Genomic DNA, 115,343 nt, shown 5'->3' on the forward strand with positions numbered 1-115,343 from the left:
TACTTACTCATTGCCACTGCTGTAGGTGGGTCAATTTTCCTCGTTAAAACTGGGTCAGTTTTAAGTATAAATCAACAAGATGGATGGATCTTATTAAAATTGGAAAATATATTGCAAGTAAACGAAAGTCCCTAGGGATGACACAAAAGCAACTGGCAGAAAAATTAGGTATGAGTGATAAGTCGGTTTCTAAATGGGAGCGAGGCGTTTGCCTTCCGGATGTATCTGTTTATAAAGAACTTTGTTCAATTCTTGGTATTAGCCTCAATGAGTTTCTGGCTGGAGAAGATATAGCCCAAGAGAACATGATTCAGAAGTCGGAAACAAATATCATTGAAGTGATCAAAGATAATATAAATAAGCAGAAATGTCTGAAGGTTATGAAATGTATATTAGTATTTATTTTTATTTGTGTGGTATCAGTAATCGGATTTACCATATACCGTTTGAAAAAACCACAGAATTACATTTCGCCTGTTGCAAAAGACAGTATAGAAATGCAGACAGCAGAACTGTTTGCTGGATCGGATGGAGTATTCGTATATAAGTTTATCACAACGGATAAATATAAAAAACTCAGATTACATATTTACCGATACGAATCAGGAAAATTGAGTGATCACGATAAAGTAGAAATGGGATTTGAAGATATTGCTTCGCCAAAAAGTGGTGAAATTGTAATGGTGCCGGATTTCGATAATTATGTAATTAAATTAATTGTTTCCGGAGATGGAAATAAGTTGTCAACTGAAATTCCTATTTTAGAAAATGTTGAAGATAGAGAATACTATGGCAGAACGGCAACTGAAATAAAAAATGTCGTAGACATTAAATACAATGAGCAACAGCCACTAATTGCTTTTGTTTATGATAACGACGAAATGAGTGTTCCAACTTTAGACGATTTTATAAATAGCAAAACAGATTTTCTTTCAAAAAATGATTATGTGTATTATGTGGCATTTGAATTTTGTAAGTAATAGACACATACATACGGAGAAATAATGACAATAATGGCTCTGACCAGGGTGACACGGAGCAACGATTATTTTGCGATGGATGAATCAATTAAAAAGCACAAAGAGAACTCGATTTTGAGTTCTCTTTGTGCTTTTTAATGATATAATTTTACTATGATTTTAAAGATACAAACCATACAAAAGTAGAAAGAAGTATATTTATGACATTTGGTGATAAAATTAGAAAGTTGCGAATAGAGAAAAAAATGACTCAACAAAAGCTGGGTGCTATGGTGGGCGTTTCTTATAGAACAATTCGAGCTTGGGAAGTTGATGGACGATATCCAAAGCAGAGCAGTTTATATCAAAAACTGGCAGATGCATTTCAGTGTCGGGTTTCTTATCCTATGAATGATGATGAAACCGTGTGCGTGGGTAATGATGAGCCAAGTGAATATTCTGGTGCTAAACAAGCAAGGCAGATTCTTGAACAGGCAGCTGCTTTATTTGCCAGTGGAACTATGACCAATGAGGACAAAACGATTTTCATGGATGGGATGACGAGACTTTATCTGGAATCAAAAAAGAACAGAAGAAAATGGTAAGAAAAAATGAACCGTTTTGTTTTCTTACTTGCTAGAAAAGAAGAATAGAACGTATAATAGTGTTAGTGATCCAGAGATATTTACTCTGGAAATAGAATTATTCGCACCGGTGGTGCGAGTATAGATTAGGAGTGAAAGAATGGTAGAAGATACTATGTTTTCCGGGGAATCGAAAAATATTGAGTACAAGGTATCCTTACCTGATAAAAGTGAAAAGTACATGAAGACAATCGTAGCTTTTGCCAATACACAGGGCGGCAAGCTGATTGTTGGAGTAGATGATAAAACACACCAGATTGTTGGTGTGGAAAATGATGTGTTGTTTCAGATGATGGACGGAATTGCCAATGCAGTTTCTGATTCCTGTGTGCCACAGATTATTCCTGATATTGAGCCACAGACAGTAGACGGGAAAACGGTCATTGTTGTATCAGTAGAAGCTGGAAAGAACAGACCGTATTATCTGAAATCAAAGGGAAAGGATAATGGTACTTATATCCGTGTTGCAGGTACATCAAGGCAGGCATTTCCAGAGAAGATAAAAGAACTGGAAATGGAAGGTGCCAGAATTTCATGGGATGAGCTTACCTGTGTAGGTTATCCTGTTTCAGAAGAAGCTACAGAGAAACTTTGCCAGGATATTGAAAGATTTCGGAAAAAAGCTGGAATGGCAGAACATTCTGTGAAGAAAGAGCAGCTGATAAACTGGAAGATCTTAAAGCAGAGTGAAGGACAGCTTCTGGCAACGAATGCCTATGCGTTGCTGACTTCAGAGTATTTTTCATTTTCTAAAACACAATGTGCGGTATTCAAGGGAACAGATCGAGCAGTGTTTCTGGATAAGAGAGAATTTACAGGACCGATTTATACACAAATCGAAGAAGCTGTAGATTTTGTATTGAGAAATATTCGACTTGGAGCAACAATTGACGGATTGGTGCGAAAAGAGAAATATGAGCTACCACCGGAAGCAATCAGGGAAATGATCATTAACGCCCATTGTCACCGTAACCTGTTGGATGAATCCTGTATTCAGGTCGCAGTTTATGATGACAGACTGGAAGTGACTTCTCCAGGCGGATTATATAACGGATTGACTTATGAGGAAGTCATGAATGGTCATTCGAAGATCCGGAATAAAGGCATTGCCAATATATTCAGTCAGATGGGACTTGTAGAGGCATGGGGAAGCGGAATAAAAAGAATCCTTAATGCTGCAGAAGAGTATGGACTTCCGGAGCCGAAATTTCAGGAATTCGATAATATGTTTCGGGTAGAGCTGTTTCGTAATTCATTTCCGATGATAAATGAAAAAGAAAACATCGGAGAAGCATCGGAGAAGCATCGGAGAAGCATCGGAGAAACATCGGAAGTAGCGTGGAGAACAGACCTCAACGATACACAGCAAAAGATTATAAAATTGCTTTCAGAAGATCATCAATTATCAGCGGTTAAGTTAGCTGAAAAAATCGGTGTTGCCAGTCGAAATATAGAGAACAATATTAAGAAGTTAAAAGAGTATGGTATTCTTATAAGACATGGCTCTCCAAAGAATGGTTACTGGGAGATTGTAGATAAAGATCTACAGGAGTGAGAAGTAAATTAGTCCAAGACTAGTCCAAGATATCTCAAGATTAGTCCAAGAGAATATATATATAAATAACAAAAATAGATTGACATTTTGTAGTAATCAGTAGTAAATTGTACTTGGGGAAGGGAAGTGATATGTTTGGCTAGAAAAACACCAAAAGATGGCAAAGAAGAAAACATACGAGTACGGGTGACTCCAGAACAAAAACAGAGACTTGTTGAGTATGCAGAAAGACACTATCAGAGCATGAGTGGTGTTGTATGTCAGGCATTGGATCTCCTGTACGCAAGAGAAGAACAACAAAATAACAAAGAGTAGAATGGAGTTATTTTGGAGTTTATTTCATCATAAGCGGTGCGAAAAGCACAAAATCAGAACGCATGTTTGAAATATAAGCCTCTAATAACAGCCTTTGCGTGTCATGAAACGCAGTCCGCAAAGGAGTTTGAATAAAAAAGTGAAATAAACAAAAAAGCGAAATTGGCTGTAGGATAGAATTCCTGCAGCCTCTTTTCGTGCAAAAAATAGTAGCTTTTACAGATTAGGACTGGTCGACTGGACAACGTCTTGGTACAATGTAATCAGTGAAACAATCCGCAGGTATGGTAGTCGGGGACTTTTGCCTCCGACATTATATATAAGTAACCCCATGTATGAAAAGAAGGAGAGGCCTCATGCAGGTATCAGATAAATTAATCAAACCACTGACAGAAGCGAAATATTTAAATGCAGATAATGTAAGCAGATATCGCTGTATTATGCGTATTTTTTTTGAACATTACGAGAAACTGAAATACTGGCTGTACCAGGAAGAGGTTTACGAAGAAATGATAAAGGATCCTTTTTTTGCAGATTACAGACCAGAGCAGTGTCAGCAGGATCTCACAATGTTGACAGAATGGAAGAATCTGAATACGATCCAGGATACGAAAAAGGTGGCATCCATTGAAGAATTTAAGAACAAAAAGTACCGCTATCAGATGACGGAATATAGTGTAGAGATAGAACGTCTGGTGCTTAGACTTGAGAACCTGTTCATTGAAGGTGCATCCTTAGAGCCCACATTATTGGAGCGGATACGAAGAGGTATAGAACGGTTTCCGGAGATGGTGGAAAGAGATAAAAATGAAGTATATACCTGGTGGACAGATCTGAATAATGATTTTGTACGCCTGAATCAGAATTATCAGGACTATATCAGAGATCTGAACAGTGTGCGGGCAGAAGAAATGATGCATACGAAACAGTTTCTGGTGTTTAAAGACCGGTTGATCGAATATCTGCGCAGCTTTATTAAGGGATTACAGAGAAATGTAGGTGTGATAGAAGAAAGCTTATGCATGCAGAAGGAAGAGATGAAAAATCAGGTATTTGAAAAAGTAGTTGATTATGAATTGTCGATACCGCGAATGGATGTAGAAGTATCGAAGGAAATGATCTGGCAGAAAGTTAAGGGCCGTTATCAAAGTATCTATGACTGGTTCGTAGGAAATGAAGGCCAGGAGAATGAAGCGGGAAAGCTTTTTGATGCGACAAATGACATTATTCGCAGGATCACAAGATATGCAGCGCAGTTAAGTGAAAAGAATGCATTGGGGGCTAACAGAAAAGAAGAATACCGCAAGGTGGCAGAATTATTTTTGCAATGCCAGGATATGGAAGAAGCCCACAAAATGTCTGCAATGGTATTTGGCATGGAGTGCCCGCAGCATATTGCCGGAGATCTGGTACGTGAAACGGATAGCATGAATATCGGAGTATACGAAGAACAACCCATGGAAATCAGTTTAAAGCCAAGGATACGTACATACAGGGAGAAATCCAGAAGAAGTGCGATCCGCGAATCAGCAGAGCAAAAGCAGGAAACAAGACGTAAAATGCTGGAAAAACAGAGAGAAGAAATGGAAAAATTGCAGGCGTTGGAAGTAAATGGAAGGATTCATTTTGGAGAATTACCAGTGCTGGAACCAAGAATCAGAGAGATCCTTTTGAAATGGCTGTCGGATGCCATGGAATCTGCGGATTTTTCTGCAAGAACGGATGATGGAAGAAGATACATATTAGACAGAAGCCGGGCAGATGAGACCTGTGTTGTGCATTGTCTGGATGGTAATTTTACTATGCCTGATTTGTCAATTGTATTTCAGGAGGAAACGTGATGAAGGAACTGGAGATCCTGTTAAATAAAAGATGGGTATTAAAATCCAGAGATAAGGAAACCTATTATAAATTAAGAGATGCCCTTGGAGAACTGCGTAAATTTACTACAGAGAAAATGGGCTGCCAGATCATTGACAATTCACTTCTGATAAAGATGGAGAAGATTCCGGTGATACCGGAAAGCTTTATGGGGATCCAGAAATTTTCCTCAAAAGAAGAATATGCATATCTCTGTATTCTGCTGATGTTTCTGGAAGACAGAGATGCACAGGAGCAGTTTATCATATCACAGCTGACGGAATATATTACAGCAAATCTGCCTGGGGAAATCTCCGACTGGACATTGTATACGAATAGAAGGAAGCTGATTCGTGTAATGAGATTTGCAGCAGATCAGGGGCTTATTGGAGTTACAGATGGAAAAGACGAGGCATTCATGGACGATGAAGGCGGAGAAGTGCTTTATGAAAATACAGGGGCATCCAGGTATTTTATGAAGAGCTTTTCAAAAGACATTATGGAATATACGAAACCGGAAGATTTTCAGGAAAGTGACTGGTTTGAAGTGGATGAAGACCGAGGCTTTGCAAGAAGACACAGGGTTTATAAAAGACTGATTTTTGCACCTGGTATGTACAAAGCGGATGGCTCATCGGAGGATTTTGAATATCTGAAATATTACGGACGCAGATTAAGCGAAGAACTGGAGCAGATATTTGACTGTCATGTGCACATTCATAAAGGAAGTGCATATCTGCTATCCGGAGACGACTGCAGGATGGGAACGGTATTTCCCGGCAATAATTCCATATCCGATATTTTGCTTTTGTGTTTTCGTGAAATACGCAAGAAAATTGAGAAGGGTCAATGGAAGACCGGATTGGATGAAACCTGTCTTATAGATCAGATTGAATTTGAAAATATGATAAAAGAAATGAAACAGGAATATGGAAGTGGATTTTCGAAAAATTATCGCGAGATGCCGGAAGGGGAATTTGTAAAAAGTGTGTTGGATGAGATGAAGTTGTGGATGTTCATAAGAAAAGAAGAACTCGCTCATCAGATAAAAATATGTCCGCTCACCGGAAAAATACAGGGAAGTTATCCGGAGGATTATATGGGAGGAAGAAATGATGAATAGCAGATGGCAGGCAAATAAGATCGGGCTGATTAATTTCTGGTATTATGACGAACAGGAATTCCCATTTGTGAAGGGAAGAATGCTCCTTCGAGGTTCAAACGGATCGGGAAAATCAGTAACCATGCAGAGTGTGGTGCCCCTTCTTCTGGATGGAAATATGAGTCCGGAACGACTGGATCCCTTCGGTTCCAGGGATCGTAAGATGAGCAGTTATCTTCTGGAAGAAGATGACGGACGTGAAGAACGCACTGGCTATCTGTATCTGGAGCTTAAAAGACAAAACAGTGACACATATTTAACAATTGGAATGGGTATCCGCGCAAGAAGAGGAAAGAATCTGGATAAATGGTATTTTAGTCTGACCGATGGAAGACGTATCGGTAAGGATTTCTTTTTATACAAGGATTCAGGAGAAAAGGTTACACTTTCCAAAAAAGAGCTGGAAAACAGGATTGGGGATGGCGGCCGCGTTATTGACAGACAGGTTGATTATATGGAATATGTGAACCGCCAGATTTTTGGATTTGAGACAACAGAAGAATATAAGGAAATGATAGATCTTTTGATTCAGCTGCGTACACCGAAGCTTTCCAAGGATTTTAAGCCATCTGTAATCAATGATATTTTAAGTGATTCCCTTCAGCCCCTGTCTGATGATGACCTGCGTCCTATGTCGGAAGCCATTGAAAATATGGATACCATGACCATGAATCTGAAAAACAGGAAAGAAGCCAGACAGGCAGCAGAAAAAATCCAGGCAGTATTTTCAAAATATAATCAGAAATTATTATATGAAAAAGCAGAACGCTGCGAACAGGCTGGACTAAATTTGGAAAATGCAAGGACGCGGCAAAATGAACAGGAGAAAAAGCTACGTGAATGCAGACAGAAGATAGAAGACTTGAAAATAGAACATCAGAATCTGGATGTGAAACGTGAGTCCATGGAGAAAGAGAAAGAATCTCTGAACAAAAGCGACGCGGTAGCATTGAAGCGAAGAGAAGCGGAGCTGATTACAGAATTAAACGGACAACAGAAAAACCTGGGAGAAAAGCAGAGATTCCTGGAGCAGAAACAGACTCAATATCAGGATGCACAGAATCAGATTAAAACAGAAGAAGACAGGAAATATGAGAAAGAAAAAGAACTGGAAGAGCTTATAGAAGAGATGCAGGATGAGGCTGATACCATGGCCTTTGAAGAGCATGCATTTATGAAGGAAGAGCTGGAAAAACATCCGGAAGAACCATACAAATTCAATTTACACCAGCAGCAATTTGATAACACAAAAGAAAAAATTAATGAGGGAACAGAGATACTGGCAGAGACAGATCGTCTGGAAAGACAGAAGGATGATCTGATAAAAGAAAGAGAAAGACGGATTCGTGAACTGGATACTCTTCAGAGAAAAGTGTCAGAACTGGAATCTGTATTTGTGCAGACACAGAATGAATGGAAAGAAGCATTGTATCAGTGGAACGGTGCAAACCAGGAGCTGGCATTAGAAAAAGAATTATTAAGAGAATTAAGTATATTTGCCGAAACGTATAAGGAATCCTCTGATTTTGCCGAGGTTCGTCAGAGGATTGCAGATGTATGGATCAAGAAAAATGGGGAAATCGAAGCTGAACTTTCGGTAAATGATACAGAGAGCCAGAATACAAAAAAGGAATTGGAAGAAGTAAGGGCTGATCTGGCTGAATGGGAGAATCAGAAAGAACCACAGCCGGAACGCTCAGAGGCAGTTATACGTAACCGTAAGAGACTGGATGCTCTTGGAATTCCATATCAGGAATTTTACAAGGTCATAGAATTTGGAGATAATCTGGAAGAAGAAGCCTGTAACCGTTTGGAAGAAGCTTTATTAAAGATGGGAATTCTGGATGCACTGGTAATAGATGAGCAATACAAAGAGCAGGTTCTGAAAACAGAAAAAGGATGTGAAGATCACTATCTGTTTGTCTGCAAGAACAGTCAGAAGAATTTGCAGCCGGACAGAAGTCTGTTAGATGTATTGGAACTGAATGAAGAAGTGAACGACATATTTTCCAATCAGCGTCTGACCGGAATTCTCGGAAGTATTGCATATGATAGTGAGAGCTTGTTTACGGTTGCAGAAGATGGAACTTACGGAATGGGAGTGCTTGCCGGAACTGTAACAGGAGAATATGAGGCAGGATTCCTTGGAACAAAGGCCCGTGAAAAACACAGACAGGCAAAGATAGAAGAGTGCAGACAGAGAATCACAGAGTTGGAAACCGCATTACAGCAGCTGGAGGAACTGCATAGAAAGCTGTCTGACAGAAAAGTTATTCTCAGAAAAGAATACGAGAATCTTCCGAAAGACACAGATATGAGAGAAGCACTTCGGATGCTGCAGGCCGAGGAACGAGAGTGCGAACAGCTGAAGCGAGAGAGTGATAAACTGGAATATCAGATCCGTGAACTGGCCGAGATACTGAAAGAAAAGAAAAAGAAAGCACTGGAAATTGCAGAAGCACTATATCTGACCTGTTCTTATGATATATTTAAAGAAGCAAAAAAAGCAGCAGAAGAATATGGAAAGCATTTGATCAGCCTGATTGCTGCACATGAAATGTATCTTAGAAGTCTGATGTATCTGAGAGAGCGAAAAGAACATCTGGAAGATCTGGATGCAGATATGGAACAGATACGGTATGATCTGCAGGAGATTCAAAAAGAAATCAGGAGAAAGACAGAAGAACAGGCTTCCATTCAGGAACAATTGCGTCTGACTGATTACGAAGAAATTAAAGAACGGCTTGATGCATGTATTAACTGGCTGCAGGAGTATCCGGAGCAATTACGTGTATGCGTAAGCAGACAGACGCATGAAGAAGACGAAGTAGGACAACTGACACTGCGCTTAGATGAAAACCAGAAGAAAATTGAAGAATATGAAAAGAAAACGAAATATTTTTCAGAATGCTATGATATGGAAAAGGCTTTGCATTATGTGGAAATACCAAAAGAGATACCGGAAGATGCCGCACATATCAGAAGTTATCTGGAATCAGATGTAAAAGCGCTGGATAAAGACAGTGTGATCCGCGATCTGAATAAGGTATATTTTGAAAACAGAGGCTTTCTTACAGACTATCATTTAATGCAGAATGAGTTGTTTACGGAAGAAGAACAAACGGAATTTCCTGCAAAACGACTGGACGTTTCGGCCAGATATCAAGGCGTAAAGATATCATTTGCCAGTCTTCTTTTGCATCTTGAAGAAGACATTACAGAGCTGGAGAATCTGATCAAAGATGGAGACCGGGAGTTGTTTGAAGACATTCTTGCCAATACGGTAAGCAGAAAAATCCGTGGAAAGATTAACGGTTCCAATACATGGGTACAGAAAATGAATTCCCTGATGAACGGTATGAATACCTCCAGCGGATTAAAGCTTAGCCTTAGATGGCGAAGTAAGACTGCAGAACAGGAAGACCAGCTGGATACGAAAGAACTGGTAGAATTACTGAAGAAAGATTATCGGCTGATGAGTGAAGATGAGGCAGCCAGATTGTCTGCCCATTTCCGTTCCAAAGTGGCAGAGGCACGAAGAAATGCGAAAGACAGTGCGGGAATGATATCCTTCTATCAGATCATGAAGGATACGCTGGATTACCGTAAATGGTTTGAATTCCAGCTGTTTTCCCAGAAAAACGGGGAACGTCAGAAGGAGCTGACAAATAGTGTATTCGGAACCTTCAGTGGCGGAGAAAAGGCAATGTCCATGTATGTACCGCTGTTTTCAGCAGTTGTGGCCAAGTATCAGGGAGGAAGAGAAGATGCACCGAGATTGATATCTCTGGACGAGGCATTTGCCGGAGTAGATAATAAAAATATTCGCGATATGTTCCGTCTGATGACAGAATTCCGGTTTGATTTTATTATTAACTCACAGGTTCTGTGGGGAGATTGTGATACGTTGGACGCATTGGCAATCTATCAGCTAATCCGTCCGGGAAATGCGAAATTTGTAACCGTTATGCCCTATTTATGGAATGGTCACAGGAAAGAATTGTTAGAACATGAGGATGAAGTAGAACAGAGAGGCATAGAGATTGGACAGGCAGAAGGAGTATAAATCTGAAAATAAAATGAAAGACTGTCTGACTTATTTTCACCTGAGCCCGGTCTGGGAGAAGGTTCTGAAAGGCTTCCGGGAGAAATATATTTCTTACGGAAGGTTTGGTGGGAAAGTAATTCTGAAGAATCTGAAACCAACAGATATTGAAGAACTGGAAGGATTTTTTGGAAAATCTTTTCACAGTCAGAAAAGTGTAACGGTGTCCTCAGAAAAATTCAGACAGGCGCTGGAAACAAGCAGATATAAAGAGATAACGCCGGAATCCCTGTTGGAGAATTTTTTTGAAGAGCCACTGCTTGGAAGACAGGAGCAAAAATCCTTACGGGAACAGGAAAAAGAGCGTATATGGGAGATTTTTCAGAGAGACTATGAAGGAACTCCTGTAGAGACAGCCTTAGAATCGTTGCGAAGCATTGTGAAAGACAACGGGAGTCAGGAACTGGCCAAATGGGACAAGATGCTGCGGCTTGGAGCAGAAATCTATAACAATCTGCCATATCGCAGCACAAAGATGTACCTTGCCGTATTTGCAGCTATGCGGACAGGCAATCCACATGCGTTTGATATTGGAACAGCAGATGGGAATTTTTTATATCAGATCATACAGATGGATTTGGAAATACGAAGAATTACAGTAGAGACATCTGCAATATTTCCTGCGTATAAGCGTCAGAAAAGTTATCTGCTGGCAGGAATCATGCTGGACGATGTTTCCAATTATACCATGCTGTATCAGGTGCAGGCTGTGAAAAAAGATGGAAATTATCATAAAGGTATGGCAGGTTTTGCGAAAGAACAGCATATTGTACAGGTTCCTCTTGCAGTGCTTACAGAATGGGATGCACTCTATTGTCCCCAAAATGAAATATATATTGTGGAAAATCCTTCGGTTTTTGCCATGCTTTGCGGAAAAGAAGAAACAGATCATAAGGAAAAAGCATATATGTGCATGAACGGTCAGCCAAGACTGGCAGGTTTGATGGCATTGGATTTACTTGCAAAATCCGAAACACGGATTTATTATGCAGGAGATCTGGATCCGGAAGGTGTGTTGATCGCACAGAAACTGTCACAGTATTATAAGGGCGAATTTTATTACTGGCATATGGAAGCCGCGGATTACGAAAGATGCAGGTCCAAAGAGGTCATATCACCTAAGCGGCTGAAAATACTGGAACGAATAACGGATGAAAGGTTAAAGCCGGTGGCAGCGCTGATCGGAAAATACAGGACAGCCGGATATCAGGAGATGCTGGCAGAAGATATGCTATAGAAATCAGATGAAGATCTTTTGAATGAAAAGGAGAAGTTATGAAGACACGGAAACGAATTTTGTCAATTGTATTAACAATTGCAACACTGCTTCTGCTTGTACTGGATATTCCTGTGACAGCAGCTGGGACGAAAAAGGTAGACGTTTTGTTTACCCATGATATTCATTCCCATTTGGACAGCTTTTCAACAATTGTAGATGGACAGCAAAAAGAAGTTGGCGGTTTTGCGAAAATAAAAACCCTGATGGATGAAAAGAAGAAAGACAATCCAGATACCCTGGTATTGGATGGCGGAGATTTTTCCATGGGTACATTGATCCAGACTGTATATGATACGGAGGCAGCGGAGCTTCGAATGCTGGGATATCTGGGGTATGATGTGACTACTTTTGGAAATCACGAATACGACTACCGGTCAAAGGGACTGGCAAATATGCTGAAAGCAGCCATAAATTCCGGTGAGACAGTGCCGGAGATCGTAGTGTGCAATGTGGATTGGGACGCTATGGAGAAAGATGGCTTAAAAGATGGGCAGAAGCAGATCAAAGAAGCGTTTGAAGCGTACGGCGTGAAAGATTATGTTGTGGTTCAAAAGGGTGATACGAGAATTGCTGTGGTTGGTGTATTTGGAAAAGATGCCCTGGAATGTGCGCCTACATGTGAACTTCTGTTTAAAGATCCGGTAGAAGCAGTAAAGCAGACGGTAGCTGAGATTAAGAAAAACGAGAATGTGGATATGATCGCATGTGTGTCTCACGGCGGAACCTGGGAGGACGAGGATAAGTCAGAGGATGAAATCCTTGCAAAAAAGGTGCCGGATCTGGATCTGATCATCAGTGGACATTCCCATACAGAGCTGAATGAAGCCATTAAGCATGGGAATACATATATTGTATCCTGCGGTGAGTATGGGAGAAATCTTGGATCACTTTCAATGACACAGAAGGAGGACGGGCGTTGGGAAATGACTTCCTATGAGCTGATTCCTGTGTCTGATGAGATCAAGCCGGATCAGGAAACACAGAAACGGATTGATGAATTAATGGATACAGTAGACACCAATTATCTTGCAGATTTTGGGTACACCAGGGATGAAGTTCTGGCTCAGAACGATATTGAATTTAACAGTCTGGAAGAGATGGGAACAAAGCATGAAGAACTGAATCTTGGCGATATTATGTCTGATGCGTATGTATATGCTGTGGAAAATTCAGAGTATTACGATGGGAATCCGGTAGACGTAGCGGTTGTGCCAAGCGGAACGGTCCGTGACACATATACAAAAGGCAATATTACAGTAGAGGATGTTTACAATTCTTTTTCTCTGGGAATTGGAAAAGACGGTGTAGCAGGATATCCTCTTATCAATGCATATCTGACAGGAAAAGAATTGAAGCTGGCAGCAGAAGTAGACGCTTCTGTTTCAGATTTTATGACAACTGCAAGATTGTATTGCAGCGGACTGAATTTTACATATAATCCTCATCGAATGATTCTGAATAAGGTGACGGACTGCTATCTGACCAGAGAAGATGGAGAAAGAATTGAAATTCAGGATGATAAGCTGTACCATGTTGTGACTGACTTGTATACAGGACAAATGCTTGGCTCTGTAATGAAAATGTCCTATGGTCTGCTGTCTCTTGAACCAAAGGATAAGAACGGGAATCCAATTGAAAATCTGGAAGATCAGGCAATCATGGAAGATGGCAGGGAATTGAAAGCGTGGGATGCTATTGCAAGATACATGCAGTCTTTTGAAGATACAGACGGGGATGGAATTGCTAATGTACCGGAATATTATGCAGTCACTCATAACCGTAAGGTTGTAGATGACAGCACAAATATTATTGATCTGGTGAAAAATCCCAATAGATTCTCAGTAATGATCGTGCTGATCTGCCTGCTCTTCCTTGTAATTATTATTCTTATTGTAGTCCTGATCCGAAAACTGGTCCGCAAGGCAAAAAAGAAAAGTATGTGATACTATCACAGAAATGGGGGGGAATAAAATCTGATATAATACTATAAACACCATAAAGTTACAAAAGGGGCTGTCAGGAAATAGACAGCCCCTTTTACGTTCAGAATCAATCTTCTTCCATCCATACCTTCATGGTTTTCAGAAGCTTTTGTTTCTCTGGAATACTCATTTTATGTACCTGCTCGGAAAGCTCGCGGTCCAGGGCAGTTTCACGGTATTCAGAATCAATTCTGCCAATCAGGGAATCCAGAGAGATGTTCAGCAGCCTTGCATAATAAATAAGGATACGCAGGGACATTGCAGTACGGTTATTCTCCACGTTGCTGATGTAGCCAGGAGTTACATTCAGAGCTTTGGCAACTTCTGCCTGGGTAAGCTTCATTTTGATTCGCAGTTCTTTCATTCGGGATCCTAAGTTTTCGTAATCAATCTGATTCATATTCGTTCTCCAATCTTTTTAACAGGTGCCGAACTGGCTTACCTGTGATTTTACACGTATTTAAGCTGCTTTCCAATTTGAACAAAATCTCCTGCAAATTCTGACGCACATCTTGCAGAAAACCCTTTTCAAACAGTTTCTTCAAACATGCTCTGGCAATCTATGGAACGGTTTCACCGCTTCCTGATTGCCTGCGGGTTCTTATATTATGGAACGACAGCTTCTTTATCCATAATATAAAGTATATAGAAAATATATGAAAAATGTAAGCTGTAAATTGTATGCTATTTATTTTATAGCTATATATCTGTTGTCGTTATTTTGACATTTCTGTCAGATACCCATATAATAAAAAGTGAAATTGGAAACAGGAATCGAACAGTTTGAGGTAATCACAAGATGCAGGATACATTTGAAATGCTGGAGGAGCTTTTGGAACAGGAGCAATTTGAATTGCTGTTTCCGAAAGAAAACGGAGCACAGGCTGAATGGGAATGTTATGAGACATATGAAAATAATGAGGGAAAACAGGGCGAAAAAGACAGCCTTGCCAGAGTGGGAAAAGAGAAAATTCCAGGTGATATCCGCCTTGTTTATTTGATGAATGATGCCGTAGAAAGCTTTCTCATTTTCCGGGACGCCAGACTTACAGGCTCTTATCTGGAGAATTATGAAGGCCCTCTGAAATCATCCTTAAGTCAGGAAGGGGATGAATATATACTGGTAGTATGGCAGGGGGAGAACGTAGTCACTCTGTTTTTCAGAATGCTGGATCTGGAGGTTTATCTTTATAACTATGGGGAGATCGGTCATTTCTGGGTGCCTGGATATGAATATCTGCGTCAGCTGGAATATCGGATCGCCATTGCAAGAGATAAGCTGGAATATCTGGGAGAAGAGTTTTGTACAGAAGAAGAAAGGGCACTTGTGCAGCTGGCGGACTTTCCACCGTTGAATTATTGTTGTTATCCGGCAGTGCCGAAACAGTATATTGTGCCAAAGGAAGACCCCTGGAAGCCGTCTGCAGCAGCATTTCAGGTAATGGAAGGGCTGGCAGAAGAAGCCCGGGATTTTTCGCTGCTTCGGTTGTTGCATGTTTATAAGAAATTTCCAGCTCCATTTATCGCCAGGATTTTTGCCAGGGCATTACACAAGAATAAGCATAGTGCAGTGATTGATCTTCTTACTGGAAAAATAAAAAACGCAGCGGCAGCTTATCCTGACCGGAATTTTGGAAATGAGGCTGATCAGCAGTTAAAAAGTCTGCTGTCAAAAGCAGGAAAACTGCAGGAAAAACTGGTCCGGGACGGAATCCATGCAGAGATATTAAGAGAAGAGCCCTTTACAACAGCCAGAGACAGCCTGGATTTTCAGGTTTTTCTCATGGTTTGGAAAAAGGGCTGGTGGAACCGCAGGGTGGAAATCCGAAAACTGTAAAAAAACTATCGTGCTTTAACACTTCTCAGAAAATAACAGATCGCCCACGCAATACTCATCCCCGCGGCGATTCCGAACGCGAAGAGAAAGGTATCTCTCCCATAGTTAAGTGCCTGCATGGGATTTCCCTCTACAATACTGCTCATGCAGTAATAAAGGGTACTTCCGGGAATTAACGGAATCACGGAAGTAACGAAAAAAGAAGTGGAAGTTTCCTTGCAGATTCTTGCCAGGATTTCCGCATACACATCTGCAATAAAACCAGCCAGCAGTGCCGGAAGAAAAACATTTCCCCACAGACTCTTCCCAAAGAGAAAGACCAGCCAGCTAAGAAAACCGCCGGCAGCAGCCAGAGGCAGATATTTGGTTTTCATGTGAAAAAGAAGACCAAAAGCCACAGATCCAATAGCTCCGGTAATCAGCTGTATAACCGTCATTGTGATCAAAGTCCAAACCTCCCAAAAAGAATAATTGCGCCCATAAAACCAAGCGCCAGTGCTGCTGCAAGAAGTAACGCGGCGATCAGCCTGATAATACCCGAAAGTGTATCACCAATGAGTACATCGCGGATCGCATTAGTTGACATAAGTCCTGGGATCAGAAGCATAATATCACCAATCATAATCTTATCCATGTGAAGGAAAGGACAGAGCAAAGTAAATCCGCAAATGGCGCAGCCTGTGAGAAAAGACGCTGCAAATTGGAAAGTAACCTCGTTCATACATACTGGTCTTAGATATTTTTGCAGGCTCCATATCAGGATTGCAGCAATGCCGGCAGTAATGGCATCCGGAATAGTGCCGCCGTAGAAAAGGGCAAAACTGCAGGCTGCAAGAACGCTTCCAAGCAGTTTCCAGAGAGGCTTAGGTCTGTTTGCATTGATCTTCTCAAATTCATTTCGCAGCTCCGCAGCAGAAACCGGATGACTGCAGAAACGGCGGCTCAGGTCATTGAGCTGCTCCAGCTTGGTGAAATCATTCCCCCCACATTCATGAATGCGCCGTGTCTGCGTCCGTGCGCCATCTCCGGGAAATTCCATAGTAATAACAATGCTGGACGTGATGACGAAAACGTTCATATGGGTAGCACCACAGGCATAACCCATCCGGTTCAGGGTGTCCTCCACCCGGAAAATTTCTGCGCCGCTGTTTAACAGTGCGTCGCCCATATCAAGAAAAACATGCAAATAATCTTTAGATGTCTGCATAAGGAATACTCCTTTAAGTTATAGAAAAGCCCTGACAGGTAGGATTCCTTTTCGCATCATTTTGCTCCGGGAATAACATAAGTATAAAGCTTAATGGCAGGCAATACAACCGTTAAATAATTGATTTCCGGAATTCTGTATTCCATAAAATGCTCGATTGTGCTAACATAGTGCATAGTAGATTACGAAATATTTTCAGGAGGAAATTTAAATGGGTTGTACTACAATTTTAGTTGGAAAAAAGGCATCTTATGATGGCTCTACCATGATCGCAAGAAATGATGATTCCGGTTCTGGACATTATATGCCCAAAAAATTTGTGGTGGTTCATCCACAGGAACAGCCGCGGAAATATAAATCTGTGATTTCTCATGTGGAAATTGATCTTCCAGATGATCCAATGGGCTATACATCTGTGCCAAATGCAGTAGACGGCGAAGGAATCTGGGCAGCTAGCGGTGTAAATGAGGCAAATGTGGGAATGACTGCTACAGAAACGATTACCTCCAATCCCCGGGTACTTGGCGCGGATCCTCTGGTAACCTATCAGCCTGCAAAGGACGGTAAGGAGGAAGCTGCCGGTGGAATCGGAGAGGAAGATATTGTGTCCATTGTTCTTCCATACATTCATAGCGCCCGCGAAGGTGTGATCCGTCTTGGAAGCATTCTGGAGAAATACGGAACCTATGAGATGAATGGAATTGCTTTCCAGGATCAAAACGAAATCTGGTGGCTGGAAACCATCGGCGGCCATCACTGGATGGCAAGAAAGGTTCCGGATGAGGCGTATGTGGTAATGCCAAATCAGCTTGGAATTGATAAATTTGACTTGGAAAAGGCATTGCGGGATCAGGAAAAATATCGGTGCCCATGTGAGGAATATGCGGATCTGGAATACATGTGTTCCGCTGACCTGAAAGAATTTATCAGCAAAAATCACCTGGATCTTTCCATGGATGGTGTACTGAATCCAAGAGATGCGTTCGGAAGCCATGACGATTCCGACCATGTTTATAATACTCCTCGTGCATGGTATATGCTGAGAAACCTGAATCCGAAGACAAAAATCTGGGATGGCGTAAATGCAGAATTTACTCCATATTCTGATGATCTGCCATGGTGCATGATTCCGGAAAAAAAGATTACTGTAGAGGATGTGAAATATGTATTGTCCTCCCATTATCAGGGAACCTCTTATGATCCATATGCTTCCTATGGAGAAAAAGAACAGCGCGGAGCATTCCGTTCTATCGGTGTGAACCGTACAGATTTCCTGTCTCTGATCCAGATGAGACCAGGCATGGAAAAGGACTGCAATATTCTGGAATGGGTTGCGTTTGCATCCAATGCATTTAATGTGCTGGTGCCGTTTTATGCCACAATTGATACCACTCCGGACTATTTTTCCAGCACCACCAGGGAAGTAACCACTGACAGCTTCTACTGGGTAAGCCGCATGATCGGTGCCATGGCAGATGCTTCTTATAAGAGCTCCATTTTCCATATTGAACGTTATCAGGAGCGTGTAATGTCAAAAGGCCACCAGCTGATTGGCAAGTATGACGCTCTTTTGGAAAAAGAGTCTGACGCAGTGAAGAGAATGTCCCTTCGCCATCAGGCTAACCAGGAAATTGTGGATATGGTGAAAAAAGAGGCTTCTGACACACTGGATAAAGTGCTTTATGAGCTGAGTAATCAGATGAAAAATGCTTATTCCAGGTCTGATGCGTAATGTCAGAGCCTTTTTCAAACACGCTCTAGAAACCTGTGGACAAATTTCTTTCAATTTAATATAATAAAGTGCAGAAAGCAGTTACATAGGGAACCGGAATGAAAATTAAGGAGGCTGGAATGACAATAAAAGAATGTTATGAGAAAGTTGGCTCAGATTACGATGGAGTTCTGAAAAGACTGGGAAGCGAAGCGCTTGTGAAAAGATTTGCGGTGAAATTTCTTAATGATCCAAGTTTTCAGGAGCTGACAGATGGTCTTGCCGCACAGGATGGAGAGAAAGCATTCCGTGCAGCCCATACCCTGAAGGGTGTGTGCCTGAACCTTGGATTTACAGAATTGTATAAGGTCAGTGCAGAGCTTACGGAGGTATTAAGAGGAAGAGAAACCGCAGGAAGTGATGAGCTTTACGCGCAGGTGAAAGAGCAGTACACGACCTTGACAGATGCTATCAGGGAACTGGCCGGTAATTAATGCCTGCTCCTATTCAGCAGATATCATCCCAAGAGATATTTTGTGAACTTCGTTTACAGAAAACCCAAGAAGTACGGCGCGAAAACATGGGAAACATGATTTCTGTGCATCGCGAAGAGTGTAACTATGAAGGAACGGAAGCGGAACTTATGGGCTGCCAGAAGCCATTGCGATTTTGTTTATCGTATTTTTGCATAAGTGGAAAAAGAATACACTGCTTAGTATTGGCGGTGGAACGATTTTGTATATGCTGCTGGTGCAGAGGGTGTTTTAGACCGTGTTTGAAAAAGTATTCCCGCAAATTGTGACGCACATCTTGCAGAAAGCCTTTTTCAAACACGCTCTGAAATTGGCAATACACCAAATCTAACATATCTAATCAGATATAGCAATATTCTATAACGAACTCAAGGTAAAATGAATTATACAAAATCCTCTTATCTTGCTATGATATGTTCAGACAAAAAAGAGAGAAAACATTTCTCTGAACGCGATTATACGAATCTGGAGGAAAATCATGGCAAGAGGAATCAATACAAAGTGTTTACATTTGGAAGAAGAGGAAGGCTGTTGTAACAATTATGGCTCTATCAGCTTTCCGATTTATCAGACAGCAACATATGAACATCCGGCAGTAGGTCAGAGCACAGGCTTTGATTACAGCAGACTGCAGAACCCAACCAGAGAGCATCTGGAAAAAATTGTAGCAACCTTGGAAAACGGAATTGACGCACTGGCTTTTTCCACTGGAATGGCAGCAATCACTCTGGTAATGGAGCTGTTTAAACCAGGAGACCATCTGATCATAGATGCAGACCTGTACGGCGGAAGCATCCGGCTTTTTGACAATGTTTCTTCGAAAAACGGGATCCATTTTTCCAGAATCGACTGTTGGAAAGGAAATGTGGAAAGTTATGTAAACGAAAACACAAAAGCAATTTATATTGAAACTCCAACCAACCCCATGATGAATGTCACTGATATTGCGGCACTTGCAGAAATTGCAAAAAGACATAATCTCCTTCTCATAGTAGACAATACATTTTTATCTCCATATTTCCAGAATCCACTGGAACTGGGAGCGGACATTGTAGTGCACAGCGGAACCAAATTTCTGGGCGGACATAATGATACCCTGGCAGGATTTCTGGTAACCAACAGAGAGGATATCAGTGAAAAGCTTCGTTTTCTTATTAAAACCACAGGCTCCGGCCTGGCTCCTTTTGACAGCTGGCTGATCCTCCGCGGTATCAAAACTCTTGGAATCCGCATGGAGCAGGCACAGAAAAATGCTTTCAAAATCGCAGAATGGCTGAAAACAAAGAGCGCAGTGACCAGAGTAATCTATCCGGGATTACCAGATCACCCGGGATATGAGATTATGAAAAAGCAGGCCAGAGGATTTGGCTCCATGCTTACCTTCCAGCTGGAAAGCAAGGAGTTTGCCCTTTCTGTTCTGGAAAAAGTGCGGATGATCAAGTTTGCAGAAAGTCTTGGTGGTGTGGAGACGTTGATCACATATCCAACTACCCAGACGCATGCGGATGTGCCGAAGGAGATACGGGAACGCAACGGAATTACAGAGGCAACCCTTCGCCTCTCTGTTGGAATCGAGGATGCCCAGGATCTTCTTGATGAATTTGAAAAAGTATTTGCAGAAACAGAGGAAGAATTATATGGCGGAAAGAAATCTTGATTTTGATAAAGTGATTAACAGAAAAAATACCAGATGTCTGAAATATGATTTTGCAGTAAAAAGGGGCAAGCCGGCAGATGTGCTGCCTCTTTGGGTCGCAGACATGGATTTTGAGACCTCTTCTTATATTGAAGATGCGCTGGTGGCGCGTGCAAAAGAGGGGATTTTCGGATACAGTGAGGTGCAGACTCCTTATTTTGAAATCATTGCAAACTGGATGAAGCTCCACCACAACTGGGAGATCCAGGAGGATTGGCTGATTAAAACCCCAGGCGTTGTTTTTGCCCTGGCGATGGCAGTAAAAGCATACACGCAGCCAGGAGACAGTGTGCTGATCCAGCTTCCCGTTTATTATCCTTTTTCAGAAGTTATTCAGGACAATGGCAGAAAAGTAGTGAGCAGCAATCTTTATCAGGGAGAAGACAACCGTTATCACATCGATTTTCAGGATTTTGAGAAGAAAATCGTGGAGGAAAATGTAAAACTGTTTTTCCTGTGCAATCCGCACAATCCGGTGGGAAGAGTGTGGAGCGCAGAAGAATTGGAAAAAATAGGAGATATCTGCGTAAAGAATGGTGTGACCGTTGTCAGTGATGAAATCCATCAGGATTTTGTTTTTAAGGGAAAGCATCAGGTGTTTGCCAGTCTGAAAAAGGAGTTTCAGGATATTTCCATTACCTGCACTTCCCCAAGTAAAACTTTCAATCTTGCAAGTATGATGATTTCCAATATTTTTATTCCCAATCCGGAGCTTCGCCGAAAATTCCGGAAGCAGCTGGATGCGGCAGGAACCAGCCAGCTCGGGGTTCTGGGACTGGTGGCAACAGAGGCTGCTTATTCCAAAGGTGAAGAGTGGTACCAGGCAATGCATGCTTATGTGGAGGCGAATATCAATTACACAAAAGAGTATGTGGAAAAATATCTGCCTGGGGTGAAGATGACAGATCTGGAAGGCACGTATCTGGTGTGGCTGGACTTCCGTGAGACAGGCCTGACTGTTGAGGAACTGGAGGATTTGATCCTTAATAAGGCCAGACTTTGGCTTGACAGTGGAAAGATTTTCGGAAAAGCAGGCGAAGGATTCCAGAGGATTAATGTGGCGTGTCCAAGGGCAACGCTGACGGAGGCGTTGGAGCGGATTAGAAAAGCGTGTTACTGTTCACTCCGTTCACAGTAACACGCTTCGCGATGCACAGAAATCATGCTTTGCATGATTTCGCGCCGCAACTCTCGGGTTTTCTGTGAACTTTGTTCACAAAAAACACCTCGCGGAATGCTACCAGTGAACAGTAACTAGAAAAGCACTTTAAATGGAGATATTTTTACTTTTTGTTGTGTATAGCGCATAGGAATGGTAAAATAGAAAAAACATTTTGCGTATACACAGGAGAAAACCATGACCAACAAAATCGACCGTGAAGATATGCTGGCGCTGACCAGGAGGATGAATGTTGCCCGGAGTTCTTTTACAAGGATTGCGGGATGTTATGTGGATAAGGACGGGGACTTTGACGGCAGCTTTAACGTGAATTTTTTAAAGCTGTCTGCCGCAGAAAAGAAGAAAAACATTGAGCTTGCCAAGGTAGTTCCCTTTGCAGCAACAAATGTAAATCTGAAACGTTATGAATTTGCAGATGCAGACAGAAGGCCAGGAACCGTGTGGCAGCTTTTGATGGCAATCCGGGAATGTGGGCTGAAAAACGATGCTCTTATGGACAGCTTCTATGATCTTGTAATGGAGAATTATAAAAGCAGGAGACCTTATGCAGTTTATATTTTCCACGACAGATATGATATTCCGGCAAAGGCAGCAGATAAGGAGCGGCTGGGGGAATCAGAAACTGTTTTTGAATATCTGATCTGTGTAATTTGTCCACTTGCAGATGAATACGAGCCAGGTGAGCCGGAGTGCGGCTTTCTTTTTCCGGCATATACAGATGGCGGCGCAGACCTGAACCATGTTGCCGTGTTCCAGAAGGATGCAGACAGGCCGCATCTGGAACTGGTGAGGTCGATTTTGCGGGTGAAATAATAGAAATTTAACAGTTGCTTTTGCAAAATATAAAAAAGGTACTCTGTTATATTGGTATCAACATAATTGATATTAATATAACAGAGTACCTTTTTACAGAGTCTGGAGTTGTACTTTATGGGATATTCTCGTATTCCCGTATGATCTCCTTTGCAGCTGCATACTTCGTCCGCCAGTGCTTTAGCTGCATTGGATCCGGCGTGACGGAAGAAAGCCGTGTTTCATCTGAATTATGGGCGAGATCCGCAATCTTTACCTTACGAGCCAGCGGATTTTCGCAAAGTCTGCGCACATAATCCAGATAATCATCGGAAGGAGCGTGTGTAAGCAGCTGGACTGCCTCTGTGATCTCTCTTGGGAATTCCGCTTCCAGATCAGGAAGAGTCAGGGCAGTATCTTCCAGAACGTCATGAAGCAGGGCAATGCAGGTGGTAGTTTCATCTGTCATTTGTTCTGCAAGATGAACCGGGTGAAGAATATAAGGAACCCCACTCTGGTCGTATTGTCCTTCGTGTGCTTTATATGCAATTTTTATGGCTTTTATGGTTAAGGGAGTATAGACCATAGTTTATTCTGCAGGCGCAGCCTCCGTGTCTGTATTTAATGGAGTAAAAGCTGCCAGAATTTCATCTGCTTCTGCTGTGGTATCTGTGGTGTATGATAAAATAATGGAGACAAACTTTCCTCCCTGTTTGCGGGTACAATATTTCTGAAGAACTTCATAGTCATTGACTGCCACACTTGTTTCCATAACACGGAAATCCTGCCCGGCAATCTGTATATCTGTTACGTCTGAATAAGTATAGCCCATCCCGGTAGCATCCAACATCTGCTGTGCAGCCAGAAAATACTGGTCAACAGTCATATTCTCCAAAGAAGCATCCTCGACAACTAAGGAAACATTAGGAAAACCAGAGATGGAAGAAGCCATCATTTCATAAACAGTGCCGGACAAAGCATCCTCTCCAAGTTCCACCCCGGAAGCTTCCTCCAGAGTAGTCTGGCCCTGCTTCATAACAGACTGAAGCTCTTCCTCTGTATTCATGACTACTGTTTCCGGCGGTATGAATTTCAGATTCAACCACTCACTCTGAAAATCAGTGTCTGTGATGGTGCCTTTTTCATAAGAGGAATCAGAAGTATCTGTAGCACTTTGTGTATGTGCCTCTTGTTCATTATCTGCTGCATCAGCTGTCTGTGAGGTCTCCTCCGCCAGTACTGGGACAACAGCACCGGTGCAAAGGGAAAAAGCCAGCACAGCCGGTATTAGTAAGCTCTTTTTTCTTCGCATGAATTCGGTATCCTCCTAAGATTTATAATGTCAGAAAAGTTTGATGCGTTTGTTGAATAAAGATGGGGATGAAATATCCCACAAATTGTGATGCACATTTTGCAGAAAGCCTTTTTTAAACATGCTCTGATGTCGTGAAACTATTATAGCAAATTCGAAATTACTTTCCTAGTGATAAATGGTAGAAAAAAACGTGAAAAAATTGTGAAGGGTTACTGTTTCAGGAGAAAATTGCAGAGCGCCTGCGCTGTTACTGTTCAATCCGTTCACAGTAACGTGCTTCGCGGAACGTTACCAGTGAGCAGTAACGCTGCGCTACTGTCCTGTTTGGTGATTTGCTGTGGGGAGTTGCGTTTCCTGTCATATTTCGTTATAATAAAAGTCAAAGACTCAAAAACAGATTTTTACCGATTGACAACTTATTATACAAGGAGTTTCTATATGAGCTTTTGGAATACCCTGAAACAGAAATTACGAAGCTTTATTCCGGTAAGCCGCACCTATATGGACAATAAGCTGCGTGAACTGGAAAAAGAGAATAAACGCCAGGAAAAAATCCTCCTGGAGCTTCAGAAAAACAGCCAGTCCATGCTGGAGCTGAAGGAATATGTGTCACAGGAACTGCACCGCCGGGACGACTGGGGAAAACGGGCTGCACAGGTGCAGCGTGAAGCGAAAGAACGTCAGATCTGGGTGATCAAATGTCCTGCTCCTGAGGAAAAAAAGATCCGTTGGGGCGATTATGCGTATGCAGTTGCCTTGAAACGTTACCTGGATCGAATGGGAATGTACACTATAATTGACCTGCACGAAGACTGGGACTGTGAAGTAAACGCAGATGTGGTTCTTGTACTTCGAGGCTGCGAATTTTACCGTCCGGATCGCCGGAACACCAAATGCCTCTATATTATGTGGAATATCAGCCACCCGGAGATGGTTACCCAAGAAGAATACCAGCTCTATGATATTGTATGCGTAGGTTCCTGCCATTATGCCAGGGAGCTTCAGGCGAAGCTTACGGTTCCTGTTTATCCATTGCTTCAGTGTACAGACACTGAGCTTTTTTACCCGGATCAGGAAGCTGAATGCAGCCGTGGAAAAGATTATTTATTTATTGGAAATTCCCGTGGTGTGGCCCGCCCCTGTGTATTATGGGCAGCACAGGATAAGCTTCCGCTGAAAATCTGGGGTGCAGGCTGGAAAGCCATGTTAGGCCCAGATAAGACCATGGTACAGGATGTTTTTATCGAAAACAGCCAGATTCCCGCCCTTTACCGAAGTGCCCGCGTCACATTGAATGACCACTGGAAAGACATGCTGGATTACCAGTTTGTGAATAATCGCATTTTCGATGCCCTGGCCTGCGGTCTCCCAGTAATATCTGACTGCTGCGATGAGCTCAGGGAAATCTTTCCGGAAGCAGTGCTGTACTATAGCAATAAAGAAGAATTCCACCAGTGCGTGAAGAAAATTGAGAACAACTATGAAGAAGTGAAAGCAAAAGTCGACGAGCAGTGGCCGGTGATTAAGGAGCAATATTCTTTTGAGACGAGAGCACGGGAACTGGTGGAGATTGTGGAGAAACATTTGCAAAAGTAATAAGTTTATCGGCTGAAAAAGAATGGGAAAGAGAATGGAAAAGCAAAGAGATACTCTGATCGATTTATTGAAGGGGATTGGAATAACTTCAATTGTTATAGGACATTCAAGTTGGATACTGCCAGGATGCAATTTTCCAATTGGTCCATTTGTTTACACATATCATTTAATGATATTCTTTTTTGTTGCAGGGATGAGCTTTAAACCGCGTAACGATATAACGCCATATATGCAAATTGGAAAGCGGTTAGGAGGAGTACTCCCCATTTATGTGAAATATAGTATTGTGTTTATTCTTTTGCATAATTTTTTTCTGAAAATTCATATACTTAAGAGTGATACAATTGTATATGGAAAATTAGATATTATAAAACTAATATTTGAGGCATGTATTTTTGGAACATCCGAGGCTATGCTGAGTGCATTTTGGTTTGTTTCAATGTTTTTTATTGGTGTAAGTATGTTTATGTTATTGTATTATCATGCTGAAAAAATGAAATATCCAATAATATGGCATATTTTATGTGGAGTTTTAACTGCTATAGTTGGCATTTGGTTAAATGATAACGAGGTTATTTTGCAGTATCATATACAGACTTCTGTTCTTGGAATTACAGTTATTTATTTGGGATATTTATTTCAGCATTACCGTCAGTATATGATGAAATATTTACAATGGTGGTTATCTCCAATTTTAGGCATTGTTATTTGGAAAATTCTATCTCTCAATATAGGAATGGTTGAATTGTCGGCAAACATGATTCTTCATCCGTTGATTTTTTATCCAATTACAATACTGGGGATTACTTTCTGTATTTGTATTGCTCAGGGATTTGATAAGGTTGGAGTATTACGGACATTATTTTGTACAGCTGGAAAAAATAGCTATCATATTATGGCACTTCATATTATTACTTTCAAATGTTTTGATTTGATGATTTGCAAGATATGGAAGCTTGGAAATGAAACACTGGAATGTTTTCCTTATTCCTTTGAAAAGTTATGGCCCATTTATTATATTGTGGGTGTGGCAGTACCATTGATTTTGGTATATGGAGAAAGATGGTTAATAGAAAGAACTAGAATAGCCATAAATAAAAAGTTTTTAAAGTAATAGCAAATCAAATGAATTAGTTTAGTTTCTTGTCTTTTATATATGGTGATGTCGAGGTAGGAGACATGTTTGTTTTGTGAAAAAAAGTTAATAGAAAAAACGAGAACTTCGGCGCGAAACGTGTTACTGAGCGCGGAGTGAACAGTGATATCTTTAGAGAAAAGTGTGGAGAAAATATGCAGAGTTTAAAAAAAATAATTTACAAAGTGCCCATAATTGATAAGCTAATAAAAAAATGGGAGAAGTGTAATAACGAGATAACGAAACTGAGGAGCGAGAATAAAGAACTGAAAGCTTGTATTCAAAAAATGAGTTTTGAAGTAAGGCGAAATGAAGTTTTTCGAGAAATTGATAATATTCATTTCAGAAAAGTACAGAGAGACATGGAAGCAATGTGCCATCCAGAAAGGAGTATCTTGAAGCAGGCACATCCCTTGGTATCTATCATCATAGTAAATCATAATGGAAAAAGTCAGCTTTCAAAGTTATTAAAATCTTTGCATGAAAGAACATTTTATGATAATTTTGAAATCATTATGGTCGACAATGCGTCGGAGGATGAATCTTTAGACATTATAAAAGAATATCAGGCGGTACTTCCAATAAAAGTGATTCGAAATGATGAAAATCTTTCTTTTTCAGCCGCAAATAATATTGGAGCAAACTATGCTGAAGGAGAGTATCTTTTATTTCTAAACAATGATACTGAAGTAACTGATGGCTGGCTTGATGAATTGCTGCTTAGTGCGCTGAATAACGAGAATGTGGGTGCAATCGGAGCAACATTAGTTTATCCTGAAATTCCAAATTACAGTATTAATAAAGGGAAATCGTACACAATTCAGCATGAAGGAATTGCCTTTCGTGACGGAATACGGGAAAATATTAGATATTGGCAACCATATAATGTAAATAATGGTGAAGAATTGCATGCTTGTATGAGCAGAGAAGACCATGAGTGGGCATGTGTAACTGCGGCAGTTTTACTTGTGAGAAAAGAAAATTTCTGGCTGTGTGAAGGATTTGACGAACAATATCTTTATGGATACGAAGATGTAGATTTTTGCTTGAAATTGCAGAAAAGAGGATTACGTAATTATTGTTGCGGTAATTGTCTGGTATTTCACTATGAGTTTGGAACTCAAAGTACAGATGAACCTACTGTGGTTCGAGAAAGACGCGCAAGGAATATGATTATTTTTCGAGGAAAATGGCAAGATTATTTGCAGAAAAGAATGGAGTATAAAGAAGCTTAATTAAAATAAGGGCTTTATGTCAAAACTGTAATTATTGACATAGAGCCCTTGAAGTTTAATTAGATACTAAATTTAATTTAGAAAGTTTAATGTTAGGAAAAAGAGCGTATCCCATTGTCTGAGTGTCCATATTATAGTAAGCAATTTTACGATTTCCATTACTTGAACCAGAACAGGAAACTGTTTTGCCTAGTAAAGAAGAGTAATCTTCTGCTTTGTAAGTAGTTCCGTATATTTCAGAAGAGTTTCCTTTTTGGATAAGGAGGGTGGCACGGTTGCCAGAAGAATTAAGCTCTTCATAAATAACTTTGCCTGTTACGGACAGATCCTCATCTTTGTAATAATATGGATACTTGCAAATTTCTTCATAGCTGAAAGTAAGATGCAACGGGTCGATATTTGTTTCATTTGTTTGCCAGTAATATGCGTTGAAAACTGGAATCGGCTTTTTTAAATCATTATCGTCGATAGTGCTACAATATTTTATACTTGCAAGAAAATCTGAATCTGTAATCAAATTTTCAAAAGTATCAAAGTCCATTTGATAACCAAGAGAATGTTCGTATAGGGAAAGCTGATTCTGTGAGTAATCATTTATGCTGTCTAGCATACCATAAATGTCAATGGTATCACCTATTGAAACATTTTCGATATTGGTTGAAAAAGCGGACTGGATAGATGTATTAGGATAGTTGAATAAAAATAGATGATTATCAGTATCTCGTATTTTTATATAACCGTGTGTTGGAATTTCATAAAGCTCTACTACAGTTCCGGAAAGCTTAACCGGTATGTCTGAGTAGTTATACGGTGTATTGATTAATGTTTCGTAATCTAAAGTAACTGCGGATGCATTTAATTCCTTTACTGACCGGCAATGATCAAACCAATCTAAATCTAAAAGTGTACCATTTTTTGAGTAGGTAAAAATTTTTTTGCATGGTTTACCGTTCTTGGTTTCAAAAATTTGGTAAGTTCCATCTGGAAAAGTAGTTTTTACCTCTTTTTTAATAATTCCTTTTTTGAATGTGACTTCCTGTATGGTTCCATCTTGATAGGAAATGATACAGGTACCATCGAATGAATTTAAGGCCTCGGACCAATTACCAGTGATCGTAAATGTGGAATCGCTTTGATCAGAAAATAATGAAAAAACAGATTCACCATCATTATTTTTTTCTAACGTACCATAATACATATTATTGAAAACATTAACAGAAACAGTATCCTCCTTTTCGGCAGCACTTATTGGAAGTGCTGATAGAAATAAGAAAAGAATAGATAATGAAAAAAAGTATAACAATTTTTTTGGCATAATATAATCTCCTTTAAAAATATATTACTATTTGAAACAGAATTCGTCAAATAAAAACGCCTTGTTTTTACTAGGATTTTTTGCTACAATTGAAAATATTAATAGATATTTATAAAAAAAGGAAAAAAGTATGAATAAACAATTAAAATGGGTACTACGTGTAATAAATATTGGATGCTTTTTGGCGCTGATTTTATCCTGCATAGTCCCGATAGAGCGAAAAGAAACTCTAACATCTAATATTGATGTAAGTAGTTATGGAAATTTACATAGTATTCCAAGAATTGGGTCGATTACAGATGAGAAACAGATGAAACTAAAATTTAACCTATATGATGAAAAATTGTATGGTGTAAATTTATATTTTGGTGTGGATGGTGACGATGAAAACGGAAAAGTTACCTGTGCTATTGAATATAATAATGAAACACTTACAAAACAAACTTTTTCAGTGAAAGAACTGGCTTCATTGACGGAAGGAACTTCGCTGAATTCAGTAGAAATTCTTGTGAATGATTTCGAGAAAAGAGATGGAGAATATACGGTTGTAATAAAGGGAACAGGAATTTCTTCAGAGACTCGTGTATCGCTTTTAGGAAATATAAATACGGGAAGTTATTTTAGATACGAAGAATCTGGAAGTTATGGGGAATATTATTCAATTTTATATGCAATTGAGACTCTGAACCCCAAACATCCGTATGTATGGGCATGTGCATTGATTTTTGCATTGAGCTTATTGAGTAGTTATGTTTTTTACATCAGTTATGAGGAGAGTAAGGTTGAAACTGTTAAATAAAGCAAAAGATATAAAAAAATACAAAAGAATATTGGCTGTGTTGGCTATTGTATTACTGACGGCTTTTATTGAAATTATCTTCAACTTTCAGTCAATTATTGGTGGATATGATTGGATGGATGTTACTGAACATATGAAATTGGAAGAAGAAGGTGAGTATGAAAAATATGTGATTGATTTTACAACAGATAAAGCATTATATATTAAGCAAATAAGACTTGTTGGCGAATTTGCAAGTGATGATGCATATGTGATGGAAGTCCAGCAACTTAATGGATTTGGCAAATCGGAAAAGGTAAGTTATTGGGATAATATTAGTACGTGGTTTTCTGAAAGTTATACTAATTTAAATAAGAAAGTTAAAGCTATTAAAATAACTCTTTATAAGCCAGAGAAAACGGAATTACATTCAGTTGCTTTTTCAAATCGTTTTGAGATTAATAAATATCGGGTATTATTTGTAGTATGCTTGCTTGCATTATTGTATGCAATGATATTTGAAAAAAAATTTGTACAAAAGGTTGAATGGTATTTCCTTTGTTTTTCGCTCGTCTTTGGGCTACTTGTTATAATTTATGCACAGCCGACTTATAATGCCTGGGATGAAGAGGTACATTTTCAGAATGTTTATAGTATTGCCAGTGGTAAGCATGTAAAGTGGTCCGAGGCTACACAGACTATAATAGATAAAAAAACTCCAAGTTGCAATACGAAGGCGGAATATGCAGAATTGCGAGCTGCAATGAATGAAAAAGGAAGAGAAGTTCTACATTTGGAAACAAAAGAGACGGGGGTTGTTTCATATTCCTTTTTGGCATATATTCCTATGGCTATTATGATGAAAATTGGAATGCTGCTTAATTTTTCATTTTCAAACATGTATATGCTTGGGAAAATTGGAAATCTTTTATTTTATGTTGCAATCATGTTCCTAGCTATTAGATTAGCAAAAAAGAAGAAATTGTTTTTGGTATTTATAGCAATGATGCCGACGTCAATTTATTTAGCTGCTTCTTATTCGTATGATGCAGTGGTTTTTGCCTGTGTAACATTGGGAAGCGTTTTATGGTGCAATGAAATGTTCTATTCACAGAAAAAGTATCAGGCTGTAAATATGATTAGCTCGATTTTTCTTTTTTCTGTAGGCTGTCTATCAAAGGCTGTGTATATTCCATTGATTCTTGTTATGTTGCTATTACCACGAGTTCAGAAAATGAAAAAAAAGTATAAGGTTATATTTTGGATTGGAATATTGACAATTTTGGGGTTAGTACTGATGACATTTGTTCTGCCTGTATTTTCTAATACAATTGCTGGAAATGTATCTTTTGGAGGAGATTCCAGAGGGGGAGATACAAGTGTTGTAAGACAGATGCTTTCTATGATTCAGCATCCATGGGCAACTATAAAATTATTAGTTACTGATATTTTGAGGTTTGATAATTTTAGAAACCTTGGAGATCCTTCTTCAAGTAACTATTTTGTAGGGAATTTGATGTTCTTAAATTTTGGTGCATTAGGCGTATTATCGCATAAATGGGTTGTGCTTTTGCTTCCGGTACTCTTACTTACGCTGATTTATAGAGATAAGCAGGATAGTGTGATTTCCTACAGTTCTTTGTATAGATTATTTATTATTTTTGTTATAATAATTACAGTTATATTAATTTGGGTTGCATTGTATTTAAGCTTTACTCCAGTGGGAGTAGAATCTATAGCTGGTGTTCAGGCAAGATACTATTTGCCCTTACTTTATTTAGTAGCGTTGTTGGTTACAAACAAAAAAGTATATATACAGATATCTGGAGAAAGCGTTTCGAAACTTGTTCTGTTATCAGCAAATATATTTTGGCTTGTATCAATATATAGCTTTTTTCTGCAACCAAGATTATTGTAAGTCATAAGAAAACATAAGGGGAACAGATGAGTCAAACGAAATCGCTAAAAGTTAATTCAGTTATAAATATAATAAAAACTGTACTGAGTATTATTTTTCCACTGATCACATTTCCATATGCTTCCAGAGTATTGGGGGTAAACGGAATTGGAAGAGTCGATTATGCGAATTCTATATCGAATTATTTTGTCCTTTTTGCAGAATTAGGCATTACGACGTATGCTGTAAGAGAAGGTGCAAAGATACGTGAAAATAAGGAACAATTAAATCAAGTATGCAGTGAGATTGTTATTATCAATTCTATTTCGACTGCTGTTGCTTATGCAGGATTGGTTCTGTGCTCTTTCCTACCTGTGTTAAAAAATTATCAGAATATTCTGTTGCTATGCGGAACTACTATGATTTTTAATCTGATAGGTGTGAGTTGGGTTTTTAATATATTTGAGGATTATGTATATATTACCGTCAGAACGTTTGTATTTCAGGTTCTTGCCCTCATATGTATGTTTTGCTTTGTCCGCAGCCGTGATGACTATATTATTTATGCTGGGTTAGTAGTGATGGCAAATGTTGGATCAAATATTTTTAATATATTTTATAAGAGAAAATATATCAGACTTTTTGGAAGAAAACATTATGAGTTAAAAAAACATTTGCCTCCTATATTGATTATTTTTGGAATGAGTGTAGCGTCACAGATTTATTTGAATATGGATACTACAATGATTGGTGCAATGAAAGGTGAAACTGAGGTAGGTTTATATTCAGCAGCAGTAAAACTCAACAGGACGTTGACGACTTTGATTTCCTCTGCATGTACAGTATTGATTCCACGGCTTTCCTATTACATAAAACAAGGAATGGAGAAGGAATACAAGGAGATTATTTATAATGCAGTAAATTACTTAATTGGACTTGCCATACCTTGTGCATTTGGATTTATATTATTGAGTAATGAGTTGATTACGATTTTTAGTGGCGCTGAATTTCAGAATGCTGTTCCAATTATGTGCATTTTAAGCCCGAATATTGTTTTATCAGCGATTAATGGCTTGTTGGTTTTTCAAATATTTGTTCCATTTGGCAAAGAAAAAGATACATTAATTTCAACAATTGCAGGCGCATGTGTAAATATGTTATTTAATTTTATCTTGATTATTCCTTATGGGGCAAGAGGTGCAGCCGTAGCAACAATTATTGCGGAAGGAACTGTATATCTTATTCTGAGCATCAAAATGAGAAGATTTTATAGAAATGTCAAGTTGTATGGTGAATTATGGAAATATTCTGTGGCTGGGCTTGGTATGTTTGCTGTTGGCTTGTATATAAGAACATTTAATTTAACTATTATTCCAAGTATTTGTGTTACGGTATTGAGTTGTGTGGTAGTGTATTTTATATTATTAAATATCTTAAATGCCCAAATAATTGGACCAATAAAAGAAATAGTAAAGCAGTTCAGAAGTAAGTAGTTAAAGGAAGGAAAAAAGTTGGGTGTATCAGTAATTATTCCATACTATCATGGAAATAAATATTTAGAAAATTTATCAAAAGTGTTAGCTGATAATATTAAAGAATATGAAAAAAAGTTTGATGAGAAAATTGAAATTCTGTTTATAAATGATAGTCCTGGGGATGCTTTGGAAAAAGAATTTTTAAAAGAAATTAGTGGATATTATCGGATAATCGAAAACAATAAGAATTATGGAATACATAAAACCCGAGTAAACGGCATTTGCGAAGCTAGTCAGGAATATATATGGATGTTGGATCAGGATGACATTGTATCAGAAAGATGGCTATTAAGTCAGTTTGAATGTATTCAAAAATATAAAACTGATATGGTAATAGCAAATGGAAAAAGACAGATATCCGGGAAAAATTATCCAATATTTAAAAATGATAAGACACTAAAAGATGCAACTACCATTGCACCATATGTTGCATTTGGAAATGTTATTGCATCTCCTGGTCAATGCCTAATTCGTAAAAGTGCGATCCCTGTTTTCTGGATGGAAAATATTCTATGGGAGAATTGTGCTGATGATATGTATCTCTGGATGCTGATGTTTGGAGAAAAGCTAAACATCAGTTATAATCCGGAATATTTATATACGCATGTTTCTACAGGGGAAAACTTTTCTTCAAATGAAAAACAAACAATTTATTCCGAATATAAGGTGATTGATCTGTTACGGAAAGCAGGGGGCATTAAAGAATGGTACTTGAGATTCTATGCAGAACGCTTGAAAATAAGAAATAGATATTTCTTTGAGATTAAGAAAAAGTGGCTGTCACAAATATATTATGTAGTAACAGAAATAATAAAAATTTTAGTATTCTGGTTGGTGAAATATTTTAAAATATGAAGATGAAAAAAATATTAATATATGGTCTTAGTAATATGTATGGGGGCGTAGAGGCCTTTATCTTAAATTATGTAAATCATTTACCTGAAAATAAATATACAGTTGAACTTATTATTATGAATAGGACTCCGCAATATTTGGGAGAAAAATTAAAACGAGAAGTAAAAATTCATTATGTTCCAGAAAGAATAAAAAATCCTTTGGGATATAACTGTAGGGTAAATGAAATAGTAAAAAAAGGAAATTATGATATTCTCTGGTGCAATTTCTGCACACTTTCAGATATTACCTGGTTAAAAGCAGCAAAAAAATATGGAATTCCGGTTAGGATTGCACATAGCCATAATTCTGAAAACATGGGGAGTAAATTAGTTTTGATTTCTCACTTACAACACAAAAAAGCTATCAGCAAATATGTTACACATTTTTTTGCATGCTCTGATGTTGCTGGAAAATTTATGTTTGGTGACAATATTGTAAAACAGAACAACTATTGTCTGATTAATAACGCTATTGAAACAGATAAATACTCCTATAATGAAAATATAAGAATGAAAACTCGATTAGATCTTAAGATAAGTGATAAGATTGTTATTACGAATGTTGGCAGATTTCATTTTCAGAAAAATCATAGCTTTTTAGTTAATGTTTTTTCAGAATTTTATAAAAAATATCCAACTTCTGTTTTGCTGTTGATTGGTGATGGAGAGCTTATGGAAGAAGTGAAAAATCAGGTTAAAAAGCTTGGTTTGACGGATTGTGTTATGTTTTTGGGGAATAGAGGAGATGTTGACCGGCTAATGCAGGCAGCTGATCTGCTTTTGATGCCATCCAGATTTGAAGGACTTCCAGTTTCTGCTATAGAGGCGCAGGCTTCAGGATTACCATGTCTGTTTTCTGATACTATTACTACACAGGTGAAGATTACGGAGTCAGTAAAATTCGAAAGTCTTGAGGCACCGTTGGAAAAATGGGTGGAAGATATGGAAGAATTGTTAAAAGAACATCGCAAGGACACAAGAGCACAAATTATTAGTGCTGGTTATGATATTGAAGAAAATGCAGAGCACATTTTTGAGAGATTTTTGTAAAAAAGGGAGTTGTAATAATGAGTGAGTGTATTCATGTTCTACACGTTATAAGAGCAATGGATAGAGGTGGTGCAGAAACTATGATTATGAATCTGTATCGTCATATTGATCGAAGTAGAATTAAGTTTGATTTTTTGGTACATGTAGAAAATAAATGCGACTATGATGATGAGATTTTAAAATTAGGAGGTCGAATTTTTCACATTATTCCATATAGAATATATAATTATGGGTCTTATAAGAGTCAGTTTAAGAAGTTATTGGAAGCGCATCCAGAAATTCAGATTGTACATGGACATATTGGAAGTAGTGCATCTGTATATTTAAGAGTCGCAAATAAATTAGGACGATATACAATTGCACATAGTCATGCACTTAACAAAATGGACAATCTTTCGGATATTATTTTCAAAATTATGACATTAGATAACAGATGGATCTCTGATTATTACTTAGGATGTTCTTATCAGGCTGGTGTAGATCAGTACGGAAAAAAAGTAGTTTCTTCTGAAAAGTTTAAGGTTTTAAACAATAGCATTGATGCCAGTAAGTATGTTTATGATTCTGAAATACAAAGAAAAATGAAAACCTCTTTAGGAATGGAGGGGAAAATTGTATTTGGACATGTGGGACGTTTTATTCCCTTGAAGAATCATACTTTTCTTTTGGAAGTTTTTTCGGAAATTGTGAAAATTGAACCTAAAGCAGAGTTTATATTAGTGGGACGCGGGGGACTAGAAGATAAAATAAAAAGAAAAGTGCAAGATATGAAACTTGTAGATAAGGTACATTTTCTGGGAGTGAGAGAAGATATTCCTGAGCTTATGATTATGATGGATGGATTTGTTTTTCCTTCTATTCACGAAGGTTTGGGAATTGTAGCAGTTGAAGCTCAAGCAGCAGGTCTTCCATGTTTGATTTCAGAAGGAGTTCCGGATGAAGCTATAGTGACACGGTGTGTTAAGAGAGAGCAGATTGCAGCAGGTGCAAAAGTGTGGGCTGAGACAATTCTGGATATGTATAAGAACATACCTCGCATAAATAGATTGGAAGAAATAAGAACTGCCAACTACGATATATATGAAACAGTAAAACAACTAGAAAATATTTATACGAAAGCTGTAAATGAGGAAAAATAGAATGAAAATATTACTTATTATTCCGGCCTATAATGAAGAAAATTGTATTACCAAAGTAATTGACGAATTGGTTGAGAGATATCCTCAGTATGATTATATCATTGTAAATGATGGTTCAACAGACCATACCTCTGAAATTTGTCATAAAAGTGGATATGAAATTATAGATCTTCCAATTAATTTAGGATTGGCGGGTGCATTTCAGACTGGATTAAAGTACGCATATTTAAAAAATTATGATTATGCTATGCAGATGGATGCAGATGGACAGCATTTGCCTGAATATATTGAAGCGCTGATCAAAAAAATAAATGAAGGATATGATATTGTAATTGGTTCTCGGTTTGTAACGGAAAAAAAACCGAAATCTATGCGTATGCTGGGGAGTAATATGATTTCATGGGCAATTCATATGACTACCGGAGTCAGAGTTATGGATCCGACATCTGGAATGCGTATATTTAATCGAAACATGATTAAGGAATTTGCCAGTAACATTAATTATGGACCAGAACCTGATACCATTTCATTTTTGCTTAAACAGGGAGCAAAGATTGGAGAAGTACAGGTGAAAATGGCAGAGAGAATTGCCGGCGAGAGTTATCTGAATTTTACAAAATCAATTTGGTATATGACGAAAATGCTAATTTCAATTATTGTATTGCAGAATTTTAGAAAGCGAAAATACGAGGTTGAGATAATAAATAGTGAGGAGGTCGAAAGATGATTTCTCTTGTATTTAGGATTGCCTTGATTGTTTGTTCTATTTTGACAACAGTTTTTATGATTAAAAAGATAAGAAATTCGAAACTTCAGATAGAACATGCTATTTTTTGGCTCATGTTTGCATTTCTTCTGATTGTAATAAGTTTGTTTCCACAACTTACGATTTGGGGTGCTAAACTGCTTGGAATTTATTCTTCTACCAACTTTATTTTTTTGGTAATTCTCTTTATTGTCATTATAAAATTGTTTATGGCAACAATCGAAATTTCAAATTTGGAATACCGTATTAAAGAATTGTCACAAAAAATAGCTATAGATGAGAAATTTGAAACAGACAGTAATGATAAAGATCAAAAGGATAGTTAAAAATGAAAAAAGTATGTATTTTTTCAGCACAGTATTTACCTACCGTTGGAGGTGTTGAACGGTATACTTATAATATTGCAAAGCAACTGCAGAAAAAAGGGATAGATGTTACAATTGTTACATCTAGAATTTCAAAACTGAAAGAATTTGAAATCGAAAATGGGATTAAAATATATCGCCTGCCCTGCTATAATCTGATGAATGGAAGGTTTCCGACCGTAAAGTTTAACGGAGAATACCGTAAACTGATGAGAATGTTGAAGAAACAAAAATACGATTTAGTGATTACAAATACTAGATTTTATATTCATTCTCTTGTAGGAGTAACATTCGGGAGAAAGTATGCAAAACGCAATATTGTTATTGAACATGGTACGTCACATATGTCTGTACATAATGCGATACTGGATAAAATGGAGCGGATTTTTGAACATGGAATTACCTGGCTTGTAAAAAGGCAGTGCAATGAGTTCTATGGTGTATCACAGGCTTGTTTGGAGTGGCTTGGACATTTCCATATTAATGGTATTTCTACATTGTATAATGCCGTTGATATGGATGATATCAATAATTTGCTGAATCGGAAAGATGACATGAGAGACAAATATAGTATTCCCGAAAATGCTATTGTAATAGCATATACAGGCAGGTTGATTGAAGAAAAAGGGGTGCTGCAGTTACAGTCTGCTTTTCAAAATATTCAGAAGTGTTTTCCGAATAGTTATTTAATTATGGCGGGAGACGGAGTTTTATATCAGAGATTAAAGGAAAGTAATACAAAAAATATGATACTTATGGGGCAGGTTACTTTTGAAGAGGTTGTAAGTTTGCTAAAAGTATCTGATATTTTTTGCTTGCCATCTGTATCAGAAGGAATGCCTACTTCTGTAATGGAGGCTATTGCTTGCCATAACTTTGTTATAACAACTGAGCGAGGTGGTGCAAAAGAAATTATAGTAGACGATTCTTATGGAATTATTTTAGAAAATAACAAAAAAGATCTGGTTGAGAAGGCGTTACTTCGTTCAATGGAAAATAGGAAATATCGAATATCTGCAACTGAAAAAAGTTATGAACGTTTGATAAAAGGTTTTACGTGGGAAAAAGTTGCAGATAAAATAGAACATGAATTTTTATAAAAAGTAGTAGTATTGCATCCATCTAGTTTTTAAAGTATCGTTGGATATAGCTTTGCCAGCTTAATTCTGGCATCAGCTGTTGTAAACTGCCAATTTGTTTTTACGCATCTCGCATTTCGGTTAACTGTCCAGTTACGAACCTGTTTTTCAAAACTTTCGAAATCTGGAAATGGTTTTGCAAGTGCCTAGCGGCTCATAACTCCTATTTCGATTTCTGCCATATCCAACCAGCTGCCATGTTTTGGCGTGTAATGCCATTCAAAACGTTTGGTTAGTCGATTTGCTTCTTCTGCTGAAAACGCCTTGTACAAAGCAGACGGCGCATGGATATTTAAGTTATCTGTGACCAATATGATTTTTTCCGCTTTTGGATATAGCTCATCTGCTGTATAGCGAAGAACTTCAGCAAAATCGATTGCTGTCCGAGTCTGTTTTACAACAGTTTCCCGTTTTCCTGCCAGCGGCTCAGATATCATAAAGATATCTGCAACTCCATTCCGGACATAAACAGAATCTACTTTTTCCGGTTCCCCAGGTTTACAGGGAATCCGTTTTTCAAGGATCAGCTGTTTATTCGTTTCATCAATACAAATTACCGGTCTGGACGGATCATATGGTCTTTGATATACATCCAGAACATCCTCCATTTTTGCTACGAATTCAGCATCAGCCTGGGGTTTGGAATTGAGGGAACTGCAACTGGGGCATATGGAATACCATTACAACAAGTTGCAAGGAGTGTTGTGTACGAGGGTAACATATCGAATGAAGAAAAGTCTTTTTTGAATGAAATTATGCCGCTGGAGAAATATATAGATAATTATAGGCCAGGATTAGTTGATCATATGAAGTGGAGTGAAGATTTTAATACAGAGTTTTTAAGGAACATAAGAAGGAGTTTCTAAAGGTATGGATGTCACTGCTAATAAAAAATCCTATATTATTCATAGAAGCATGGGCTATGGAAACTTGTGGCTTCTGGAGGCTGAGCTATTGGGAATTAAATGTATGGGAGCACCAAGAGAGACTAGTGAGTTTAAAAAGTGTATGATATTACAAGTGGTAGTCTTCTTGGGGAAAATTCGAGTATTGATTTAACTGTAAAAAAGTATTTTTCAGTTGTGACGCAAATGCCATCTGTTGCATTGTGCTTATGGATTTCATTATTTATGATTCTGTATGCACTAGTAGAAGGAAAATGGCGTTATCTACTATTTTTTATTCCTTGTTTGGGAAATATAGCCACACTATTAGTAGCTACACCAATTACTTACTGGCCACGTTATGGATTATCTTTCATTTGCCTGTTACCGATTAGTGCTCTTTTTCCATACTTGCTCAAAGAGTTAGAAGAGAGTTAAGACACAAAGAAAAATAGATATTTAGCTGAACTTGTCAAGTTAATAAAAAGGAGCATAACGATGAGACAAATTGAGACGAACAGAAAGTATAAGCATTTTAAAGGAAATGAATATAAAGTTTTATATATAGCAGAGCATTCTGAAACTGGAGAACAGTTTGTTGTGTATCGGGCTTTGTATGGTGACTTTAAAGTGTATATTAGGCCTTTAGAAATGTTTGCCTCAGAAGTGGATCGTGATAAGTACCCGGAAGTGAAGCAACGATATAGATTTGAACTTGTAGAAGACTAGATAATCCCCTTGCCCGCCGATTCCCCATGTAGTACAATGTAACTACATAAGCAATCGGCGGATTTTTATTTCTTTAAAAATATATTATTATGAAATGGGAGGGCGCTTAAATGAAGATTGGTGAAAACTCCAAATCGGAACAGATAAACAATCAGTTATCAGTATCAGAACAGCAAAGTAGCAGTAAAATGAAAATAAAAAACACCTCCCACCAGACAATTTCCCTCGGCAATACCGCCTTCGCATCCATTCGGGAAGCCAATAGCTTCTACATTGACAAAACAGATTTTATCCGCCAATGGTGGAAAAGCCAGGATGTTGCTACGTTGATAACGCGGCCAAGGCGATTCGGAAAATCTTTAAATTTAAATATGCTTGAATGCTTTTTCTCAGAAAAATACAGGGGAGAAGGAGAACTGTTTCGGGGATTATCAATTTGGAATCATGAGAAATATAGAGAAATTCAGGGAACATACCCTGTGATTTTTTTCAGTTTCGCAGACATAAAAGGGCAGACTTTTACCTCCGCCCGGGAGGCAATCTGTCAGGTAATTCAGGATTTATATGCCGAATTTGGATTTTTAAAGGAAAGTGAACGCTTAAGTCAGGAAGAAAAAGATTATTTTTCTCTGGTTGCGCCAATGATGTCCGATGCAGTTGCTGCAATGTCACTGAAGCGTCTTTCTATGTGCTTACACAGTTATTACGGAAAAAAGGTTCTGATTTTTCTTGATGAGTACGATACGCCGTTGCAGGAAGCTTACATGTATGGATTTTGGGACGAATTGACAGGTTTTATGCGTGGATTATTTAATTCCACATTTAAGACAAATCCTTATCTGGAACGAGCTCTGTTGACAGGAATAACGAGGGTTAGTAAAGAGTCTATTTTTTCTGATCTAAACAATTTAACAGTTATAACTACTACTTCGGAGCAATATGCTGATTGCTTTGGATTTACAGAAACAGAAGTATTTGACGCCCTGGAAAAATATGGAATGTCAGATCGGCAAGGCGAAGTACAGACATGGTATGACGGATTTTCCTTTGGAAACAAAAAGGATATTTATAATCCATGGTCAATCACATGTTTTTTGAAAGAGAAGAAGCTAAGACCCTACTGGGCAAATACCAGTTCCAATCAGCTTGTGGGAAAACTGGTAAGAGAAGGATCTGCTCAGATAAAAATGGTCATGGAAGATCTGTTGGCAGGGAAAAGCTTTCAGACGGAAATTGACGAGGAAATTATTTTTGAGCAGCTGCAGCGGAAGAAGGGGGCAATCTGGAGTCTGTTTCTTGCTGGCGGTTATTTGAAAGTTGTAAAGAGTGAGTTTGATGTATCCAGTGGTAGATACAGCTATGAATTGGCTTTGACAAATCAGGAAGTCAAAATGCTTTTTGAAGATATGGTGGAGGGATGGTTTTCTGATGAAACAGTCCCATATAATGATTTTCTGAAAGCTTTTCTGGCAAAAGATCTGGATTATATGAATGAATATATGAACCGTGTAGCAGAAGCGACATTCAGTACCTTTGATACTGGCAGAAATCCGTCTGATGATACCAATCCTGAAAGATTTTATCATGGATTTGTACTTGGGCTGATTGTTGAACTTGCAGGAAAGTATCGGGTTACCTCTAATCGGGAAAGTGGATTTGGCCGATATGATGTTATGCTGGAACCCCTGGAGAAAACGAAAGATGCCTTTGTCCTGGAATTTAAAGTATTTAATCCACGTAAAGAAAAGACATTGGAAGATACTGTAGCAAATGCATTACAGCAGATAAACGAAAAAGATTATGACTGTGAGCTTTTAAGCCGGGGAATTCAGAAAGAGAATATTTTCCATTATGGACTTGCTTTTGAGGGGAAAAAAGTATTGATCGGATAGTTTGGGGAACAATCCCCTTGCCCGTCGATTGTCTATGTAGTAAAATAAAGCTACAAGACAATCGACGGATTTTTTGCGTAAAGAAAATTTACTTAAGAATCGTCGGAAAGGAATGCATTTAAAATGGATAAAATAGCAGTACTAATCCCCTGTTACAACGAGAGCAAAACCATAGAAAAGGTTGTAACAGATTTCAAGAAAGTATTGCCGGAAGCGGTAATATATGTATACGATAATAATTCCACTGACCATACAGATGAAATTGCCCGCAGAGCAGGTGCTGTAGTCAGATACGAATATCAGCAGGGCAAAGGAAACGTTATTCGCAGAATGTTTCGTGAAATTGATGCACAGTGTTATATCATGGCAGACGGAGATGATACTTATCCCGCAGAATTTGCCCCTTCAATGGTTGAGAAGGTATTGAATAAAAAGGTTGATATGGTAGTGGGAGATCGTCTGTCATCTACTTATTTTACAGAGAATAAGCGGCCATTCCATAATTTTGGAAACAGTCTGGTGCGTAAATGCATTAACATTATGTTTAAAACCCAGATAAACGACATCATGACAGGCTACAGAGCATTCAGCTACCAGTTTGTAAAGTCCTTCCCTGTATTATCCAAGGGGTTTGAGATTGAGACTGAAATGAGCATTCACGCAGTTGATAAGAACATGTATATCGAAAATGAAGTGATCGAGTACAGAGACCGTCCCGAAGGCAGCGAATCCAAACTGAATACATATTCAGATGGCTTCCGGGTGCTGAAAACCATAGCCAAATTATACCGCAATTATAAGCCAATGGCATTCTTCGGACTGGTGGCAGCAGTGCTTTTGATCCTTGGAATTGGATTCTTTATCCCGGTATTTGTAACCTTCCTTGAAACCGGACGCGTGGGAAAAATTCCTACTCTGATCGTATGTGGTTTTGCTGTTTTGGGAGCAATTCAGTCATTGTTTTCCGGACTGGTCCTGCAGACAATGGTTCAGAAGAACCGGCAGGACTTTGAAATGGAACTGCAGAGAATACAGGAGCAGTATAATAATTTAGAAAAATAAAATGAAAAAAGTGGAAGCGCGAAAATGAGCTTCCACTTTTTACGTTATATGATTATTGTTGTAGTCTGTATAATAAGAAGAATTTCAATCACCATCATGGTTTCCCATATTTTGCAGCTGTTTTTGTGATCTACTGACACCATCTAAGTTGAGAACAGGGAGCAAGAGGAGGAAAATAACGTTCTTGAATGCCCTGTATATGATTGTAAACATCTTTAACTCAGGAACTGTACAGGTAAACGTCTCTGTAAGAACGGGGGAATCCGAGGACAAGGTTATGGTACCTGTAGGTTTATGAGTTGTCATCATAACGTACTCAATGGGCTGATGAAGGTTAAAACGAAACTGGGCTTTATACATAAGAAGACATACACCACTGATAGAGAGAAGAATGATAAAAAGCGAGAGGATATGTCCTGGTATTTTCTTTTCTTTATTCATATATAGAATCTCCTGTGTAAAAAATATTTGTGAAATATGCTCTGCTATTCACACAAAAATAAAATTTCATGTTAAAATATTATAACGAATCGGAAATAAATATGCAATGATTTATAAGAAAAGAGAGGGATAAATGAAGAAACGGAAGCGCTTACTGGTTATACTTTCAACATTTGTCATGGCTGCTCAGCCCCTGTGCGTTGCCGCAGAAATGCAGGATGCAGAAGGCTTTGGGGCAGTAGAAGAAATATGGGCTGACGAGGAGAACGAGGAGGAATTTTCAGCTGCTCCTGAAGTGGGGAATGAGGATTTAAATGGCTTTCAGGCTGAAATTTCCACAGAGGAAAATGACAGGATTGAGGCAGAAGAATCTGGTGAGATCATCTCCGGTGCTATTGCAGGAGATTCCGTTGACAGCGGCATCAGCCTTTTTTCTCTGGACTATTACACGGACAGCTATGGTGCTCAGTTGGATGGAAATGCAAAGGCCTTGTACGATCTTCTGGTGCAGAATTATGTGGTGGATTACAGCCAGTATCTGGACAGCGTTGATTTTCCTTTTGAATTTCCTGATACCATTACATTTGAAGCAGTTGTTGAGGATGGCAGTTTTCAGAGAAAAGGAGAAAGCTATGTACAGGCTACCGATGATGTGAAAACAGCAATTCAGGCAGCTTCAGATGCTTTTTCCTATGATTATCCACAAGCTTTCTGGTTCAGGGGCAGCAACTATGGATACCGGGTCAGCTGTGTTCGGGATGGGTCCTCTTCTACCGGATACAGGGGAACCTTTAAGAATTTCACCTTCAAACCGGCGAACAGGGAAATCAGTGAGAATGCCCATACTCGAATGGGGGATTTTATGGATGGTGTTCAGAGTGCTGTTGCAGAGCTGAATGAGCAGACTTTGGGCATGGATATGGAGCAGAAAATAAAGCGGATTCATGATTATATCTGTCAGAGAGTTACTTACAGGAACGATAATACTTTGTGGGTGCATTCTGCCGCCTCGTTGTTTCTGGATGCAGATCCTGCATTTGTCTGCGAAGGCTATGCGAAATCCATGAAAATTTTCTGCTATTATATGGGAATAAATTGTGCCTGTATCAGCGGAACAGCCAGGGGGACTTCTTCTGGGACTCCTGGAGCGCACATGTGGAATTATGTACAGATGGATGATGGAAACTGGTATCTGGTGGATGCCACATGGGATGATGTGGGAACCCCGCCATCTTCACGGTATTTGCTGGTAGGAAGGGCTACAAAAGGGCAATATATTACCATTGGTGAGGAGCGTGTGGAGTATACTAGTTTTTCTACTACTTCAGCAGAAACGGCTGGTCCTGTGTTTATTTTGCCGGTTCTGGCAGAAGAGAGTTATGCAGATAATAAGGGGAAAAATGAGCCCGCAGTTACAGTTGTGCCTACAGTGACACCAACTGCGGCGGTAAGTGCGGAACCGACCCCGACTGTAAGTGCGGAACCGACCCCGACTGTAAGTGCGGAACCGACCCCAACCGTAAGCGTGATACCCACTCCAACCGTAAGTGCAGAACCGACTCCGACCGTAAGCGTAGAACCGATTCCGACTGCAAGTGCGGAACCGACTCCGACCGTAAGCGTGAAACCGACGCCAACCGTAAGTGCAGAACCGATTCCGACCGTAAGCGTAGAACCGACTCCGACTGCAAGTGCGGAACTGACTCCGACCGTAAGCGTGAAACCGACGCCAACCGTAAGTGTGGCTCCGACCCCGACTGCAAGTGCGGAATCGACTCCGACCGTAAGCGTGAAACCGACGCCGATCGTAAGTGCGGAACCGACCCCAACCGCGAGCGTAGCACCGATACCCACTGTAAGCGTCACTCCAATCCCGACTGCAACCCCAGTGCCGACTGCGACACCCGTGCAAACTACCACCACACTTACCTTACGGGTAAAACAAACCTACAAGTCCGGTGGTAAAATAAAGTCAGTCCGCACCACCAATAAGAAAATTGTCAAAGTGGATAAGAAGGGCAAAATCACTGGTAAAAAAGCCGGAAAAGCAACGGTAACCATCACTTATACCAACGGAAGCCGTAGGATTTACCAGGTAAAAGTGCAGAAAGGTATTGTAAAAACAATTGCTGTTTCCGTGAATAAACGGAATATAATCCTTGCCCAAAAAGGAAAAAGCTTTCAGCTGAGAGTCACTCTCACACCAGTCACCAGCCAGCAAAAAGTAACTTATAAAAGTTCCAATTCCAAAGTAGCAGCAGTAAATTCAAAAGGAAAAATAGTTGCGAAAAAGAAAGGAACAGCTACAATTACAGTGAAGTCAGGAAACAAAAAAATTACCTGCAAAGTCAAAGTAAAGAAATAACCCCAAAATACTGTCAGAACCGAAACAAAATAAAGTTTTTGTTTTGACAGTATTTTTTTATTGACAAAGTCCAAAAATGTGGTATACTTTGATAATCAAACTATTTTAAATTAAAAATAAGAACTACACAACATACCTGGAGGGTATTATGGTTGGAAAAATAAAGGGAACCGGTTCCTACAGGCCGGTTCAGGTGTGGGACAATGACAAACTGTCCCACATGATGGATACAAGTGATGAGTGGATTCGTGGGCGAACCGGAATCGGTCAGAGACACATTGCAAGCGGTGGAGAGACCGTTGCTTATATGGCAGCTCGTGCGGCTGAGGAAGCTCTTTCAGATGCAGGAATGCGACCGGAAGAGATTGACTTTCTCCTGGTGTCTACCATGTCATCTGAAAGGATTATGCCATGTGCTGCCTGTGAAGTGCAGAAACTGATCGGTGCAGTGAACGCAGCCTGTTTTGATCTGAACGGTGCATGCACAGGATTTCTGTTGGCGTTGAATACAGCCCAGGCCTATCTGGGACAGCAGATTTATCGCAGGGCATTGGTAATTGGTTCTGAAACTCTTTCCCATCTTACAAACTGGAAGGACAGAAGTACCTGCGTATTGTTTGGCGATGGCGCCGGTGCGGTGGTGCTGGAAGCGGAAGAAAATGCAGTCTATACCCAGGCTGTTCATTCTATTGGAAGTAAAGGCGAAGCCCTTACCTGTGTCAGCCGCAATCAGCAGCAATTTATAGAAAAGGACGCAGATATTTCTTCAACTTACATGCAGATGGATGGAAAAGAAGTATTCAAATTTGCAGTTTCCAAAGTTCCGGAAGTGATTATGGAGGTTTTGGAAAAAGCAGGAAAAACAAAAGAAGAAATCCGCTTTTACATGCTTCATCAGGCGAATAAAAGGATCGTTGCTTCTGTGTCAAAACACATGAACGAACCTTTGGAAAAGTATCCGATGAACATAGAAAATCTGGGAAATACATCCTCCGCAAGCATTCCGCTTCTCCTGGATGAGTGGAATAAAAAAGGCAGATTAAATTCAGGAGACTGGATTATCCTTTCAGGATTTGGCGGTGGACTTACCTATGGAGCCAGCCTGCTTCAGTGGTAAAAATGTGTATCAGGGCTTTGAAAAATAAAACTATAGCAGATAAAAAAGGCTGCTTTGCTCTGGAAATCAGGTAATTCAGGCTGATAAATACAGGTTGTTAGAGAGCGTTTTGAAAATCATTTCCGCAATCTGCGCGCCCTATTTTACAGTATATTTTGCAGAATGTCTTTTTCAAACACACTCGGGGTCATATAAAGTGAACAGCAACCATGTAAAGCTTTGAATCATAAAAAGTTGAAAAATGGATTTGAAAATCTAAAAAACAAAATAAGGAGAACAAAAAAATGTTAGAAAAAATCAAAGAAATCGCAGCAGATTCATTAGGAGCAGACGTAAGTACAATGACAGCAGAAACATCTTTCAAAGAAGATCTCGGAGCAGATTCCCTTGATCTTTTTGAGATGGTAATGGCACTGGAGGAAGAGTTTGAGGTAGAGATTCCTACTGAAGATCTTGAGAATATTAAGACCATCGGTGATGTGGAAAGCTATCTTCAGAGTCGCCAGTAATTTGGAAATTTTGTATTCAGGCTTTGGCAGTATACATAAATAATAAGCCGGAATGTCAAGAAATATATGTTGTTTACAGGATGATTCCGGCATGTATTTGCCATAGGTGGGCATGGTATAACGGAATTACAGAATGGAGAATTTCATGAAAACAGAAGTTACGGAATTACTTGGAATTGAATACCCGATCATTCAGGGCGGCATGGCCTGGGTGGCAGAATATCATCTGGCAGCAGCTGTTTCAGCAGCTGGCGGGCTGGGGCTGATTGGAGCCGCAAGCGCTCCTGCAGACTGGGTTCGTCAGCAGGTACGGGAGGTGAAAAAACTGACCGATAAACCTTTTGGTGTGAATATTATGCTGATGAGTCCATACGCAGATGAGATTGCACAGGTAATTGTGGAAGAAAAAGTTCCAGTGGTTACAACCGGTGCAGGAAACCCTGAGAAATACATGAAAATGTGGAAGGAAGCAGGAGTAAAGATCATTCCGGTTATTGCTTCTGTGGCTCACGCAAAGAGAATGGAGCGATGCGGAGCGGATGCCGTAGTGGCAGAAGGATGTGAATCCGGCGGCCATATCGGTGAGACAACCACAATGGTTCTGGTGCCTCAGGTCGTAGATGCAGTGAACATTCCGGTTATTGCAGCTGGTGGAATCGCAGACGGAAGAGGGATTGCAGCAGCCTTCATGCTTGGTGCAAAAGCCGTTCAGATGGGAACTCATTTTGTGGCAACCACAGAGTGCTGGGCACATCAGAATTACAAAGATATGATACTGAAAGCAAAGGACATTGATACAAAGGTAACCGGTCGTTCCACCGGTCATCCGGTACGTGCTCTCCGCAATCAGATGACAAAAGAATACTTGAAAAAAGAGGCAGAAGGAGTTCCGTTTGAGGAACTGGAGCAGATGACGCTTGGCAGCCTGCGCCGTGCTGTTGTAGACGGAGATGTGAAAATGGGAAGCGTTATGGCTGGTCAGAGTGCAGGACTTGTGAAGGAGCAGATGAGCTGTCAGGAACTGATCAGAAAGTTGGTAAAAGAGACGGATGCGTTGTTGAAAGGAACTGGAATTTATGAGTAAGATCGCATTTCTTTTCCCTGGACAGGGAGCACAGAAGGCTGGAATGGGACAGGATTTTTATGAAAAGTATCCCTCTGCCAGACAGGTTTTTGACCAGGCAAGTCAATGGCTTTCTCTGGATATGAAAGCTCTTTGCTTTGAAAAAAATGACAGATTAAACCTTACGGAATATACGCAGGCAGCACTGGTAACCACCTGTCTTGCAATGGAAAAAGTGGTGGAGGAGTGTGGGCTTCATCCGGATATAACTGCCGGATTAAGCCTTGGAGAGTACTGTGCCATTGCTGTTTCAGGTGGAATGAGTGTGAAAGATGCCATAGTAACTGTGCGAAAAAGAGGAATCCTTATGGAACACGCAGTGCCGGCAGGAGAAGGCTCTATGGCAGCTGTTATAGGTCTTGATGCAGATAAGATCCAGAACGCAATTGCAGGAACAAAGGCTGAAATTGCCAATTACAACTGCCCTGGACAGATTGTTATCACAGGACCAAAACCCGCTGTAGAAGAAGCTTCTGTGAAGCTGAAAGAAGCCGGTGCAAGGCGTGTACTTTCCCTTGCAGTAAGTGGCCCTTTTCATTCCTCTTTGCTTCAAAATGCAGGAAAAGAACTGGAAAAAGAACTGTCAAAAGTGGAATTTTCCGGTCTGAAGATTCCTTATGTGACCAATGTGACTGCCCAGTATGTGACAGACATCAGAGAGACAAAAGATCTTCTTGCAAGGCAGATTTCTTCCTCTGTTCTCTGGCAGCAGAGTGTGGAAAAGATGATTCAGGAGGGTGTGGATACCTTCGTAGAGATTGGCCCTGGAAAGACTCTGGCTGGTTTTATGAAGAAAATAGCGCCGGAAATGAAGACCTATAATATTCAGAATGTGGAAGATCTTGAGCAGATTTCAGATCTTATACACAGTAGAAAATAAGATCAAAAACAGTTAATTAAAACAATACAGGTATTATCAGAAGCAGCCGATACGGAGCAATTCAGAAGTGGTTAACAAAGGAAAAGTTAGTGTTTGTCGTGCTGGAAAAATATGATATTCACCTGACTTTACAGGAGTAAAACAAGGAATGAATGCAGAAAAAAAGATTGCAGTTGTAACAGGTGCTTCCCGTGGAATCGGAAGAGCGATTGCTCTTGAGCTTGCTGCTAAGGGAGCATTTGTAGTTATAAATTATAATGGTTCAAAAGAAAAAGCGGAGGCAGTGAAAGCTGAGATTATTGCTGCCGGAGGTGCGGCTGAAACCAGTCAGTGCAACGTATCTGACTTTGATGCCTGCGGTGCTTTTATTAAAGAAACAGTAAAAAAATATGGACAGATAGATATCTTGGTGAATAACGCAGGAATTACAAAAGACGGGCTTCTGATGGCAATGAGTGAGGATGATTTCTGCAGGGTTATAGATACAAATCTTAAAGGAACTTTTAACTGCATTCGTCATGTGGCCAGACAGATGTTGAAGCAGAAAAGCGGACGCATTGTAAATATGGCATCCGTTGTAGGCATCGGCGGAAACCCCGGACAGGCTAATTATGCAGCCTCAAAAGCAGGTGTGATCGGTCTCACAAAGACTGCAGCAAAGGAACTTGCATCAAGAGGAATTACCGTAAATGCCGTTGCTCCTGGCTTTATCAGAACGGACATGACAGATGTACTTTCTGATAAGGTAAAAGAAGAAACCTTGAAGAATATTCCTATGGGAACTTATGGTGAACCGGAGGATGTAGCCAAGGCAGTAGCATTCCTGGCATCACCGGAAGCCAGATATATTACAGGGCAGGTTTTGTGCGTAGACGGAGGAATGTTATGAGTAAAAGACGTGTAGTGGTGACTGGACTTGGAGCAGTAACACCTGTGGGAAATAATGTGCAGGCCTTCTGGGAAAGTGTAAAAACAGGTAAGGTAGGAATTGGAGAAATTACCAGATTTGATACTGCAGATTTTAAGGTGAAGCTTGCGGCAGAAGTAAAAGATTTTAATGCAAAAGATTATATGGATTTCAAATCTGCCAAACGAATGGAACTGTTTTCCCAATATGCAGTGGCTGCAGCAAAGGAGGCTATGGCAGATGCAGGAATTGAAATGGGAAAAGAAGATCCTTTCCGTGTCGGAGTGATCGTGGGATCCGGAATTGGAAGCCTTCAGGCAATGGAATCTGCAGATCAGAGACTGATCCAGCGCGGACCATCCAAGGTTGACCCTCTTCTTGTTCCCAAAATGATCAGCAATATGGCCGCTGGAAACGTATCCATTGCTCTTGGTGCAAGGGGAAAATGCACCAACGTAGTGACTGCCTGTGCGTCTGGAACACATTGTATCGGAGATGCATTTCGTGCAATCCAGTATGGCGATGCAGAAGTTATGATCGCAGGGGGAACGGAAGGTGCGATCAGCCCGGTTGGTGTGGCTGGATTTACGAATCTGACCGCTCTTAGCACCAGTCAGGATCCATATCGTGCATCCATTCCATTCGATAAAGAAAGAGGCGGTTTCGTAATTGGAGAAGGAGCCGGAGTTGTTGTTCTGGAGGAACTTGAGCATGCAAAAGCACGTGGTGCGAGGATCTATGCTGAGGTAGTGGGATATGGCGCAACTGCCGATGCCTACCACATTACTTCTCCGATTGAAGACGGCAGCGGAGCGGCGCATGCTATGACGGATGCCATGAAAGAAGCTGGTGTACAACCTGAAGAAATCGACTACATTAATGCGCACGGAACCGGTACACATCACAACGATCTCTTTGAGACAAGAGCCATTAAAGCAGCACTTGGAGATGCGGCAAAGAAGGTAAAAATCAATTCTACTAAATCTATGATCGGACATCTTTTAGGAGCCGCCGGAGGTGTGGAAGCTGTTGTCTGTGTGAAGTCTATTGAGGAAGGGTTTATTCATCAGACTGTAGGCACAAAGGAGACAGAAGAAGAGTTGGATCTCGATTATTGTATCGGCGGACCAACACGGCAGGAAGTAAATTATGCTATGAGCAATTCTCTTGGATTTGGTGGACATAACGCAGTACTTTTAATGAAAAAATACAGGTGAAAGTGAGTATTATCAGTTTGCGAAGCCTGTGCCTGTGAAGGTACTGAAAAGCTATATTTAAAGTATGAATTGCTGTAGAAATTGCTGTAAATAAGGAGAAAAAATCATGGAATTTGAACAAATATTAAAGTTGGTCGACCATGTATCAGCTTCTCATCTGGAGTCTTTCTGCTATGAAGGTGATGGAGTGAAACTGACTTTAAATAATAAAATTGCACCTGTGATCATACCTGGAACCATGCAAAATAACATATTATCGGGTGCTGAAACAGGAGAAAAAGGTTTCGTATATGGAGAAAAATATAGCATTTCGGAACAGGTTCCAGATAGAAAAATGGCGGATAAAGAACTTTCTGCAAGTGAGAAAAAACAGGCTTCAGATACAGTGATTTCTAACGGAGAACCAACAGGAAATACTGTGAAATCTCCTCTGGTAGGAACATTCTATGCAGCTCCATCTGAGGATGCTCCTGCCTTTGTAAAAGTGGGAGATATAGTAAAAAAAGGACAGATTCTTGCTATTGTAGAAGCTATGAAACTGATGAACGATATTGAAAGCGATTTTGATGGAGAAGTTGCAGAAATTCTGGTTGAAAACGGTCAGCCTGTAGAGTATGGACAGCCGTTATTTGTAATCCGTTGATATAAAAAGAAGCTAAATTTTATAATATCCATGTTAAAAGGTCAGAATCCCTTTTGACACGCAGACCATTTTATCAAAAATAGGATAAATACATTTGTTTTTCAATGAAATAGGAGCAGATATGAATCACTTAAATATAAAACAAATTGAGGAAATCCTTCCTCATCGTCACCCGTTCCTTTTGGTTGACTACATCGAAGATTATGAACCGGGAGAATTTGCTGTTGGCTATAAATGTGTCACATTCCGGGAGGATTTTTTTAAAGGACATTTTCCCCAGGAGCCGGTAATGCCAGGCGTTCTGATCGTGGAGGCACTGGCACAGACAGGTGCGGTCGCGATTCTTTCCAAGCCGGAAAACAAAGGCAGGATTGCTTACTTTGGCGGTATTGACAAGTGCCGGTTTAAAGGAAAAGTTCAGCCTGGAGATAAGCTAAAACTGGAAATGAAAGTCATGAAACAGAAAGGGCCTATGGGTGTTGGAGAGGCTGTGGCAACTGTGGATGGAAAGGTTGTAGTGAAAGCGGAACTTACTTTTATGGTGGGCTAGATAGATATATATAACGATACTCGGAAGGGTGAAATTATGATCAGAAAGTTATTAATTGCCAATCGCGGAGAAATTGCCGTAAGGATCATCCGCGCCTGTCGGGAAATGGGAATAGAAGCAGTTGCAGTGTATTCTGAGGCAGACAAAGAAAGCCTGCATACGCAGCTTGCAGACGAAGCCATCTGTATTGGACCGGGACCTTCTGTTAAAAGTTATCTGAATATGGAAAGTATTATCAGTGCCGCCATAGTATCCGGTGCAGATGCAATACATCCTGGCTTTGGCTTCTTATCTGAAAATGCCAGGTTTGCCCAGATTTGTGAGCAGTGCGGCATCACTTTTGTGGGACCTCCATCACAGGTAATCCAGAATCTGGGAAACAAACAGATTGCCAGAAATACCATGGAAGCAGCAGGAGTTCCAGTAATTCCTGGCACTACAAAAGCTATTCTGGATGTGGAAACAGGAGCAAGAGAGGCCAGTCAGATCGGCTATCCGGTCATCATAAAAGCAGCTCTTGGAGGCGGCGGAAAAGGTATGAGAACTGCCTTCTCTCCGGAGGAATTTGAACTGGCATTTCTTACAGCCCAGAAGGAATCCCAGATCGCATTTGGAGATGGAACCATGTATATCGAGCACTTTGTGGAACATCCCAGACATATTGAATTTCAGATCCTTGCAGACAGTCATGGAAATGTAGTGCATCTTGGAGAAAGGGACTGTTCGATTCAGCGAAATCATCAGAAAATGATTGAAGAATCTCCTTCTATGGCAGTGTCAGAAGAGCTGCGGAAAGAGATGGGAATTGCAGCAGTAAAAGCGGCGAAAGCAGCACATTATGTAAATGCCGGAACTATTGAATTTCTCCTTGAAAAGACAGGAAAATTTTATTTTATGGAGATGAATACCCGTATTCAGGTTGAGCATCCTGTGACAGAATGGGTTACCGGTCTGGATCTGGTTAAGGAGCAGTTAAGGATTGCTTCCGGGGAAGCTCTGCCTTTTTCCCAGGAAGATATTCATATTCAGGGACATGCTATAGAATGTCGTATTAATGCCGAAAATCCATGGAAAAATTTTCGCCCGTCACCTGGAACAATCACGGATCTTCATCTTCCCGGAGGCCAGGGAATCCGGGTAGATACAGGAATTTACAATGGTTATCAGATTCCACCGTATTATGATTCCATGCTTGCAAAGCTGATCGTACACGGCAATAACCGTGAGGAAGCAATTGCAAAAATGAAAAGCGCTCTGGGAGAAATGATCATTCAGGGTGTTGATACAAATGTAGACTATCAGTTTGAAATTATGAACGATCCGGACTATCAGAAAGGTGTATTTGATATCGGCTTTCTGGAGAGTCATCAGATCGGAGGAGTGAAGGTAAATGAAGCTTAGATATGCCTTTAAACGTACAATTGCAAACAAATCTGCAGGTGCAGATAAAGAACTGAAACCAGAAGTGCCGGATGGTATGCTGAAGAAATGCAATGCCTGCAAGGCCGCTGTATTTGTAGATGAGGTGAAAAAGAATGCCTATATCTGTCCGCATTGCGGCAATTATTTCCGTGTTCATGCAAGGAGAAGAATCGAAATGTTGGCAGATGAAGGAACCTTTGAAGAGTGGGATAAGGTAATGCCAATAAGTAATCCTTTGTCCTATAAAGGGTACGAAGAGAAGGTAAAAAAGCTTCAGGAAAAGACAAACCTGGACGAAGCAATTGTCACAGGAAAGGCAAAAATAGGCGGAATATCTGTAGTGCTTGGAGTGTGTGACAGCCGTTTTCTCATGGCTAGTATGGGAGAAAATGTGGGAGAAAAAATTGCCAGAGCAGTGGAAAGGGCAACACAGGAACGTCTGCCTGTAGTGCTTTTTGCCTGCTCAGGAGGTGCCAGAATGCAGGAAGGAATTGTATCCCTGATGCAGATGGCAAAGACTTCCGCAGCTTTAAAAAGACACAGCGATTCCGGGCTTCTTTATATCAGCGTCCTTACGAATCCAACTACCGGTGGTGTGACAGCAAGCTTTGCCATGTTGGGAGATATTATCCTGGCAGAACCAGGTGCATTAATTGGTTTTGCAGGTCCCAGAGTGATAGAACAAACGATCCGGCAGAAGCTTCCTAAAGGATTTCAGAGTTCAGAATTTCTGTTGGAACATGGATTTATTGATCAGATTGCAGAACGAAAGAACATGAAAGAAACACTGGCCAGACTCTTGAAAATGCACTGTAAAAATGACTGCGCAGAAAGTATGGAAGGGCAGGAAAATGCAGAGAATATTTCTGTAAAAAAATCTGATTCAGCTGATAGCATGTCTGTAAACAGCAAATTGAATGTGGATTTTACGACGAAAATCACAGCAAAAAAATCTGCCTGGGAGCATGTTTCTCTTGCACGAAGCAAAGAACGCCCAACAGGAAAAGATTATCTTCCATGGTTGTTTGATTATTTTACAGAGCTTCATGGAGACAGACTTTTTGGTGATGACCCGGCTCTGGTTGGCGGTATTGCATACCTGGCAGGAAAGCCTGTAACTGTGATTGTCCAGGAAAAAGGAAATGGTACAAAAGAGAATATTGCCCATAATTTTGGCATGGTTTCTCCGGAAGGTTATCGAAAATCCCTGCGTCTTATGAAGCAGGCAGAAAAGTTCCACAGACCAGTGATCTGCCTTGTGGATACACCTGGGGCATTCTGTGGACTGGAGGCGGAAGAACGGGGCCAGGGAGAGGCAATTGCCCGAAATCTGTATGAGCTCTCAAGCCTTAAAGTTCCGGTGCTTTCTATTGTAATCGGAGAAGGCGGCAGCGGTGGAGCCCTTGCTCTTGCCGCAGGTGATCAGGTCTGGATGATGGAGAATTCCATTTATTCAATTCTTTCACCAGAAGGCTTTGCATCTATTTTGTGGAAAGACAGCACACGGGCAAAGGAAGCGGCAGAAGTAATGAAGCTGACAGCTACAGATCTGAAGAACCTTGGAATTATTGAGCAGGTAATCCCTGAGAATCAGCCTCTTACCAGAGAAAATATGGCAGATACCATGGAAGAGTTGAAAAACAGAATAGAAGAATTCCTGGAAACTTATCAGTTGCTTGATCCGGAAAAATTACTGAATAAGCGCTATAAGCGTTTTCGAAATTTGTAAAATTGTAGAAAAACATATCAAATTGTGATATACTTACCGTAAATATTTGCTTGAATGTTTTATAGAAAATAATGTTGTCACATTATAGGAGAGAAAAGAGTGGAGAACAGGGAAGTTATTAATGATGTACTGGTACATCTGTTTAACGAGATTATGGAGCTGGAAGAGCAGGCAATCATTACGGAAGAATATAAGGATATCACGAATAATGATATGCATATTATTGAAGCTGTAGGCCTTGGTGGGAACAAAATGTCCGACATTGCGGCCAAACTGAATATCACTGTAGGTTCCCTGACTACTTCCATGAACAGCCTTGTAAAAAAGGGATACGCCACAAGGGAGCGAAGTGAGCAGGATCGCCGTGTGGTATTTATCCATCTCACCCTGAAAGGAAGAAAGGCATATCATCACCATGCGGAATTTCACCGCAAAATGACAGATGCAGTGCTTGATGTACTGGACGAGAAGGAAGCGCTTGTCCTTGCCAAGGCCCTGGACAGTCTGACCCTTTTCTTCAGGCAGTATAAAGCATGATATGGGTAGAACCGGGGCATTTTGACTGTGATAAAGCTGAACTTCTCTTTTTTGAATCCCATATTTTGATCTGGATAATGATTATGACACACATAGTTTGGCTATAAACCCAAGAGACAAATATCTGACTGCTGCAGCAGTATATTTTCTATTACGAACTGATGGGATCAGGTAAAGATCCGGAAAGGACATTCTATGAAGAGAAGAGCATTATCATGGTTTATGGCCGCTGCACTTGGTGTTGGAACAATGGCTGGAGGTATTGGAAGCGCAAATATTGTATTGGCAGAAGAACAGAATGAAGAAACGGAAGCGGCAGATGAGACATCAGAAGAGCCGGCTGATGAGACGGATTCAGACAGTTCTGTAATGAAAATTGGGGCACTGAAGGGTCCTACTGCAATGGGAATGGCACAGCTTCTGGACGATGAGAATTACGAGTTTTCCCTTGCTGCATCTCCAGATGAAATTGTCCCAATGATCGTTCAGGGACAGGTAGATGTAGCAGCTGTTCCATCCAATTTAGCCTCCGTTTTATATCAGAAAACAGATAAAAACGTCAGCGTTCTGGCAGTAAATACTCTTGGTGTTCTTTATCTGGTGGAGAATGGTGATTCCATCCAGTCTGTAGATGATTTAAAGGGAAAAACGATCTATGCCAGTGGTAAAGGTGCGACTCCGGAGTATGCGTTAAACTCTGTTCTGAAGTCTAATGGACTGGATCCGGAGAAGGATGTGACCATTGAGTACAAGTCTGAGCATGCAGAGGTTGTAGCAGCGCTTGCAGAAGACCAGACAGCAGTTGGACTTCTTCCACAGCCTTTTGTAACCACTGCACTTATGAAAAATGCGAACCTTCGTGTGGCCCTTGACCTGAATGAGCTTTGGGAGTCTTCTGCAACAGATGGAAGCAGGCTGGTAACAGGTGTTGTAATTGCCAGAAATGATTATCTGAAAGAGCATGAAGCAGATATTGATGCGTTTATGGATGCATATAAGGACTCTGTAGAATTTGTAAATTCTGATACAGAAGCAGCTGCCCAGATCATTGGAAACCATGATATTATTCCGGCAGAAGTTGCAGCAAAAGCCATTCCGGAATGCAGTATTGTATTTATGGAGGGCGACGAAATGCAGACCATTCTTTCCGGCTATCTGAACACACTAAATGAGCAGAATCCGGAAACAATCGGAGGTCAGTTACCAGATGAGGACTTCTATTATAAACGCTGATAAGGCAAAAAAATATCGGATATTTTATAAAATTGTGGCAGCTGCTGTATGGATTATGGTATGGCAGCTGACCAGTATGTGGCTGAAACAGGAGATCCTTCTGGCATCTCCTGTTTCTGTTATAAAGAGACTTACCGAATTGATTGTAATGGGAGATTTCTGGAAATCTGTGGTGTTCAGTTTCGTAAGGATTATACTGGGATTTTCTCTGGCTTTGATCCTGGGAACGGTTCTGGCGGCGCTTTCTTCTGCTTTTTTTGCTGTGGAAGTGCTGATGGAGCCATTGATCATGGTGATAAAAGCTACGCCAGTTGCTTCTTTTATCATTCTGTGCCTGATTTGGATCCCATCCAGAAACTTATCCGTTTTTATTTCGTTTCTCATGGTTTTTCCAGTGGTATATACAAATATTCTGGAAGGAATCAGGCAGACGGACAAACAGCTTCTGGAGATGGCAGATTCCTTTGGAGCGGGAGTGGGAAAAAAATTACAATTTATCTATCTTTCCCAGGTTATGCCATATGCAGTTACTGCCTGTAAACTGGGACTTGGTCTCTGTTGGAAAGCGGGGATTGCGGCTGAAGTAATCGGCATTCCTGCTGGTTCCATCGGTGAAAAATTATACAAAGCCAAGGTGTATCTGGAGACACCAGACCTGTTTGCATGGACAATTGTCATTATTGCAGTGAGTGTGGGATTTGAGAAGATTTTTATGTTTGCGTTGAGAAGAAGTGTGGGAGAATAACCGTAAAAGGAAGCATTTTCGAGAAAATATCCGGGCGAAAATGCTTCCTTTTTATAGGGAGCTTTAAAACCTGCATATCCTGCAGAAAGCCTTTGCTTTAGTCTACTCCGTTTTTTGCGCAGATATCAGCGAGACAGCATCTGTCGCAATAAGGCCTGGTTCTGGCAGTACAGACTTCCCGTCCGTGGTTTACCAGGCGGTGACAGAAGTCATTTCCCTCTTCCGGCGGAATGATTTTCCACAGTGCCATTTCAACTTTCTTAGGATCCTTGATTCCATCCACAAGGCCAATCCGGTTGGTGAGACGAATGCAGTGTGTATCAGTGACAATAGCTGGTTTACCGAATACATCGCCCATGATCAGATTGGCACTTTTGCGTCCTACACCAGGGAGGGCGAGAAGAGCGTCAAAGTCACATGGAACATTGTCATGGTATTTTTCATGCAGGATTTTCATGCATGCGCTGATGTCTCTGGCTTTACTTTTTCCCAGTCCGCAAGGCTTTACAATCGCTTCAATTTCTTCAGGGGTAGCTGCTGCAAGTGCGGCTACGTCCGGATATCTGGCATACAGATCCTGCACTACAACATTGACTCTGGCATCTGTACACTGTGCTGCCAGCCGTACGCTAACCAACAGTTTCCAGGCTTCGTCGTAATCAAGAGTGCAATCTGCCAGGGGGTATTCTTTCTTTAATCGATCTATCACTTCAAGAGCGAGTTCTTCCTTTGTCATTTTGTAAAATCCTTTCATGAATGATGTATTCATTGTAATTGGAAATCCTCGATTTTGCAAGTTTATGCTGCTTTATTTTGTAAGAACTTAGGAAAAAAGGTTACTGTGAACTTTGTTCACAAAAAACGCCTCGCGGAACGTTACCAGTGAACAGTAATGGGAAAAAGATCACTGTTGACTCTGCGGACAGTAACGGAAAAAAGTAATACTTCAGAGTGAAAATGTGAATATTGTTAAAAAAAATCCCGCGACAGCTATATATACTGCCGCGGGATGCACTTTTTAGTTTAAATGCCAGATATCTTTATTATACTGTGCAATGGTTCTGTCAGAAGAGAAGAATCCTGCCTCACCGATATTTGCAAGCATTTTCTTTGCCCAGCTGTTACGGTCTTCATAATCTGCAAATACCTGATCTTTAACTTTAATATAATCTTTGAGATCCAGCAAAGTCATAAACCAGTCTTTATTCAAAAGCTCGTTATAGAAGTTTCTCAGATGTTCCTCTTTACCAAGCTTCAGCATCGGCTCGCTGACAATAAAATCTACATACTTTTTAATATCAGCATCTCCCTCATAAATTGCTCTGGAATTGTAATCCATCTTCTCATAATGCTTGATAATTTCATCACTGGACTCACCAAAGATATAAATATTATCCTTGCCAACCAGATCGCTGATCTCAACATTTGCTCCGTCCATAGTACCAAGAGTAATAGCACCATTCAGCATAAACTTCATGTTTCCGGTACCGCTTGCCTCCTTGGAAGCCAGGGAAATCTGCTCGGAAATATCGCAGGCAGGGATCAGTTTTTCAGCAGCACTTACATTGTAGTTTTCCACCATAACAAGCTTCATATAAGGTGCTACGTCCGGATCATTCTGAATCAGGGTTTCCAGAGTCAGAAGCAGATGAATGATATCTTTTGCAATGTAATAAGCAGGAGCTGCTTTTGCACCAAAGATGAAAGTAATCGGTCTTTCCGGTTTCTTTCCGTCTTTGATTTCCAGATACTTATAAATAATATAAAGAGCATTTAACTGCTGACGTTTATACTCATGAAGTCTCTTGATCTGGATATCAAAAACACTGTTTTCATCAATCTCGATGCCAGTATTTTCCAGAACAAAATCCTTGCAGATCTTCTTTGCATTTGTCTTGATCTCAAGCAGCTGATCCAGAACCTTCTGGTCATCTTTGTAAGCCAGAAGCTTTTTCAGTTCATCGGCATCTTTCTTATAACCCTCTCCAATAAGTGAAGAAATAAACTTGGTCAGTGGCTGGTTGCAATACATTAACCAGCGGCGGAAAGTAATACCATTGGTCTTATTATTGAATTTTTCAGGATAAATTTCATAAAACTGATGCAGCTCGGAGTTCTTCAGAATCTCTGTATGAAGGGCTGCAACACCATTGATTGAGAAGCCATAATGAATGTCCATATGTGCCATATGAACCAGATTATTGCTGTCAATAATAGCAAGATTTTCAGCCGGATATTTGGCTTTTACTTTTTCATCCAGCTTGCGGATGATCGGAACCAGCTGTGGAACAATGTCTTCCAGATAATGGATTGGCCATTTTTCAAGTGCCTCAGCCAGAATTGTATGATTGGTATATGCACATACATGGGAAACGATTTCAGCAGCTTCATCAAAGTCAATTCCACGCTCACCAAGAAGGCGGATGAACTCAGGAATGATCATACTTGGGTGAGTGTCGTTGATCTGAACGACAGCATAATCAGCCAGATCATGAAGGTTGCTTCCCTTGGAAACTGCCTCATCCAGAATCAGCTGAGCGGCATTGCTGACCATGAAATACTGCTGGTAAACACGAAGCTTACGTCCATCTTCATCACTGTCATCCGGATACAGGAACAGTGTCAGATTGTGGAGAATATCCTTTTTGTTAAAGGTAATTCCATCATGAACCATGGACTCATCTGCCAGATCAATGTCAAAAAGGTTAAGGTGGATTGCTTTGTTTTCATAGCCTGCAACATCAATACTATACATGGTAGATTTCAGGGAAAAACCTCTGAAAGGAACCATATAAGTTACATCTGTAGCAGTCAGCCAGGAATCAGGAGTGATCCATGGATTCGGTACTTCATGCTGAAGATTGTCTTCAAAAACCTGTTTGAAAAGTCCGAGATGGTAATTCAGACCAATACCTTCTCCAGGAAGTCCAAGTGTTGCAATAGAATCCAGAAAACATGCAGCCAGACGTCCAAGACCACCATTTCCAAGAGATGGTTCCGGCTCAACGGATTCAATTTCTGCAAGAGATTTGCCATTTTTTTTCAGAAATTCTGCAACCTCATCGTAGATTCCAAGATTGATCAGATTGTTGGAAAGAAGTTTACCAATGAGAAATTCGGCAGAAATATAGTAAATTTTTTTCTTACCATCGTGATAGCCTTTTGCAGCTAACTGCTCTTTTGTATAGGTGAGAAGTGCTTCGTATACTTCCTGGTCGGTACATGCTGCGCAGTCTTTGTGGAACATGTTCTGGATCATAGTTTCTAAAGCTTTCATAATTATTTTCTCCTTTCGAGAGCGTGTGAATGATGCTCGTCTGAAATCCACCGGTATGCCTGATGCCGTGGACATCACCTTTGTTTGATGGTGTTATATTAGCATATGCATCTCTTAGAAAAATACAACAAAACTGTTCTGTTATGACATTTTTTTGCGGAATTTGTGAGGGGACAGCTGATTGGCTTCCTGAAATTTTTTTATAAAATAACTGGTATTGTTAAAACCTACATCCAGAGCAATGTCCGTCACAGATGCATCTGTATGCAAAAGCAGGGACTTTGCCTTTTCAAGTCTGTAGTCATTCAGGTAGGCTGCTGCTGTTTTTCCGGTATACTGTTTGAACAGCTTCATAAAATAGAATTCACTGTAATTGGAAAGACCGGACAGTTCCTTTACAGACAGAGGCTCACGGTAATGGGCACTGATATAGTCCAGGACCTTTTTTACAGATAAAAGATTCCTGTTCTGTTCGGCATCTGTAGTAATGATGTAATTTCCTGCCAGCATTTCATAAAAAAGCCCATAGAAAAGTCCTTTCAGCTTCATATAATAGAAGGGCGGTTTTTCTTTGTGGCATTTATGGATCTCGCAGAAAAGATGGAAAATATTATTATAATTTTCATTGGCAGGAGTGATCAGATGGGTGAATTCTGCCCGGTTCTCCATAAGCAGGGAGATTACTTTTTCCTGACAGAGATCCCCTGCAGGACCCGCCAGAAAGCTAAGGTCAAACACCACGCTTCTGTAATATAAAATATGTCTGGAATCTGACTTGATTCCATGCAGAACACCGCTGTTGACAATGAGAAGATCTCCCTCTTTCAGACGCAGTGTTTCCCGGTTAAGCCTTGCAAGCCCGTTTCCCTTGTCAATACAGATGATCTCCATTTCTTTATGCCAGTGGTTGTATAAGGAGCGGAAAATCTCACAATTATCTGTATAAGTTTCTACTGGCAGCTCAAAAGAACCATGGGTTTCAAGCTCCTTCATGGTTTCGTCTACGTTTGGTGAAATATCAGGTATTTTATCTGCCATGGCATCCTCCCTGAAAATGAGTATTATCCACAAGCTTCACGAAGCATGCAGAATTGTGTTATCTATGAACTTTGTTCACAAAAACGCCTCGCGGAACGTTACCAGTGAACCGTAACGAAATGTAAACAATAGCGAAATTTGTTTGCTTATAATTAATATATGTTATCATTGTCTTGTATTATACGTTATGCGTCAAACCTTCGCAAGTCTGTAGAAATTTTCGAAAATCTGACGCTTTTATTGGAAAAGAAAACCAGGTGGTTTATAATAAGGATTAAAAGAGCTGCTGTTCAGTATCTGCACATTGACAAAAGCGGTTACTTAATATTCGCTCTGGATGTGCAAAAGATACAGCGGAAAGGAAGGCATTTTGAAGATAGATTTTAAACATGCAAGAGGCGTTTTCGAGGATTATTTAAATGGATATGACAGAGAAGATGAAAAGATAAAATTAAAAATCATTCACACATATGGGGTGGTAAAAAGTGCTCGTGAAATTGGTCACAGAATGCATTTGAATGAGGAAGACCAACAGCTTGCGGAGCTTATTGCCCTGCTTCACGATATTGGAAGATTCCAACAGCTTCGTCTTTATAACAGCTTTTCACCGGACACTATGGATCACGCTGCATTCGGTGTACAACTGTTATTTGAGGGAGAAAATCCGATGATCAGCAGATTCATAGAAGACCGAAGCTATGATGAGCTCATTCGCGTGGCAATTGCCAGACACAGTGATTTCAGGCTGGAAGGAATTCAGGACGAAAGAACTCTTTTCCACGCAAAAATGATCCGCGATGCAGACAAGCTGGACAATTGCAGAGTGAAGCTGGTGGATTCTGTGGAGGCTATGATCGGTGTCCCTCAGGAGCATGCCGGAGAAGGCAAAATATCTCCAAAGGTATGGGAATCCTGCCTGAGAAAAGAGGCAGTTTCATCTCCTGACCGGATTACATCCGTAGATTACTGGGTATCCTATGCAGCGCAGTATTATGACCTGAATTTTAAGGAAACATGGCGGATCATGAAAGAAAAGGATTACATTTCCAGGATTATAAAGCGGTTGGAATATAAGGAGAAAGACACTAGGGAAAAGATGGAAATACTGGAGCAGCAAATGAACGCTTACATGGAGAAAATCCTATGCTGAGCTCTCAGATTTCCTACCAGATCATCCGCAGCAGCCGCAAAACTATGAGCCTGGAAATTAAGGCTGATGGCAGTGTTGTTGTACGCGCGCCTCTCCGTCTTTCCGAAGCAAAAATTCAGAAATTTGTGGAAGAAAAACAAGAATGGATCCTGAAAAATCTGGAAAAAATCCAGAAAAGAGATGCACAGAAGGAGAACGTACAAAAGCTGTCTGCCCTGGAAAGACAGCATCTGCAGAATAAAGCCTGCGTGGTAATTCCAAGGCGAGTGGCATATTATGCAGAAAAGTTAGGGGTAAGCTATGGGAAAATTACCCTGCGTCAACAGAAAACAAGATGGGGAAGCTGTGCCGCAAATGGAAATCTGAATTTTAACTGGCTGTTAATTCTGGCACCTCCTGAGGTGCTGGATTATGTGGTGGTCCATGAGCTTTGCCACCGTAGGGAAATGAACCATTCCCAGGCATTCTGGAAAGAAGTTGAGAAGATCCTTCCAGATTACCGGGAAAGACAAAAGTGGCTAAAAGACAACGGCTGGAGATTAATGGAGGAGGGTTTTTAATGAGAAAAAAAGGAAAAAAATGGTTCGGTTTGCTTATTGCAATCGTATTTTTATGTGCATTCTGTGTACCGGTAGCGGCTGCGTCCAAGCTTCCCAGATTACAGGTAAAAGGCACACAGCTTGTAAACAGCAGTGGGAAAAAAGTACAGCTTAGAGGTATCAGCACCCATGGTCTGTCCTGGTATCCAGAGTATGTAAATCAAAGTGCATTTACTTTTATGAAGAAAAACTGGAAGGTAAATGCAGTGCGTCTTGCCATGTATACTGCTGAATATAACGGCTATTGTACCGGGGATGCATCCAATCGGCGTAAGCTGGAAGCGTGTATTGATAACGGTGTAAAATATGCCACAAATGCAGGTATGTATGTGATTATTGACTGGCATATTTTAAGTGATGGAAACCCTCAGCAAAATCAGAAAGAAGCTTTGAAGTTTTTCAAAAAAATGGCAAAAAAATACAAAAATAATACCAATGTGATCTACGAAATCTGTAATGAGCCAAATGGAGGAACATCCTGGAGTACAATAAAAAAATACGCTGAAAAGATTATAAAAGGTATCCGCACCTATGACAAAAAAGCTGTGATTCTGGTAGGAACGCCCAACTGGTCACAGGATGTAGATCAGGCTGCGCTTTCCCCGGTTAGTAAGAAATACAGGAAAAACGTAATGTACACCCTGCACTTTTACGCAGCAACACATAAGGAATGGCTGAGAGATAAAGCACAGGCTGCCCTTGATAAAGGACTGCCGTTATTTGTATCCGAGTTTAGTATCTGTGATGCTTCTGGAAATGGTGGACTTGATAAAGCTGAAGCAAAAAAGTGGCTGACTTTCCTGGATAAAAACAATATCAGCTATATGGCATGGAGCCTGTCAAATAAGGCAGAAAGCTCTGCATTTATAAAATCCGGCTGCAGTAATACAGGAAAATGGTCCTCAAAGAATCTGACAGCAGCAGGAAAATGGATTACAAACTGGTATAAAAAGAAATAAAAAGAACACATTGGAAAGTGTTTTTTTCTATAGTTTTGAGAATTTTGAGCAGTTGCAAATCAAAATATAAATGACTGAAATGGAGTTAATTAAGTGGAAATAATCGCAGATCTTCACATTCATTCCAGATATTCCATGGCAACAAGCAAGCTTGGAACCCCGGAATATCTGGATCTGTGGGCAAGAAAAAAAGGAATTTCTTTAGTGGGAACCGGTGATTTTACCCATCCTGCCTGGCGGGAGGAACTGAAAGAAAAGCTGGTTCCGGCAGAAAGTGGACTGTATCGGTTAAGAGATGAATATGTTCTGGAAGAGGCGAAAATGCTTCCTGGGGGAGCTCCCCGTTTCGTAATTACAGGGGAGATCAGTTCTATCTATAAGAAGAATGGAAAGTGCCGCAAGGTGCATAATGTACTTCTTTTATCCGGCCTTGAAGAAGCAGATAAAATAGCTGGGAGACTGGAAAAGATTGGAAATATTCACTCAGACGGAAGGCCAATACTGGGACTTGATTGTCACGATCTTCTGGAAATTTTACTGGAAAACTGTGCCGATGGAATGCTGGTTCCGGCACATATCTGGACTCCCCACTTCGGGCTTTTTGGTGCCGCATCAGGGTTTGATACCATGGAAGAATGTTTTGAAGATCTTACTTCATATGTTCATGCTGTGGAAACGGGATTATCTTCAGATCCACCTATGAACTGGCGTTTATCTGCACTTGATGGACTTCAGCTGATCTCAAACTCAGATGCACATTCTCCATCAAAGCTTGGAAGAGAGGCTAACTTACTGGACATTGAATTGTCCTATCAGGGACTTTATGGTGCTGTCCAATATGGAAAAGGTTTTCTTGGAACACTGGAATTTTTCCCGGAAGAGGGAAAATATCACTATGATGGACACAGAAAATGTCACATCTGTCTGAGTCCGGAAGAAGCAGAAAAGTATCATGGAATATGTCCTATATGTGGGAAAAAACTGACTATGGGAGTGAATCACAGAATTATGGATCTGGCTGATAGAGAAAATGGGTTTGTGAGAAAAAATGCCAGACCTTTTGAGAGCATTGTACCTCTTCCTGAGGTGATTTCTGCCTGTGTTGGAAAGGCTGTAACCACCAAAACAGTCACTGGTGAATATGAAAAGATGCTTCAGAAACTGGGAAATGAATTTGATATTTTAAGGGAAATTCCCATTGCGGATATTGAGAAAGAAAGTAGTCACATGATTGCTTCAGGTATTCGGAAACTTAGAAACAGAGAAGTAATCTGTAAACCTGGATTTGACGGCGAGTATGGGAAAATCTGTCTGTTTTGAGGAAAAGGCTGTTTTTTGAAAAAATATAGATGAATGTGGTATAAGGAACGGTGAAATGATAGAAAATAAGAGAATTAAAATTGGAATTATTTCAGATACACATGGTCTTTTACGGACAGAAGTTCTGGACATATTACAGTCCTGTGACTGCATTTTTCATGCTGGAGATGTGGACAGACCGGAGCTTCTGGATACTATAAGATCATTGGGCGCTTTATATGTAGTGCGAGGAAACAATGATGGATACTGGGCACAGAATCTGCGAAGAAGCTTGAACTTTACAGTTGGAAATGTGAAATTCTTTATGGTTCATGACAGGAAAGATGTTGCCTGGGAGTTAGGGGATACCCAGGTGGTGATTTTTGGACACAGTCATCAGTATTTTGCAAAAGAAATTGACGGAAGGCTGTGGCTGAACCCTGGAAGCTGCGGCAGAAGCCGCTTTGGTGGAGACGTGACCATGGCAGTTATGACCGTGGAAAACGGCAGCTGGCAGGTGGAAAAAATCGTGCTCTGAACAGTTGCAATGTGGAAAAAAGGAATATCCAGAACACAGTTTTACAATTATGTTGTAGAAAAATTGGGAAAAACAGGGGAGAGAATTGTCGAAAGATGACATTGCAATTTTAACAAGATAATGTATAATAGGGCAGAAGAAAAAGCCATGAAAGAAATGAGGATTTGCAGTGGAGAAAAAAGAAATCGATGTAAAATTCATTGTAGGAATTGTCATTCTTTTGGTGATCTTTGGCGTAGTAGGCGGCTCGTTCTGGAATCTGGTTGCCAGACAGGCACAGAAAGACAAACAGGAGGAAGCCCGTCTGGAAAATGAAGCCATAAGAGCTATTTATGTGGAAGCCGGAGATATACTGAAGGAAATGGTATTCGTAGATATGGATAAAAAAACTGTTTTCAAGGCAGCGATTCCCAAGGAAGGAATTTATAACAAAAATGATAAATTAATAGCCGGGGATACCTTGGAAAATGGAGATATGGTGAAAATCTACGGTGACAGAAATATGACAAGATCCATCCCTGCACAGTATCCAGGGATTACAAAGATGAAGCGAAATGGCAGGGCTTCTCTTGAGGAGCTTCAGCCTTATCTGGAAATTGCAAATGAACTTCTTTGTGGAGACAGCGAGGAGGAAGACAAAAAGTGAAGTATCTGAGGCAATTTTGTATTATTTTGCTGGTTTCAGCGTTGGGTGAGGGATTACATATCCTTTTGCCTCTTCCGGTACCGGCCAGTGTATATGGTCTTGTACTGATGCTTGGAGCACTTGCAAGCGGAATTCTGAAACTTGAGCAGGTAGAGGAAGCAGCAGATTTTCTGGTTGAAATTATGCCGGTTATGTTCGTTCCTGCAGGTGTGGGACTTTTGGAAGCGTGGGGTGATCTGCAGCCAATCTGGCTTCCTGTTGTGCTCATAACAATTCTGACAACCGTCATTGTAATGGTAGTTACTGGACGCAGTACTCAGTTTGTGATCAGAAAGGACAGGGGGAAAGATAAGAAATGATAAATTTTATAGAAAATTCCCTGTTTTTCGGGGCGGCATTAAGTCTGGCTGGATATGAGGTCGGTCTTTTGCTGAAGAAAAAGTTTAAAATGGCGCTGTTTAATCCTCTTTTGATTGCAATTCTATGTGTAATGGGAATGCTTCAGCTTATGCAGGTGGATTATAAGACCTACAATGCAGGCGGTCAGTATATTAGTTATCTGCTTACTCCTGCTACAGTATGTCTTGCGGTACCGCTTTACAGACAGCTTACTCTGCTTCGTAAGAATCTGAAAGCTGTCGTTATAGGAATTGTTTCCGGTGTACTTGCAAGTATGGTCAGTGTCTTGATTTTTGCAAAGCTGTTTGGACTTTCCCATTCGGAGTATGTTACTCTGCTTCCGAAATCCATTACTACAGCCATTGGAATGGGTGTATCGGAAGAACTTGGCGGACTTGTTACGATCACGGTTGCAGTTATTATTATCACTGGTGTGCTGGGAAATGTGATTGCGGAGGCAGTCCTTAAAGTGGCAAAAATTGAGGAGCCTATCGCGAAAGGTCTGGCACTTGGAACTTCAGCCCATGCCATAGGTACATCTAAGGCAATGGAACTGGGTCCTGTAGAAGGTGCTATGAGCAGCCTGGCAATTGCCGTTGCCGGACTTCTTACTGTTATTGCCGCTTCTGTGTTCGCTGGATTTATGTAAAAACATGTTTGTGGATTAACTACTATGAAAGTATAGCGAATAAATAAGCCTGTAGACATGTTCATTTAGATTTTGTAAAAAGGAAAACGTCTGATTCTGTTTGAAACAGGTTCAGACGTTTTTTTATCACTTAAAAACGAACAGATATTCGAAAACGATTGATTCATACCGTTTTATAGGACTGATATTGTGGTAGACTAGTCTCATAAAGAAAATATGTTCGGAAAATACGTTCGGTATTTGATGGCGGATGATATTGGAGTTTGGGAAACGGAGGAGATATTATGTGGAAATCAGGCAGAAATATTAACAGCAGAAGAGCTGCCCTTGCAGAGGGATATATGGAGGATACACAGGAGAGCCGCGGCAGGAAATTTTCCGGGAGCACAGCCATGATACTGGGACTTTTTATTACGTTGGAGCTCATGATCGGGGGAGCTATGATCTTTAATTATGATTTTCATGGTGCAGATCTTATTGCTCTGCTCTTTGCTTTTATGGTATTATATTCTGGAGTCGTAGCAGTATTGACAGATAAATAGGAGTAAGGATATGCCAAAATCTTTCCAGCAGAAACTGAAAATTTTATATCTTATGCGAGTCTTTTCTGAGAAAACAGATGAGGCACATCCCATGAGTGTGAAAGATCTGATTTCCTATCTGGAGAGTCTGGGAATTCATGCAGAGCGGAAGACGATATATGACGATATAGAGACTTTGCGTGTGTTTGGAATGGATATTATGAATCGAAGAGAGAGACCGTCAGGTTTTTATCTTGCAACCCGTGAGTTTGAGACTGCAGAGCTGAAGCTTCTTGTAGATGCTGTTCAGTTTTCCAGATTTCTTACTGTTGGGAAATCGCGGCAGTTGATCCAGAAACTGGAGCACCTTACCAGTATTTATCAGGCCAAAGACCTGCAGCGGCAGGCAATCGTACTGGATCAGGTGAAGAATACAAACGAGAGCATTTATTATAATGTAGATGAGATACACAGAGCAATTTCACAGAACAGACAGATCAGCTTCCAGTATACAGAATGGACAGTGTCCAAGGAGAAACATTTGAAGAAAGGTGGAGCTCGCTATCAGATCAGTCCATGGCAGATGATATGGCAGGATGGTAATTATTATCTGATAGGAGTTGATGAGAAGAGTGGCATTGTGAAGCATTACCGCGTAGATAAAATGTTGAAGATCCTTACAGAGAATGAAGCAAGAAATGGTGCCGAACTCTTCCGGAAATTTGACAGTGCCAGATTTGCTGCCGGTACTTTTGGAATGTTTGGAGGCCGTGAAGAGAAAGTTAATCTGGAATTTGAGAACCATCTTGTGGGTGTAATGATTGATCGATTTGGGCAGGATATTATGATCATGTCCAAGGACAATGAGCACTCCGTCACCAGGGTACAGGTGAATGTAAGTACACAGTTTTATGGCTGGCTTGCTGCCCTTGGAAATAGCGTGAGAGTGATTTCACCGGAGAATGTGCGAAAAGAATACCGGGATTTTTTAAGAAAAGCCCTGGAGAATTATGAAGGATAAAAACATGACGGTTAAATCCAGACTTTTGGAGTTATTAGAACAGCATAAAGGTGAAACTTTATCTGGCGAGGATATTGGCAGGGAGCTTTCCTGTACACGAGCCGCAGTTTGGAAAGCTGTGAACAGTCTGCGCCAGGAAGGATACCCCATTGAGGCCGGACCGAATAAGGGATATATGCTTGCAAGAGAGAGTAATCTGATTTCAGCAGAGGGAATCAGACTTTTTCTGGAGGATCCACAGGTTGAGATAAAAATATTTGATGCAATCAGCTCTACCAATCTGGAGGCCAGGCAGCTGGCTGTGAGCGGAATGGCTGGACACGGCTCTTTTGTTGTTGCCATGGAGCAGACAGCAGGAAGAGGACGAAGAGGCAGGGAGTTTTATTCTCCTAAAGGCAGTGGGATTTATCTCAGTGTTATTCTGGAACCGAAGGGGACACTGGAGGGCAGTCTTCTGATCACTACTGCAGCAGCTACTGCAGTGTATAAGGCTGTGAAAGAAGTATGCGGTGTAAAACTTGGAATTAAATGGGTAAATGACCTGTACAAGGATAACCGTAAGGTTTGTGGTATTCTTACAGAGGCGGTCACAGATTTTGAAAGTGGAAATATAGAATTTGCAATTGTAGGAATTGGGCTGAACCTGTACGCTGAGCAGGAACAATTCCCCAAAGAGCTTCAGGAAATTGCCGGAGGAATCTACGAAGATGAACAATCCTCCAGAACTGCGGACAGGAACCGCCTTGCAGCGCAGATTGTGAACTATCTTCTGGAAGAAACCCGGGAATTGAAATTGTCGGAAGAATACGTGGAACATAATATTGTTCCAGGAAATGAAATTACAATTACAGATAATAAAAGCAGCAGAAGTGCCAGAGCATTAGCGATTTGTCCAGATGGGAAATTGCTGGTTCAGGAGACTGATGGCACTCAGAGTAAGCTGGCTTTTGGAGAAATCTCAATAAAAATACCGCCGATAAAATAAATTTATCGGCGGTAAAGTTATTAGAAATATTATGTGGCAGATACCTGACTTTTATTGGAATAGTTACTCTATTTTGCAGAATTATTGTCTGGCTCAGCAGTAATGAATGGTTGAACTGAAGTAGTATCCGAAATTTTGATATCGGTATTCTTTATTACATTATCCGCATTCTGATCTGGCTGTGTTGTTGAAGACACTGTTGAGGCAGGTGCTGATTTTGTATTCATTTGTGGAGCGCTGTTATCAACAGGCTGTTGATAAGGACGATATGGCTGCCAATAATGTTCTGACACATCTTTTTTACAATCAGCTTTTTCGTCAGGAGAGATGCTTTTGATTTTTCCTGTAAGAAGCTGATAACCGGCAACGATGATCAGAATTCCAATGATAACAGAAGGAATCTGGTACATGATATCCTGTATAATAATAGCCAGAGAATTTGGTAAAATCCAGAAGAGCAGATCACGGAAACCATTCCAGAAAACAGCAACTCCGAAAACAATCAGGAGAATTGCCGCAATTTTAATATGTTTTTGCGAGAGCCTGATATTATTCTGAAATATACGGTCAAGATGCAGAATATAGTTATCCTCTATCGCGTAAAATTCTTCTTCCGGCAGTTCTTTCAAGTTATGAACATGGAAGAAACTGTAGAACCATAATACAGGAAGAAAGATAACCAGAGAGGAGATATTAAGCCCTCCGGCAATTGCGATAATAGCCCAGAATAGAGTCATAATGCTGATTCCCTGCTTAAAGAATCCCATATACATTTCTCCCGCACCAGGAATCAGGGAAGAGATAAAAAGTAGGAATCCCTTTTTTTGTTTTTGCATGTTAGTTACCTCCGTTTGTTATTGTATTTGAAATAGAATTAATGTAGTTGACAACTTTCTGGGGAGCATCAGAGATTCCATCTGTAATTCCATTTGAAAAATTACGTAATGAAGTTCTAATTTCCCGGCGCGTTTCAGATGATTTGGCTGTGGACTGCGGAAGCTGAGGCGAGACGAAGTCCATTTGCCCAAGGCTGAACAACATAACCAGTGCAAGTACGACTCCGACTACAGTGCGGAGTCCCTCATAGAAAAACCGCATTTTATAGGTAGCATCCGCTGCTGTTTTCTGTATCTGAATATCAGGAGCTGTAACACGTTCCATAATTGTTTCTTTCAGATAGGCGGGAGCTGAGGATGCATGATCTGTATATTCGTCCGCAAGCTGGTTAAGACAGTAGTCGCAGTGCTTCATATGTTCCAGAAATGCAATGATTTCATCAGTGTTCATCTCTTCATTTTGAAAATTATTCAGGTCATTACTATTGATATGCATTTAATCGCTCCTTTCTGCCAATATTTTTTTCAACATGTTTTTTGCACGATATAGCTGTGTCTGAATGGTCTTAGGGTTTTTGCCTTCTTTTTGCGATATTTCTGTTACGGACATCTGTTTACAGAAATGAGCAATGGCAATTTCCTTGTAAGGACTTTTCAGGCCGCTGCATATCCGAAATACCTGCTGTTCCGAATCAGACTGCAGATACTGTTCCTCTGGGGAAGAATGATTCTCCAGATCAGGAAGCTGTGAGAAATAAATATCTTCCGTTGGAATTGAACGGCGTCCGGCAGCTTTTAGGAAATCAAGGCATTTGCGTACTGCAATTTTGCTAAGCCAGGCTTTTTCATAAAGCCCATCGAAGTGGGCGAGACTTTTGTAGGCAGACAGGAATACCTCCTGAGTGAGGTCTTCTGCATCGAAAGGATTACCTACTGATTTCAGACATATGGAATATATCAGATTCTGGTATTGGTCAATCAGATATTCCAGATATTCTTCCTGTGAAATGTTATCAGCCTCCTTCCTGTCCGTTCTCTAATTATAACGCGACTGCCTGATAAAGTTCTTCAAAAATAAATAAAAATTTTGTAATTATTCAGCTGGTACTATTTTGCAAGGTGTTTTTACTATAAAAGTCCCGGATGGAAACCATGAATGAGCCATGCTTGCATGAGAGAATTCATAGATATCGGATGGGCTAGAGCGTGTTTGAAAAGGCTTTATGCAAGGTGTGCGTCACACTTTGTGGGAGATTGCGGCATATTTTGAACACGTCCTGAAATGACTAAATACAAAGAAAAAATAAAAATTGCGGGAAGAGCATAAATAGACTATAATCAGTTTCGTGAATAAAAGATAGAAATAAATCCTGCTGTTTAATTTATGAAAGAAGGAGCATTTATGTACGAGACAAAAAAGTTATATTATGAAGATGTATATAAAAAAGAATTTACCGCCAAGGTGTTGGAGTGTCGTGAGAGCAAGAAAGGCTATGAAATAATTTTAAACCAGACAGCTTTTTATCCAGAAGGAGGCGGACAGCCCAGTGACACCGGTATATTAGGCGGAATAAATGTTAAGGAAGTTCATGAGAAGGATGGAGAGCTAATTCATTATACAGATGGGCCTTTGGAAGTCGGTATGGATGTAATAGGAAAAATTAACTGGGGCAGAAGATTTGATCTTATGCAGCAGCATTCCGGAGAGCATATTGTAAGTGGGCTGGTACATGAAGCATTTGGATATGACAATGTGGGATTCCACATGGGAAGCGATGTGATCACCATCGATTTCAGCGGAATGCTGGATGAAGAACAAATGGCCGAAATCGAAGCGAAAGCGAATCAGATTATCTGGGAAAATCAGAAAGTTGAGATTTTTTATCCTACAGAGGAGGAACTTAAAAATCTGGATTACAGAAGCAAGAAAGAGCTTTCTGGATGGGTTCGTATTGTGCGCTTCCCAGGAGCAGATACCTGCGCATGCTGCGGAACTCATGTGGCGCGTACTGGAGAAATTGGAATGGTGAAGCTGCTTTCTGTGGTGAAATTCCGTGAGGGGGTTCGTATGGAAATGCTGTCAGGTAAGCGAGTGCTTGATTATCTGAACATGGTAAACGAACAGAATCGTCAGATTTCCGTGAAGCTGTCTGCGAAAATGGACAAAACAGCGTCAGCGGTAGCAAGGCTTCAGGATGAAAATTTTGTTCTGAAGGGAAGAGTACATGCGTTAGAAGAAGAATTTATCGTTGGCGAAGCTGCTAAATGGAAAGAAAAAGAAAATGTGCTTTTATTCCAGGAAGGAATGGAAGCAGGAAGCGTTCAGAAGCTTACAGATGCAATTTTACAGGTTTGTAAGGGGCGCTGTGCAGTATTCTCCAGGAATGCAGATGGAAGCTATAAGTATGCTATGGGAGAAAAAGACGGAGACTTACGTCAGTTTACGAAAGAGATGAATGCAGTATTGAATGGCAGGGGAGGCGGTAAGCCTTTCTTTGTACAGGGGTCTGTGCAGGCTTCCGAGAAAGAAATTCGAGCCTTTTTCGAAAATAAATAGCAACTGTTCAGTTACTTGGCAAAAGTACCTTGCGGAATAGCACCCGCTGAATAGTTGCAATAAATAATAGAAGAGGATTGGAAAAAATCCGTATTAGAGCGTGTTTGAAAAAGCATTCTCGCAATCTGTACGCCCCACTTTGCGGTATATTTTGCCCGAATTCGGTTGTCGTAGCCCGCTACGACGCCCTCCTCCGGACAAAATCTCCCACAAATTGTGACGCACATCTTGCAGAAGTCCTTTTTTCAAACACGCTCTGCGGAAGAAAGGAAAAGCTGAATTATTTTTCAAGATAATCAGTGTTATATGAAGAAATGTTTGGAGAGTGTCATGCGCACCTGATCATGGATGGACTGAATTATAAAGATGCAATTTCTATTCATAAGGATCATGTAAACGATGAAGTGATACGGAAACATTTGAAAGCTTATGAAGAGCTGGGGATTGTCTTTGTAAGAGATGGTGGAGATGCATTAGGAATATCGGAAAGAGCCAGGAAACTGGCACCAGAATATGGAATTGATTATCGTACTCCTATTTTTGCCATCCATAAAAATGGACACTATGGCTCTATCGTGGGAAAAGGTTTTGACACTATGAAAGAATACCATGTCCTTTTGAAAGAAGCGAAAAACAAAGGGGCAGATTTTATTAAAATTATGACCACGGGACTTCTGGATTTTAATAACCATGGACAGATTACCGGAACGCCTTTAGACAGGAAAGAAGTCCGTGAGATGGTACATATCGCCCATGAAGAAGGGATGGCGGTGATGAGCCATACCAATGGAATTTATGGTGTACAGGCAGCTGTGGAAGCTGGTGTGGATTCAGTAGAACATGGAAATTATATTGATCCGGAAACAATCAGAGAATTAGCTGACAGTGATAGTGTATGGGTTCCTACTCTTGTGACAATTCGAAATCTTCGTGGATGTGGAAGATATAAGGAATCAGTGCTTGATCCTATTATAGAACTGGCCACAAAGAACCTTCGTCTGGCATACAAGTACCGAGCAAAGGTGGCTCTTGGAAGTGATGCAGGAGCTTATATGGTCTTACATGGGAAGGGCTTAATGGATGAATACCAGGCATTTATGGACATTCTGGGAGAATCCGGGGATGTGAGAGCCTGGCTGGCAGATGGAGAGAAAAGGATTCAGGACACCTTCAGGCGTCCTGAATCTTGATAGATGTATAAATGTTGGAATTTTTGGATTTTGTAGGATCAAAGGTAATGCAGATACTTGCGCCGGATTCCATATTACTGGTGGAGGTATCCTTTGCCCCTTCTGTAAAGCAGGTTATGGTTGCGCCATCGCCAGTTTGAAGTGTGACGGTATTTGCTGTATGGCCTATAATTGTACCGCTGACTGAGCTGGTAATTTCCCGGCTTCCAAGAGAATCCGGATCATCACCGGTGACTGCTGTAACAGTAACACCATCCAGTGAATTTCCCTGAAATTGTCCAGTGCAAGTTATGGTTACATAGGAGCCTGGCGCTGTTCCACCTTTAAAGTAAGAAGGAATCTGAGACAAGTCTACATTTATTGTGCTATCAGAGCCAGAGGGAAGAACTGTGAGTGTATTCAGGGAAATATTCTGAATTTCTGCATGAATCTGCTGTTCTTTTGCTGAGTCATCGGCAGAAACCTGTGCAGGATCTGGTGTTGGTGTTGGATCTGGAAGTGTAAGCGGATCAATATCTGAAATGCTTAGTACTTTCAGATGACTGGCATTAAGAGAAGAACTTTGGGTATCCTGACTGGAAGCAAACTTGCCTTTAAAATGAATGTATACCCATACACCGGTGCGGATGCCATTCTGATAATATTGTTCAGTTCCAGTGATTGGATAGGTGGCTGTTTTGCCTTTTTTATTTTTTATGGTAATGGTATTTGGAGTCAGACTCTGTACTTCCCCATAGGCCTTTCGTACTTCCAGCTGATTCTTTTTGTGAAAGTCGTCTACTACTTTCAATGCTTTTACAGTGCTGGTATCCTTGTTAGAGAGCTGACCCTCATAAATGACACTGATTTCATCTCCAGTGATCATGCCATCTTCGCATTCCAAAGTTGCTTCAGAAAGATCAAAAACGTAAGTTTGTTCCTGACTTTCCATAGTCAGGGTGGCACCGGTGAAATCCTTAAGGGTTCCTTTGATTTCATCCATATAAACACGCTGTTTGGGCGTTTCTGAAGTGTTCTGTAAGGTGGTTTCACTCTGATCAGAAGTAGAAGTATAGCTGGTGATTATATCACCGGCAGTACATCCTGACAGAGAGAACAGTACCAAAGAGCCAAGTAATAGTTTTGTGAAATTTTTCATTGTTGCTTTGTATCCTCCGAATCCGGAAATGGTACAGGAAGAAAATCGAAAACCTCTCGGTATGCATTCCATTCCTCCGAGTTATCTGGCATACGATAGCCAAGTCCTGTACATTCTGTAGTAGCATTTGTATTCATGTAATTATTATAAAAAACATTGTAAGGATTCTGTAGTGGCGACTGTTTTTGGCAGGATGATTTGTTTGTGGATTTTATATTCATAGAAACACTCCTTTTTGTCAAATATTTTTCCTATATAAGGGAAGATATTCTTAGAATATGCGAAAAAGAGGAGAGTATGCACAAACATTTGTCAGTGAACAGTAACGCGCTTCGCGATGCACAGAAATCATGCATTCGCATGATTTCGCGCTAAGATTCTCGGGTTTTCTGTGAACTTTGTTCACAAAAAACACTCGCGGAACGTTACCAGTAAACAGTAACGACTAATTTATTTATGTGAATATTATAACAAATACATATTGAAATTTCTATATTTTGTGCTATAATCATTTTAAATAAATAATAGCGAAGTAGGAATTTATGCGTCAAGTGTTCATTGGCTGGGGAGTCGCCGTGAAACGAAAAGCAGCAGGACTGTTTACGATATATTTTCCGCACCCGTTGCTACATGTGAGAACATCTCATAATGTGGAGGGATTATTATTTATGGTAACTACTCTGTTATTTTAATCATTATGGAGGTGTTTTTTTTATGCGTAAAAACAAACAGACATGGAGTGTTAAGACTCTTGTATTCCTTGCACTGCTGGTAGCAATCCAGCTTGTGCTGTCACGCGTTCTGGTAATTGATCTTGGTGTATATCGAATTACATTGGGGACTGTCGCCACTGTATTGGCAGGTCTTTGGATGGGACCTGTAGCTGGTGGTGTAGAAGGTGCTGTTGCCGATATCATTGGATGTTTTATGAAAGGCTATGGAGTTAATCCACTGATTACTTTATCAGCAGTTGCCTGGGGTGTGATCCCCGGACTGGCTGGAAAACTAATGGCTGAAAAGAACAGAAAAGTAAAGACTGTTGTTATGTGTGTCGCAATTGCAGTCTCTGGCGTAGTGGGAACACTTGGACTGACCACTGCAGGACTGGTAATGATCGGAGCAAACTTCTATGCAATTATGCCAGGACGTCTTGTACAGTTTGCAATCATGACTCCAATCTACTGCGTACTTACCAGTCTTCTTTATTTCAGCCCGCTTACAGGCATGGTTGTAGGAAACATAAGACCTGCTAAGCTGGAGAAGAAGACCGTATAAATGGCAGCAGTCCAGGAGCTGAATTATATACAAAACCCCAAATTAAATAATATGGCATAAGATGGATTATGAAGCAATGCACTTACTGGAAAGTTGATTGTTTGAGAAATCAACTTGTTGAATAAGTCAAAAAATACGATTCCCAAATAAAAGGCTGTGATCAGGATAAACACTGATCGCAGCCTTTTTTAAACATGCTCTGAAAAGTTTTCAGTTTGTATGTGTCTGAACCCGGAACCAATAGGTGTAGAGATAATGAAGTCCAAGTGATTCATAAAGATTACGTGCTGGAGTGTTTCCCTCTACTACCTGAAGATAGGCCTTAGTTGCGCCTTTCTTTTTTCCTTCTTTTAGAAGTGCAGTACAAATCTGACGAGCATAACCCTTGTGTCTGAAATCTTCGCGAACATGGATAGCGTACAATCCAATATAATTTCGATCCAGAATGCCAAGCCCGGTTGCAATAATTTTTCCGTTACTCCAGATGGAGGCGCATACGGTGTCTTTTACGATGGCATGATACATGGATGGAACTACAGCACGGTGAACAGGATTAATGGTGCCTTTCAGATCAAAAAGACTTTCAATCCAAATATCTGGAATATCGTCAGTAAGAGTTACCAGATCGCAAGGCGCAGAAAGATCTGCTCCATCCAGTGAGGCTGCCATAACATTTGTTGTATGCTGGATTTCGTAGTTGCGGTTTTCCAGAAGATAATCAAAATCCGGAGAAACCAGAGGACTGATCTTAAAAATTGCAGGGCTGCCCAGTCGGGCATACTCTGCTTCGCAGAAAGAAACCTTTTCCCTCCAGGAAAGGGTAGAAGTTCCGAACTGCTCCACACTGTTTGTTCTATGTGTATAAAAATAGGAAAAACGGAGAATCCATCCATCATAAAGCTCCATTTTATGGGAGGGCCATGCATTTAGTGACATATCTTCAATTTCTTTAATGATTTTATCCATAAAAAAACCTTCTTTTATAAGTTTAGGGTCATTATACATAATTGTATCCAGCAATGCAACTGAAAATAGTCTGTTATAAGACAGATTGCTTTTTACACATCTTGCAGAAAGCCTTTTTCAAACACGCTCTAGTACATCGTTTCGTAAATAACTATACCAATCGCGTAGGATGTGAATTCGAGTGTGCAGGTATAAAAACGCAGGCGTAGCGGGCTACGCCGAGGCTTTTATACCTGTGCAATCGGATTCACAGACAAGTGAGTGGTATAGTTATTTCGAAAACGATGTACTAGTACGGTGAATAGCCGCAAATTAATTTATACAATCTGTCTGCCAGAAATTTTTGTCCCTGCTCAGTAAGGTGAATCCCATCTGTAGTAATTTCTGAATATCCATAACGACGCGCCTTTTCATTCAATTCCTCATGCAATGTAAGATAAGAAATTTGAAACTGTTCTGATAGCTGGTGGATCATTTGTGATATTTTCTGGCGAAAAGGAAGCCAGGTTCTATAACAGGCAGGCCAGGGAAAAAGAAAAGGCTCCATTAAAATAATGCGCGAGTTCGATTTTGCTAATATTGTTATAAGATCTGCATAGCATTTGTAAAAAGAAAAAAGCATATTCCTCTGCTGAAACGGTGTTCTGTCCGTATTCATTATTAATCCAATATCATTAATTCCGATTAAAATTGTTATAATATCACTTGTAAAATCAGAATCACCCTGAATTCTCTGCAGAAGTCTGTTTATAGTAAAGCCGTCAGTGCCATAATTGCGTACCTGATAGTCTGAGCCGTCCCTTTTAAGACAGTCTGACAGCATTTTTACATAGCCATTGCCAAGGAAATCTCTGGAAAAGCAGTGTTCACAATCGGTGATGCTGTCACCAAGACATGTTAATATTGTCATAATTTTACCTCCGTTAATATTATACTGCAAGAACAAAAAGGTTTATAGTTTTTTTAGAAAAATTTGTAAAAAAAAGACTGGACAAATGGAGATAGAGAACCTATAATAAGACTCACCAGAAGTCATCTGGTATCGAAGGTCATCTTTTCAGATCGACTATTCCCTATTCTACGAAAGATAAAATACAGAAAGCCTTTCTCAAACAGGCTCTAAAATACTTCAAGATAGCCTCCTGTTATTAGTAAACCTATGTAAAAGAAGGGATGGTACGTCTATGCTTTTTTACAGAATATTTCCTGCTATAGCGGCAGGCTGCGCCGCTCTGATGGATATTCAGAGAGCGAAGGTAGACAATGGCTGGCTGCTTTTTTGTGTATTGGTCAGTTTGTTTACGCGAATATGGAAAATGGATGTTAGCAGTCTCGGATCTTGGATATGCGGTCTGCTGGTACCGATACTGATTCTGGGGATTTTATTCATATTCAGAATGCTGGGAGCCGGAGACATCAAGCTCTTGAGTGTTATTGGAAGCATGATAGGACCGACGAAAATTCTCAATTGCATTTCCTATTCCTTTCTGATTGGAGCTGTCATATCAGCTGCTCTTATGATTTCAAGCGGCATTGTCTGCCAGCGAATTCTTTACTTATTACATTACATCAGTGTTTATTTCAAAACAGGAAAAAGAGAACCCTATTACAAAAGCGGTATGCCGTTGGAAAACTTTCATTTCACAGTTCCTATATTTTTAAGTGCATTGCTTTATGCGGGAGGTGTCTATTGAAGAAGAATATTTTTGCTGTCTGTGATCTTGAGGTGGATTATGCCTTGAATTTTATGGATTATCTTAATCATAAGAAAAATATCCCATTTGAGATTCAGGCATTTACCAACGTAGAGAGTCTGATCGCCTATGGGAAAATGAATCACATAGAGTTGCTGCTGATTTCCCAGAAGGCTATGTGCCGTCAGGTGCAGGAATTGGAAATTGGTAAAATTGTTATACTTTCGGAAGGCGTGCACCCACCGGATCTGGACCGTTATCCAAGTGTGTATAAATATCAGGCCTCTTCAGATGTTGTGCGAGAAGTGATGGCGTGTTACGGAGCCGAGAAAGCAGTAGCTCCGGCTGTTTTTCCTGTACTGAAAAAGACCACGGAAATTTATGCAGTATATTCTCCTTTGGGGCGCTGCCTGAAAACATCGTTTGCACTTACATTAGGACAGATTCTGGCAAAAGAAAGAGCTGTTCTTTATCTGAATCTGGAGGAATACTCCGGCTTTGAAGAAATGTTGGGAAAAGGGTTCGCACAGAATTTAAGTGATCTTCTTTATTTTGTACGGCAGGAAAATGGAAATCTGATTTATAAGATGAACAGTATGGTACAGACAATAAACAATCTGGATTTCATTCCGCCTGTACGTACGCCAGAGGACATACGAGGAACTGCATGGGAAGACTGGGAAAAACTGATACAGGAGATTGTACTTCACAGCAATTACGAATTTGTGATTCTGGATATTGGAGGGGCTGTAGATGGGACTTTTCAAGTTCTGGATATGTGCCGGAGAATTTATATGCCAGTGCTGTCTGATCCGGTATCCATATCCAAGATTGCCCAATTCGAAAACCTGATAAGAATCTGGGATTATCCGCAGATTCTTACCAGAACTGTAAAGGTACGCCCGCCTTTTCATGGAGGAAACGTGGCACCGGAGAATTATATTGAAGGGCTGCTGTGGAGTGAACTTGGAGATTATGTCAGGGAAATTCTGAGAAAGGAAAAGGAATGAGTCAGGAAATCTTTCGCAAACTGAGACAAATGCTCATGGAGAAGCTGGATGTTTACCGGGAACTTACAGACCAGGAAATTCTGGAAACGATTGATGAGCTGATCGTAAACACTCTGCGGGAATCAGGAGTGAGCCTGAAAGAAAAAGTGCAGCTTCGCCAGGAACTGTTTTATTCCGTCAGGAAGCTTGATGTATTACAGGAATTGATCGAAGATGAAACTGTAACTGAGATTATGGTGAATGGTCCGGATTCTATTTTTGTAGAACGAAAAGGAAAACTGACAAGGTGGCCGAAGTCTTTTACAGATCAGGAAAAGCTGGAGGATGTGATACAACAGATAGTGGGAAAATGCAATCGCATTGTGAATGAATCATCTCCTATAGTAGATGCCAGACTGGAAAATGGCGCCAGAGTCAATGTGGTTGTGGCTCCGGTAGCATTAAATGGTCCAATTCTGACAATAAGACGTTTTCCGGATACTCCAATTACAATGGAAAAGCTGATTGAACTGGGAAGTATAACTCCAGAGTGCGCGTCCTTTTTGGAAAAACTGGTAAGGGCCCGGTATTCAATTGTAATTGGCGGAGGAACGGGAAGTGGGAAGACCACATTCCTGGGGGCTTTGTCAGAGTACATACCAAAAGATGAACGGATTATCACTATTGAGGACAATGCAGAACTGAAGCTTCAAGGGATTGCAAATCTGGTGCGCCTTGAAGCCCGGACAGCGACCATAAACGGAGCACCGGGAGTAAGTATAAGAGATCTTATTAAGTCTGCACTTCGTATGAGACCGGATCGAATAATCGTAGGAGAAGTACGGGGTGGGGAAGCTATGGATATGCTTCAGGCACTTAACACTGGGCATGAAGGCAGTCTTGGAACAGCTCATGCAAACAGTTGCCGTGATATGCTGGCCAGACTGGAAATAATGACATTGATGGCGGAACTGGATCTGCCGCTTCAGGCGGTAAGAAGGCAGATCGCCTCTGGCGTAGATATTCTGGTGCATCTGGGACGTATGCGCGATAAATCAAGAAAACTTCTGGAAGTTTCAGAAGTATGTGCGTATGCGGATGGTGAAATCAGGATACAACCATTGTATCAATGGCAGGATGGGTGTGGTCTGGTGCCTGTGGAGCCTCTCCTGCACAGAGAAAAACTGGAACGGGCGGGGGTGAAATTATGATCAGGCAGAAAGTTGATTATGGAAAATACAGATATTCTCAGAAAGAAATTTTAAAATATATAGGAGAAAGTGCAGCATTGTGTGGTGCTGTAGATTATTTGTTCTATCAAACACCTTGGGTAATGTTACTTGTGGTTCCGGTTTCTGTGTTCTTTCTGAAGTGGAAGAAGAAACAGATGATCAGAGAAAGAAAACGGCGCCTTAATTATCAGTTTCGGGATGCATTGAATTCTATGAGTGTGGCGGTACAGGCTGGATATTCTGTGGAAAATGCAGTTTCTGCCTGTGTGCGTGATCTAGAGCAGCTATATCCGAAGAATGAAGATATTGTAGCTGAATTTCGTTATATAGAGACACAACAGAGAGTGAGTGTGCCGGTAGAAGAATTATTTCTGGATCTTGGGCAGCGCTGTAAGGTTGAGGATATTGAAAACTTTGCTTCAGTTTTGTATACAGCAAAAAGAAGCGGTGGTGATCTTGGAAATGTAATTCAGAAAGTGGCTCGAATGCTGGGCGATAAGATTGATGTAAAAAAAGAAATTGAAGCGACTCTGGCTGCGAAGAAGTCGGAACAGATGATCATGAGTCTTATGCCGGCAGGAATTATTCTTTATCTGCAGCTGGCATCACCGGGATTTCTGGATATTCTCTACGGAAATCCATTTGGAATCTGTGCAATGACAGTCTGTCTTACAGTATATGGAGCTGCTTACTGGATGGGGAAAAGAATTGTGGAAATCGAGGTGTAGTTGATGTGGCTCCATATTGTCATTTTTGTTATATTATTGCTTTTGACCGTATGCAGTACTTTAGGTTGGATCCATGTAGAAAACATTGGTACGGTAAAAGGCAGAAAGATGTTTCTTGTGGTTGCTCTGGCAGGAAATATAACAGGAGGACTGCTGACTTGGACAAAAGGTGGCGGACAGGTATTTGAAGACGGTTATGAGTTGAAAAAGGAGGAAAATGCTTATGAAGAAAAATTTATGGTATCCGTGGAAGGAGAAGAAACAGGCAGTGTCTATGTACAGATCCCGGAAAAAGAACTGGAAAAGGAAGATACCGGGCAGCCGGAAGTGTTGACGAAAGAGGAAGACGAAGAACAGAAGCTTTTGGAATTTGTAGCAAATTATAACAGCGAACTGGAAGACTCTGAGTATTATTATCTTCCATCTGACTGGGAAGGAAGAAAACTGGAGTGGAAAATACCTTATGATACTACCGGAAACATGTTGACAGCAATTTTCCTTGCAGCAGCATTTGTCATGATTGTTATAATTGCGCGAGAAGAGCAGAAAGCCAGAACGAAAAGATATGAAGAACTGATGATGGACTATCCGGGACTGATCATGAAGTTCACCTTGTTGGTGCAGGCTGGAATGACTGTTCGAAATACGTTTAGGAAGATGGCTTCGGATTATAAAAACAAAAATGAAAAACGTATTGCATATGAAGAGATTGTTACTGCCTGCCATGAAATGGAGAGTGGAATTTCAGAAATGGAAGCCTATCGCCGCTTTGGTGAAAGGTGCGGACATGTAAAATATAAAACATTTGCAACATTATTGATCCAGAATCTTCAGAAAGGCAGCCGCCATATGGGAGAAATGCTGGAAAAAGAATCTGTGGAAGCCTGGGATGACAGGAAAAGAAAAGCAAAAGTTCAAGGAGAAGCGGCAACTACCAAATTGTTATTCCCAATGATACTGATGCTAGGCGTTGTAATGGCTATTGTTATGCTGCCGGCCTGTCTGTCCTTTTATGGATAAATCCAATCCGAAGGCCGATTTTCATATTTAAAAAGAAAAGTGCCAAAGGAAATTTTTCAGGCTGAGGGAGGTGAGAAATATGAGCGAACTGCGCAGACTGATGAGAGAATTTCTGTGGGAAGAAGATGCTGTAGGCGTTGTGGAAATTATTCTGATCCTTGTAGTTCTTATTGCACTGGTCATGATTTTTAAAGACCAGTTGACCAGTCTTGTGAAGAATATTCTGTCAAAGATCACAAAGCAAAGTAATTCTATTTAAATGATTTCCAACTAACAAAATGATTTGAAAAGGAGAGGTGCGCCATGGTAAAAAGAGGAAGTATTACTGTTTTTCTGGCCTTAACCCTTGGACTTATTCTGTCCCTGCTGAGCTCAGGACTCGAGTCAGCAAGAATGGCTGCGGCCAGAACTCAGATTTTGAATGGGATGGATATTGGACTGTATTCTTTATTTGGACAATATAACAAGTCCCTTTTAAAGGATTTTGACTTGTTCGCTGTTGACGGAGCCTGTGGGGGAAAGGAAATGAATCTGGCCTCTATATATGATAATCTGGAATCTTATATGAAGCCTGTGATGAAGCAAAATAGTCAGAAATTGTCAGTACAGCAGGGTGGCATTTCCGGTTATCTTCTGATGACAGATTCAGAAGGTGAAGTCTTTTATCAGCAGGCAGTCCAATACATGAAAGAAACTCTTGGAAGCCATGGGGCAAAGCTCCTTTTAAACAAAATTCAAGATATGCAGAAAAAGACAATTGAAGCGGAGCGACAAGGCAATGAGATAGAAAGTAAAGGAACCATTGAAAATTATGAAAGTGAAATGGATACTGCACAACAAAAAAGTCAGGCTTTGCTGGAAGAAAAAAAGAAACAGGAACAGCAGAATGGGCAGGATGGGTTTACAGATGGGAAAATGCTTCCGTCTGTGACAGAAAAGAATCCTCCTGCAAAAGTTGAAAATCCTATTCCAGTAATTCGAAAAGTACGAAAAATGGGACTTCTGGATCTGGTTCTCCCTTTTGGAAAAGAAGTTTCTGACAAAAAGGTAAAAACTAAAGAATTGGTTTCAGGAAGAAAACTTGAAACAGGATTGGCAATGGAGGATTCCGTAAAAGCAGATGGAAGTATGCTTTCCCAGGTTTTGTATCAGCAATATCTTATGGAAAAACTGGGAAACTATATAGAACCAGGAAAGAGCGGCTTAAGCTATCAGATTGAGTACATTATTGGAAAGAAAAACAGTGATGAGGCAAATTTGAAAGATGTAGCGAAAAAACTTTTGATGGTTCGGGAAGGACTTAATGTTGCATATCTGGTTTCAGATGCGCTTATGATGGGGCAGATTCATGCCATGGCAGCGGCAATTGCAGCCGCATTTCTTATTCCACCGGCAGTTGTGGTGATTGAAGGTGCGCTGATCCTATGCTGGGCTTTTGCTGAAAGTATTCTGGATGTAAGAGAGCTATTTGCCGGCGGAAAAGTGCCTTTAACTAAGAATGCCTCTAACTGGCAGCTGTCGCTGCAGGGGCTACCGGCATTGGTAGATAAGCTGGATACGGACAGGCAAAACGATGTAAACGGGTTATCCTATGAGGATTATTTGCAGATATTTTTATTGACAACTTCAAAGGCGCAAAAAGTTAAAAGGGGTATGGATATGATTGAAAGTTCGTTTCGGGAGATGGAAGACTGGAATGAATTTTGTCTGGATCATTGCATTACTGCACTGGAGGCTTCTGTGGATGTAAAGGCAAATAAAAGAAAAGTGTTTACCGTAACGCGGGAATATCACTATATTTAGCTGGAAAATAGATTGTCTTTTGCCATATTACTATATAAGAAAGGCGCAGAAGGATGCTTTCCCGGAAAGGAGATGGAAAATTGATTAAAAGAAAAAAGAGAAAAGATATACAGGCTCTAAGGAGCAGAACAAGAAGGAAGAGTTCTCTGGGAATCCGGTCTGTCAGAAAGTCCCCGTTTTCTGCCAGAAGTCTTTTCGGAAAAGTGTCTTTGTGCGCCTTTGGGAAAGAAATAAAAGAGCAGGTAAAAAAAGCCAGTTTCACGATAGAAGCGGCCTTTGCCCTTCCACTCTTTTTCTTTGGAATGGTGACAATGATACATTTTATGGATGTATACAGAATTCAGACGGAACACTTGAGCAAACTGTGCCAGAGTGCAAAGGAAGCCGGAATGTATGCGTATGTGGTGGGAGGCGACGGAGTAGAAGAAATTACGCTTCCTGATGTTTACAAATACAAGCCAATTGGCGGATTGATACCGCTTCCGGCTAAATGGCAGTATAACAAGGTGAGGGTTCATGCCTGGACTGGCGCGGACAGAGGAAATGGGAATAGTGAAGAGAATAAAAAACCGGAAAATATGGTGTATGTAACGGTTTCAGGTTCGGTGTATCACAAAAAGCTGAATTGCAGTCACCTTAATTTGTCGGTTACTAAAGTGTCGGGTGGAAATGTTTCTTCCAAACGAAATGAAAATGGAGAGAAATATCATGCATGTGAAAGCTGCAGTAGAGGGCAAGCTCCAGGAAGTACAGTTTATATCACAAAATCTGGAAACCGTTATCATAATGACAAAAATTGCAGCGGCTTAAAAAGGTCCGTACGTCTGGTAAAAGAGTCGGAAGCTGGTAATCTGCATGCATGTAAACGATGTGGTTAACAAGAAGAAATGGAAGGGGAATAAAATAATGGAACGAATTTGTATTCTTGCATTTCTTGGAATTAACAGTTGGAAAGATATACACACAAGAGAAGTTTCACTTTTGTCAATTGGTGTATTTGGAATTGTGGGAATGGTAAGAGCATGTTTTCTTGGAACTGTGAGTGTGAATCTGGTATGGAATGTCTGTATGGGGGCCGCTGTGATCGGGCTCAGTATCATCTCGAAAGGCGCTGTCGGGATGGGAGATGGTCTTTTATTTCTGTCGCTTGGGACAGTACTGCCTTTTGAGGAACTTTTGTCAGCATTTTTATTGGGACTTTTTTGCTGCTGTTTTTGGGGGATTGTGGTGTTATTTCTGTCAGGCAAAGGGAAAAAGACTGAGATGCCTTTCGTTCCATTCCTTATGTTGGGATATATTGGAGGTTTAATTTATTGAAAAAGAGAATAAAAAAGGGAAGCATGACAATAGAAGCAGCACTTTTAATGCCGTTGCTTTTGCTGGTTGTGATGATAACTTTGTATTTGTTTTTTTACGTACATAATAAGGTCTGGCTCACAGCCGCGGCTTACGAAGCAGCTCTTGACGGCAGTCTGGAAACGGCACGGCCAGAAGGGAAAAGCCGTGATAAAGCATTAAAAAAAGGAAAAGAACTTGGAAACTCTGGATTTTATGAAAGCAAAAACCTGAAACTTCAGGTCAGCGAAGGAAAAAAAGTGCAGGTAACGTATGATCTTGATATGTTTTCCTTATATGGAGGATTTAACAGTCATTTGCAGGTAAAGGGAAGTGTAAAAGTAATAAAACCGGTAACCTGGATCCGAAAAGTAAAGGGACTTTCTGAGGTGTCAAATAAGCTGAAGGGGTAAAAAATGAAATCAGAATATAAAAGAGATATAAATGGAAATTATCTTGTGCTGTATGAAAATGAAGAACCAGATACTTCTTCTTATCAGATGAGAATGCTGGTTGGCAATTCGATTCCATCTATTCTTAAATGCAGAGTGCAGGGAGTTGATGGACAGTTTATGGTGTGTTATGATATTACCTCCAAACAGTCTTTGCTTTCTCTTTATGAAGAAAAGAAAATGGGTTACGAAGATCTTCAGATGATCCTGGGTGGATTTGTGCAGGTGATGGAAGATATGTCAGAATATTTGCTGAATCCATGCAGGTTAGTATTGAAGCCAGAGTATATGTATGTAGATGTGGAAAAGAGACAGATCTATTTTTGTTATCTTCCTGGATATGCTGAAGATGTGAGACAGAAATTTCAGGAACTGACAGAGTATATTCTTCCGATTCTGGATCATGAAGACTCAAAGGCTGTAATGCTTGGGTATGGAATATACAGAAGAGCTTTGGAAGACAGTTTTCATTTGGAATATATAAAAAAGGAACTTTATCAGGATAGAGAGGAAATAGAAAAAACAGTTGGTTCCTCAATTTTGCAGGAATCAGGCACTATGACAGAGAAAAGGTGTAATTCAGATGGCAGTGAGAAAATTGATCTGTTTGAAAATTATGGGGAGTCAAAAGAGGAAAAGCCTCAGGAAGAACATCTGGAAGAGTTGCTTTGGGAGGAAGAATTATCTGAAAAAAAGAAAAAAGATGTTGGGGGTACGTCTAAAGGATTTTTGATTTGGTGTGTAGCAGCTGGATTTTTTGCACTGGTGGTTGTGGCCGCAGAAACACTGGGGTATCTGCCGAGGGTATCTATGCAGGTTATTCTGGGAGTGGCAGCTGGGATTATGGTAATTGGAATGTTGTGTACCTGGGGTGTGTCCGTTATAAAGAATAAGAATTGCATCAGACATGAGAAAAAGGGACATCTGGAAATACAGAATAAAAGAGAAAATAAAAAAGTGAGTGAAGACTCAGGAAAAGATAAGGTGAACTTTAAAGATAGCATTGAAAGAAACACGACTTCAATGCAAAATACAGCAGAAGTATTGCACCAAAAAGAAAAAATATCAATATCACAAAAAAATTGCGGCGAAACAGTGGTTTTATCTGCGAATATTGTTACTGGACCGGCAACTCTTGTAAGCCGTGAACCTGGTGAACTTGCTACGATTTATCTTCAGAATGAACTTACGGTAATTGGAAAAATGGAGAATGCAGCGGATGCGGTGATCGAACTTCCTACAGTAAGCCGGATACACGCGAAGATACGGAAACGGGAGGGAGAATATTATCTTACGGATTTGAATTCACGCAATGGAACATCTGTAAATGGCAAAATTTTAAAAGGGGATGAGGAATATTGCCTTCAGGATCAGGATCAGATAGACTTTGCGCAGGCCAGGTATGTGTTTCTGAAATAAAATAACAGATTTTAAAAATTTACCGGGTTTGATCTGTTGAGGTATCAGAGAAATTGTGCTATACTTATTCTATTATCAGAAAGTAACGAAAACAGTGTTGAAAGTAGACTGAAAATATCGAGGTGATGGCGTGGAAGAAATAAAAAAAGAACCAATAACGGTTCTTTTTATACTTCTGAATATATTGATATTTCTTGTTGTTGATTTTACCGGCGGATCAGAAAATACTGCTCACATGATTGAGTGTGGAGCCGCCTATCCACCGCTGATTCTTGAAAATGGAGAGATATACAGGTTATTTACCTGTATGTTTCTGCATTTTGGAATTTATCATATTGCCAATAATATGCTTGTCCTTTTTGTACTGGGACAGCGCCTGGAACCGGTTGTAGGGAAGATTAAATTTATTTTAATTTACCTTCTTGGCGGTCTTGGTGGAAATATTTTTTCTTTTATTATGGAAATGAAATCAGCGGATTATGCAGTGTCAGCTGGTGCCTCTGGTGCCGTTTTTGCAGTAATGGGAGCAATGCTCTATGTAGTTATTCGAAATCATGGAAGAATTCAGGATATTTCCGTACGACAGATGATGATCATGGCCGGATTCTCATTGTATTTCGGTTTTACAAGTACTGGTGTAGATAATGCAGCCCATGTTGGCGGCATGGTTTGTGGATTTATCCTGGCGGCAGTTCTTTATCATCCGGGAAATTTTTCTGGCAGAACAATGTGGAAGGATGTTTCCCCATCGGATTCAATTTCTGCATAAATGTTTCCGCTGTGAGCCTGGATGATCTCTCTGGTGATTGCCAGCCCCAGTCCGGTTCCACCCTCTTTGAATGTTACAAATGGAGTAAAAATTTCATTCAGCTGTGATTCCGGTATGCCGCATCCATTGTCAGTTATGACAATATGTACCCTTTGGTCACTGGAAAAAGCACATAATTTTACTTTTCCATCAGCACTGGAAATTGCTTCTGCTGCATTTCTGAGCAGATTCAGTAAAGCCTGCTTTAATTTAACGGGATCAATAAAGAGGGCAGGCAGTGAGGGCGAAATATCAGTTTTTAAGGTAATGCCCAGGTACTGGTAAGTGGGCTGGATACTGGAAATAATTTCCTTAAGATAGGCAGTAAAAGCAGTTCTTTTCCGTTCAAGTTTATGGGCATTATTGTAATCCGAAAGATTATTTAACAATTCTTTGGTATACTCCAGATTAGCTGTAATATCATTCCAGTAATCAAATGAGACAACTTCAGGATGTGTGTCTTCAATCATCTGAATCTCACTGTTAATAAGTGCTATGGGATTGCGTATCTCATGGGAAAATCGTGATAGTATCAGATGAAATTCATCCTGTTTTTTGTTTAAGATTAAATTATTTTTCATAAGCTCACCTCAAGTGAAGTGTATCATTGAAGTGGACAAATGACAAATAAAATCGTACTTAAAAAATCGAGATTATTCGACAGAAATAAAAAATACTGTTCCAAAAATTTTTTAAAAAATTTTGGAAAAAAATGTGATTTTCGCTATTATCAGACGTATAATTTATATATTCTATTTGGGAGGATAAGACTATGAGTGATTGTATTTTTTGCAAAATTGCAAACGGAGAGATTCCATCAGCAACATTGTATGAAGATGAAGACTTCAGAGTAATTCTGGATCTGGGTCCTGCAAGTAAAGGACATGCCTTGATCTTGCCGAAAGCGCATGCGGCTAATATCTATGAGATATCAGATGATATGGCTGCGAAAGCAATGATTCTGGCAAAGAAAATGGCCACAAAAATGACCGAGGCGTTAAAGTGCGATGGTTTTAACATTGTACAAAATAATGGCGAACCGGCAGGACAGACTGTTTTTCATTTTCATATGCATCTGATTCCGAGATATGAAGGAGATCAGGTGGGAATTACCTGGAAACCTGGAACTTTAACGGATGAGGTGAAAAATGAAATCCTGGAGAAATTGAAAAGCTGCTAGAAAACGGGGTACACAAGATGAATAGCGAAGAATTTAACACATTTTACAGACGGTATTATAAAGTCTCTGTTAAAATCGCAAATGGAATTGTACAAAGCCGTTTTACAGCCGAGGATGTTACACAGGAGGTATTTTCATACTTTTACGAAATAAAAGAGAGACTGGATGCTTCCAGCGAAGAAAAGCTTCACGCATTGGTGGTATGGAAAACAACCAATAAAGGAAGGGACTACCTGAGAAAATCATATGTAAAGCGGGAAGTAATGTTTGACAATGATGTGGCTGAATTGCAGTATCGTACTACAGAAAGCGCAGAAGCGGCATTACTGGGGCTGGAAAAACAGAAATATTTATCAATGGCATTTGAAGGCCTGCGACGGAAAAATTTAATTAACTATATGATTTTTATGCGAGTTGTAATGGAAGGTGTATCTACTGAAGAAGTAGCGCGCGAATTTGGCTATACAAGAAATAATGTAAATAACAGAGTACTTAGAGCCAGAAAATGGCTTTTAGCAGAAATTTTAAGACTGGAAAAAGAGTAAAATTAAAAAGCATACCTCTGTTAAATAACAGAGGTATGCAGTGTAAAATCAGGAATGAATACATTCTTCAATGAGATTCACAATATGCTGAATAGAATTTAAGTTTTTGCCTGCAGACATAGCCGCAATATATTTATTACGTTCCTGATAGAGTTTGCGGATTGCCTCTAAGAGAGACGCTTCTGTAATCTCTTCCTCCTCCAGTACCATACTGTAACCCTGGCGCTCGAAGGAGCGGGCATTGAGAATCTGATCACCGCGGCTTGCCTTTGCGGACAATGGAATTAAGAGATTTGGCTTTGAAAGTGCGGCAAGTTCACAGATAGCATTAGCTCCTGCACGGGAGATTACTACATCTGCCAATGCAAACATGTCAGGAAGCTGTTCCTGAACATATTCATATTGGACATAACCTGTCAGCTGGATACTTTCATCCGTTTTTCCCTTGCCGCAAATATGAATAACCTGGAATTCTTTCAGCAGTTCAGGAAGAATTTTTCGTACATTTTCGTTTACAGAAGCAGCACCCAGACTGCCGCCAATTACCAAAAGAACTGGTTTATCTGAAGTAAAACCACAATATGCGCGAGCGTGTTCTTTATTACCATGGAGAAGCTCCTGACGAATAGGAGTACCTGTAAGAACTGCCTTATCTTTTGGAAGATTATTTACAGTTTCTGGAAAGTTACAGCAGACTTTTGTGGCGGAAGAAAGGCAAAGCTTATTAGCAAGTCCCGGAGTCATATCAGATTCATGAATGATTGCCGGAATGTGGCGTTTGCCTGCGGCAATTACCACTGGTACTGTTACGAAGCCACCTTTGGAAAATACTACATCAGGCTTTAATTTTTTCATAAGACTTTTAGCCTGAAAATAGCCTTTTATAACGCGAAATGGATCTGAAAAGTTTTTCAAATCAAAATATCGTCTTAATTTACCGGAAGCAATTCCATAGTAAGGAATACCAAGCTCCTCAATAAGCTGTTTTTCAATACCATTGTAGGAGCCGATGTAAGAAATTTTATAACTTTTTTCCTGTAAAGCGGGAATCAGAGCAATATTCGGGGTAACATGTCCGGCAGTACCACCGCCGGTAAGGATAATATGCTTCATAGGATCCTCCTGAATAAGTGTTTAATAGTTACAGTTCACTTTGTGAATAGCGACCTATTTAATAAATATGAACCCCTAAAAGGGAATTGTCAAGAAAAGAAAAAAATCTGGGAGAAAAAAATGAACAAAAAAAAGATAGGAGAGAAAACCGACAGTCTGTTAGAAGCTGAAATGATCAAAGAAGCAAAAATGATAGAAGAAAGTCTTCTTGGAAATGCTGCAAATGATTTTGAGATTTCGGATGAGGAACTGGATGAGGCGTATCAGCAGTTTTTAAAGAAAATGAAAGCAGAAGGCAAACTGGATGAAGATAAAATAAATGAGGCCAATTCTGCAAAAGCTATGAATAATGATACAAAGACTGCTGAAATAGTGAAGTTTCCAGGATTCCGGAACGAGGCGTCCAAAGAGGAAAATTTAAAAGATGCTCAATCAACAGAAAGTTCAGCTGAGGAAATTGATTTTATTGCAGGATTTTCTGATAAGCTACGTCAGTTTGAAAAAGAAGAAAATAAACCCTGGTACAAATATGGAAAGGCAGCAGGGATTGCAGTTCTTGCTGCAATCGGTATTCTTGCCGGAAGTATGGCAAGCCAGGCTGATTCAGCGAAATTTGTCAGCTCTGTTCAGCATATTATAAATAGTGAAGATGTTATGCCATAAAAACAGAAAAATATATGTAATATAAGTAAGAGTTCGGGTAAAAGGGGGAATCTGTATGAAGATCACTTTTATTGGAGCAACACATGAAGTTACCGGGAGCTGCTATTATCTGGAAGCAGCAGGAAAAAAGTTTCTTGTAGACTGTGGAATGGAACAGGGACCTGATTATTATGAAAATAAAGATATTCCTGTGCCTCCGGGAGAATTAGATTTTGTGCTTTTAACACATGCACACATGGATCATTCCGGAAATCTTCCTGCTATTTACGCAAAAGGCTTTAAAGGACCTGTATATGCCACAGAGGCAACCTGTAATCTTTGCGATATTATGCTCCGTGACAGTGCCCATATCCAGATGTTTGAGGCAGAATGGCGTAACCGCAAGGCAAAACGTCAGGGGAAGCCTGAATTTGTTCCAGCTTATACCATGGAGGATGCATTAGGGGTTATTCGTAATTTTGTAGGCTGTCCATATGAGACTGGAATAATTCTTGGCGAGGGGCTGAGAGTAAAGTTTATTGATGCAGGTCACCTTCTTGGATCAAGCAGTATTGAGGTGAATATCTGTGAAGCTGGAGTTGAAAAAACAATTGTATTTTCGGGAGATATAGGAAACAAAAATCAGCCGCTTATAAAAGACCCTGCCTATTTTAGAAAAGCAGACTACGTGGTAATGGAATCTACATACGGAGACCGGAGCCACGGAGAGAGACCAGATTATGTGCGCCTTCTGGCAGATGTCATTCAGGAGACCTTTGACCGGGGCGGTAATGTGGTAATTCCCTCTTTTGCAGTGGGAAGAACGCAGGAGATGCTGTATTTTATCAGACAGATAAAAGCAGAAGGCCTTATTCACGGGCATGATAATTTTAAAGTGTTTGTAGATAGCCCTCTTGCAAATGAAGCAACAAATATTTTCGGTATTCATAAATATGATTGTTTTGATGACGAGGCTCTGGAACTTATTCGAAAAGGAATCAATCCTCTTAGCTTTCCTGGTTTGAAGATATCCGTAACAAGTGAAGACTCAAAAGCAATCAATTTCGATGATGACTGTAAGGTGATTATTTCTGCCAGTGGAATGTGTGATGCAGGAAGAATTAAACATCACCTGAAACATAATCTGTGGCGGGAGGACAGCACCATTCTTTTTGTGGGCTATCAGGCTGTTGGAACTCCGGGACGCGCCCTTTTGGAAGGAACTCAGGAAATAAAACTCTTTGGTGAACCGGTGCACGTTGCAGCAAAAATCTGCCGTATGCCGGGAATCAGTGGCCATGCAGATGTAAATGGTCTGGTTGACTGGATAAAAGCATTTGAAGTAAAGCCTCAGAAAGTGTTTGTTACTCATGGCGAGGATACTGTGACAGAACTGTTTGCTGCAAGACTGCGTGATGAGATGAACTATGATGCATATGCGCCATTCAGTGGAACAGAATTTGATCTGGCTGAAGGCGAATTTCTGTACGAGGCAGAGGGCGTTAAGATACAGAAGCCTGCTGCGTTACAAAAAGCATCTAAGGCTGCAAAGGTATACGAAAAGTTGCTTGCGCTTGGATACAGACTGCTTTCCGTCATACGCAAAAACGAGGGCTGTGCAAACAAAGATCTGGAGAAGTTTTCAAGGGATGTCCAATCTTTATGTGATAAATGGGACAGAACTGATGGGTAAGTGTTACAGTCTGAAAAGAAATCCCCGGGACAAAAATCCCGGGGAAGTAATTATGAAATCGCTTCTTTTAAAGCAGTGGCAAGCTGGTCTGGGCATGAAGTAGGTCTGCGTCCACACTGGATTCCCTCCAGGCGTGCAATTACTTCTTTCGCCGGCATACCTTCTACAAGTTTGGCAACTCCCTGTGTATTTCCAGAACATCCACCAATAAATTTCACATTGTGAACTTTCTGTTCATCATCAATATCATATTGAATTGCCATAGAACAAACACCTTTTGTTTTATATTCCATTGTTTTTTCCTCCAATCGTTATGTAAAATCAGGAGCTCAGGAACGCTGGTCAGGTTATGAACAGCAATAGCTTTGCACCTTCTCTCATTATAGCAGAAGATATTATAAGTTTCCATGCCAAATTTAAGTTGGATATAGCAAGAAGTTTTGGTATAATGTCAGATGAAGAAGCAGTTAACTTTCAAAAACAGAGGAGAATGCTAAATGAAAACAATTGGTATTATTGGCGCAATGGAAGTTGAAGTTGCGATTTTAAAAGAAAAAATGGAAGATGTACGAATTATAAAAAAAGCTTCCATGGATTTTTATGAGGGAATACTTGCTGGGAAAAAGGTTGTTGTAGTGCGTTCCGGAATTGGCAAGGTAAATGCTGGTATCTGTGCTCAGATTCTGGCAGATGTATTTTCAGTAGATGCGATCATTAATACAGGAATTGCAGGAAGCTTAAATAAAAATATTAATATCGGTGATATTGTTCTTTCCACAGATGTTGTACAGCATGATATGGATGCTACCGGATTTGGATACCGCAAGGGACAGATTCCGCAAATGCCTGTATTTTTCTTTAATGCAGATGATAATCTCCGCAGACTTGCTGCAGAAGTATGTAAGGAAGTAAATCCGGATATTCAGGTATTTGAAGGAAGAATTGCTTCTGGAGACCAGTTTGTCTGCGATCAGGATGTTAAGAATCGAATTGTATCAGAGTTTTCAGCATATGCGACTGAAATGGAAGGTGCAGCCATTGGACAGGCAGCATACTTAAATGAAATTCCGTTTCTGGTTGTCCGTGCTATTTCTGATAAGGCTGATGGAAGTGCGCAGATGGATTACAGCGAATTTGAGAAAGCAGCTGTTGACCATAGTGTGAGGCTTACTTTAAATATGCTGGCGCGTATTTGAAAAATCATTCCCGCAATCTGCACGCCCCACTTTGCGGTATATTTTTCCCGAATTCAGTTGCCGTAGCCCGCTACGGCGCCATCATCCGGGCAAAATCTTCCACAAATTGTGACGTACATCTTGCAGAAAGCCTTTTTCAAACACGCTTTGGCGCGTATTTGAAAAATGGTGCAATTGACCGAAAAACGGAAGCTTGCATATAATGAGAGTGAAATGGAAAAGGAATCGAAATTGCTGATATGATATATAAAGATTTTTATCCATTTTACACAAGCTATGCAAATCCCTTGCTCTACCGGGGAGAAAAGAAACAAGAAGAGGAATTTTTTCTGATGAAATCCTACTATCCGGACACTGCCAGAAAGATACAGGAAAAAGTGGAAGAAGAATGTGATCTTCAGGATTATGAAGGCAGCCGGCTTTACGATGAATATCCTGACAGGTTTATGTTGTATCACCTTGGAAGGAAGATCGTGGATGAAGTAAAATCAGAGGCTGATATGGAAGCAATGTCTGATGGACTTCTTGGTGATCTGGTAGAAGTGCTTCTTTTTCATGAAATATCACGAAGAAGATGCCGACGAAGAAGATGCAGGGGAGATTTTTACAGATAAGACGCATCAAAATGACAATTAGAGGTTGCTGTGAGCGGAGTGAACAGTAACGATTACAGAATATAAAAGAAAATAATTATAATAAAAATGAAAACAATAGATGAATATTTAGAGGAACAGATAAATGAACAGCTGTGTCAAGCTATCCTAAGCGGCAGCAGAGGGGACGGACCATCCAAAGTAAAAATACGCCCGGTAGAAATCCGGGGGAAGGTGGTTTATCAGGCTTCTGAAACTGTAGGGACGAAGGTGCTCCATAAAAATTATTCCAGAGAGGAACTGATTTCATATTTAAAAGCGGGGCTGCAGCATGATTTTTCTCAGCTTCAGGCAAGTGGGATGGCGCTGGATGGAACTATTCTGGTAAGCAAAAAAGGAAAGATGACCATAAAGACCAGACGTCATCCCGAAAATGGAAAAGGTCTGGCTTTCGGAAAGGACAAGACCTTCAGCAAGGGCACGCAGATATTGGCCCACAATCGTGTAAAGCAGTACATACTTAAGGAAAATATTCCAGTCCCCTTTCTTGTTGATCTTGGTGTTATGAATAAGGAAGGCAGGATTATTACCCAAAAATACGATAAGTTCCGACAGATCAATCGATTTCTGGAATTTATTCAGGACATTCTTCCAAGACTGGATCAACAGCGGGAAGTGACCATTCTTGATTTTGGATGCGGAAAGTCCTATCTTACATTTGCCATGTATTACTATCTGAGAGAACTGAAAGGTTATGATGTAAATATTATTGGTCTGGATCTGAAAACAGATGTAATAGAAAAATGTAATCATCTTGCAGTAAAGTATGGATATGAAAAACTGCATTTTTATCAGGGAGATATTGCTGATTATGAAGGTGTTTCTTCTGTTGATATGGTAGTAACCTTGCATGCCTGTGACACAGCTACAGATTATGCTCTTGCGAAGGCTGTGGAATGGGGAGCGAAAGTTATTTTGTCTGTACCCTGCTGTCAGCATGAGGTAAATAGACAGATAAAAAATGAAGTGTTGGAGCCTGTACTGAAATATGGCATTCTTAAGGAGAGAATGGCTGCTTTGATGACAGATGGAATTCGAGCCAATCTGCTGGAAAGTATGGGGTACGAAACTCAGATTCTGGAATTTATTGATATGGAGCATACACCCAAGAATTTGCTGATCCGTGCTGTAAAGACAGGCAAACCAAAAGATATGAAGAGTACAGTGCAGCTTATGAAGGAACTGCATATAAATCCTACACTGGAAAGACTTCTGTACCGTGAAGGGGAGGTACAATCAGAGAGTTAAGAGGAGAAAGAATGATTAAATTTTTACGCAGAGCAGTGATTCTCCTGTTTGTTTTTGTTCTCGGCGTGGCAGGAAGTTCGTTCCTGCTGAATAGTGAGACTACGGATGACCGCTCTGATATGAATGATCCGGTTTTTCCGGAGGTAATGGTTGATTTTGATGGAAATTATGCAAACAGGATGTATGGTTATGCACAGCCTATGCAGTCTGATTTTACCAGGGACAGTGTGACGCCTATTGATACATCCAAGGAACTGTCCTTTGTTATAAATGCCTATGATACAAAGGTGAAAAGCCTTTCCTATGAGATACGTACCTCTGATGGCAGTAAGGTACTGGAAAATCGTAAGATTAAAAGTCTGGATAAACAGGACAGCTATCTGACAACAACGATTAAGCTGAGCAGTGATCTTCTGATGAACCAGGAGTATTCTTTGCAATTATCTCTTGAGACAAATAAGGGAACAGCTTATTACTATACAAGAGTAGTTTCCAGATCCAATGTGAATGCTGCTCAGTACGTGAAGTTTGTTGCGAGCTTTTATGAAAAATGTCTGGATAAAGCGTCCGCCGAGGATCTGACTGCTTACCTGGAATCAGACACATCCAGTACATCTACCAACTATACAGACATTAATATCAATTCTACATTTGCCCAGATCAGCTGGGGCAATCTGAACCCTCAGATTTACAGAAAGGGAATTCCTGTAGTGAAGGATATTAATGAAACCACAGCCAGTCTTTCTGTTGAATATCAGATTGCGGCACTGGATGAAGATGGAAACCAGGAAATCTATGATGTGACAGAATTTTACCGGATGCGTTATACTGAAACCAGAATCATGCTTCTGGATTTTAAACGAAGCGCATCACAGGTGTTTGAGGAAAGCTCCATCAGCATTTCCGACAAGGGGCTTTTGCTTGGTGTCAGAGACAAAAATGTAGAATACATGATGAATGAAAAAGCAGGAGTGCTTGCGTTTGTTCAGGAAGGAGATTTATGGTCTTATTCTCCTGATGATGGAAAATTTTCCAGAATTTTCAGTTTCCGCAAAGAAACGGATGGAGATTTCAGGGATTCCAGATACCAGCATAATATAAAGATCATCCGTGTGGAAGATAACGGAGATGTGGACTTTGTTCTTTATGGATATATGAACAGAGGCGTTCGGGAAGGATACTGTGGCGTTTGTGTATATCATTACAGCAATGATCAGAATGTGGTGGAAGAAAAAGTATTTATTCCGTCTACAGAATCCTACGAATTCCTGAAAGAAGATCTTGGAACATTATCCTATGTCAGTACAGAAAATGCTCTTTACCTTTTATTTGCAAATAAGCTTTATAAGATAAACATTTCAGATGGTACCAGTGAGGTTCTTGAGGAAGGAATTAAAAAAGATGACTTTGCTGTTTCGGATACAGGTGCACATGCTGCATGGATCATTCAGGAAGGTGAAAGCGCCGGAAATATAAAAGAAATAGATTTTGAAACATTAGAAACCAGGAGTCTTGCACCATCTTCAGGACAGTCTTTAGTGCTGAATGGATTTATGAATGAAGATCTTGTTTATGGAATCGTAGTTGATGGAGATGTGATCGCAGACGATAATGGTCATGAGACTACGGGGATTCATACGGTCCGTATTGAAGGATTTGATGGAACTTTGAAAAAAGAATATCATCAGGATGGATTGTATGTAACTGATATTACCATGGGAAACACTATGATGGAATTTCAGTTGTCCAAGAAGACAAAAAAAGGATACAAAGCAGTAAGCAAGGATAATATTCTGAATAATTCCAAAGCCTCGACCAATACTGTATCCGTGGAACTTGTGACAAATTCCAGAACCGGAACTCAGATACGACTGGCTCTCACTGAAACGCCTGAAATTCAGGAACCGTTAGTCGTTTATGCAAAAATGAAAAATATAGGTGATGACCGTATTATTCTGGATACGCAGATTCCTGAGGAAGATATTTACTATGTTTATGCAAAAGGAGGATTGGACAGTACATTCACAGATCCTGCACTTGCGCTTCAAAGAGCAGATGATCAGACTGGTGTTGTGCTGAATCGTGCTCAGCAGTATGTATGGGAGCGTGGAAATAAGAAGACAAAGCTGACTCTTAATCTGGAGGATGTGCCGGAAGCAATGAAGAGTGCATCCCTGGATGTTACAGCACTGCAGGAGGCTCTTGGGGATGAGGGTACTATCATTGATTTGTCTGGTTGTACATTAGACAGTGTCTTATATGAGGTCAGCGCCCAGCGTCCGGTAATTGCCAAGACCGGGGATAATACCAGTGTTGTGATCATTGGATATGATGAATATAACACATATCTGTACGATCCGCAGAAAGGGGAAACTTATCCTTACGGTATGAATGACAGTACGGAGCTGTTTGAAAAGGCCGGCAATATTTTTATAAGTTATGTTGAGAAACTGAAGCTTTAAAGTGGCTGTTGGGAAAGCCGGTACAGTCCGATATTGAACATGTATGCAAAAAATGCTGGATGTGAAAGATGCAGCAAAGTGGTGGTTAACAGTCTGTCTGTGGTGGAGGACAGACTGTTAAAAATAAAGCAACAGGAAAGGACAGAAAAATGCTAAGCGAAAGTATTAAAAAACTGGTACAGTATGGAATTGAGACAGGGCTGACTCCTGCCTGTGAGAAAAACTATACAACAAATCTTCTTCTTGATGTTTTTAAAGAAGATGAATACACAGAACCGGCAGAGGAATATTCTGATATTAATCTGGAAGAAGTTCTGAAAGAACTGTTAGACGAAGCTGTAGAACGTGGTCTGATTCAGGACAGTGTGGTTTACAGAGATCTGTTTGATACAAGATTAATGAACTGTCTTATGCCCCGCCCGGCTCAGGTACAGAAGTCTTTCTGGGAAAAATATGAGAAATCTCCGGAAGAAGCAACAGATTATTTCTATAAATTAAGCCAGGACAGTGATTATATTCGTCGTTATCGTGTAAAGAAAGACCAGAAATGGACTGTGGATTCTCCTTATGGAGCAATTGATATTACAATCAACCTTTCTAAGCCAGAGAAAGATCCGAAAGCTATTGCTGCAGCAAAGCTTATAAAATCAAGCAGCTATCCCAAATGTCTGCTTTGTCCGGAAAATGAGGGATATGCAGGCCGCGCAAATCATCCTGCAAGAGAGAATCACAGAATCATTCCAATCACAATCAATGACAGTCCGTGGGGAATGCAGTACTCTCCTTATGTTTATTATAATGAGCATTGTATTGTATTTAATTTCCAGCACACACCTATGAAAATCGAGAGAAACACATTTATCAAGCTGTTTGATTTCGTGAAGCTGTTTCCACATTATTTTCTGGGGTCAAATGCAGACTTACCGATTGTGGGAGGTTCTATTCTCAGTCACGATCATTTCCAGGGCGGCCATTATACGTTTGCTATGGCAAAGGCTGAAATTGAGAAATATGTAACTATTCCGGGCTATGAGGATGTGGAGGCTGGTATTGTAAAATGGCCGCTGTCTGTACTTCGTATCCGTCATAAAGATGAGAAGCGCCTGATTGATCTGGCAACTCATGTGCTGGAGGTTTGGAGAGGCTATACAGATGAGGCTGCATTCATTTTTGCAGAAACGGATGGTGAACCTCATAATACGATCACTCCGATCGCACGTAAAAAAGGTGATATGTATGAGTTGGATCTGACTCTGCGAAACAATATTACCACAGAAGAAAATCCTCTTGGCGTATATCATCCGCATGCACAGTACCATCATATTAAGAAGGAGAATATCGGTCTGATCGAGGTTATGGGCTTGGCAGTTCTCCCTGCGCGACTAAAAGAAGAACTGGAGCTTTTGGAAGAATATATTCTGGATGGCAAGGATGTTGCTTCTAATGAGAAGATTGAAAAACATGCGCAGTGGGTAAAAGAATTCCTTCCGAAGTACGATCATCTTGATAAAGACAATATTGAAGAGGTTCTTCATAAAGAAGTTGGAAATGTGTTTGTTCACGTGCTGGAAGATGCTGGTGTTTACAAATGTACAGGAGAGGGCAGAGCTGCATTTATGCGTTTTATTGAAAATTTGTAACCAAATCATAAAGACAATCTTTTGGGGTTGAAAGAATGTGTCCGTTTGATTATACTGAAGACAGCACAGAAGATGAAATAAGAACTATTTATTTTCTGTGCAGATGATGAAAGCAGGAGAGACATTAAAAAGCAGAGGAGTGCCTATGAAAAATAAAACAAAAAGAAAAAATAGGATTTTCCGGGTTCTGTTGGCCACAATGTTGATTTTGTTCGGAGTTTCATTTAGAAATGATGGAAAAATTGGGATTAGTGGTGTTCAGTCTGTACAGGCGGCCACTAAGAACGTAGTTGTCAGATTCTGGAATCAAAGTGGAAAAACATCTTATTCCAAGCTGCGTATAAAGGTAAGTGCCGGGAAAAAAATTAAGCTTCCGGCAGTTCCTGCAATTACCGGATACAAAAATCTTGGCTGGTCCACTCAGAAAAACGATACCAAAGCGGTATATGCCGCGGGAAAAAAAATACGTCTGAAAAAGAATATAAATCTGTACGCGGTGCGTAAAAAAGTTGGTATATATAAAGTTTATTTCTATGATAATACCGGAAGCACCAGTACAGTATTTAAGAAACTAAACAAAGCTGTTACAAAAAACGGATATCTTACCTTGCCAGAGCTTCCACAAAAAAGCGGCTATAAGGCAGTTGGATGGAGTACTAAAAAGAATGCTTCCCAAGCGGCGTATACAGAGGGACAGAAGATTCGAATCAAAAAAAATATAAAATTATATGCTGTTTACGAGTCTGATACAACATTTACGGTGGCTTTGTGCAAGAATGATGGAACCGTTTACAAGACAGAGAATGTAGCATCTGGAAGTTCTTATACATTGCCGTCTGTAAGAAATGCATCCGGATACACCTTTATGGGATGGGATATCCAGTTAGGAAAAAGCACAGCACCGCGTTATGAAGCTGGTGATACTATTACAGTAAACAGCAACATAAAGCTGTATGCAGTTGTGTTTAACCGTTCCGCTGAGGAAGACCTGACTCTTTCAGAGCTTCTGCAATCCGCAAGCAGCTGGAAGATTGGAAATGGCAGCAGCCGGGGGTACAATCACATTATTTTTGTAGGAGACTCCCGTACCAATCGTATGCAGAGAACGCTGCAAAATTTAAATTCAGGGTATTATGAGTCGAATCTGCTGCGTGATATTGATTTTGTATACGAAGAGGGAAAGGGCCTTGAATGGCTGAAGTCTCAGGGAATGAATACGGTTCTTTCTATTGCAGAAGAGAATTATTCCGTTCTGAAACCGACTGCGGTTATTTTTAATCTGGGAGTAAACGATCCTGGAAATATGTATGATTATATTTCTTATTATCAGGAGATTGCTGAGAGCTTACAGAAAAAGAACTGCAAGCTGTTCTTTATGTCGGTGAATCCGGTAAACAGTAAGACAATCGAATATCTTGGTAAGAATGCAATCCGAAAAGAAGAAGTAATCCGCAAATTCAATTCTGTTGTGGGTAGTGCTCTTGGCAGCACTTTCGAATATATTGATACGTATTCTTATCTGATGGAGAATGGATATGGTACCAATATTAGTGGAACTGGAGTTGACCTGCCAGACGATGATGGACTTCATTACACCACCAAGACTTACAAACGAATTTTTAAGTATTGTCTGGATTATCTTATATTGCATTAAACGTTCAGAGAAATACTGAGAATGAGGCAACTTTGCAATAGGAAAATACTTACAGAAGAGAAGATCTTTGTCCAAAAGTGTCGAAGCTTAACAGACAGGATCTTCTTTTATTCCCTGGAAAAATATCCTTGCGCGAATAAGAGGAATAGTCTATACTATAGAGAAATGAGTGTTTGGAAAAATGAGGAGAAAGAGGAACTAATTATGAAACTTACAACAGTAAAAGAGATTTACAGAGAACGGGATAAATACCTGGATCAGGAGATCACCGTAGGCGGCTGGGTACGAAGCGTTCGTGATTCCAAGACCTTTGGATTTGTTGTTCTCCATGATGGAACATATTTTGAGACCCTTCAGATCGTTTACCATGATACAATGGACAATTTTGCTGAGATTTCCAAACTGAATGTAGGCGCAGCGATTATTGTAAAGGGAACTCTGGTAGCGACTCCACAGGCGAAACAGCCATTTGAGATCCAGGCTGCAGAAATTTCTGTAGAGGGAACATCCGCACCAGATTATCCGCTTCAGAAGAAACGCCACAGTCTTGAGTATTTAAGAACGATCACACATCTTCGTTCCAGAACAAATACCTTCCAGGCTGTTTTCCGTGTACGTTCCCTCTGTGCATATGCAATACACAAATTCTTTCAGGAGAGAGGTTTTGTTTATGTACACACTCCGCTGATCACAGGAAGTGACTGCGAGGGTGCAGGTGAGATGTTCCAGGTTACAACCATGGATCTGAATAATATTCCTACAGATGATAAGGGAAATATTGATTACTCTCAGGATTTCTTTGGGAAAGAGACAAACCTGACTGTAAGCGGTCAGTTGAACTGTGAGACATTTGCACAGGCATTCCGTAATGTATATACATTTGGACCAACTTTCCGTGCCGAGAACTCCAACACCACACGTCATGCAGCTGAGTTCTGGATGATCGAGCCTGAGTGTGCATTTGCTGATCTTGAAGACAACATGAATCTTGCAGAAGCGATGCTGAAATATGTGATTGGATATGTTCTTGAGAATGCTCCGGAGGAAATGAACTTCTTCAATTCTTTTGTGGACAAAGGACTTCTTGACAGATTGAACCATGTGGCAAGCTCTGAGTTCGGTCGTGTTACTTATACAGAAGCAATTGAGCTTCTCGAGAAGAATAATGACAAGTTTGATTATAAAGTATCCTGGGGATGTGATCTGCAGACAGAACATGAGCGTTATTTGACAGAACAGATTTTTAAGAAACCTATTTTTGTTACAGACTATCCAAAGGAAATTAAAGCATTCTATATGAAAGCAAACGAGGATGGCAAGACTGTTGCAGCTATGGACTGCCTGGTTCCTGGAATTGGTGAGATTATCGGTGGAAGCCAGAGAGAGGATGACTATGGTAAGTTGAAAGCTCGTATGGAAGAGCTTGGGCTGAAGGAAGAAGACTATGACTTCTATCTTGATTTGCGTAAATATGGTTCTACACGTCATTCAGGATTTGGTCTTGGATTTGAGCGCTGTGTAATGTATCTCACAGGAATGGGCAATATCCGTGACGTAATTCCATTCCCGAGAACAGTTAACAACTGCGATTTATAAAACGAGGTAAAAGAATGAGATTTATTCATCTTGCAGATGTACATCTTGGTGCAGTGCCCGACAGAGGCTGCCCATGGAGTGACAAGCGGGAGAATGAAATCTGGGAAACATTCCGCCGGGTTATTGCGGGTATCCGCGAAAATCCGGTGGATTTGTTATTTATAGCCGGAGATTTGTTCCATCGTCAGCCACTTCCATATGAATTGAAAGAAGTAAACGATTTATTTTCCAGAATACCGGAAACAAGGGTATATTTAATGGCAGGAGAAAGGGATTATCTAAAAGAAAATTCTTTTTACAGAACTTTCACCTGGGCACCGAATGTGACTTTTTTTCCGGAAGAGAAGGTAACCTGTGTGAAAGATACGCAATTCGGGGTATATGTTTATGGAATGAGCTATGAACATTCACAGATCAGACAGCCCTTGTATGATGGCGTACGCCCTGTGAAAAATGATGGAGTGCATATTCTTATAGCTCATGGCGGTGATGAAAGCCATTGCCCATTAAATACAGCTGCGCTTGCAGGAGCAGGTTTTGATTATATTGCATTGGGTCATTTCCATACTCCCCAGAACGTAATAAGAGATGTGGCTGCTTACAGCGGAGCTCTTGAGCCAATTGAAAGCAATGATCTGGGAGCACATGGCTACATTGAGGGAAGGATTGAAAATGGAAAAGTGAAAACCAGATTTGTGCCGTTTTCTATTCGAACCTATAGTCAGCTTCTTCTCAATGTAAATGAAGAAAGCACCCAGCTATCTATTGAAGAAGCTTTGAAGGATGAGATATTTAAAAAAGGCGGACTGAATATATATCGTGTAATTCTTCAAGGGAAAAGAAAACCAGAGCTTTTTCTGATTCCGGAAAAACTGAAATCCTTTGGAAATATTACAGAAGTACTGGATGAGACCAGACCTGCTTATGATCTGGAAGAACTGCAAAAAAAATATGCCGGAACTTTGATAGGGGATTATATCTGCTTTTTTATGGAAAAAAACAGAAATACAGTGGAAGATAAGGCCCTGTACTATGGTTTGCAGGCACTGTTGGAGACAAGACATTCCAGCTGACACAAAGCAGATAGTAACAGAAAATATGTATTGCAGTGTAAAATTGAGATGTATGTGCGAGGGAATAAGGTTATATGATTTTTAAACGCATATTAATAAATAATTTTGGTGGGCTTCGGGAAAAAGACATAGAACTGACCTCTGGAGTAAATGTGCTCTATGGACTAAAAGAAACAGAAATGAACATTGTGTTTATCTTTGTGAAGAGCATGTTCTTTGGAGTGCCTGAGGAAATGCAGGAAAAGAATGGAATTTATGAAAAAGCAGGAACTGAAGCTTCCAGGGAAAAATATGGTGGAACTATATGGTTTCAGCACAATGGAAAAGATTACCGCCTGACGCGGGAAACAGGGGCAGGAATCCATAATTGTGAGCTGTTCTGTGAAGATACCAGAGAAATTTTAAATGGGGAAAATGGAGCCCTCGAGAGGATCCTTGGGGGATTTAGTGAGAACCTGTTCGACAATACTGTTATGGTAGAATCACTTAGCGGTAGTTCTTCCAGGGAAATGGCAAAGGAACTACAGAATAAACTGGCTGTTCTCAGCAAAAGCGGAGATGGTCTGGTGGATCTTGGAAGAACGGAGCAGATGCTGAAGATGTGGCGCAAGGGATATCTCACCCAGAAAGAACGTGGCAGGAAAGCAGTTCAGAGAGAACAGGAAAAACTGAGCGAGAAACTGGAAAGTCTGCAGAATGACCTGGATGGACTTCGGGACCAGAAGGGGCAGGTGGTTCAGGCGCAGGCAAAAATCTATTCGGCAGCAGGGAAAGAAGAAGCCACTGTGATTGAAGAACAGCTGCAGACTATAGAGAAAAAGAATCTGGGAATGGTGATAGCAGGTATTCTGGCCGTTATTGTGGGAATTATTGGTATTGTTGGAAGATTTCAGTTAACTGATGAGATGTCTAAAATAGGAATGGATGTATGCATCATTGCTGCTGTTGTGGCAATGGTTTATACACTTACTGCACGAAGAAAGCTGCATATGGAGTTTGTAAAGCTAAAGAAGAAAAAAGTGTATTTGCAGTCACAGCAGGAAAAGCTGAAATCCAGTAAAGAAGATATTGATGGAATTTACGGTGAGAAACTGACTGCTTTTACGAATTTGCAGAGCGAATATCAGGAATTTGAGCTGGAAATGTCACTTCCTACTTCTGAAGATCTGGAAACACAGTCCTTGAACCTGGCTATGGATACCATTAAAGAGCTGTCACGCAGTATTTATCTTGAGAAAGGCAGAAAGATTCGGATACGAGCATCCCAAATTTTCAGGGAACTTACAGATGGAAAATATATAGAGTTCTATGGAGATGAGGGACAGAGTTTGGAACTGTGTCTGGAAGAGGGAACTGTTTTGGCAGAAAATCTGGAAAAGGAAAACCTTGAAATGCTGTATTTTTCTATTCAGATGGCTGCTGCTGAGTTGTTCACGAATGAAACTGTTTTTCCAGTTATTTTGGATGATATTTTCCATGGGAAGAATCAGGATAAGCTTATGGCAGTTTTCAGGTGGCTGAAAAAACAGCCCAGACAGGTGCTGCTTTTTACCAATAATAAGGATATGGCTGACATTTTTTAGAAAACTGTTACAGTGAATGTTAAGTGCTCACGAAGCATGTAACTGTGAAAGTATTGAACAGTTACAAATAAATGATAACAAAACAAGAGGCTGACACCTGGAAGGGTCAGCCTCAAATTATTTTATTTATTTCTCATACTGTGCCATATATTTGTTTACACAGCGTTTAATCCTGTCAACTGGATTCAGCAGATGGCTTACAGACATATCATGATTCAGTGTATCAATGATCAGTGCAATGTATTTGCTCATATCACAGGAAATGTAATATGGTTTTGCAAGAAGTTCCTCAGACTGATATACCATATTGGTAGTGAGAAGCTTGTCAAACACGCCAGCAGCATGTGCTTCATCGAATTTCTTAAGGTTGTCTGTAAACAGACCGAAAGTGGAGCAAAGGTAAATTCTGCCGGCACCCCTGTCCTTAAGAAGAGAAGCAATCTTCAGGATAGTGTCACCAGAAGAGATCATGTCATCAATCAGGATCATATCCTTGCCTGCTACATTTGGACCAAGGAACTCATAGGCTGCAATCGGATGTCTTCCTCCTACATTCTTGGAGTAGTCAAGGCGTTTGTAATACATGCCCATATCAACACCCAGGATGTTTGCAAGATAGATCGCACGGCTCATGCTGCCCTCATCCGGGCTGATGATCATAAAATGCTCATTGTCAATGTGAAGTCCCTGCTCATGGTTAAGAAGAGCCTTGATAAATTGATAAGAAGGCTGAACAGTCTCAAATCCATGAAGTGGGGTGGCATTCTGAATCTGTGGGTCATGTGCGTCGAAAGTGATAATATTTTCAACTCCCATATTTATCAGTTCATGAAGGGAAGTAGCACAGTCAAGAGACTCTCTTCCAATACGCTTGCTCTGACGACCCTCATAAAGGTATGGCATGATTACATTCACGCGGCGGGCCTTTCCTCCAATAGCTGCAATTACACGCTTCAGATCCTGATAATGATCATCCGGAGACATTAGGTTGGTGTATTTGCCAATTGGATATGAGATGTTGTAGTTACATACATCTACAAGAATATAAACATCATCTCCTCGTACGGACTCGGTGATCACACATTTACCTTCTCCGGAACCGAAACGAGGGTTCTGAACTTTGATTGTATAGGAATCTCTTTTGTATCCTTCAAAGGCGAAAGAATCTGATTCTGAATGCTCACGCTCCTTACGCCACTTAACGAGCCATTCGTCGACTTTCTGTCCAAGGCTCCTGCAGCTTTCCAAAGGAACTAATCCCAGTCTTCCAACGGGAAGTGTAGTCAATTCTTCTTGTGCCATTCTTTACTTTCCTCCTAAAAAAATTTTCTGAATGCGGATATCTTTTCCCACAAGCTTGGTCATCTGATAGTTGCTGGCGATGCGGGAAAAGGTTCTCTCAGAATAAGTTGCTGAGAAATCTTCCAGCTTCAGGTTTGTGGAAATAATCGTAGATTTCTTGCGCATGATCCGCTCATTGATGCACAGGAAAAGCTGTGAAGATACAAAGCTGTTGGTAAGCTCTGTACCCAGGTCATCAATAATCAGCAGGTCACAGTCAAAAATCGGTTCATCATCGGGAGCGTCGCTGCCTCTGGAAAAAGCAGAGCCTGCAAGAAAATCAAAAAGCTCGAATGAAGAAAAATAAAGTACACAGTGTGCACTGTCCAGAAGATCGTGAGCGATGCAGTGGGAAAGAAAGGTCTTGCCCACACCTGTGTCGCCGTAGAAAAACAGGTTCTGGAAAGAATTATCAAAGTCAGCGACAAATTCCTTCGCCATCTTATACGCGCGACGTGCAGTCTCACGTTCGGTGAGTCCCGTTGAATCATTTGTTATTGTATCAGAATAAAAGTCAAAAGAAAAGTGGTCAAAGTTCTCTTTTTCAAGAATTTCTTTTAAATTTGACTGTGTATACAGAAGTTCGATCTCTGCCTTCTTGAAACAGGAGCATTTCTGGCTGCCGATATAGCCAGTATCCTGGCAAAGAGGGCAGGTGTAGCTCATCTCCAAATAATCAGCAGGATAGCCGGAAGAAAGCAGTAATGCAGTGCGTTCCTGGGAAAGCAGGGCAATATCAGTGCGAAGATCTTCAATGCCGACTTCCTGGCGGCTGATCAGGGCCCGGGCCTTTCTGGCACTTAAAGTAGCTACTTCCTCATCAATTTCACGTAGACGGGGAATTTTCTCATAGGCTTCAGCAAGATGCTCTTCCTGTATGCGGCGATTCCGGGCCTGGCGACGGTTGTATTCCCGCATTATAGTATCGTATTGGTAATTCTGTAAGGGCATGTAAATTCTCCTTCCAGGTTGTAAGACGTTCGTATGTGTTTTAAAGAAAAATCTGTTTCCAGGATTTAATTTGGTTTATTAAGCAGTTTCTTCTCATATTCAGCAAAATCGTAGTCACGCTGATGGAAATTGTTAAAGCGGTTTGGAGTTGCAGATTTTGGCTTGTCTGCTTTCGACACTGCTTTTTCCAGTTTGCGCTTCTGGTGCTGGGCATCCTGAAGACGGACATCCCCTAAAGTTCGGATGTTTTTATCCTTCCAGCGCTGCAGAATTTTGTCTGCATATGGAAAACTTGGCTGTCCAGTCTGCAGAATTGTCCGTGAGCAGGCTTCCTGAATCAATTCCATGGCAAAACCATAGTCCCTGGTCCAGGTATTGATCAGCGAAATTTCCGCGTCTGAAGGATTGCGGTTGGCAATTCCCATCGCTTTCAGAACAGAAAAATATTCTTTGCTGTAGCGGGAGGTGGAATCCTTTGCCATTTCAACTGTGGTAATTCCTTCCTCCTTCCATGCCATGGCAACCGTCTCGATATAACGGATGCTGCGGTGGTCACGTCCTACACAGTATTCGATCAGATAATCGATCAAATCTACAGACATGTGCAGCTCGTCGTAGAAAAACAGGATTTTGCGTGTCTCTGTGGGGGTGAGCGTTTTGCCGAGGTATTGCTCGGCAATGTAAAGAAGCTGGATAATATCTTCATTCTGTTTCAGCTCCTTCACCCGATCCGGGGTAAGCGCTTTCGTTTCGGAAAGTGGTTTGGAGGAAGGTGTGACAGGCAGATCTGCGCTGCGGTAGGAAATCTGGTCAGTCTGCAATGGGTTATCAGTAGGAGCATTGGGAATGACGGCTGGGGATTCAGGGGCAGATATGTGATAAGTATCAGGCACATCGCTGAGCGAACCGGCGTTACAGATACCTGCAGGAGCCACCGTAGCCAGCATATTTGCTTCATTCCACGGTGCCTGTAAGGTAATTCCTGTCAATTCAGCTTCTTCGTATAAGAGGGTAACCAGCTTCTCAGACTCCCAGTATTTCAGCGCACGGAGGATATCTCCTTCTGTACAGAACAGGGAGTCTGCCATCTGGGAAAGCCCGAAAGCTTCCTCCGGGCGGCCAAGCATACGGAGCAGATAAATATAGACCTTTACAAATTCTCCATTTGCCTTTGGCATAAAACGGTCGATAAAAATATTGGATAAAATGGTGGCATCATTAAGCCCTGTACTATGTAACCTGATCATAGGAACACTCCTTATCTGGGAATATGAATCATCACTGTTCATTGTGTTTGCATTATAGCACACCCCTTTTTAAATGAGAATAGGAGATTTTTTGCCTGGATTTTTACAAAATGTGTGTGGACTACTATGTGGATAATGTGGATAATGTGGAAACCAAGTTGCACATAATGTTTATGGGAAACCCGAAAAATGCGGAAAATTAAAGAAAAACTGTGATTTTTGTCGAGTTATGTCGTAGTATTATGTTAAGCACTTTATACACATAAGAATCCACATGCAGGCCAGTGCAAAAATGTGCATAAGCCTGTGGATAATGTGGATAATTATTAAATTGCTTGAATTTCCAAGCTTTTTTCAATGTGGATAATTATTTTTGGCAAAAACAGTCTGTGACCGTGGATATGAGAAGGTATGCACGTTTTGCCAGGAAAAACAGATCAGAGACAATAAAAATGGTAAAACAAAAACAGCGGATGCCAGGTCTTAAAAGGACATGACAACCGCTGAAATTGCAATCAATTATTTTCCAAGTAACTGTTCTCCGATTTTAACAACATCTCCGGCACCCATTGTGATCAACAGATCTCCGGCTTCACAATTATTCAGCAGGAAATTCTCAATCTCATCAAAGGTTGGGAAATATTCGCATGGAGTACCAAGCTCCTGGATCCGTGCCTGCAGATCCTTGGAAGAGATTCCAAGATTATCTGTTTCTCTTGCTGCATAAATGTCTGCCAGAACCACATGATCGGCAAGCTTAAGAGCCTGTGCAAATTCCGGAAGAAGAGCCTTGGTACGTGTGTAAGTATGAGGCTGGAATACGCACCACAGCTTCTTGTGTGGATAATTGTGTGCAGCGTTTAAAGTAGCCTGGATTTCTGTTGGATGATGCGCATAATCATCAACAATGGTAACGCCTGCTACTTCGCCTTTATACTGGAAACGGCGATCTGTTCCTGTGAAACTGCCAAGTCCTTTGACAATGACATCATCCGGAATCTGAAGAAGCCGAGCCAGAGCAATTGCTGCCAGGGCATTGGAAACATTGTGGCTGCCAGGAACTTTCAGATAGAAACTGCCGGCCTTTCTGCCATCCTTCAGAACGGTAAAGGATGCATGTCCATATTTGTCATAAGTGATATCTGTGGCCTGATACTGAGCTTCATGCTCCAGACCATATGTAATAATTTTGCATGAAAGGTCTTTGATAATATCCTGATAATGCGGCGTATCCGCATTGATGATCAGGGCTCCGTCTGCGGGAAGCAGCTTGGCAAATTTGCGGAAGGAATGACGGATGTCGTCAATATCCTTAAAAAAGTCCAGATGGTCAGCATCAATGTTCAGGATCACACTGATCTTCGGGAAAAAGCTTAAAAAGCTGTTGGTATACTCACAGGCTTCTGTGACAAATGTTTCGGACTGACCTACTCGGATATTTCCCCCGATAGAAGGAAGAATGCCGCCAACACTGATGGTCGGATCCGCATCTGCTTCCAGAAGAATCTGGGAGATCATGGAAGTAGTGGTGGTCTTGCCATGGGTTCCGGAAACTGCGATTGGGGTATCGTAGTTGCGCATGATCTGACCAAGAAGCTGGGCTCTGGTCAGCATTGGAATGCCTTTTTCCACTGCACTGGCATATTCCGGGTTATCCGGATGAATGGCTGCAGTGTAAACTACAAGTTCTACATCGTCTGTAATATTGGAAGCGCGTTGTCCGTAAAAGATGCGTGCACCTTTCCTGGTAAGGGAATCCGTAAGCGGGCTTTCTTTGGAATCAGAGCCGGAAACCTTGAAGTCCTCGCCGAGAAGGATCTCAGCAAGTCCGCTCATGCTGATTCCGCCAATACCGATAAAATGGATATGAAGCGGTTTATGGAAGTCTATCTGATACATGTTAATCTCCTTATACTAATCATTTTTACAGCGATTCAATATTATTGAAGGGAAAGCCTTCTGAATCGTTATGAATTTTTACAATTACTTTCATTTATTATACCCCGAACTGTGAAAATTGCAAAGTATTTCTTTGGATAG

General features: G+C 40.5%; 109 protein-coding genes, 4 pseudogenes and 1 riboswitch. Of the genes and pseudogenes, 87 read left to right on the plus strand and 26 right to left on the minus strand.

Annotated elements, in window-relative coordinates:
- The first annotated feature begins 83 nt into the window (after window positions 1-83).
- The 9 genes from ABHC48_RS11850 (at window position 84) to ABHC48_RS11890 (ending at window position 13,822) form a co-directional block, all read left to right on the plus strand.
- Entirely contained in the window at window positions 84-980 is an 897-nt protein-coding gene (locus ABHC48_RS11850) for a helix-turn-helix transcriptional regulator (protein ID WP_187566093.1), read from the plus strand.
- Window positions 981-1,180: 200 nt separating this feature from the next.
- Window positions 1,181-1,564, plus strand: a complete 384-nt coding sequence (locus tag ABHC48_RS11855) for a helix-turn-helix transcriptional regulator (protein ID WP_187566094.1) — start codon at window positions 1,181-1,183, stop codon at window positions 1,562-1,564.
- Window positions 1,565-1,703: 139 nt separating this feature from the next.
- A complete protein-coding gene (locus tag ABHC48_RS11860) occupies window positions 1,704-3,158 on the plus strand; it encodes a helix-turn-helix domain-containing protein (RefSeq protein ID WP_187566095.1) in 1,455 nt (484 codons plus the stop codon).
- 135 nt (window positions 3,159-3,293) lie between these two features.
- A complete protein-coding gene (locus tag ABHC48_RS11865) occupies window positions 3,294-3,473 on the plus strand; it encodes a hypothetical protein (protein ID WP_028086473.1) in 180 nt (59 codons plus the stop codon).
- Window positions 3,474-3,829: 356 nt separating this feature from the next.
- On the plus strand, window positions 3,830-5,314 hold the full coding sequence (locus ABHC48_RS11870; RefSeq protein ID WP_195699610.1) for a TIGR02677 family protein: 1,485 nt from the start codon (window positions 3,830-3,832) through the stop codon (window positions 5,312-5,314).
- Entirely contained in the window at window positions 5,314-6,456 is a 1,143-nt protein-coding gene (locus ABHC48_RS11875; protein WP_187566097.1) for a TIGR02678 family protein, read from the plus strand. The genes ABHC48_RS11870 and ABHC48_RS11875 overlap by 1 nt, the downstream gene beginning before the upstream one ends.
- Window positions 6,446-10,561, plus strand: coding sequence for a TIGR02680 family protein (locus ABHC48_RS11880; protein ID WP_243284518.1), 4,116 nt, complete (start codon window positions 6,446-6,448; stop codon window positions 10,559-10,561). The genes ABHC48_RS11875 and ABHC48_RS11880 overlap by 11 nt, the downstream gene beginning before the upstream one ends.
- Window positions 10,539-11,837, plus strand: a complete 1,299-nt coding sequence (locus ABHC48_RS11885) for a TIGR02679 domain-containing protein (RefSeq protein ID WP_195699611.1) — start codon at window positions 10,539-10,541, stop codon at window positions 11,835-11,837. The genes ABHC48_RS11880 and ABHC48_RS11885 overlap by 23 nt, the downstream gene beginning before the upstream one ends.
- Window positions 11,838-11,875: 38 nt before the next feature.
- Window positions 11,876-13,822, plus strand: coding sequence for a bifunctional UDP-sugar hydrolase/5'-nucleotidase (locus tag ABHC48_RS11890; RefSeq protein ID WP_195699612.1), 1,947 nt, complete (start codon window positions 11,876-11,878; stop codon window positions 13,820-13,822).
- A 106-nt stretch (window positions 13,823-13,928) separates the two neighbouring features.
- Here ABHC48_RS11890 and ABHC48_RS11895 read toward each other — a convergent pair whose 3' ends face one another.
- Window positions 13,929-14,261 carry a helix-turn-helix transcriptional regulator gene (locus tag ABHC48_RS11895; RefSeq protein WP_173715800.1) on the minus strand — a complete coding sequence of 111 codons (333 nt, stop codon included), beginning with the start codon at window positions 14,259-14,261 and terminating at the stop codon, window positions 13,929-13,931.
- Between the two features lie 399 nt (window positions 14,262-14,660).
- On the opposite strand from ABHC48_RS11895, the gene ABHC48_RS11900 reads away from it, so the two are divergent.
- Complete coding sequence (locus ABHC48_RS11900; RefSeq protein WP_195699613.1) at window positions 14,661-15,698, plus strand: DUF3878 family protein; 1,038 nt, start codon at window positions 14,661-14,663, stop codon at window positions 15,696-15,698.
- Between the two features lie 5 nt (window positions 15,699-15,703).
- On the opposite strand, the gene ABHC48_RS11905 is transcribed toward ABHC48_RS11900, so the two are convergent.
- Together ABHC48_RS11905 and ABHC48_RS11910 are read right to left on the minus strand one after the other, a co-directional pair.
- On the minus strand, window positions 15,704-16,135 hold the full coding sequence (locus ABHC48_RS11905; protein WP_195699653.1) for a threonine/serine exporter family protein: 432 nt from the start codon (window positions 16,133-16,135) through the stop codon (window positions 15,704-15,706).
- A 5-nt stretch (window positions 16,136-16,140) separates the two neighbouring features.
- Window positions 16,141-16,905, minus strand: coding sequence for a threonine/serine exporter family protein (locus tag ABHC48_RS11910; protein ID WP_173715802.1), 765 nt, complete (start codon window positions 16,903-16,905; stop codon window positions 16,141-16,143).
- A 211-nt stretch (window positions 16,906-17,116) separates the two neighbouring features.
- Between ABHC48_RS11910 and ABHC48_RS11915 the strand changes: the two genes are divergently transcribed.
- From ABHC48_RS11915 to ABHC48_RS11940, 6 genes and pseudogenes are all read left to right on the plus strand, one after another.
- The gene (locus ABHC48_RS11915; RefSeq protein WP_195699614.1) at window positions 17,117-18,637 is read left to right on the plus strand and encodes a C69 family dipeptidase; all 1,521 of its coding nucleotides are present in this window, start codon (window positions 17,117-17,119) and stop codon (window positions 18,635-18,637) included.
- 119 nt (window positions 18,638-18,756) lie between these two features.
- On the plus strand, window positions 18,757-19,110 hold the full coding sequence (locus ABHC48_RS11920) for an Hpt domain-containing protein (protein ID WP_148462144.1): 354 nt from the start codon (window positions 18,757-18,759) through the stop codon (window positions 19,108-19,110).
- A gap of 148 nt (window positions 19,111-19,258) precedes the next feature.
- A pseudogene (locus tag ABHC48_RS11925) lies at window positions 19,259-19,384 on the plus strand (AzlD domain-containing protein); the annotation flags it as partial.
- Window positions 19,385-19,627: 243 nt separating this feature from the next.
- Entirely contained in the window at window positions 19,628-20,806 is a 1,179-nt protein-coding gene (locus ABHC48_RS11930; RefSeq protein WP_195699615.1) for a PLP-dependent aspartate aminotransferase family protein, read from the plus strand.
- Window positions 20,787-21,983, plus strand: coding sequence for a MalY/PatB family protein (locus tag ABHC48_RS11935; RefSeq protein WP_195699616.1), 1,197 nt, complete (start codon window positions 20,787-20,789; stop codon window positions 21,981-21,983). Before ABHC48_RS11930 ends, ABHC48_RS11935 begins: the two co-directional genes overlap by 20 nt.
- A 219-nt stretch (window positions 21,984-22,202) precedes the next feature.
- Window positions 22,203-22,838: a DUF4317 family protein gene (locus ABHC48_RS11940; RefSeq protein WP_330661182.1), complete on the plus strand. Its 636-nt coding sequence runs from the start codon at window positions 22,203-22,205 to the stop codon at window positions 22,836-22,838.
- A 115-nt stretch (window positions 22,839-22,953) separates the two neighbouring features.
- Here ABHC48_RS11940 and ABHC48_RS11945 read toward each other — a convergent pair whose 3' ends face one another.
- Both ABHC48_RS11945 and ABHC48_RS11950 read right to left on the minus strand, forming a co-directional pair.
- Window positions 22,954-23,403 (minus strand): HD domain-containing protein, encoded by a 450-nt coding sequence (locus tag ABHC48_RS11945; RefSeq protein ID WP_118582867.1) that lies wholly within the window; start codon window positions 23,401-23,403, stop codon window positions 22,954-22,956.
- Window positions 23,404-23,406: 3 nt separating this feature from the next.
- Window positions 23,407-24,129 carry a hypothetical protein gene (locus ABHC48_RS11950; RefSeq protein ID WP_195699617.1) on the minus strand — a complete coding sequence of 241 codons (723 nt, stop codon included), beginning with the start codon at window positions 24,127-24,129 and terminating at the stop codon, window positions 23,407-23,409.
- Between the two features lie 441 nt (window positions 24,130-24,570).
- Here ABHC48_RS11950 and ABHC48_RS11955 point away from each other — a divergent pair, with 441 nt between their 5' ends.
- From ABHC48_RS11955 to ABHC48_RS11965, 3 genes are all read left to right on the plus strand, one after another.
- Window positions 24,571-25,728, plus strand: a complete 1,158-nt coding sequence (locus ABHC48_RS11955; protein WP_195699618.1) for a glycosyltransferase — start codon at window positions 24,571-24,573, stop codon at window positions 25,726-25,728.
- A 34-nt stretch (window positions 25,729-25,762) separates the two neighbouring features.
- A complete protein-coding gene (locus ABHC48_RS11960; RefSeq protein WP_173718436.1) occupies window positions 25,763-26,842 on the plus strand; it encodes an acyltransferase family protein in 1,080 nt (359 codons plus the stop codon).
- Between the two features lie 176 nt (window positions 26,843-27,018).
- Window positions 27,019-28,098, plus strand: a complete 1,080-nt coding sequence (locus ABHC48_RS11965; protein ID WP_118582855.1) for a glycosyltransferase family 2 protein — start codon at window positions 27,019-27,021, stop codon at window positions 28,096-28,098.
- 55 nt (window positions 28,099-28,153) lie between these two features.
- On the opposite strand, the gene ABHC48_RS11970 is transcribed toward ABHC48_RS11965, so the two are convergent.
- Window positions 28,154-29,413, minus strand: a complete 1,260-nt coding sequence (locus ABHC48_RS11970; protein WP_118582852.1) for a hypothetical protein — start codon at window positions 29,411-29,413, stop codon at window positions 28,154-28,156.
- 130 nt (window positions 29,414-29,543) lie between these two features.
- Between ABHC48_RS11970 and ABHC48_RS11975 the strand changes: the two genes are divergently transcribed.
- From ABHC48_RS11975 to ABHC48_RS12015, 9 genes are read left to right on the plus strand one after another with little or no spacing between them, the layout of a single operon-like run.
- Window positions 29,544-30,212 (plus strand): hypothetical protein, encoded by a 669-nt coding sequence (locus ABHC48_RS11975; RefSeq protein ID WP_147422338.1) that lies wholly within the window; start codon window positions 29,544-29,546, stop codon window positions 30,210-30,212.
- Window positions 30,196-32,109 (plus strand): DUF2142 domain-containing protein, encoded by a 1,914-nt coding sequence (locus ABHC48_RS11980; RefSeq protein ID WP_195699619.1) that lies wholly within the window; start codon window positions 30,196-30,198, stop codon window positions 32,107-32,109. The genes ABHC48_RS11975 and ABHC48_RS11980 overlap by 17 nt, the downstream gene beginning before the upstream one ends.
- Window positions 32,110-32,135: 26 nt before the next feature.
- Complete coding sequence (locus ABHC48_RS11985) at window positions 32,136-33,581, plus strand: flippase (RefSeq protein ID WP_118582844.1); 1,446 nt, start codon at window positions 32,136-32,138, stop codon at window positions 33,579-33,581.
- An 18-nt stretch (window positions 33,582-33,599) separates the two neighbouring features.
- Window positions 33,600-34,478 (plus strand): glycosyltransferase, encoded by an 879-nt coding sequence (locus ABHC48_RS11990; RefSeq protein WP_118582841.1) that lies wholly within the window; start codon window positions 33,600-33,602, stop codon window positions 34,476-34,478.
- Window positions 34,475-35,569 carry a glycosyltransferase family 1 protein gene (locus ABHC48_RS11995; RefSeq protein WP_118582838.1) on the plus strand — a complete coding sequence of 365 codons (1,095 nt, stop codon included), beginning with the start codon at window positions 34,475-34,477 and terminating at the stop codon, window positions 35,567-35,569. Before ABHC48_RS11990 ends, ABHC48_RS11995 begins: the two co-directional genes overlap by 4 nt.
- Window positions 35,570-35,586: 17 nt before the next feature.
- A complete protein-coding gene (locus ABHC48_RS12000) occupies window positions 35,587-36,708 on the plus strand; it encodes a glycosyltransferase family 1 protein (RefSeq protein ID WP_118582835.1) in 1,122 nt (373 codons plus the stop codon).
- 1 nt (window position 36,709) lies between these two features.
- The gene (locus ABHC48_RS12005; protein WP_118582832.1) at window positions 36,710-37,435 is read left to right on the plus strand and encodes a glycosyltransferase family 2 protein; all 726 of its coding nucleotides are present in this window, start codon (window positions 36,710-36,712) and stop codon (window positions 37,433-37,435) included.
- Window positions 37,432-37,800: a DUF2304 domain-containing protein gene (locus ABHC48_RS12010; protein WP_118582829.1), complete on the plus strand. Its 369-nt coding sequence runs from the start codon at window positions 37,432-37,434 to the stop codon at window positions 37,798-37,800. The genes ABHC48_RS12005 and ABHC48_RS12010 overlap by 4 nt, the downstream gene beginning before the upstream one ends.
- Window positions 37,801-37,802: 2 nt before the next feature.
- Entirely contained in the window at window positions 37,803-38,939 is a 1,137-nt protein-coding gene (locus tag ABHC48_RS12015; RefSeq protein ID WP_118582826.1) for a glycosyltransferase family 4 protein, read from the plus strand.
- A gap of 185 nt (window positions 38,940-39,124) precedes the next feature.
- On the opposite strand, the gene ABHC48_RS12020 is transcribed toward ABHC48_RS12015, so the two are convergent.
- Window positions 39,125-39,649, minus strand: a complete 525-nt coding sequence (locus ABHC48_RS12020; protein ID WP_226855193.1) for an IS630 family transposase — start codon at window positions 39,647-39,649, stop codon at window positions 39,125-39,127.
- A gap of 333 nt (window positions 39,650-39,982) precedes the next feature.
- On the opposite strand from ABHC48_RS12020, the gene ABHC48_RS12025 reads away from it, so the two are divergent.
- The 4 genes from ABHC48_RS12025 to ABHC48_RS12040 all read left to right on the plus strand — a co-directional run bounded on the left by ABHC48_RS12025 (window position 39,983) and on the right by ABHC48_RS12040 (window position 43,545).
- Window positions 39,983-40,300: a hypothetical protein gene (locus tag ABHC48_RS12025; protein WP_147422337.1), complete on the plus strand. Its 318-nt coding sequence runs from the start codon at window positions 39,983-39,985 to the stop codon at window positions 40,298-40,300.
- 60 nt (window positions 40,301-40,360) lie between these two features.
- A complete protein-coding gene (locus ABHC48_RS12030; RefSeq protein WP_118582817.1) occupies window positions 40,361-40,591 on the plus strand; it encodes a DUF1653 domain-containing protein in 231 nt (76 codons plus the stop codon).
- A gap of 110 nt (window positions 40,592-40,701) precedes the next feature.
- Window positions 40,702-42,483 (plus strand): AAA family ATPase, encoded by a 1,782-nt coding sequence (locus ABHC48_RS12035; RefSeq protein WP_330634165.1) that lies wholly within the window; start codon window positions 40,702-40,704, stop codon window positions 42,481-42,483.
- 123 nt (window positions 42,484-42,606) lie between these two features.
- A complete protein-coding gene (locus ABHC48_RS12040) occupies window positions 42,607-43,545 on the plus strand; it encodes a glycosyltransferase family 2 protein (RefSeq protein WP_118582814.1) in 939 nt (312 codons plus the stop codon).
- Window positions 43,546-43,629: 84 nt separating this feature from the next.
- On the opposite strand, the gene ABHC48_RS12045 is transcribed toward ABHC48_RS12040, so the two are convergent.
- The gene (locus ABHC48_RS12045; RefSeq protein ID WP_195699620.1) at window positions 43,630-43,986 is read right to left on the minus strand and encodes a hypothetical protein; all 357 of its coding nucleotides are present in this window, start codon (window positions 43,984-43,986) and stop codon (window positions 43,630-43,632) included.
- A 133-nt stretch (window positions 43,987-44,119) separates the two neighbouring features.
- Here ABHC48_RS12045 and ABHC48_RS12050 point away from each other — a divergent pair, with 133 nt between their 5' ends.
- From ABHC48_RS12050 to ABHC48_RS12115, 14 genes are all read left to right on the plus strand, one after another.
- On the plus strand, window positions 44,120-46,351 hold the full coding sequence (locus tag ABHC48_RS12050) for an Ig-like domain-containing protein (RefSeq protein ID WP_195699621.1): 2,232 nt from the start codon (window positions 44,120-44,122) through the stop codon (window positions 46,349-46,351).
- Window positions 46,352-46,499: 148 nt separating this feature from the next.
- Window positions 46,500-47,468, plus strand: coding sequence for a beta-ketoacyl-ACP synthase III (locus tag ABHC48_RS12055; RefSeq protein ID WP_195699622.1), 969 nt, complete (start codon window positions 46,500-46,502; stop codon window positions 47,466-47,468).
- 284 nt (window positions 47,469-47,752) lie between these two features.
- Window positions 47,753-47,977: an acyl carrier protein gene (acpP, locus tag ABHC48_RS12060; protein ID WP_118578781.1), complete on the plus strand. Its 225-nt coding sequence runs from the start codon at window positions 47,753-47,755 to the stop codon at window positions 47,975-47,977.
- 145 nt (window positions 47,978-48,122) lie between these two features.
- Complete coding sequence (gene fabK, locus ABHC48_RS12065) at window positions 48,123-49,061, plus strand: enoyl-[acyl-carrier-protein] reductase FabK (protein ID WP_118578783.1); 939 nt, start codon at window positions 48,123-48,125, stop codon at window positions 49,059-49,061.
- Complete coding sequence (gene fabD, locus ABHC48_RS12070) at window positions 49,054-49,980, plus strand: ACP S-malonyltransferase (protein WP_195699623.1); 927 nt, start codon at window positions 49,054-49,056, stop codon at window positions 49,978-49,980. Before fabK ends, fabD begins: the two co-directional genes overlap by 8 nt.
- 148 nt (window positions 49,981-50,128) lie before the next feature.
- Window positions 50,129-50,869 (plus strand): 3-oxoacyl-[acyl-carrier-protein] reductase, encoded by a 741-nt coding sequence (gene fabG / locus ABHC48_RS12075; protein WP_195699624.1) that lies wholly within the window; start codon window positions 50,129-50,131, stop codon window positions 50,867-50,869.
- A complete protein-coding gene (gene fabF, locus ABHC48_RS12080; RefSeq protein WP_195699625.1) occupies window positions 50,866-52,104 on the plus strand; it encodes a beta-ketoacyl-ACP synthase II in 1,239 nt (412 codons plus the stop codon). Before fabG ends, fabF begins: the two co-directional genes overlap by 4 nt.
- Before the next feature lie 106 nt (window positions 52,105-52,210).
- On the plus strand, window positions 52,211-52,747 hold the full coding sequence (gene accB, locus ABHC48_RS12085) for an acetyl-CoA carboxylase biotin carboxyl carrier protein (protein ID WP_195699626.1): 537 nt from the start codon (window positions 52,211-52,213) through the stop codon (window positions 52,745-52,747).
- Between the two features lie 121 nt (window positions 52,748-52,868).
- Window positions 52,869-53,297, plus strand: coding sequence for a 3-hydroxyacyl-ACP dehydratase FabZ (fabZ, locus tag ABHC48_RS12090; RefSeq protein WP_118578791.1), 429 nt, complete (start codon window positions 52,869-52,871; stop codon window positions 53,295-53,297).
- A 36-nt stretch (window positions 53,298-53,333) separates the two neighbouring features.
- The gene (locus ABHC48_RS12095) at window positions 53,334-54,698 is read left to right on the plus strand and encodes an acetyl-CoA carboxylase biotin carboxylase subunit (protein WP_195699627.1); all 1,365 of its coding nucleotides are present in this window, start codon (window positions 53,334-53,336) and stop codon (window positions 54,696-54,698) included.
- Window positions 54,688-56,448 carry an acetyl-CoA carboxylase carboxyltransferase subunit alpha gene (locus ABHC48_RS12100; protein ID WP_195699628.1) on the plus strand — a complete coding sequence of 587 codons (1,761 nt, stop codon included), beginning with the start codon at window positions 54,688-54,690 and terminating at the stop codon, window positions 56,446-56,448. Before ABHC48_RS12095 ends, ABHC48_RS12100 begins: the two co-directional genes overlap by 11 nt.
- Before the next feature lie 99 nt (window positions 56,449-56,547).
- The gene (locus ABHC48_RS12105; RefSeq protein ID WP_330382748.1) at window positions 56,548-56,985 is read left to right on the plus strand and encodes a MarR family transcriptional regulator; all 438 of its coding nucleotides are present in this window, start codon (window positions 56,548-56,550) and stop codon (window positions 56,983-56,985) included.
- Window positions 56,986-57,180: 195 nt separating this feature from the next.
- On the plus strand, window positions 57,181-58,218 hold the full coding sequence (locus tag ABHC48_RS12110) for an ABC transporter substrate-binding protein (protein WP_195699629.1): 1,038 nt from the start codon (window positions 57,181-57,183) through the stop codon (window positions 58,216-58,218).
- A complete protein-coding gene (locus ABHC48_RS12115) occupies window positions 58,193-58,963 on the plus strand; it encodes an ABC transporter permease subunit (protein WP_148462177.1) in 771 nt (256 codons plus the stop codon). The genes ABHC48_RS12110 and ABHC48_RS12115 overlap by 26 nt, the downstream gene beginning before the upstream one ends.
- Before the next feature lie 97 nt (window positions 58,964-59,060).
- Here ABHC48_RS12115 and nth read toward each other — a convergent pair whose 3' ends face one another.
- From nth to ABHC48_RS12130, 3 genes are all read right to left on the minus strand, one after another.
- A complete protein-coding gene (gene nth, locus ABHC48_RS12120) occupies window positions 59,061-59,699 on the minus strand; it encodes an endonuclease III (RefSeq protein ID WP_187566123.1) in 639 nt (212 codons plus the stop codon).
- A 282-nt stretch (window positions 59,700-59,981) separates the two neighbouring features.
- Window positions 59,982-62,240 (minus strand): glycogen/starch/alpha-glucan phosphorylase, encoded by a 2,259-nt coding sequence (locus ABHC48_RS12125; protein ID WP_195699630.1) that lies wholly within the window; start codon window positions 62,238-62,240, stop codon window positions 59,982-59,984.
- 141 nt (window positions 62,241-62,381) lie between these two features.
- The gene (locus tag ABHC48_RS12130; protein WP_226836606.1) at window positions 62,382-63,278 is read right to left on the minus strand and encodes an AraC family transcriptional regulator; all 897 of its coding nucleotides are present in this window, start codon (window positions 63,276-63,278) and stop codon (window positions 62,382-62,384) included.
- 370 nt (window positions 63,279-63,648) lie between these two features.
- Between ABHC48_RS12130 and ABHC48_RS12135 the strand changes: the two genes are divergently transcribed.
- The 11 genes and pseudogenes from ABHC48_RS12135 to ABHC48_RS12185 all read left to right on the plus strand — a co-directional run bounded on the left by ABHC48_RS12135 (window position 63,649) and on the right by ABHC48_RS12185 (window position 72,044).
- Window positions 63,649-64,428: an HD domain-containing protein gene (locus ABHC48_RS12135; protein ID WP_306467726.1), complete on the plus strand. Its 780-nt coding sequence runs from the start codon at window positions 63,649-63,651 to the stop codon at window positions 64,426-64,428.
- On the plus strand, window positions 64,422-64,988 hold the full coding sequence (locus ABHC48_RS12140; RefSeq protein WP_226814855.1) for a SprT family zinc-dependent metalloprotease: 567 nt from the start codon (window positions 64,422-64,424) through the stop codon (window positions 64,986-64,988). The genes ABHC48_RS12135 and ABHC48_RS12140 overlap by 7 nt, the downstream gene beginning before the upstream one ends.
- Window positions 64,988-65,986, plus strand: a complete 999-nt coding sequence (locus ABHC48_RS12145) for a glycoside hydrolase family 5 protein (protein ID WP_118578801.1) — start codon at window positions 64,988-64,990, stop codon at window positions 65,984-65,986. Before ABHC48_RS12140 ends, ABHC48_RS12145 begins: the two co-directional genes overlap by 1 nt.
- Window positions 65,987-66,121: 135 nt before the next feature.
- A pseudogene (locus tag ABHC48_RS12150) lies at window positions 66,122-67,303 on the plus strand (endonuclease Q family protein); the annotation flags it as partial.
- Between the two features lie 58 nt (window positions 67,304-67,361).
- Window positions 67,362-67,823, plus strand: a complete 462-nt coding sequence (locus ABHC48_RS12155) for a metallophosphoesterase family protein (protein WP_118578803.1) — start codon at window positions 67,362-67,364, stop codon at window positions 67,821-67,823.
- Window positions 67,824-67,992: 169 nt separating this feature from the next.
- Window positions 67,993-68,469: a hypothetical protein gene (locus ABHC48_RS12160; protein ID WP_118578805.1), complete on the plus strand. Its 477-nt coding sequence runs from the start codon at window positions 67,993-67,995 to the stop codon at window positions 68,467-68,469.
- Window positions 68,466-68,828 carry a CidA/LrgA family protein gene (locus ABHC48_RS12165; RefSeq protein WP_118578807.1) on the plus strand — a complete coding sequence of 121 codons (363 nt, stop codon included), beginning with the start codon at window positions 68,466-68,468 and terminating at the stop codon, window positions 68,826-68,828. The genes ABHC48_RS12160 and ABHC48_RS12165 overlap by 4 nt, the downstream gene beginning before the upstream one ends.
- On the plus strand, window positions 68,825-69,517 hold the full coding sequence (locus ABHC48_RS12170; RefSeq protein WP_148462180.1) for an LrgB family protein: 693 nt from the start codon (window positions 68,825-68,827) through the stop codon (window positions 69,515-69,517). The genes ABHC48_RS12165 and ABHC48_RS12170 overlap by 4 nt, the downstream gene beginning before the upstream one ends.
- Window positions 69,518-69,801: 284 nt before the next feature.
- Window positions 69,802-70,059, plus strand: a complete 258-nt coding sequence (locus ABHC48_RS12175; protein WP_148462181.1) for a hypothetical protein — start codon at window positions 69,802-69,804, stop codon at window positions 70,057-70,059.
- A gap of 10 nt (window positions 70,060-70,069) precedes the next feature.
- Window positions 70,070-71,059 (plus strand): WYL domain-containing protein, encoded by a 990-nt coding sequence (locus ABHC48_RS12180; RefSeq protein ID WP_195477749.1) that lies wholly within the window; start codon window positions 70,070-70,072, stop codon window positions 71,057-71,059.
- Window positions 71,049-72,044: a biotin--[acetyl-CoA-carboxylase] ligase gene (locus ABHC48_RS12185; protein ID WP_334285796.1), complete on the plus strand. Its 996-nt coding sequence runs from the start codon at window positions 71,049-71,051 to the stop codon at window positions 72,042-72,044. Before ABHC48_RS12180 ends, ABHC48_RS12185 begins: the two co-directional genes overlap by 11 nt.
- Window positions 72,045-72,112: 68 nt before the next feature.
- On the opposite strand, the gene ABHC48_RS12190 is transcribed toward ABHC48_RS12185, so the two are convergent.
- The 3 genes from ABHC48_RS12190 to ABHC48_RS12200 form a co-directional block, all read right to left on the minus strand.
- On the minus strand, window positions 72,113-72,811 hold the full coding sequence (locus ABHC48_RS12190) for a hypothetical protein (protein ID WP_195699631.1): 699 nt from the start codon (window positions 72,809-72,811) through the stop codon (window positions 72,113-72,115).
- A gap of 70 nt (window positions 72,812-72,881) precedes the next feature.
- Window positions 72,882-73,376, minus strand: a complete 495-nt coding sequence (locus ABHC48_RS12195; RefSeq protein ID WP_187566129.1) for a hypothetical protein — start codon at window positions 73,374-73,376, stop codon at window positions 72,882-72,884.
- On the minus strand, window positions 73,377-73,889 hold the full coding sequence (locus ABHC48_RS12200) for a sigma-70 family RNA polymerase sigma factor (RefSeq protein ID WP_195699656.1): 513 nt from the start codon (window positions 73,887-73,889) through the stop codon (window positions 73,377-73,379).
- A gap of 393 nt (window positions 73,890-74,282) precedes the next feature.
- Here ABHC48_RS12200 and ABHC48_RS12205 point away from each other — a divergent pair, with 393 nt between their 5' ends.
- On the plus strand, window positions 74,283-75,437 hold the full coding sequence (locus ABHC48_RS12205; protein WP_195699632.1) for an alanyl-tRNA editing protein: 1,155 nt from the start codon (window positions 74,283-74,285) through the stop codon (window positions 75,435-75,437).
- 11 nt (window positions 75,438-75,448) lie between these two features.
- Here ABHC48_RS12205 and ABHC48_RS12210 read toward each other — a convergent pair whose 3' ends face one another.
- Window positions 75,449-75,652 carry a DUF6783 domain-containing protein gene (locus ABHC48_RS12210; protein ID WP_334285799.1) on the minus strand — a complete coding sequence of 68 codons (204 nt, stop codon included), beginning with the start codon at window positions 75,650-75,652 and terminating at the stop codon, window positions 75,449-75,451.
- Here ABHC48_RS12210 and ABHC48_RS12215 point away from each other — a divergent pair.
- Window positions 75,584-75,733 carry a DUF6783 domain-containing protein gene (locus ABHC48_RS12215; RefSeq protein ID WP_334285800.1) on the plus strand — a complete coding sequence of 50 codons (150 nt, stop codon included), beginning with the start codon at window positions 75,584-75,586 and terminating at the stop codon, window positions 75,731-75,733. The genes ABHC48_RS12210 and ABHC48_RS12215 overlap by 69 nt on opposite strands.
- Window positions 75,734-75,736: 3 nt before the next feature.
- Window positions 75,737-76,627, plus strand: a complete 891-nt coding sequence (locus ABHC48_RS12220) for an amidohydrolase family protein (RefSeq protein ID WP_334285798.1) — start codon at window positions 75,737-75,739, stop codon at window positions 76,625-76,627.
- On the opposite strand, the gene ABHC48_RS12225 is transcribed toward ABHC48_RS12220, so the two are convergent.
- Window positions 76,608-77,765, minus strand: a complete 1,158-nt coding sequence (locus tag ABHC48_RS12225) for a hypothetical protein (protein WP_195699633.1) — start codon at window positions 77,763-77,765, stop codon at window positions 76,608-76,610. The genes ABHC48_RS12220 and ABHC48_RS12225 overlap by 20 nt on opposite strands.
- 526 nt (window positions 77,766-78,291) lie before the next feature.
- Window positions 78,292-78,393, plus strand: a riboswitch (THF riboswitch).
- Window positions 78,394-78,479: 86 nt separating this feature from the next.
- Here ABHC48_RS12225 and ABHC48_RS12230 point away from each other — a divergent pair.
- Window positions 78,480-79,040 carry a folate family ECF transporter S component gene (locus ABHC48_RS12230; RefSeq protein WP_173718422.1) on the plus strand — a complete coding sequence of 187 codons (561 nt, stop codon included), beginning with the start codon at window positions 78,480-78,482 and terminating at the stop codon, window positions 79,038-79,040.
- Window positions 79,041-79,250: 210 nt separating this feature from the next.
- Here ABHC48_RS12230 and ABHC48_RS12235 read toward each other — a convergent pair whose 3' ends face one another.
- On the minus strand, window positions 79,251-80,006 hold the full coding sequence (locus ABHC48_RS12235) for a GNAT family N-acetyltransferase (protein WP_118578831.1): 756 nt from the start codon (window positions 80,004-80,006) through the stop codon (window positions 79,251-79,253).
- A gap of 289 nt (window positions 80,007-80,295) precedes the next feature.
- Window positions 80,296-80,916, minus strand: coding sequence for a GDSL-type esterase/lipase family protein (locus ABHC48_RS12240; protein WP_173719044.1), 621 nt, complete (start codon window positions 80,914-80,916; stop codon window positions 80,296-80,298).
- A gap of 274 nt (window positions 80,917-81,190) precedes the next feature.
- Here ABHC48_RS12240 and ABHC48_RS12245 point away from each other — a divergent pair, with 274 nt between their 5' ends.
- From ABHC48_RS12245 to ABHC48_RS12300, 12 genes are all read left to right on the plus strand, one after another.
- Complete coding sequence (locus tag ABHC48_RS12245; RefSeq protein ID WP_118578012.1) at window positions 81,191-81,700, plus strand: prepilin peptidase; 510 nt, start codon at window positions 81,191-81,193, stop codon at window positions 81,698-81,700.
- A complete protein-coding gene (locus ABHC48_RS12250) occupies window positions 81,697-82,710 on the plus strand; it encodes a hypothetical protein (RefSeq protein ID WP_118578011.1) in 1,014 nt (337 codons plus the stop codon). The genes ABHC48_RS12245 and ABHC48_RS12250 overlap by 4 nt, the downstream gene beginning before the upstream one ends.
- Window positions 82,707-83,900 carry an ATPase, T2SS/T4P/T4SS family gene (locus ABHC48_RS12255; protein WP_118578010.1) on the plus strand — a complete coding sequence of 398 codons (1,194 nt, stop codon included), beginning with the start codon at window positions 82,707-82,709 and terminating at the stop codon, window positions 83,898-83,900. Before ABHC48_RS12250 ends, ABHC48_RS12255 begins: the two co-directional genes overlap by 4 nt.
- Window positions 83,897-84,649, plus strand: coding sequence for a type II secretion system F family protein (locus tag ABHC48_RS12260; protein WP_173719046.1), 753 nt, complete (start codon window positions 83,897-83,899; stop codon window positions 84,647-84,649). Before ABHC48_RS12255 ends, ABHC48_RS12260 begins: the two co-directional genes overlap by 4 nt.
- A gap of 3 nt (window positions 84,650-84,652) precedes the next feature.
- Window positions 84,653-85,669 (plus strand): type II secretion system F family protein, encoded by a 1,017-nt coding sequence (locus ABHC48_RS12265; protein ID WP_173770901.1) that lies wholly within the window; start codon window positions 84,653-84,655, stop codon window positions 85,667-85,669.
- Window positions 85,670-85,748: 79 nt separating this feature from the next.
- Complete coding sequence (locus ABHC48_RS12270; RefSeq protein WP_118578007.1) at window positions 85,749-85,928, plus strand: Flp1 family type IVb pilin; 180 nt, start codon at window positions 85,749-85,751, stop codon at window positions 85,926-85,928.
- Between the two features lie 44 nt (window positions 85,929-85,972).
- Window positions 85,973-87,472, plus strand: coding sequence for a DUF5702 domain-containing protein (locus ABHC48_RS12275; RefSeq protein ID WP_195699634.1), 1,500 nt, complete (start codon window positions 85,973-85,975; stop codon window positions 87,470-87,472).
- 80 nt (window positions 87,473-87,552) lie between these two features.
- On the plus strand, window positions 87,553-88,350 hold the full coding sequence (locus ABHC48_RS12280) for a hypothetical protein (RefSeq protein WP_195699635.1): 798 nt from the start codon (window positions 87,553-87,555) through the stop codon (window positions 88,348-88,350).
- Window positions 88,351-88,378: 28 nt separating this feature from the next.
- Window positions 88,379-88,789 carry a prepilin peptidase gene (locus ABHC48_RS12285; RefSeq protein WP_187566134.1) on the plus strand — a complete coding sequence of 137 codons (411 nt, stop codon included), beginning with the start codon at window positions 88,379-88,381 and terminating at the stop codon, window positions 88,787-88,789.
- Window positions 88,786-89,220, plus strand: coding sequence for a TadE/TadG family type IV pilus assembly protein (locus ABHC48_RS12290; protein WP_243284520.1), 435 nt, complete (start codon window positions 88,786-88,788; stop codon window positions 89,218-89,220). The genes ABHC48_RS12285 and ABHC48_RS12290 overlap by 4 nt, the downstream gene beginning before the upstream one ends.
- A 3-nt stretch (window positions 89,221-89,223) precedes the next feature.
- Window positions 89,224-90,678, plus strand: coding sequence for a DUF6382 domain-containing protein (locus ABHC48_RS12295; RefSeq protein ID WP_347505573.1), 1,455 nt, complete (start codon window positions 89,224-89,226; stop codon window positions 90,676-90,678).
- 130 nt (window positions 90,679-90,808) lie between these two features.
- Complete coding sequence (locus tag ABHC48_RS12300) at window positions 90,809-91,447, plus strand: rhomboid family intramembrane serine protease (RefSeq protein ID WP_226855113.1); 639 nt, start codon at window positions 90,809-90,811, stop codon at window positions 91,445-91,447.
- On the opposite strand, the gene ABHC48_RS12305 is transcribed toward ABHC48_RS12300, so the two are convergent.
- On the minus strand, window positions 91,378-92,067 hold the full coding sequence (locus ABHC48_RS12305) for an ATP-binding protein (protein ID WP_148462200.1): 690 nt from the start codon (window positions 92,065-92,067) through the stop codon (window positions 91,378-91,380). The genes ABHC48_RS12300 and ABHC48_RS12305 overlap by 70 nt on opposite strands.
- A gap of 191 nt (window positions 92,068-92,258) precedes the next feature.
- Between ABHC48_RS12305 and ABHC48_RS12310 the strand changes: the two genes are divergently transcribed.
- Both ABHC48_RS12310 and ABHC48_RS12315 read left to right on the plus strand, forming a co-directional pair.
- Entirely contained in the window at window positions 92,259-92,666 is a 408-nt protein-coding gene (locus tag ABHC48_RS12310; protein WP_118578001.1) for an HIT family protein, read from the plus strand.
- Window positions 92,667-92,683: 17 nt separating this feature from the next.
- Entirely contained in the window at window positions 92,684-93,211 is a 528-nt protein-coding gene (locus tag ABHC48_RS12315; RefSeq protein ID WP_118578000.1) for a sigma-70 family RNA polymerase sigma factor, read from the plus strand.
- Window positions 93,212-93,259: 48 nt separating this feature from the next.
- Here the strand turns inward: ABHC48_RS12315 and ABHC48_RS12320 are convergent, their stop codons facing one another.
- Window positions 93,260-94,324: an undecaprenyldiphospho-muramoylpentapeptide beta-N-acetylglucosaminyltransferase gene (locus tag ABHC48_RS12320; protein WP_173719051.1), complete on the minus strand. Its 1,065-nt coding sequence runs from the start codon at window positions 94,322-94,324 to the stop codon at window positions 93,260-93,262.
- Between the two features lie 120 nt (window positions 94,325-94,444).
- On the opposite strand from ABHC48_RS12320, the gene ABHC48_RS12325 reads away from it, so the two are divergent.
- Window positions 94,445-94,987 carry a hypothetical protein gene (locus ABHC48_RS12325; protein ID WP_173719052.1) on the plus strand — a complete coding sequence of 181 codons (543 nt, stop codon included), beginning with the start codon at window positions 94,445-94,447 and terminating at the stop codon, window positions 94,985-94,987.
- Between the two features lie 55 nt (window positions 94,988-95,042).
- Window positions 95,043-96,659, plus strand: coding sequence for an MBL fold metallo-hydrolase (locus tag ABHC48_RS12330; RefSeq protein WP_118577997.1), 1,617 nt, complete (start codon window positions 95,043-95,045; stop codon window positions 96,657-96,659).
- Window positions 96,660-96,709: 50 nt separating this feature from the next.
- Here ABHC48_RS12330 and ABHC48_RS12335 read toward each other — a convergent pair whose 3' ends face one another.
- Window positions 96,710-96,952 carry a TIGR03905 family TSCPD domain-containing protein gene (locus ABHC48_RS12335; RefSeq protein ID WP_118577996.1) on the minus strand — a complete coding sequence of 81 codons (243 nt, stop codon included), beginning with the start codon at window positions 96,950-96,952 and terminating at the stop codon, window positions 96,710-96,712.
- Between the two features lie 204 nt (window positions 96,953-97,156).
- Here ABHC48_RS12335 and ABHC48_RS12340 point away from each other — a divergent pair, with 204 nt between their 5' ends.
- Complete coding sequence (locus ABHC48_RS12340) at window positions 97,157-97,855, plus strand: 5'-methylthioadenosine/adenosylhomocysteine nucleosidase (protein WP_118577995.1); 699 nt, start codon at window positions 97,157-97,159, stop codon at window positions 97,853-97,855.
- Here ABHC48_RS12340 and ABHC48_RS12345 read toward each other — a convergent pair.
- Window positions 97,783-97,974, minus strand: a pseudogene (locus ABHC48_RS12345) (DUF6783 domain-containing protein). The gene ABHC48_RS12340 and the pseudogene ABHC48_RS12345 sit on opposite strands and share 73 nt — an antisense overlap.
- Here ABHC48_RS12345 and ABHC48_RS12350 point away from each other — a divergent pair.
- From ABHC48_RS12350 to ABHC48_RS12390, 9 genes and pseudogenes are all read left to right on the plus strand, one after another.
- A pseudogene (locus ABHC48_RS12350) lies at window positions 97,912-98,058 on the plus strand (DUF6783 domain-containing protein); the annotation flags it as partial. The pseudogenes ABHC48_RS12345 and ABHC48_RS12350 overlap by 63 nt on opposite strands.
- A 36-nt stretch (window positions 98,059-98,094) precedes the next feature.
- Window positions 98,095-98,469, plus strand: a complete 375-nt coding sequence (locus tag ABHC48_RS12355) for a hypothetical protein (protein ID WP_347505576.1) — start codon at window positions 98,095-98,097, stop codon at window positions 98,467-98,469.
- Window positions 98,470-98,556: 87 nt separating this feature from the next.
- Window positions 98,557-99,756: a methyltransferase gene (locus ABHC48_RS12360; protein ID WP_173715847.1), complete on the plus strand. Its 1,200-nt coding sequence runs from the start codon at window positions 98,557-98,559 to the stop codon at window positions 99,754-99,756.
- 11 nt (window positions 99,757-99,767) lie between these two features.
- A complete protein-coding gene (locus tag ABHC48_RS12365; protein WP_173719054.1) occupies window positions 99,768-102,218 on the plus strand; it encodes a hypothetical protein in 2,451 nt (816 codons plus the stop codon).
- A gap of 149 nt (window positions 102,219-102,367) precedes the next feature.
- Window positions 102,368-103,858: a UDP-glucose--hexose-1-phosphate uridylyltransferase gene (gene galT / locus ABHC48_RS12370; RefSeq protein WP_118577991.1), complete on the plus strand. Its 1,491-nt coding sequence runs from the start codon at window positions 102,368-102,370 to the stop codon at window positions 103,856-103,858.
- Between the two features lie 145 nt (window positions 103,859-104,003).
- Window positions 104,004-105,512, plus strand: coding sequence for an InlB B-repeat-containing protein (locus ABHC48_RS12375; protein ID WP_173773067.1), 1,509 nt, complete (start codon window positions 104,004-104,006; stop codon window positions 105,510-105,512).
- Between the two features lie 204 nt (window positions 105,513-105,716).
- Window positions 105,717-107,108, plus strand: coding sequence for an asparagine--tRNA ligase (gene asnS, locus ABHC48_RS12380; protein WP_173715850.1), 1,392 nt, complete (start codon window positions 105,717-105,719; stop codon window positions 107,106-107,108).
- A 14-nt stretch (window positions 107,109-107,122) separates the two neighbouring features.
- Window positions 107,123-108,181 carry a DNA repair exonuclease gene (locus ABHC48_RS12385; protein WP_195699639.1) on the plus strand — a complete coding sequence of 353 codons (1,059 nt, stop codon included), beginning with the start codon at window positions 107,123-107,125 and terminating at the stop codon, window positions 108,179-108,181.
- A 74-nt stretch (window positions 108,182-108,255) separates the two neighbouring features.
- Window positions 108,256-109,764 (plus strand): hypothetical protein, encoded by a 1,509-nt coding sequence (locus tag ABHC48_RS12390; protein WP_148462212.1) that lies wholly within the window; start codon window positions 108,256-108,258, stop codon window positions 109,762-109,764.
- Window positions 109,765-109,890: 126 nt separating this feature from the next.
- Here the strand turns inward: ABHC48_RS12390 and ABHC48_RS12395 are convergent, their stop codons facing one another.
- The 4 genes from ABHC48_RS12395 to murC form a co-directional block, all read right to left on the minus strand.
- Window positions 109,891-111,066 (minus strand): ribose-phosphate pyrophosphokinase, encoded by a 1,176-nt coding sequence (locus ABHC48_RS12395; protein ID WP_118577986.1) that lies wholly within the window; start codon window positions 111,064-111,066, stop codon window positions 109,891-109,893.
- A gap of 3 nt (window positions 111,067-111,069) precedes the next feature.
- The gene (locus ABHC48_RS12400) at window positions 111,070-112,056 is read right to left on the minus strand and encodes an ATP-binding protein (protein ID WP_195699640.1); all 987 of its coding nucleotides are present in this window, start codon (window positions 112,054-112,056) and stop codon (window positions 111,070-111,072) included.
- Between the two features lie 65 nt (window positions 112,057-112,121).
- Entirely contained in the window at window positions 112,122-113,303 is a 1,182-nt protein-coding gene (locus tag ABHC48_RS12405; RefSeq protein ID WP_243284521.1) for a DnaD domain protein, read from the minus strand.
- 519 nt (window positions 113,304-113,822) lie between these two features.
- A complete protein-coding gene (gene murC / locus ABHC48_RS12410) occupies window positions 113,823-115,202 on the minus strand; it encodes a UDP-N-acetylmuramate--L-alanine ligase (protein WP_195699641.1) in 1,380 nt (459 codons plus the stop codon).
- Window positions 115,203-115,343 lie beyond the last annotated feature (141 nt).

It is taken from the genome of Ruminococcus sp. 1001136sp1 (genome assembly GCF_039841815.1).
Lineage (GTDB): Bacteria > Bacillota > Clostridia > Lachnospirales > Lachnospiraceae > Blautia_A > Blautia_A faecis.

What these genes read in the sequence shown, in the direction of transcription:
- ABHC48_RS11850 (WP_187566093.1), top strand. Translation starts at nt 84, where the DNA reads ATGGATCTTATTAAAATTGGAAAATATATTGCAAGTAAACGAAAGTCC.
- ABHC48_RS11855 (WP_187566094.1), top strand. Translation starts at nt 1,181, where the DNA reads ATGACATTTGGTGATAAAATTAGAAAGTTGCGAATAGAGAAAAAAATG.
- ABHC48_RS11860 (WP_187566095.1), top strand. Translation starts at nt 1,704, where the DNA reads ATGGTAGAAGATACTATGTTTTCCGGGGAATCGAAAAATATTGAGTAC.
- ABHC48_RS11870 (WP_195699610.1), top strand. Translation starts at nt 3,830, where the DNA reads ATGCAGGTATCAGATAAATTAATCAAACCACTGACAGAAGCGAAATAT.
- ABHC48_RS11875 (WP_187566097.1), top strand. Translation starts at nt 5,314, where the DNA reads ATGAAGGAACTGGAGATCCTGTTAAATAAAAGATGGGTATTAAAATCC.
- ABHC48_RS11880 (WP_243284518.1), top strand. Translation starts at nt 6,446, where the DNA reads ATGATGAATAGCAGATGGCAGGCAAATAAGATCGGGCTGATTAATTTC.
- ABHC48_RS11890 (WP_195699612.1), top strand. Translation starts at nt 11,876, where the DNA reads ATGAAGACACGGAAACGAATTTTGTCAATTGTATTAACAATTGCAACA.
- ABHC48_RS11895 (WP_173715800.1), bottom strand. Translation starts at nt 14,261, where the DNA reads ATGAATCAGATTGATTACGAAAACTTAGGATCCCGAATGAAAGAACTG.
- ABHC48_RS11900 (WP_195699613.1), top strand. Translation starts at nt 14,661, where the DNA reads ATGCAGGATACATTTGAAATGCTGGAGGAGCTTTTGGAACAGGAGCAA.
- ABHC48_RS11905 (WP_195699653.1), bottom strand. Translation starts at nt 16,135, where the DNA reads ATGACGGTTATACAGCTGATTACCGGAGCTATTGGATCTGTGGCTTTT.
- ABHC48_RS11910 (WP_173715802.1), bottom strand. Translation starts at nt 16,905, where the DNA reads ATGCAGACATCTAAAGATTATTTGCATGTTTTTCTTGATATGGGCGAC.
- ABHC48_RS11915 (WP_195699614.1), top strand. Translation starts at nt 17,117, where the DNA reads ATGGGTTGTACTACAATTTTAGTTGGAAAAAAGGCATCTTATGATGGC.
- ABHC48_RS11920 (WP_148462144.1), top strand. Translation starts at nt 18,757, where the DNA reads ATGACAATAAAAGAATGTTATGAGAAAGTTGGCTCAGATTACGATGGA.
- ABHC48_RS11930 (WP_195699615.1), top strand. Translation starts at nt 19,628, where the DNA reads ATGGCAAGAGGAATCAATACAAAGTGTTTACATTTGGAAGAAGAGGAA.
- ABHC48_RS11935 (WP_195699616.1), top strand. Translation starts at nt 20,787, where the DNA reads ATGGCGGAAAGAAATCTTGATTTTGATAAAGTGATTAACAGAAAAAAT.
- ABHC48_RS11940 (WP_330661182.1), top strand. Translation starts at nt 22,203, where the DNA reads ATGACCAACAAAATCGACCGTGAAGATATGCTGGCGCTGACCAGGAGG.
- ABHC48_RS11945 (WP_118582867.1), bottom strand. Translation starts at nt 23,403, where the DNA reads ATGGTCTATACTCCCTTAACCATAAAAGCCATAAAAATTGCATATAAA.
- ABHC48_RS11950 (WP_195699617.1), bottom strand. Translation starts at nt 24,129, where the DNA reads ATGCGAAGAAAAAAGAGCTTACTAATACCGGCTGTGCTGGCTTTTTCC.
- ABHC48_RS11955 (WP_195699618.1), top strand. Translation starts at nt 24,571, where the DNA reads ATGAGCTTTTGGAATACCCTGAAACAGAAATTACGAAGCTTTATTCCG.
- ABHC48_RS11960 (WP_173718436.1), top strand. Translation starts at nt 25,763, where the DNA reads ATGGAAAAGCAAAGAGATACTCTGATCGATTTATTGAAGGGGATTGGA.
- ABHC48_RS11965 (WP_118582855.1), top strand. Translation starts at nt 27,019, where the DNA reads ATGCAGAGTTTAAAAAAAATAATTTACAAAGTGCCCATAATTGATAAG.
- ABHC48_RS11970 (WP_118582852.1), bottom strand. Translation starts at nt 29,413, where the DNA reads ATGCCAAAAAAATTGTTATACTTTTTTTCATTATCTATTCTTTTCTTA.
- ABHC48_RS11975 (WP_147422338.1), top strand. Translation starts at nt 29,544, where the DNA reads ATGAATAAACAATTAAAATGGGTACTACGTGTAATAAATATTGGATGC.
- ABHC48_RS11985 (WP_118582844.1), top strand. Translation starts at nt 32,136, where the DNA reads ATGAGTCAAACGAAATCGCTAAAAGTTAATTCAGTTATAAATATAATA.
- ABHC48_RS11995 (WP_118582838.1), top strand. Translation starts at nt 34,475, where the DNA reads ATGAAGATGAAAAAAATATTAATATATGGTCTTAGTAATATGTATGGG.
- ABHC48_RS12000 (WP_118582835.1), top strand. Translation starts at nt 35,587, where the DNA reads ATGAGTGAGTGTATTCATGTTCTACACGTTATAAGAGCAATGGATAGA.
- ABHC48_RS12005 (WP_118582832.1), top strand. Translation starts at nt 36,710, where the DNA reads ATGAAAATATTACTTATTATTCCGGCCTATAATGAAGAAAATTGTATT.
- ABHC48_RS12010 (WP_118582829.1), top strand. Translation starts at nt 37,432, where the DNA reads ATGATTTCTCTTGTATTTAGGATTGCCTTGATTGTTTGTTCTATTTTG.
- ABHC48_RS12015 (WP_118582826.1), top strand. Translation starts at nt 37,803, where the DNA reads ATGAAAAAAGTATGTATTTTTTCAGCACAGTATTTACCTACCGTTGGA.
- ABHC48_RS12030 (WP_118582817.1), top strand. Translation starts at nt 40,361, where the DNA reads ATGAGACAAATTGAGACGAACAGAAAGTATAAGCATTTTAAAGGAAAT.
- ABHC48_RS12035 (WP_330634165.1), top strand. Translation starts at nt 40,702, where the DNA reads ATGAAGATTGGTGAAAACTCCAAATCGGAACAGATAAACAATCAGTTA.
- ABHC48_RS12040 (WP_118582814.1), top strand. Translation starts at nt 42,607, where the DNA reads ATGGATAAAATAGCAGTACTAATCCCCTGTTACAACGAGAGCAAAACC.
- ABHC48_RS12045 (WP_195699620.1), bottom strand. Translation starts at nt 43,986, where the DNA reads ATGAATAAAGAAAAGAAAATACCAGGACATATCCTCTCGCTTTTTATC.
- ABHC48_RS12050 (WP_195699621.1), top strand. Translation starts at nt 44,120, where the DNA reads ATGAAGAAACGGAAGCGCTTACTGGTTATACTTTCAACATTTGTCATG.
- ABHC48_RS12055 (WP_195699622.1), top strand. Translation starts at nt 46,500, where the DNA reads ATGGTTGGAAAAATAAAGGGAACCGGTTCCTACAGGCCGGTTCAGGTG.
- acpP (WP_118578781.1), top strand. Translation starts at nt 47,753, where the DNA reads ATGTTAGAAAAAATCAAAGAAATCGCAGCAGATTCATTAGGAGCAGAC.
- fabK (WP_118578783.1), top strand. Translation starts at nt 48,123, where the DNA reads ATGAAAACAGAAGTTACGGAATTACTTGGAATTGAATACCCGATCATT.
- fabD (WP_195699623.1), top strand. Translation starts at nt 49,054, where the DNA reads ATGAGTAAGATCGCATTTCTTTTCCCTGGACAGGGAGCACAGAAGGCT.
- fabG (WP_195699624.1), top strand. Translation starts at nt 50,129, where the DNA reads ATGAATGCAGAAAAAAAGATTGCAGTTGTAACAGGTGCTTCCCGTGGA.
- fabF (WP_195699625.1), top strand. Translation starts at nt 50,866, where the DNA reads ATGAGTAAAAGACGTGTAGTGGTGACTGGACTTGGAGCAGTAACACCT.
- accB (WP_195699626.1), top strand. Translation starts at nt 52,211, where the DNA reads ATGGAATTTGAACAAATATTAAAGTTGGTCGACCATGTATCAGCTTCT.
- fabZ (WP_118578791.1), top strand. Translation starts at nt 52,869, where the DNA reads ATGAATCACTTAAATATAAAACAAATTGAGGAAATCCTTCCTCATCGT.
- ABHC48_RS12095 (WP_195699627.1), top strand. Translation starts at nt 53,334, where the DNA reads ATGATCAGAAAGTTATTAATTGCCAATCGCGGAGAAATTGCCGTAAGG.
- ABHC48_RS12100 (WP_195699628.1), top strand. Translation starts at nt 54,688, where the DNA reads ATGAAGCTTAGATATGCCTTTAAACGTACAATTGCAAACAAATCTGCA.
- ABHC48_RS12110 (WP_195699629.1), top strand. Translation starts at nt 57,181, where the DNA reads ATGAAGAGAAGAGCATTATCATGGTTTATGGCCGCTGCACTTGGTGTT.
- ABHC48_RS12115 (WP_148462177.1), top strand. Translation starts at nt 58,193, where the DNA reads ATGAGGACTTCTATTATAAACGCTGATAAGGCAAAAAAATATCGGATA.
- nth (WP_187566123.1), bottom strand. Translation starts at nt 59,699, where the DNA reads ATGACAAAGGAAGAACTCGCTCTTGAAGTGATAGATCGATTAAAGAAA.
- ABHC48_RS12125 (WP_195699630.1), bottom strand. Translation starts at nt 62,240, where the DNA reads ATGAAAGCTTTAGAAACTATGATCCAGAACATGTTCCACAAAGACTGC.
- ABHC48_RS12130 (WP_226836606.1), bottom strand. Translation starts at nt 63,278, where the DNA reads ATGGCAGATAAAATACCTGATATTTCACCAAACGTAGACGAAACCATG.
- ABHC48_RS12140 (WP_226814855.1), top strand. Translation starts at nt 64,422, where the DNA reads ATGCTGAGCTCTCAGATTTCCTACCAGATCATCCGCAGCAGCCGCAAA.
- ABHC48_RS12145 (WP_118578801.1), top strand. Translation starts at nt 64,988, where the DNA reads ATGAGAAAAAAAGGAAAAAAATGGTTCGGTTTGCTTATTGCAATCGTA.
- ABHC48_RS12155 (WP_118578803.1), top strand. Translation starts at nt 67,362, where the DNA reads ATGATAGAAAATAAGAGAATTAAAATTGGAATTATTTCAGATACACAT.
- ABHC48_RS12170 (WP_148462180.1), top strand. Translation starts at nt 68,825, where the DNA reads ATGATAAATTTTATAGAAAATTCCCTGTTTTTCGGGGCGGCATTAAGT.
- ABHC48_RS12175 (WP_148462181.1), top strand. Translation starts at nt 69,802, where the DNA reads ATGTGGAAATCAGGCAGAAATATTAACAGCAGAAGAGCTGCCCTTGCA.
- ABHC48_RS12180 (WP_195477749.1), top strand. Translation starts at nt 70,070, where the DNA reads ATGCCAAAATCTTTCCAGCAGAAACTGAAAATTTTATATCTTATGCGA.
- ABHC48_RS12185 (WP_334285796.1), top strand. Translation starts at nt 71,049, where the DNA reads ATGAAGGATAAAAACATGACGGTTAAATCCAGACTTTTGGAGTTATTA.
- ABHC48_RS12190 (WP_195699631.1), bottom strand. Translation starts at nt 72,811, where the DNA reads ATGGGATTCTTTAAGCAGGGAATCAGCATTATGACTCTATTCTGGGCT.
- ABHC48_RS12195 (WP_187566129.1), bottom strand. Translation starts at nt 73,376, where the DNA reads ATGCATATCAATAGTAATGACCTGAATAATTTTCAAAATGAAGAGATG.
- ABHC48_RS12205 (WP_195699632.1), top strand. Translation starts at nt 74,283, where the DNA reads ATGTACGAGACAAAAAAGTTATATTATGAAGATGTATATAAAAAAGAA.
- ABHC48_RS12225 (WP_195699633.1), bottom strand. Translation starts at nt 77,765, where the DNA reads ATGAAAAATTTCACAAAACTATTACTTGGCTCTTTGGTACTGTTCTCT.
- ABHC48_RS12230 (WP_173718422.1), top strand. Translation starts at nt 78,480, where the DNA reads ATGCGTAAAAACAAACAGACATGGAGTGTTAAGACTCTTGTATTCCTT.
- ABHC48_RS12235 (WP_118578831.1), bottom strand. Translation starts at nt 80,006, where the DNA reads ATGGATAAAATCATTAAAGAAATTGAAGATATGTCACTAAATGCATGG.
- ABHC48_RS12240 (WP_173719044.1), bottom strand. Translation starts at nt 80,916, where the DNA reads ATGACAATATTAACATGTCTTGGTGACAGCATCACCGATTGTGAACAC.
- ABHC48_RS12245 (WP_118578012.1), top strand. Translation starts at nt 81,191, where the DNA reads ATGCTTTTTTACAGAATATTTCCTGCTATAGCGGCAGGCTGCGCCGCT.
- ABHC48_RS12255 (WP_118578010.1), top strand. Translation starts at nt 82,707, where the DNA reads ATGAGTCAGGAAATCTTTCGCAAACTGAGACAAATGCTCATGGAGAAG.
- ABHC48_RS12260 (WP_173719046.1), top strand. Translation starts at nt 83,897, where the DNA reads ATGATCAGGCAGAAAGTTGATTATGGAAAATACAGATATTCTCAGAAA.
- ABHC48_RS12265 (WP_173770901.1), top strand. Translation starts at nt 84,653, where the DNA reads ATGTGGCTCCATATTGTCATTTTTGTTATATTATTGCTTTTGACCGTA.
- ABHC48_RS12270 (WP_118578007.1), top strand. Translation starts at nt 85,749, where the DNA reads ATGAGCGAACTGCGCAGACTGATGAGAGAATTTCTGTGGGAAGAAGAT.
- ABHC48_RS12275 (WP_195699634.1), top strand. Translation starts at nt 85,973, where the DNA reads ATGGTAAAAAGAGGAAGTATTACTGTTTTTCTGGCCTTAACCCTTGGA.
- ABHC48_RS12285 (WP_187566134.1), top strand. Translation starts at nt 88,379, where the DNA reads ATGGAACGAATTTGTATTCTTGCATTTCTTGGAATTAACAGTTGGAAA.
- ABHC48_RS12295 (WP_347505573.1), top strand. Translation starts at nt 89,224, where the DNA reads ATGAAATCAGAATATAAAAGAGATATAAATGGAAATTATCTTGTGCTG.
- ABHC48_RS12305 (WP_148462200.1), bottom strand. Translation starts at nt 92,067, where the DNA reads ATGAAAAATAATTTAATCTTAAACAAAAAACAGGATGAATTTCATCTG.
- ABHC48_RS12310 (WP_118578001.1), top strand. Translation starts at nt 92,259, where the DNA reads ATGAGTGATTGTATTTTTTGCAAAATTGCAAACGGAGAGATTCCATCA.
- ABHC48_RS12315 (WP_118578000.1), top strand. Translation starts at nt 92,684, where the DNA reads ATGAATAGCGAAGAATTTAACACATTTTACAGACGGTATTATAAAGTC.
- ABHC48_RS12320 (WP_173719051.1), bottom strand. Translation starts at nt 94,324, where the DNA reads ATGAAGCATATTATCCTTACCGGCGGTGGTACTGCCGGACATGTTACC.
- ABHC48_RS12325 (WP_173719052.1), top strand. Translation starts at nt 94,445, where the DNA reads ATGAACAAAAAAAAGATAGGAGAGAAAACCGACAGTCTGTTAGAAGCT.
- ABHC48_RS12330 (WP_118577997.1), top strand. Translation starts at nt 95,043, where the DNA reads ATGAAGATCACTTTTATTGGAGCAACACATGAAGTTACCGGGAGCTGC.
- ABHC48_RS12335 (WP_118577996.1), bottom strand. Translation starts at nt 96,952, where the DNA reads ATGGAATATAAAACAAAAGGTGTTTGTTCTATGGCAATTCAATATGAT.
- ABHC48_RS12340 (WP_118577995.1), top strand. Translation starts at nt 97,157, where the DNA reads ATGAAAACAATTGGTATTATTGGCGCAATGGAAGTTGAAGTTGCGATT.
- ABHC48_RS12355 (WP_347505576.1), top strand. Translation starts at nt 98,095, where the DNA reads ATGATATATAAAGATTTTTATCCATTTTACACAAGCTATGCAAATCCC.
- ABHC48_RS12360 (WP_173715847.1), top strand. Translation starts at nt 98,557, where the DNA reads ATGAAAACAATAGATGAATATTTAGAGGAACAGATAAATGAACAGCTG.
- ABHC48_RS12365 (WP_173719054.1), top strand. Translation starts at nt 99,768, where the DNA reads ATGATTAAATTTTTACGCAGAGCAGTGATTCTCCTGTTTGTTTTTGTT.
- galT (WP_118577991.1), top strand. Translation starts at nt 102,368, where the DNA reads ATGCTAAGCGAAAGTATTAAAAAACTGGTACAGTATGGAATTGAGACA.
- ABHC48_RS12375 (WP_173773067.1), top strand. Translation starts at nt 104,004, where the DNA reads ATGAAAAATAAAACAAAAAGAAAAAATAGGATTTTCCGGGTTCTGTTG.
- asnS (WP_173715850.1), top strand. Translation starts at nt 105,717, where the DNA reads ATGAAACTTACAACAGTAAAAGAGATTTACAGAGAACGGGATAAATAC.
- ABHC48_RS12385 (WP_195699639.1), top strand. Translation starts at nt 107,123, where the DNA reads ATGAGATTTATTCATCTTGCAGATGTACATCTTGGTGCAGTGCCCGAC.
- ABHC48_RS12390 (WP_148462212.1), top strand. Translation starts at nt 108,256, where the DNA reads ATGATTTTTAAACGCATATTAATAAATAATTTTGGTGGGCTTCGGGAA.
- ABHC48_RS12395 (WP_118577986.1), bottom strand. Translation starts at nt 111,066, where the DNA reads ATGGCACAAGAAGAATTGACTACACTTCCCGTTGGAAGACTGGGATTA.
- ABHC48_RS12400 (WP_195699640.1), bottom strand. Translation starts at nt 112,056, where the DNA reads ATGCCCTTACAGAATTACCAATACGATACTATAATGCGGGAATACAAC.
- ABHC48_RS12405 (WP_243284521.1), bottom strand. Translation starts at nt 113,303, where the DNA reads ATGATCAGGTTACATAGTACAGGGCTTAATGATGCCACCATTTTATCC.
- murC (WP_195699641.1), bottom strand. Translation starts at nt 115,202, where the DNA reads ATGTATCAGATAGACTTCCATAAACCGCTTCATATCCATTTTATCGGT.